Annotated in this window: 83 protein-coding genes and 2 pseudogenes; 41 read left to right on the top strand and 44 right to left on the bottom strand. The window is 62.1% G+C overall.

Annotation, left to right across the window (positions count from 1 at the left end):
* Positions 1–6380, bottom strand: a 6380-nt coding sequence (locus CQ015_RS19525; protein ID WP_146114082.1) for an SdrD B-like domain-containing protein, incomplete at its 3' end; no start/stop codon positions are given.
* 625 nt (positions 6381–7005) lie between these two features.
* Here CQ015_RS19525 and CQ015_RS19455 point away from each other — a divergent pair.
* Positions 7006–7342: pseudogene (locus CQ015_RS19455) on the top strand (transposase); the annotation flags it as partial.
* Between the two features lie 49 nt (positions 7343–7391).
* On the opposite strand, the gene hrpB reads toward CQ015_RS19455, so the two are convergent.
* Together hrpB and CQ015_RS15960 are read right to left on the bottom strand one after the other, a co-directional pair.
* Positions 7392–9947 carry an ATP-dependent helicase HrpB gene (gene hrpB, locus CQ015_RS15965; RefSeq protein WP_105650620.1) on the bottom strand — a complete coding sequence of 852 codons (2556 nt, stop codon included), beginning with the start codon at positions 9945–9947 and terminating at the stop codon, positions 7392–7394.
* Positions 9944–10735: an alpha/beta fold hydrolase gene (locus tag CQ015_RS15960; RefSeq protein WP_258138701.1), complete on the bottom strand. Its 792-nt coding sequence runs from the start codon at positions 10733–10735 to the stop codon at positions 9944–9946. The genes hrpB and CQ015_RS15960 overlap by 4 nt, the downstream gene beginning before the upstream one ends.
* A gap of 166 nt (positions 10736–10901) precedes the next feature.
* Here CQ015_RS15960 and CQ015_RS19055 point away from each other — a divergent pair, with 166 nt between their 5' ends.
* A complete protein-coding gene (locus tag CQ015_RS19055) occupies positions 10902–11045 on the top strand; it encodes a hypothetical protein (RefSeq protein ID WP_176484320.1) in 144 nt (47 codons plus the stop codon).
* A 154-nt stretch (positions 11046–11199) separates the two neighbouring features.
* Here CQ015_RS19055 and CQ015_RS15955 read toward each other — a convergent pair whose 3' ends face one another.
* Positions 11200–12789, bottom strand: coding sequence for a hypothetical protein (locus CQ015_RS15955; protein WP_146112514.1), 1590 nt, complete (start codon positions 12787–12789; stop codon positions 11200–11202).
* Positions 12790–13046: 257 nt separating this feature from the next.
* Here CQ015_RS15955 and CQ015_RS15950 point away from each other — a divergent pair, with 257 nt between their 5' ends.
* Complete coding sequence (locus CQ015_RS15950; protein WP_105554526.1) at positions 13047–14108, top strand: aldo/keto reductase; 1062 nt, start codon at positions 13047–13049, stop codon at positions 14106–14108.
* A gap of 269 nt (positions 14109–14377) precedes the next feature.
* Positions 14378–15760 carry an NAD-dependent succinate-semialdehyde dehydrogenase gene (locus CQ015_RS15945; protein WP_105650617.1) on the top strand — a complete coding sequence of 461 codons (1383 nt, stop codon included), beginning with the start codon at positions 14378–14380 and terminating at the stop codon, positions 15758–15760.
* A gap of 82 nt (positions 15761–15842) precedes the next feature.
* Here the strand turns inward: CQ015_RS15945 and CQ015_RS15940 are convergent, their stop codons facing one another.
* The 3 genes from CQ015_RS15940 to CQ015_RS15930 form a co-directional block, all read right to left on the bottom strand.
* Positions 15843–16988, bottom strand: a complete 1146-nt coding sequence (locus tag CQ015_RS15940) for an HTTM domain-containing protein (protein ID WP_105650616.1) — start codon at positions 16986–16988, stop codon at positions 15843–15845.
* A 2-nt stretch (positions 16989–16990) separates the two neighbouring features.
* The gene (locus tag CQ015_RS15935) at positions 16991–17707 is read right to left on the bottom strand and encodes a DUF5819 family protein (RefSeq protein ID WP_105650615.1); all 717 of its coding nucleotides are present in this window, start codon (positions 17705–17707) and stop codon (positions 16991–16993) included.
* 277 nt (positions 17708–17984) lie between these two features.
* A complete protein-coding gene (locus CQ015_RS15930) occupies positions 17985–20309 on the bottom strand; it encodes a choice-of-anchor G family protein (protein ID WP_146114081.1) in 2325 nt (774 codons plus the stop codon).
* A 535-nt stretch (positions 20310–20844) separates the two neighbouring features.
* Between CQ015_RS15930 and CQ015_RS15925 the strand changes: the two genes are divergently transcribed.
* The gene (locus tag CQ015_RS15925; RefSeq protein ID WP_181150446.1) at positions 20845–21489 is read left to right on the top strand and encodes a response regulator transcription factor; all 645 of its coding nucleotides are present in this window, start codon (positions 20845–20847) and stop codon (positions 21487–21489) included.
* On the opposite strand, the gene CQ015_RS15920 is transcribed toward CQ015_RS15925, so the two are convergent.
* From CQ015_RS15920 to CQ015_RS15910, 3 genes are all read right to left on the bottom strand, one after another.
* Positions 21486–22097 (bottom strand): SH3 domain-containing protein, encoded by a 612-nt coding sequence (locus CQ015_RS15920; protein WP_105650612.1) that lies wholly within the window; start codon positions 22095–22097, stop codon positions 21486–21488. The genes CQ015_RS15925 and CQ015_RS15920 overlap by 4 nt on opposite strands.
* Before the next feature lie 204 nt (positions 22098–22301).
* Complete coding sequence (locus CQ015_RS15915; RefSeq protein WP_096286777.1) at positions 22302–22805, bottom strand: ferritin; 504 nt, start codon at positions 22803–22805, stop codon at positions 22302–22304.
* A gap of 147 nt (positions 22806–22952) precedes the next feature.
* On the bottom strand, positions 22953–25325 hold the full coding sequence (locus CQ015_RS15910) for a Tex family protein (protein ID WP_105650624.1): 2373 nt from the start codon (positions 25323–25325) through the stop codon (positions 22953–22955).
* 93 nt (positions 25326–25418) lie between these two features.
* Here CQ015_RS15910 and CQ015_RS15905 point away from each other — a divergent pair, with 93 nt between their 5' ends.
* Positions 25419–25775 carry a hypothetical protein gene (locus CQ015_RS15905; RefSeq protein ID WP_105650611.1) on the top strand — a complete coding sequence of 119 codons (357 nt, stop codon included), beginning with the start codon at positions 25419–25421 and terminating at the stop codon, positions 25773–25775.
* Between the two features lie 27 nt (positions 25776–25802).
* Entirely contained in the window at positions 25803–26198 is a 396-nt protein-coding gene (locus CQ015_RS15900; RefSeq protein WP_105650610.1) for an RNA-binding S4 domain-containing protein, read from the top strand.
* On the opposite strand, the gene CQ015_RS15895 is transcribed toward CQ015_RS15900, so the two are convergent.
* A complete protein-coding gene (locus CQ015_RS15895) occupies positions 26195–28147 on the bottom strand; it encodes a prolyl oligopeptidase family serine peptidase (RefSeq protein ID WP_105650609.1) in 1953 nt (650 codons plus the stop codon). The two genes, CQ015_RS15900 and CQ015_RS15895, sit on opposite strands and share 4 nt — an antisense overlap.
* A gap of 75 nt (positions 28148–28222) precedes the next feature.
* Between CQ015_RS15895 and CQ015_RS15890 the strand changes: the two genes are divergently transcribed.
* Both CQ015_RS15890 and CQ015_RS15885 read left to right on the top strand, forming a co-directional pair.
* Entirely contained in the window at positions 28223–28780 is a 558-nt protein-coding gene (locus CQ015_RS15890; protein ID WP_105650608.1) for a DUF1697 domain-containing protein, read from the top strand.
* 45 nt (positions 28781–28825) lie between these two features.
* Positions 28826–29482 (top strand): trimeric intracellular cation channel family protein, encoded by a 657-nt coding sequence (locus CQ015_RS15885; RefSeq protein ID WP_096286765.1) that lies wholly within the window; start codon positions 28826–28828, stop codon positions 29480–29482.
* Between the two features lie 6 nt (positions 29483–29488).
* Here CQ015_RS15885 and CQ015_RS15880 read toward each other — a convergent pair whose 3' ends face one another.
* Together CQ015_RS15880 and CQ015_RS15875 are read right to left on the bottom strand one after the other, a co-directional pair.
* Positions 29489–30742, bottom strand: a complete 1254-nt coding sequence (locus CQ015_RS15880) for a CynX/NimT family MFS transporter (protein WP_105650607.1) — start codon at positions 30740–30742, stop codon at positions 29489–29491.
* Between the two features lie 19 nt (positions 30743–30761).
* Positions 30762–31316, bottom strand: a complete 555-nt coding sequence (locus CQ015_RS15875; RefSeq protein WP_096286760.1) for a TetR/AcrR family transcriptional regulator — start codon at positions 31314–31316, stop codon at positions 30762–30764.
* Between the two features lie 137 nt (positions 31317–31453).
* On the opposite strand from CQ015_RS15875, the gene CQ015_RS15870 reads away from it, so the two are divergent.
* From CQ015_RS15870 to CQ015_RS15860, 3 genes are all read left to right on the top strand, one after another.
* The gene (locus tag CQ015_RS15870; RefSeq protein WP_105570257.1) at positions 31454–32971 is read left to right on the top strand and encodes an MFS transporter; all 1518 of its coding nucleotides are present in this window, start codon (positions 31454–31456) and stop codon (positions 32969–32971) included.
* A 288-nt stretch (positions 32972–33259) separates the two neighbouring features.
* Positions 33260–33463: a cold-shock protein gene (locus tag CQ015_RS15865; RefSeq protein ID WP_096286756.1), complete on the top strand. Its 204-nt coding sequence runs from the start codon at positions 33260–33262 to the stop codon at positions 33461–33463.
* Between the two features lie 130 nt (positions 33464–33593).
* On the top strand, positions 33594–34586 hold the full coding sequence (locus CQ015_RS15860; protein WP_105650606.1) for an LLM class flavin-dependent oxidoreductase: 993 nt from the start codon (positions 33594–33596) through the stop codon (positions 34584–34586).
* Between the two features lie 188 nt (positions 34587–34774).
* Here the strand turns inward: CQ015_RS15860 and CQ015_RS15855 are convergent, their stop codons facing one another.
* The gene (locus tag CQ015_RS15855) at positions 34775–36025 is read right to left on the bottom strand and encodes an MFS transporter (RefSeq protein ID WP_105650605.1); all 1251 of its coding nucleotides are present in this window, start codon (positions 36023–36025) and stop codon (positions 34775–34777) included.
* 241 nt (positions 36026–36266) lie between these two features.
* Between CQ015_RS15855 and CQ015_RS15850 the strand changes: the two genes are divergently transcribed.
* The 4 genes from CQ015_RS15850 (at position 36267) to CQ015_RS15835 (ending at position 39125) form a co-directional block, all read left to right on the top strand.
* Positions 36267–36743, top strand: a complete 477-nt coding sequence (locus CQ015_RS15850; protein ID WP_096286750.1) for an Lrp/AsnC family transcriptional regulator — start codon at positions 36267–36269, stop codon at positions 36741–36743.
* A gap of 121 nt (positions 36744–36864) precedes the next feature.
* Entirely contained in the window at positions 36865–37101 is a 237-nt protein-coding gene (locus tag CQ015_RS15845) for a hypothetical protein (RefSeq protein WP_096286748.1), read from the top strand.
* A 46-nt stretch (positions 37102–37147) separates the two neighbouring features.
* On the top strand, positions 37148–38053 hold the full coding sequence (locus CQ015_RS15840; RefSeq protein WP_096286746.1) for a LysR family transcriptional regulator: 906 nt from the start codon (positions 37148–37150) through the stop codon (positions 38051–38053).
* Between the two features lie 43 nt (positions 38054–38096).
* Positions 38097–39125 carry an enoyl-CoA hydratase/isomerase family protein gene (locus CQ015_RS15835; protein WP_258138692.1) on the top strand — a complete coding sequence of 343 codons (1029 nt, stop codon included), beginning with the start codon at positions 38097–38099 and terminating at the stop codon, positions 39123–39125.
* A gap of 7 nt (positions 39126–39132) precedes the next feature.
* Here the strand turns inward: CQ015_RS15835 and CQ015_RS15830 are convergent, their stop codons facing one another.
* From CQ015_RS15830 to CQ015_RS15820, 3 genes are read right to left on the bottom strand one after another with little or no spacing between them, the layout of a single operon-like run.
* Entirely contained in the window at positions 39133–40896 is a 1764-nt protein-coding gene (locus tag CQ015_RS15830; protein WP_105650603.1) for an FMN-binding glutamate synthase family protein, read from the bottom strand.
* A gap of 39 nt (positions 40897–40935) precedes the next feature.
* Entirely contained in the window at positions 40936–42705 is a 1770-nt protein-coding gene (locus CQ015_RS15825) for an amino acid ABC transporter ATP-binding/permease protein (protein WP_105650602.1), read from the bottom strand.
* The gene (locus CQ015_RS15820) at positions 42702–44432 is read right to left on the bottom strand and encodes an ABC transporter ATP-binding protein/permease (RefSeq protein WP_105650601.1); all 1731 of its coding nucleotides are present in this window, start codon (positions 44430–44432) and stop codon (positions 42702–42704) included. The genes CQ015_RS15825 and CQ015_RS15820 overlap by 4 nt, the downstream gene beginning before the upstream one ends.
* A 71-nt stretch (positions 44433–44503) precedes the next feature.
* On the opposite strand from CQ015_RS15820, the gene CQ015_RS15815 reads away from it, so the two are divergent.
* Positions 44504–45505, top strand: a complete 1002-nt coding sequence (locus tag CQ015_RS15815) for an acyl-CoA thioesterase (RefSeq protein WP_105650600.1) — start codon at positions 44504–44506, stop codon at positions 45503–45505.
* Complete coding sequence (locus tag CQ015_RS15810) at positions 45502–46113, top strand: phosphoribosylanthranilate isomerase (RefSeq protein WP_105554511.1); 612 nt, start codon at positions 45502–45504, stop codon at positions 46111–46113. Before CQ015_RS15815 ends, CQ015_RS15810 begins: the two co-directional genes overlap by 4 nt.
* On the opposite strand, the gene CQ015_RS15805 is transcribed toward CQ015_RS15810, so the two are convergent.
* The gene (locus tag CQ015_RS15805) at positions 46110–46661 is read right to left on the bottom strand and encodes an acyl-CoA thioesterase (protein WP_105554510.1); all 552 of its coding nucleotides are present in this window, start codon (positions 46659–46661) and stop codon (positions 46110–46112) included. The two genes, CQ015_RS15810 and CQ015_RS15805, sit on opposite strands and share 4 nt — an antisense overlap.
* 164 nt (positions 46662–46825) lie before the next feature.
* On the opposite strand from CQ015_RS15805, the gene CQ015_RS15800 reads away from it, so the two are divergent.
* The 5 genes from CQ015_RS15800 (at position 46826) to CQ015_RS15780 (ending at position 51647) form a co-directional block, all read left to right on the top strand.
* Entirely contained in the window at positions 46826–48184 is a 1359-nt protein-coding gene (locus tag CQ015_RS15800) for a histidine kinase (RefSeq protein ID WP_181150445.1), read from the top strand.
* 9 nt (positions 48185–48193) lie between these two features.
* Positions 48194–48853 carry a response regulator transcription factor gene (locus CQ015_RS15795; protein WP_096286730.1) on the top strand — a complete coding sequence of 220 codons (660 nt, stop codon included), beginning with the start codon at positions 48194–48196 and terminating at the stop codon, positions 48851–48853.
* Between the two features lie 87 nt (positions 48854–48940).
* Positions 48941–49822: an ABC transporter ATP-binding protein gene (locus CQ015_RS15790; RefSeq protein ID WP_096286728.1), complete on the top strand. Its 882-nt coding sequence runs from the start codon at positions 48941–48943 to the stop codon at positions 49820–49822.
* Positions 49819–50991 (top strand): ABC transporter permease, encoded by a 1173-nt coding sequence (locus tag CQ015_RS15785; RefSeq protein ID WP_096286726.1) that lies wholly within the window; start codon positions 49819–49821, stop codon positions 50989–50991. Before CQ015_RS15790 ends, CQ015_RS15785 begins: the two co-directional genes overlap by 4 nt.
* Before the next feature lie 47 nt (positions 50992–51038).
* Complete coding sequence (locus tag CQ015_RS15780) at positions 51039–51647, top strand: hypothetical protein (protein ID WP_105570261.1); 609 nt, start codon at positions 51039–51041, stop codon at positions 51645–51647.
* A gap of 294 nt (positions 51648–51941) precedes the next feature.
* Here the strand turns inward: CQ015_RS15780 and CQ015_RS15775 are convergent, their stop codons facing one another.
* The 4 genes from CQ015_RS15775 to CQ015_RS15760 all read right to left on the bottom strand — a co-directional run bounded on the left by CQ015_RS15775 (position 51942) and on the right by CQ015_RS15760 (position 57156).
* The gene (locus CQ015_RS15775) at positions 51942–53414 is read right to left on the bottom strand and encodes an amidase (RefSeq protein ID WP_105554506.1); all 1473 of its coding nucleotides are present in this window, start codon (positions 53412–53414) and stop codon (positions 51942–51944) included.
* Positions 53411–54691 carry a M20 family metallo-hydrolase gene (locus CQ015_RS15770; protein WP_105554505.1) on the bottom strand — a complete coding sequence of 427 codons (1281 nt, stop codon included), beginning with the start codon at positions 54689–54691 and terminating at the stop codon, positions 53411–53413. The genes CQ015_RS15775 and CQ015_RS15770 overlap by 4 nt, the downstream gene beginning before the upstream one ends.
* 38 nt (positions 54692–54729) lie before the next feature.
* Positions 54730–56073, bottom strand: coding sequence for an MFS transporter (locus tag CQ015_RS15765; RefSeq protein WP_258133755.1), 1344 nt, complete (start codon positions 56071–56073; stop codon positions 54730–54732).
* A 177-nt stretch (positions 56074–56250) separates the two neighbouring features.
* Entirely contained in the window at positions 56251–57156 is a 906-nt protein-coding gene (locus tag CQ015_RS15760) for a LysR family transcriptional regulator (protein WP_105554504.1), read from the bottom strand.
* A gap of 767 nt (positions 57157–57923) precedes the next feature.
* Here CQ015_RS15760 and CQ015_RS15755 point away from each other — a divergent pair.
* Genes CQ015_RS15755 through CQ015_RS15745 form a run of 3 tightly spaced genes read left to right on the top strand, consistent with a single transcriptional unit; the run spans position 57924 to position 60930 of the window.
* Positions 57924–59036, top strand: coding sequence for a hypothetical protein (locus tag CQ015_RS15755; RefSeq protein WP_146114080.1), 1113 nt, complete (start codon positions 57924–57926; stop codon positions 59034–59036).
* Positions 59037–59050: 14 nt separating this feature from the next.
* A complete protein-coding gene (locus tag CQ015_RS15750; protein WP_105650597.1) occupies positions 59051–60268 on the top strand; it encodes a sensor histidine kinase in 1218 nt (405 codons plus the stop codon).
* Positions 60265–60930: a response regulator transcription factor gene (locus tag CQ015_RS15745; RefSeq protein WP_105650596.1), complete on the top strand. Its 666-nt coding sequence runs from the start codon at positions 60265–60267 to the stop codon at positions 60928–60930. The genes CQ015_RS15750 and CQ015_RS15745 overlap by 4 nt, the downstream gene beginning before the upstream one ends.
* A gap of 100 nt (positions 60931–61030) precedes the next feature.
* Here CQ015_RS15745 and CQ015_RS15740 read toward each other — a convergent pair whose 3' ends face one another.
* A complete protein-coding gene (locus CQ015_RS15740) occupies positions 61031–64552 on the bottom strand; it encodes a bifunctional proline dehydrogenase/L-glutamate gamma-semialdehyde dehydrogenase (RefSeq protein ID WP_105570264.1) in 3522 nt (1173 codons plus the stop codon).
* A gap of 259 nt (positions 64553–64811) precedes the next feature.
* Here CQ015_RS15740 and CQ015_RS15735 point away from each other — a divergent pair, with 259 nt between their 5' ends.
* The 3 genes from CQ015_RS15735 to CQ015_RS15725 all read left to right on the top strand — a co-directional run bounded on the left by CQ015_RS15735 (position 64812) and on the right by CQ015_RS15725 (position 69048).
* Positions 64812–65756, top strand: coding sequence for a LysR substrate-binding domain-containing protein (locus CQ015_RS15735; RefSeq protein WP_105650595.1), 945 nt, complete (start codon positions 64812–64814; stop codon positions 65754–65756).
* 157 nt (positions 65757–65913) lie between these two features.
* Positions 65914–67419, top strand: a complete 1506-nt coding sequence (gene putP / locus CQ015_RS15730) for a sodium/proline symporter PutP (protein ID WP_105554498.1) — start codon at positions 65914–65916, stop codon at positions 67417–67419.
* Between the two features lie 213 nt (positions 67420–67632).
* Positions 67633–69048, top strand: a complete 1416-nt coding sequence (locus tag CQ015_RS15725; protein ID WP_105650594.1) for an NAD-dependent epimerase/dehydratase family protein — start codon at positions 67633–67635, stop codon at positions 69046–69048.
* Here CQ015_RS15725 and CQ015_RS15720 read toward each other — a convergent pair.
* A complete protein-coding gene (locus CQ015_RS15720; protein ID WP_105554496.1) occupies positions 69034–69987 on the bottom strand; it encodes an Lrp/AsnC family transcriptional regulator in 954 nt (317 codons plus the stop codon). The two genes, CQ015_RS15725 and CQ015_RS15720, sit on opposite strands and share 15 nt — an antisense overlap.
* Before the next feature lie 187 nt (positions 69988–70174).
* Between CQ015_RS15720 and CQ015_RS15715 the strand changes: the two genes are divergently transcribed.
* From CQ015_RS15715 to CQ015_RS15695, 5 genes are all read left to right on the top strand, one after another.
* Positions 70175–70924: a DUF5058 family protein gene (locus tag CQ015_RS15715; protein ID WP_105554495.1), complete on the top strand. Its 750-nt coding sequence runs from the start codon at positions 70175–70177 to the stop codon at positions 70922–70924.
* 15 nt (positions 70925–70939) lie between these two features.
* Positions 70940–71665, top strand: coding sequence for a hypothetical protein (locus tag CQ015_RS15710; protein ID WP_105570266.1), 726 nt, complete (start codon positions 70940–70942; stop codon positions 71663–71665).
* 23 nt (positions 71666–71688) lie between these two features.
* On the top strand, positions 71689–72900 hold the full coding sequence (locus tag CQ015_RS15705) for an amidohydrolase (protein WP_105650593.1): 1212 nt from the start codon (positions 71689–71691) through the stop codon (positions 72898–72900).
* Between the two features lie 242 nt (positions 72901–73142).
* Positions 73143–74783, top strand: a complete 1641-nt coding sequence (locus CQ015_RS15700) for a biotin carboxylase (RefSeq protein WP_219844322.1) — start codon at positions 73143–73145, stop codon at positions 74781–74783.
* Between the two features lie 87 nt (positions 74784–74870).
* The gene (locus CQ015_RS15695; RefSeq protein ID WP_105554492.1) at positions 74871–76067 is read left to right on the top strand and encodes a serine hydrolase; all 1197 of its coding nucleotides are present in this window, start codon (positions 74871–74873) and stop codon (positions 76065–76067) included.
* 419 nt (positions 76068–76486) lie between these two features.
* Here CQ015_RS15695 and CQ015_RS15690 read toward each other — a convergent pair whose 3' ends face one another.
* The 5 genes and pseudogenes from CQ015_RS15690 to CQ015_RS15675 all read right to left on the bottom strand — a co-directional run bounded on the left by CQ015_RS15690 (position 76487) and on the right by CQ015_RS15675 (position 81682).
* Positions 76487–77125 carry an Lrp/AsnC family transcriptional regulator gene (locus CQ015_RS15690; protein WP_258133764.1) on the bottom strand — a complete coding sequence of 213 codons (639 nt, stop codon included), beginning with the start codon at positions 77123–77125 and terminating at the stop codon, positions 76487–76489.
* Between the two features lie 162 nt (positions 77126–77287).
* Positions 77288–77428 (bottom strand): annotated as a pseudogene (locus CQ015_RS19615) (AsnC family protein); the annotation flags it as partial.
* A 41-nt stretch (positions 77429–77469) separates the two neighbouring features.
* Positions 77470–79008: a carboxyl transferase domain-containing protein gene (locus CQ015_RS15685; RefSeq protein ID WP_105650623.1), complete on the bottom strand. Its 1539-nt coding sequence runs from the start codon at positions 79006–79008 to the stop codon at positions 77470–77472.
* Positions 79005–80207, bottom strand: a complete 1203-nt coding sequence (locus CQ015_RS15680; RefSeq protein ID WP_105650592.1) for a CaiB/BaiF CoA-transferase family protein — start codon at positions 80205–80207, stop codon at positions 79005–79007. The genes CQ015_RS15685 and CQ015_RS15680 overlap by 4 nt, the downstream gene beginning before the upstream one ends.
* Positions 80208–80227: 20 nt before the next feature.
* On the bottom strand, positions 80228–81682 hold the full coding sequence (locus CQ015_RS15675) for an amidase (RefSeq protein WP_105650591.1): 1455 nt from the start codon (positions 81680–81682) through the stop codon (positions 80228–80230).
* Between the two features lie 219 nt (positions 81683–81901).
* Here CQ015_RS15675 and CQ015_RS15670 point away from each other — a divergent pair, with 219 nt between their 5' ends.
* From CQ015_RS15670 to CQ015_RS15660, 3 genes are read left to right on the top strand one after another with little or no spacing between them, the layout of a single operon-like run.
* Positions 81902–82642 carry a DUF5058 family protein gene (locus CQ015_RS15670; protein ID WP_105650590.1) on the top strand — a complete coding sequence of 247 codons (741 nt, stop codon included), beginning with the start codon at positions 81902–81904 and terminating at the stop codon, positions 82640–82642.
* A gap of 22 nt (positions 82643–82664) precedes the next feature.
* Positions 82665–83384, top strand: coding sequence for a hypothetical protein (locus tag CQ015_RS15665; RefSeq protein WP_105570270.1), 720 nt, complete (start codon positions 82665–82667; stop codon positions 83382–83384).
* 11 nt (positions 83385–83395) lie between these two features.
* Positions 83396–84622, top strand: coding sequence for an amidohydrolase (locus tag CQ015_RS15660; protein WP_181150444.1), 1227 nt, complete (start codon positions 83396–83398; stop codon positions 84620–84622).
* 79 nt (positions 84623–84701) lie between these two features.
* Here CQ015_RS15660 and CQ015_RS15655 read toward each other — a convergent pair whose 3' ends face one another.
* From CQ015_RS15655 to mmsB, 6 genes are all read right to left on the bottom strand, one after another.
* Complete coding sequence (locus tag CQ015_RS15655; RefSeq protein WP_105554483.1) at positions 84702–85517, bottom strand: Cof-type HAD-IIB family hydrolase; 816 nt, start codon at positions 85515–85517, stop codon at positions 84702–84704.
* 6 nt (positions 85518–85523) lie between these two features.
* Positions 85524–86333, bottom strand: coding sequence for a polyphosphate--glucose phosphotransferase (gene ppgK, locus CQ015_RS15650; RefSeq protein ID WP_105650589.1), 810 nt, complete (start codon positions 86331–86333; stop codon positions 85524–85526).
* A gap of 111 nt (positions 86334–86444) precedes the next feature.
* Positions 86445–87596, bottom strand: coding sequence for an ROK family transcriptional regulator (locus CQ015_RS15645; protein ID WP_105650588.1), 1152 nt, complete (start codon positions 87594–87596; stop codon positions 86445–86447).
* Positions 87593–87784, bottom strand: a complete 192-nt coding sequence (locus CQ015_RS15640) for a hypothetical protein (protein ID WP_105650587.1) — start codon at positions 87782–87784, stop codon at positions 87593–87595. Before CQ015_RS15640 ends, CQ015_RS15645 begins: the two co-directional genes overlap by 4 nt.
* 41 nt (positions 87785–87825) lie before the next feature.
* Positions 87826–88950 carry an alcohol dehydrogenase catalytic domain-containing protein gene (locus CQ015_RS15635; protein WP_105650586.1) on the bottom strand — a complete coding sequence of 375 codons (1125 nt, stop codon included), beginning with the start codon at positions 88948–88950 and terminating at the stop codon, positions 87826–87828.
* 4 nt (positions 88951–88954) lie between these two features.
* Positions 88955–89884, bottom strand: coding sequence for a 3-hydroxyisobutyrate dehydrogenase (mmsB, locus tag CQ015_RS15630; protein WP_105650585.1), 930 nt, complete (start codon positions 89882–89884; stop codon positions 88955–88957).
* Positions 89885–90009: 125 nt separating this feature from the next.
* On the opposite strand from mmsB, the gene CQ015_RS15625 reads away from it, so the two are divergent.
* Positions 90010–90921 (top strand): LysR family transcriptional regulator, encoded by a 912-nt coding sequence (locus CQ015_RS15625; protein WP_258138680.1) that lies wholly within the window; start codon positions 90010–90012, stop codon positions 90919–90921.
* A 66-nt stretch (positions 90922–90987) separates the two neighbouring features.
* Here the strand turns inward: CQ015_RS15625 and CQ015_RS15620 are convergent, their stop codons facing one another.
* Positions 90988–91536 carry a CGNR zinc finger domain-containing protein gene (locus tag CQ015_RS15620; protein WP_105650584.1) on the bottom strand — a complete coding sequence of 183 codons (549 nt, stop codon included), beginning with the start codon at positions 91534–91536 and terminating at the stop codon, positions 90988–90990.
* 25 nt (positions 91537–91561) lie between these two features.
* Here CQ015_RS15620 and CQ015_RS15615 point away from each other — a divergent pair, with 25 nt between their 5' ends.
* Positions 91562–91810, top strand: a complete 249-nt coding sequence (locus CQ015_RS15615; protein WP_105650583.1) for a hypothetical protein — start codon at positions 91562–91564, stop codon at positions 91808–91810.
* A 417-nt stretch (positions 91811–92227) separates the two neighbouring features.
* Here CQ015_RS15615 and CQ015_RS15610 read toward each other — a convergent pair whose 3' ends face one another.
* Both CQ015_RS15610 and CQ015_RS15605 read right to left on the bottom strand, forming a co-directional pair.
* A complete protein-coding gene (locus tag CQ015_RS15610; protein WP_105650582.1) occupies positions 92228–93757 on the bottom strand; it encodes an HNH endonuclease signature motif containing protein in 1530 nt (509 codons plus the stop codon).
* A gap of 180 nt (positions 93758–93937) precedes the next feature.
* Positions 93938–95308, bottom strand: a complete 1371-nt coding sequence (locus CQ015_RS15605; protein WP_308727288.1) for an MFS transporter — start codon at positions 95306–95308, stop codon at positions 93938–93940.
* Between the two features lie 268 nt (positions 95309–95576).
* Between CQ015_RS15605 and CQ015_RS15600 the strand changes: the two genes are divergently transcribed.
* Entirely contained in the window at positions 95577–96056 is a 480-nt protein-coding gene (locus CQ015_RS15600; RefSeq protein WP_146114079.1) for a hypothetical protein, read from the top strand.
* A gap of 25 nt (positions 96057–96081) precedes the next feature.
* Entirely contained in the window at positions 96082–96405 is a 324-nt protein-coding gene (locus tag CQ015_RS15595) for a CHY zinc finger protein (protein ID WP_181148613.1), read from the top strand.
* On the opposite strand, the gene CQ015_RS15590 is transcribed toward CQ015_RS15595, so the two are convergent.
* The 6 genes from CQ015_RS15590 to CQ015_RS15565 all read right to left on the bottom strand — a co-directional run bounded on the left by CQ015_RS15590 (position 96402) and on the right by CQ015_RS15565 (position 103588).
* Complete coding sequence (locus tag CQ015_RS15590) at positions 96402–97802, bottom strand: mycothione reductase (protein WP_105650580.1); 1401 nt, start codon at positions 97800–97802, stop codon at positions 96402–96404. The genes CQ015_RS15595 and CQ015_RS15590 overlap by 4 nt on opposite strands.
* 58 nt (positions 97803–97860) lie before the next feature.
* Complete coding sequence (locus CQ015_RS15585) at positions 97861–98352, bottom strand: universal stress protein (protein ID WP_181148614.1); 492 nt, start codon at positions 98350–98352, stop codon at positions 97861–97863.
* A gap of 183 nt (positions 98353–98535) precedes the next feature.
* On the bottom strand, positions 98536–99156 hold the full coding sequence (gene soxG, locus CQ015_RS15580) for a sarcosine oxidase subunit gamma family protein (protein WP_105650579.1): 621 nt from the start codon (positions 99154–99156) through the stop codon (positions 98536–98538).
* Positions 99149–102058, bottom strand: a complete 2910-nt coding sequence (locus CQ015_RS15575; RefSeq protein ID WP_105570279.1) for a sarcosine oxidase subunit alpha family protein — start codon at positions 102056–102058, stop codon at positions 99149–99151. Before CQ015_RS15575 ends, soxG begins: the two co-directional genes overlap by 8 nt.
* Positions 102055–102354, bottom strand: coding sequence for a sarcosine oxidase subunit delta (locus tag CQ015_RS15570; protein WP_105554468.1), 300 nt, complete (start codon positions 102352–102354; stop codon positions 102055–102057). Before CQ015_RS15570 ends, CQ015_RS15575 begins: the two co-directional genes overlap by 4 nt.
* Before the next feature lie 16 nt (positions 102355–102370).
* Complete coding sequence (locus CQ015_RS15565; protein WP_096286670.1) at positions 102371–103588, bottom strand: sarcosine oxidase subunit beta family protein; 1218 nt, start codon at positions 103586–103588, stop codon at positions 102371–102373.
* Positions 103589–103692: the final 104 nt, after the last annotated feature.

The following is a 103692-nucleotide window of genomic DNA, read 5'->3' as shown; positions in this document are numbered from 1 at the left end:
TCCGTCGGCTCAGTCGGAGTCGTAGGTTCCGTCGGAGTCGTAGGTTCCGTCGGAGTCGTAGGTTCCGTCGGAGTCGTAGGTTCCGTCGGCTCAGTCGGCTCAGTCGGCTCAGTCGGCTCAGTCGGAGTCGTAGGTTCCGTCGGCTCAGGTTCTGGCTTCAAAACGACGCCTGCATCCCACGTCGGATCGATGCCTTCGGTAGCCTTGAACTCCTGGTCTGAGTATGCCTTGGTCAACGAGGCGTTCTCGTCATCCAAAGTGAACTTGATCGTCAAACCGGACTTTGGATCAGCATCCGAGTCGTTCGAATCATTCTTCCCAGCATTCTGCGAAGTAAATTCATACTTCTTGGTCTGCTCGCCAGTCAATTCGAACTTGACCTGATAGTCACCGGCTGGCAGCTCATCAAAGAGGTAGCGGCCATTCTCATCGGTAGTCGTCGAAGAAACTTTCTCGCCGTTACCGTCAAGCAGGATGACCTTCACACCTTCAAGAACTTCCGAATCACCTTGGAGACCGTCCTCGTTCGCATCAACCCAGACGTAGTCGCCCACGGCATAAGTCTTGACCGGCTCTGGCTTCATTACAAAACCAAAGTCCAGCGTTGGGTCATGCTGGCCGCCTTCGGTCAGACCCTGCGAGCTGGCTTCCCAAGTTGAAGAGTCGTTTTCACGGTTGTCCTCAGTCTCGATAGTCGGAATGTAAGGAGCCAAAGGTTCCTTAGACGCTTCCTGATCGATGCTCACCGTGTATGACTGCCCATCTTCGAGAACCGGCAGGTTGTCAAAGATGTAGTAGCCGTTTTCATCGGTGCTGGTTGGCTCAACAGGCTTGCCATTGACGTCAACTACTGGCTCACCATCTGGTCCAACGAGTTTCAGAACGACATCCTTAATGCCCTTCTCATCCTCGTCCTGCAGTCCGTCACGATTCTCATCAACCCAGACATAGTCGCCAACGGAAACCTTCGGAATAACAAATCCAAAGTCCAAAGTTGGATCATGCTCTCCGTCTTCGGTCAAACCCTGCGAGCTGGCTTCCCAAGTTGAAGAGTCGTTTTCACGGTTGTCCTCAGTCTCGATAGTCGGCATGTAAGGAGCCAATGGTTCCTTAGACGCTTCACGATCGATGCTCACCGTGTAGGACTGGCCCTCTTCAAGGACCGGAAGATCCTTGAATTCATAGAAACCACTCTCGTCGGTGGTGGTTGGCTCAACAGGCTTGCCGTTGACGTCAACAACTTCCTTGCCATCCGGGCCGACGAGTTTCAGAACGACATCTTTAATGCCCTTCTCATCCTCATCTTGCAGTCCGTCACGATTCTCATCAATCCAGACGTAGTCGCCAACGGAAACCTTCGGAGTAACAAATCCGAAGTCCAAAGTTGGATCATGCTCTCCGTCTTCGGTCAAACCCTGCGAGCTGGCTTCCCAAGTTGAAGAGTCATTCTCGCGGCTGTCGTCAGTCTCGATGGTCGGAATGTAAGGAGCCAAAAGTTCCTTAGACGCTTCACGATCGATGCTCACCGTGTAGGACTGGCCCTCTTCAAGGACCGGAAGATCCTTGAATTCGTAGAAACCGTTCTCGTCGGTCATGGTCGGCAGCACTGGGTTACCAAATACATCGATAACTTCCTTGCCATCCGGGCCAACGATGGTCAGAACGACATCCTTGATGCCCTTTTCATCCTCATCCTGCAGTCCGTCACGATTTTCATCGATCCAGACGTAGTCACCAACTGAGACCTTTTCCTTCTCTTCAGGCTTGAAGGTGATACCAGTCTTGATTGGCTCTTGGCTGCGGTAATCGGTCTTGCCATTTACCTGAGCCTGGGCTGCGTAACCAAAGGAGTTCCACGCGGGAGCGAAATCTGAAGTTCCCTCTGGCATTTCAGTTTCCGAAACTGTTGTGAAGGTCAGCGATACACCTTCGCCTGGCGCAAACCCGTCGGACGAATCCAAAACAAGTTTGATGCCCTTGATTTCCTTCGGGTTGGCCGGACGTTCGGTGGTCCAGTTTCCTTCACAACCTGCCCATGGATCCTGCATATTGGCGCCGCTTGGCTTGCATTGCGCGGGATCACCGGTCAGGTAAGACAGCACCATGTCGGTTCCTGCAGGAACTTCTGGCAGCTTGATGTCCAAGAGGGTCGGAACCCACTGGGAACCACGCGGGGCGTTGGCCTGGGAACCCGTTACTCCGGTGTCTCCGACGTACGGGAAGATATCCAGAATTTCCATGTGCTGCGCGTTAACGTTGCCGGTGTTGGTAACGCTGAGGTTCCACTCTGCGATACCACCCGGTTTGGTCTCCACGATGCATGGGTAACGATAGAATCCACCTTCAAACGCGTAGCAGGCTTCGTCGTTTTCAACCTTGGAATTGACGTTGTAAACGCCAGTCTTCTCGGTCTGCTCACCGCTCAAAACCTCGCGAACGAGCTTACGTGATGAGTAGGCTTGGCCTTCGATGACCGAAACGAGATGGTCATCGCTGCTCTCTTCGGAGTTGTCACCGCTGAAGGTAACCTTGTTCTCCAGTTTTTCTTTCGCGTTCAGCCCGCCACGCACGGTGGTTGGTAACTTCACGGTGATCGATTCACCTGGGTACAGTTTGGTTCCCTCGGGGAAACTGAACTTCAGCGAATTGTCTTCTTCAACCGCGGTAACCTTCGAGATGTCAACCGCGGTGCCTTCCGGCGCTTGGTTGAATTTCTTCTCAAAGGAATACGAAGTCAGCGACTGCCATTCAGGATCAAGAATCAGCTTCGGTCCCTGGGCATCGTTCGGCAATATATCGGTAATGACAGGGTTCAAGACCGCGTCGGTACCGTTATTGGTGACGGTGAACGTGTAGTTCAACTCGCGGCCCGGTGCGATTTGCCCGTTAGGGGCATCCGAATTCTTTGAAACCTCGGAGTTGGTCTCTCCGGGGTTGAATACCAAAGCATCAGTTGCATCGTCGGTGTCACGATCCTGGCCCAGACGGGAGACCTCTGCCGATGCAGTGTTCTCGGTTGTCAGCGCCTGGGTTTCACCAGGATTTCTCTGGCCCTCTTCGAGTGCAATCAGTTCACCACTGCGCAGGGTGTACCGTGGCAGAACATTGAACTTGATGGTTGTGTCATTGCTAAGTAGCTCTTCGAAGTTGCGGCCTTCCGCAGTGACTCGAACGCCTTGAACCTGATCATTGGCTGGTTTGGTGGTAGTCCACTCCCCGCCTTCAGCGACCAGCGTTCCATCTTTCAACACATACTCCGCACCGGTGAAGTACTCGATAGTGACATCGTAGACACGGCTGTTTGGGACGGGGTCCCATCCGGCGAAATCGAAGGTGTTCCAGAAGGTTGGATCCTGATCCACAATCTGAACATAGTCGGCCTTGTGGGTTCCGCTATTAACATTCAGGGTGACGTTTACCGGTGCGGGGTTGCCGTTGCTGGTAAAGAAATCGATCGGACCTTCGGGGTTGAACGTCTTGGTCAGGGTCGCATTGAGATCCACCGAGTTTTCGGTAATGATCTCCAGCGGTGCCTGTGGTTCTTTGACAGCCGATTCGTCGCCACGCTGAACGGTCGCTACAGCCGTGTTCGGCAGAACGTAGCCGCGCATGCCGTCAATACGGTCAAGCTCGGCCAATGCTGCGTCGATTGGCTGGGCCGGATCCGAGCCACGCAGCTCATCGCGCAGCTCGGTGCCAACGGAGACCCAGAACTCGGTGTCGCGTGGAACCAGCTTTTCGCCGTCCTTCGCGAGGTTGAATTCGAATGCGGTGACCTCTTCCCAGCTTCGTCCTTCGGGAAGCATTGGAGTCAGGGCGTCCTCACCGGTGAAGTTGATTTCGCCAGTAGCGGTCTTCAAAGTCAGGTGGGCTAGATCCTGGAGTGCTTCGTCGGATAGTTGTGCACTGATACCTGTAATGTCAACGTAGTCAAAAGGGTTAACTTCGTCAGCTTTCGAATCAACAATCGAAAGCTTGTCGACGCCATAGGTCGAAGTGTTCTTCGCCCACAGGTTCAAGGTGCTCGTCGGGTTCTTGTTCGTCGGCGCCTCGGAAACAGGTTTCTGAACGATGACGTTCCGGTCCCAGGACTTCGAGCTCTGCAGCTGAATTTCCTTATCGACCCAGACTGATCCTTCGGTGCCATCACCGTTGTTGATGCCCAGAACGTTGTCGGTTTTCAGCTCATCGGTGAGAACATCGGTGACCTCGAAGTTGACTTGTGCCCGCACATCCTTGTCATGCGGGAACGTGCCTGAATCGCGGGTGTAGGTAACCCGAACCCCGGTAGCTCCTTCGGGCATTGGGGTGTTCTCGATTTTATTGCCGTCTTCGGAGACAGCCAATTCAATCCAGTTGTTGTCGGAGTCCTTGTACTCCACAACAACTTTGGTAGCGCCCTGAGTAGATGGCACCGAGACGCTAGTGGCCTTGAATGCTGGAACCATTGACGCGAAGTCGTCGGTCTGCACGATCTCGCGGACGTCCATGTTGGTATTGGTCTGATCAGCCTTGGTATTTAGCCAAACACTAGTCTTGTCGCCCGGAATACCTTCGATGCGGTGGGGATTGAATCCTTTGCCTCCGATCAAAGCGAATCTTGGCTCCTGAACCAGCAAGGTAGCACCGGCTTCGTCTTCAACGACGTCTTGGTTTCCAGATGGAGTGCCTTGGCCCAGAACCACGTTCTTGTAGCCCTCGGCAGAAACTGCAGTGGCCAGAACTTCGAATTCGAACTCGAATCCTGCGCTAGGGGCGAAAGTTCCATCGAAGGATATTTCAAAGCCCTTGACATCGCTACCTGCAGGAAGGTTCTCCGGCAGGGAGATCTTCCCGTCAACATTTTCAAGTGGGTATTCTGTACCGGCGACCGTCAGCAAACCCGTGGCGGCTCCGGCTGGCCAGGTGCCGCCGTTGAACTTGCTGAAGTTAAGGCCTTCGCCGAACGGTGAAGTACCCGTTGCGGGTTCCTTCAAGGTTAAGTTAGTGAGATTTCGGTTTGAGGTGTTGGTCAGTCCAAGCTTCACCGTGGAAGCATTGCGCCCATCACCAATTTCTGCGGCATCACCAGCAACCACCAGCTCCGGGGCGAAGGACTTGGTGGCATCCACCGTGTAGTTTGCCGACTCAATCACGAAGCTATCTTCAGCAGTGAAAGGGTCATTCTGTTCGCCGTTAGGGAGTACTGCGATGATGTTGGTTTCATTCGCGACCACAGCGGCTTCGGCACCATCGCGTAGGACGGTGTTCAGCGGAATCGAGCCGGTTGTACCGTTGGCGATGATTCCGCCTTCGGTGTCGGTTGATTTCGTTGAGGTGAAGACGAATTCAAACCCGGTAATGGTTTTTAGATCAAAGCCTTCCGGGAATACGGGCGGTGCATTGGGGTTAGCGGTTTCCAGAACCTGTGGTTCTGGCGCGTCGCCCACGAAGTAGGAAACGACGAGTTCATCGGCACCCTCTGGGTAGACGATGTCGCCGAATCCGGTGAATTCAACTGAAGCGAATGGATCGGTATCGCCCGAAGGCTCCTCGATGACCATCGAGGATGCGCCCACCTTGGAGGTGTTCTTGATTCCGCCGAGCGTCGCGCTGATGTTCTTATCAGACCCCTGCTCCAGCACATCCTCGGACCACTGCTTAGTAATTTCGGCGTTGGGAGCCAGATCAATGTTCGGAATAACAGCTTCGGCTGGATCCTTGATGGATCCAAGATCAGAAGTCAGCTCGGCTTCGTTGATCAGCTGCTGGCCATTGAACTTTGGGTCCGCGTTATCGGGGAACTTCGCCACGATGGTTATCGTGTAGTCGGTGCCATCGTTGATACCGACTTTCCCGGGACGGTCCTCGGAGGTCTCATTAAAAGTCAGCTTTACCGAAGTGCCATCTTCTGCGGGTTCTTCGGTAACATCCTTCGCGAACCCGTTGTAATTAATGCTATCCAGAACTAGTGGTTCAGGAAGCAAATCAATCAGGTACGCATCGCTACATGGTTCAGTGTTGGAGGAGCAGCCCAGCTTGATCTCGTAGTTGACAAAATCGCCCGGACGAATTGCTTCACTACTTGTCAGGTTCTTTTCCAAGAACATGCCGGCACCGGCGGCGGCACGAGTACCAACTTGCGGCGTTACTGTGCCCTGAACATTATTGGCTGCTGCGGATTCTTCGTCCGCTCCTGAATCGCTTGCTTGTTGACCTTCCGGTCCGCCTTCTTGCGAGTCGGTGCCTATGGCAGCTGTATCAGCTACAGACGAATCGGGGGAAGGAGCCGCCACTGCTGGCGCCACACCTGCCATTCCGACTCCGACGGTTACCGCAAGGAACGAGGCAAGCATAGATTTCCAGCGTTTTGAAACGCCAGGCTCTTGCTCAATTCGCATTTTATATTCCCATTTACCGTTGTTAAGCAGGGCGGAAAACACCTGTCTATTTCCCTAAACGCAGACGTCCGCCACTGTGGACTTCGCAAGCCTAACAAGATGATAAATAGGAGTATCTGAGAAGAATGAGCCGAAGCCAGAGGTCGTATTGCTACGCAAAAAATGTGCGGGGCATAGAGTAACCAGATTTCAACAAGTTCACAAGCATGAATTTTCACCGACAAGTTTCTCCGATTACCCTCACAGATATATCTGTCCTGTTCAAAAAATATTTTTCATAGACAAAGATTGCATCATTCGCCATTTTTGAGTGAGAAAATCTCGATTACATGGGATTATTTATAACTTTTTTCATCATCGAACAAAGGCTGAAGTCATCAATGCCCGAAAATCACGCTTTTCGCGACTCGCAAGAGCTCTAAAGGCGGAGGCTTCTTCGCCATATCATGCAAATATGTGACTAACCTCGCGTTGCGTGGCGTGAATTATTAGCCTTCTTCGCAGCCCCCAGGCAGTGCGTCGGGATCGACCAGTTGGACTCCGATCACCTCGCCTAAGCAATTGAATTCACCCTGAAATTCACCCTCCCTAACCGCGATTACCGTCTCCGCATATCTACCAATAGGTTGAACGGCCGAAGCTGACTCCAGAAACGGATCCGGTGATCGGGGTAATCTACGCGATCAAGGAGCATGTCGGAGAGCTGCTGAAACCACGGCTATTCATGAATTCCAGTCCCGGTGGGCGATGCCCTAGATGTCCTTGAACGCCACTAAAATGAGTGAGGCGAAATCGTTTTGTTCCGTTCGTTGACCGCGTAGCGGCGGGAAATGCTGATCTTCGTGAGGACCGGACTAACCATTGCTAGGGATGAAGCATCGAATTCGACGGCTAAGAACCTCAAACACATCGGCCGAAGTTATCAGAATCATGCTCATTGTCGGATCAGGATCTTGTTATAAATGCCATGCTTTCGGCCGTGCTGAACAGGCTGCACCACGCTTGCTTCTTTTAAGCGCCACTTTCCCGGCGCAGACGATTCTTGGTGTAGGCCGTCGCCTGATGCTCCCACGGGTCTTCGGGCCAAGGGTGCCGCGGATACTTGCCGCGCATTTCGGCACGTACCTGCGCGTAGGGTCCGTTGAAGAAAGAGATGAGATCCTCGGTCACCGCAAGCGGACTGCCGGCCGGTGAAAGCAGATGGAACTGCACCGGAAGCATCCCGCGCACCAGCCGCGGGGATTCGCTAAGCCCAAAGCACTCCTGCAGCTTGACCGCCACCACCGCCGGACCGCCTTCATCCACCGGCGGATAGCCAATGCGAATCCGCGATCCGGACGGGACCTGCAAACGCTCGGGAACCAACGAGTCGAATTCGTGCGCATGCTGCCACGGCAACAGGGTGCGCAACGCGCCGACGAGGTCGACCTTCCCCGCGGGCTTCCCCGCGGCGATCTGCTCCAGGCCGGAGGCCAGCCACTGCTGCGCCGTCTGCACCAGCGTCGGCTCATCTACCGGCACAAAAGGCGCACCCAGCAATCGGTAGGCCACCGCCATCCGGCGCCGCAGCGCTTCAAAGGCCGGCTGCTCGCCAAAGAGCGCCAGCGACTGCTCGCGCAACGCCGTTGCCGCCGCCTGCCGGCCGAGTTCCTTGGTGGCCTTGATCGGGTGGGCGGAAAGCTCGATGGCGCCGAAGGATTCGACCTTGCGTGCCGAGATTTTCCCGTCCACCAGTTTCGCGCTCTCGGTGATCCGGTGCAGGTGGCCCAGCAGGCCGAGAACTTGTTCCCACTCGATACCCGCGGCGCGGCGGATCACCGCTCCGGTGCTGGTCCCGGCCCGGGTCACCTCGGTGATGGCCAAGAATTCATAATGGGCCAGATGGCTTCCGCGGGGCAGCGAAGCGCGTGTGCCCGAGGCCAGCAGGTAGTCGTTGTCCTGGACCTTGCGCGCCACCCATTGCGGGTAGGCCAGAGCGCAGACTCCGGCGAGCGCCCCGTCAGGATCCACGGCCGGAACCTGCCCGGCGAGGCGTTCAAGACGTTTGGCTTCTTGCACCCAGGCCCGGTGTCCCGGATGCGAAGGCCGGCGAACGGAGCTCAGCAGCTCGTTCAGATCGGCGTTGGCGATGCGTTCGGTGCTCGCCAACAGTGCGACCGCTTCCGCGGTGGGACGCGAGCCGAAATGCTCGGCACCGGCCAGCAAGGCGCGGGCGGTGCGTGGGTCGGCCGGAATCTTCACCATCCGTTCGCCCAGGGCGGTGATTTTTCCTTGCTCGTCCACCGCGTCCAAGCTGCGCAGCACCTCTTCGTCGGTGCGCATCGTGCCCGGCGGCGGCTCCTCCCACAGGGCGAGCCCTTCACCGCGCGGGGTACCCCAAGCGGCCAGAGAAAGCGCGGCCTGCACCAGGTCTCCGGTCTGCATCTCGGGGGCCGAATGAGCCGGTGCGGCCGCGAAGGACTTGGGGTCAAGGGTCCGCACCACGGTTCCTGCCCCGAGCCGCCCGGCACGGCCGGCACGCTGCGTGGCCGCGGCACGGCTGGCGACCACCGTCACCAGGCCGCCAAAGCCACGTGCCGCGTCCCTGCGTGGTTCGCGCGCATAGCCGGCATCGATCACCAGGTGGACGCGCGGTACGGTCAGCGAGGATTCGGCGATCGAGGTGGAAACGATAATTCGCGGTCCCTGCGCAGCCGAAGGCTCGCTGAGTACCTCGTCTTGGGCCTTGGTGGGGATCTGCGAATGCAGTGCAAAGGCTTGGATGCCCGAGGCGCCGATCTGGGCACAGACACGGTCGACCTCGCGTGCTCCGGGAACGAAGACCAAGGTATCTACCGTTGACTTGGTACCGCGGTTTTGCTGGCGCGAATGCTTCACCGCCACCTGAGCGACATGGCGCAGGTACTCGTCGCTCAACCCGCGCTCGGAGTTGCGCCTACCGGCAAAGCTGTCGAAGAGCTCGGCCACCTCGAATTGCGCGGTGTTGGCGGTAAGCACCGGGGCCGGGGTCTGCCGGGCCAGCAGCTGCGACAGCTCCCGGGCTTGCAGGGTGGCGCTCATGACGATCAGACTGAGATCCTCACGCAATTCGCTGACCTGGTTGACCATGGCCAGCAACAGGTCCGTGTCGATGGACCGTTCGTGGACCTCATCGATGATGACCGCGCTGACCCCCGCCAGGTCGGGGTCCCCCAGCAGCCGGCGGAGCATCAGGCCGGCGGTGACAAATTCAATCTGGGTGTTCGCGGAGCTTTGGCGTTCCCCGCGTACCGCAAAACCTACCCGGTCCCCCAGGGCCGAGCCATCGAGCTGGGCCAGGCGCCGGGCCGCGGCACGTGCCGCCACCCGGCGTGGCTGGGTGACGATAATTTTTCCGGTGAGTCCTTGCACCGCCAGCGCCTCGGCCACCGTTGGTGGAACGATGGTGGTTTTGCCCGAGCCCGGTGGCGCCTGAATCACCAGCGGCTGGTTTGGATGGGCACACAGCGCGGCGTGCAGTTCCGCGCGGCTGGGTCCGAAGGCCAACCCCGCGGCGATGCGTTCCAGGTTGAAGGCAGCCCGGCTCATGCTCGCGGTACCGTCCAGAAATTTTCGATCGCACTCACCACCGGTTCGATGGGGCAGAGCGTGCTGCCGTGGGTCCGCCCGGCCAGAGCCACCATGCGGGCGTTGGGCATGGCGCGAGCCATGATCTTATTCTGCTCGAAGCGCGGCTGGTCGCGCGTGCCGATGAGCAGCAAGGTGGGAACCGTGATCTTGGCCAGCTGGTTCAGCGCGATATTCTGCACCGTTTCCGCTGCCTCATAGTAGGCGGCCAGGGCCAGCGGATCATTGGAAAGGAACGCAAACCTGGTAGCGGGATCCAGCCGTCCCCTGGTTTCCTGACCGGTCACAAACCCTTCGATGTCCCCCTGGCGCAGCACGTCGAGGTAGCCGGGGAAGAAGAGCTTGCCGATTTCCCCGTCGGTGATCTCAAAGGTGCCGCCGAGCATGGTCAAGGACAACACGCGTTCGGGGCTCTGCATCGCCACCTGCAGCCCGCTGCGAGCGCCAAAGGAATAGCCGATGACATGTGCGGCAGCAATACCTAGGTGATCGAGCACCGCATGGATATCGCCGGCGATTTTCTCCATGGTGTAATCGGCGGCCCGGTGGGATTTCACCGATTTGCCGTGGCCGCGCAGGTCCATGCGAATGGTGCGGCGGTTGCCGCCCAGCGCCTTGGTGTATCCCAGCCCGCGCCAGATCGAGCGAGATAGCGCCGACCCGTGCAGGAAAAGAATCGGCTCGCCCGCGGCACCGTCGTCATCAAAGAAGATCTCGGAATTATCTGCGGGGTTATTGATCATTGGCATATAAGCGATTAAATCCTGTCGGGGGCCAGCGGGCAATTTACGTCCCCGCGGCGCGGGCGGCGCTGCCGGTTTTCTATCGACATTGACCGGCAAAAGTATGACACTGAAGGTATGTGGTCGGCGGTTTGACCGCCCAGACACCTAGACCTGCGAGGGAAGGAGCATCATGAGCAATCATCCAGACGAAGAAGTCGGCGCCGAGACTCAAGAACAAGCCAAAGCTCACGTGAAGCACGATCATGACGAGGAGATGGTGGAGGAATGGGAAGACGAATCATTCCCTGCCTCCGACCCACCATCAAACTACTAGGCACGCTAAATCCTAGGAAGCGTTAACTTGGCACCCAGCTGGCGGTAAGGATCTCCTCCTAGAGTGGTTATTACCTTCTCAAGGGTGCGAGTGAATTAGAAGAACCGGTCCGCGCGGACGTTACCTCCTTGACCCCGCGGATCGGTTCTTCATTTTAATCCTCCGCGCGCTGCTTGGTGAACTCGATGGTGGTGGCGCTGCTTGCCGCCACATCCAGTTGCAGCTTCCCTGAGGCATTCTTGGCCACGCCGCTGCCTTTGGCGGCGAATGGCGCTATGGCCGTCAGCTCGGTGGCTTTTATGGCACCGTTTTCTGGGGCATGGATCTGTGCCGCCCGTGTGGCCTTGTATCCCTGCGGAACATTCACCGTGACCGGGTTCTTCGATATTTTCGCCGCATCGTTCTTGTTCACTACGGTGACCAGCACTCGGCTGTTTTTCGCCTTGACGGCGTAGGCCTGGAGGTTTTTGTCTCCGGAGAGCGTCGTCTTCATGAACTGGCTACCGACGCTCAAGCGCGCCAAGCGCATGGCGAGATAGTTCGGCTGGGCCAGCACCTGCCCTGCGCCCAGTTCCCCGGTGCCTTCGGCGGAGCAAACGACAGACATCGGCGCGCCTCCGCGGCAGGCTCCGAGCATCGAGTGCATGTTCATGCGCTCCACGCCCAAACGTGCGGAGTCAAAGATATGGTCCACCGTCCACAGCGCGCTCGCGTGCGTGCGGGAGGTGTTGTTTGTGCCCGGGCAGCTGGTTGAACCGGTCTCTTCCACCCACAGCGGCAGCTTCTTCGCCTCGGCCTTGTCCAAACCGATGCCAATCATCTTCTTGGCGCTATTGCTCACCACCGGGTCCAAGAGGTTCTGCCACTCGGGGCCGCGGCCGGGAATTTTCTCCGAGGAACAATCGTAGGTCGCGTAGTAATGCTGGGTCAGCGCGGTGGTGTTGGGGAGTTTTGCGTCGAGAAATGCGCTCATCCACGAACCGTCAAAGACTCCGGGACCAACGAGCGGAACCTCGCTCCCGGTCTCCTGGTCAATTGCCTTGGCATAGGCTCGCACCTGGGTGACAAACTTCTTCTCATTCCACTGGGAAGGTTCGCGTATCCGGAGTCCCGGGCGGGCATCATTGGTATAGCCGTTGGGTTCGTTGCCAATGGAGATTCCCACCAGGTGATCACCGAAAATCTCTGCCGCGTGCTTAGCCATATCGGCCCCGCGCTTCGGGTCGTAGGTGCCAAGGGGGATGCCGATGGTCACCTTCGCGTCGATCTTCTTGACGGTTTTCATCACGCGCTCAAGGTCTTGTGGAGTGACCAGGGTCTTGCCCTTGGGAGCTTTTTCACCGGTGGAGGTCCAGAACATTTCCCGATCCAGGACATTGCCGCCGAAGCGCAATCCGGGTTGCCCCAACCCGATGAGCATTTCATCGAGATTGCCCGCTGCAGGGTCCCAGCGTGGGTCGCTGAGTTCGGTTGCTTCGAAGGACACACCGATATTGTCATCGCTCAGGCTGGTTCCGAGATTCGAGGCTCCCACCGTGAGGGTGGCCGCCTTGCCATCGGAACGCTTGTTGAACTCCTGCGCGAACTCGGGCAGCGGCTCGGGTGTGGGCTTGGGCGGAGAAGCTACAGCCGAATTTGAGGCGTTGGGTTCTTGCTGATTCTGCCCCGACCCGCCCGAGGAGCAGCCGGCTAGCAGGCCGCAGATCAACATGGCGGCAAGGGATTTTGTCGCTTTGGAAATCACGAAGGTCCTCACAGTTATTTGCAGCATATCCAAACTTCACCCTATCGCGGGAGCGCTTATTCTCTGCTGACGTGACTTCTTCTGCGCCGCACAAGAAACCGCGATGCATACCAATAAATGCCCTGCAGTTTTCGGCTGCCCCTCCCCTGGATCTCGGGTTCACTTTTATTCGCGGCCTTTAAATCGGTGATGAACCGGTAGTTCTGCCATAGAGTTGTGCACAGATAGCAACAGGTCTTTCTACAGAAAGGTTCTACGTGGAGTACGAACTCGTTAATCCGCATCCAGACAGCCACCGCCCCTATGTCGCTGCAGCTAGCCGCTATGAGAACTTCGGCTACCGTCGCGTCGGTGATTCCGGCCTCGTGCTGCCTCCGCTGTCTTTGGGCCTGTGGTGGAACTTCGGCGACAACCGCCCCTTCGCAACCCAGCGCGAAGTCCTACGCCACGCGTTTGACCATGGCATCAACCACTTCGACCTGGCGAATAACTACGGACCTCCGGCCGGCTCGGCGGAAGAGAACTTTGGGCGCATGATGCGCAAGGATTTCATGCCGTACCGCGATGAGCTGATCATCTCCTCGAAGGCCGGCTACGAGATGTGGGCCGGGCCTTTCGGCACCTACGGTTCACGCAAGTACTTGCTGGCGTCGGCAGAAGCGTCGCTGAAGGCGATGAACCTGGACTACGTGGATATCTTCTATTCGCACCGCTACGATCCGAAGACTCCCCTGGAGGAGACCATCGGCGCGCTCGATACCCTGGTGCGCCAGGGCAAGGCCACCTATGTGGGCATCTCCTCCTATTCGGCCGAACGCACCGCGCAGGCCAAGGCGATCGCAGTCGAGCTGGGCACCCCGCTGGTAATCCACCAGCCGTCCTACAACATCTTGAACCCTTGGGTTGAGCATGGCTTGCTGGCTACCTTGGAAAAGGAAGATATGGGAGCCATCGCGTTCACCCCGCTAGCGCAGGGTCTGCTGACGGATAAGTACCTCAAGGGCACCGAAGTGCAACGCCAGGGCGGGCGCCGCTCCCTCGAAGCCCAACTGACCGAGGGGAACCTGGCCAAGATCCACAAGCTCAACGACATCGCGCAACGCCGCGGCCAGTCGCTGGCGCAGATGTCCTTGGCCTGGCTGCTGCGCGAGGGCGCGGCAACTTCGGTGCTGATCGGAGCTTCCTCTACCAAGCAGCTCGATGAGAACCTGGGCGCGTTGAACAACCTTCAGTTCACCGAGTCCGAGCTCAAGGAGATCTCTGAGATCGCCCAGGGCGACGCCGGAATCGACTGGTGGAAGAACTCCGCGATCAGCTAAATCCTGCGTCCGGCCAATACACCCACAAGACGTTGCTCGGAACATCTTGTGGGTGTTTTGCTTTCCACAGCGAACGGGAGACATTCGCGAGGAATCAGTCATAAATTCCAGACGTTTCAACGGATCTGCGTGTGGCTGAATTTTTGAACTGAGGATATGCTCGAATAAGACGCTTCGTGAAGTGATTCACATTCATTTTACGGACGTGGTGCGTATCGTGGAATCCACATACCCACACCAGACCTCAACTCAGACTAGACAGGAGCATCATGAGCGCCCCGACCTATAAGGTACTTAACCCAGCGACCGGTCAGATCGTTGAAGAATTCCCGGCAGCTACAGATGAGCAGGTCGAGCAGGCGCTCACGTCGGCGCAATCGGCCTTTGAATCGTGGCAGAACGTCGACATCAACGAACGCGCGAAGATCGTCAACCGGGTCGCGCAGCTCTTCGCTGATCGTGCAGATGAACTTGGCAAGATCATGACCATTGAAATGGGCAAGCCGCTGTCCGAAGCCGTGGGCGAGGCAGAATACTGCAAGGAGATCTTCGAATACTTTGCGACCGAAGGTCCAACCTTGGCCGCAGATCAGGAGATCAAGTCCTTCTCCGGAGGCCGGGCAGTCGTCCAGCGCCGCCCGGTCGGCCCGCTGCTTGGCATCATGCCGTGGAACTTCCCGCTCTACCAGGTGGCCCGCTTCGCCGCCCCCAACCTGATGCTGGGCAACACCATCGTGCTCAAGCACGCCGAGTCCTGCCCGCGTTCGGCATTGGCCCTCCAAGAAATCATGGACGAGGCAGGCGTGCCCACAGGCGTCTACAACAACGTCTTCGCCACCCATGATCAGATCTCCACGATCATCGCCGACCCGCGCATTCAGGGCGTATCGCTGACCGGCTCCGAACGCGCCGGCGCAATCATTGGCGAGCAGGCCGGACGCAACCTGAAGAAAGCCGTGCTGGAACTGGGCGGCTCGGATCCGTTTGTCGTCCTCGACTCCGATGACGTTGCCGGCATCGCCGAAACCGCGTGGAGTTTCCGCATCGACAACACCGGTCAGGCCTGCAACTCGAATAAGCGCATGATCGTCATGGACGATATCTTTGACGGCTTCGTCGCCGAACTGACCAAGCGCGCCGACGGGCTCACCCCCGGTGACCCGCTGGCCGAACTTGAAGGCACCTTCGCCCCGCTCTCCTCACGCAAGGCAGCCGAAGACCTTGACGCCCAGGTGCAGGACGCGGTGTCCAAGGGTGCCACCTTGCACGCCGGTGGCGTGCTGCACGAGGGGCCAACCGCCTACTACTCCCCCGCGGTACTCAGCGGCGTCACCAAGGACATGCGCGCCTACTATGAGGAGCTCTTCGGCCCGGTAGCCGTGGTGTATAAGGTCACCAGCGACGACGAAGCGCTGGAGCTCGCCAACGACACCATCTACGGCCTGGGCGGTTCGGTGCACTCCACCGACGAGGCCCGCGCCGCGAAGGTCGCTATGGGGTTGCAGTCCGGGATGGCGAACGTGAACATTGCAGCTGCCGAGGGTGCAGAAATGCCGTTTGGTGGCGTGAAGCGCTCGGGCTTCGGCCGCGAACTCGGGCCGCTGGGCATGGAAGAATTTGTGAACAAGCGCCTGTTCTACATCGGCGACTAAAGACATAACTACAGCGTCCCTCGGATCTCTTAACCAAGAGTTCCGAGGGACGCTGTAGTTTAACCGGTGTTTACGGATCCGGCTAAACGGTGATCTTTTCACGCACCGAGGTGTCTCCCTCGGTCGGCGTGGTGGTTTCTGCAAACTCAGTAACCGAGTCGGTGCCGTCGCCTCGCGCCGAACTCTTGAACCAGTTCGCCAAGCGAACCCAGGTCACGTCGCGGATGAAGATCGCATCGATGGCGACCATTGCAAGTGAGAACCACGGAAGCCCCATCAGGACCGCAATCCCGATATGGAACGAAACCATTCCGAAGAGAACCGGAATGCGGGTCCAGCGGAAGAGCAATGCCCCCGGGAAGGTCAACTGCAAAATAATCGAGCCAATGGCACCCAGAGCCACCGTCCAACCCATGGTGGTGATCAGCTCACTCAGCTCAGGCCACGGCCCAAATCGCATCGTATGCAAGGGACCATAAACCGCGCTACCGTCACGCCATGGTTCACCGCCGGCCTTGAAAAGGGCACCGGAGACATAAATCATGAACACCTGGCAGGCAAGTGCCACAATGGCCAGATTGTGCCAAAGGTTTGTCAGGTTGGTCGGTAGTATCCGAGTCCCCTTGACGAGCTTGGCCAGGATTGGCCCCTGGAAGTTCTGATTTTTCGCTCTGCGTTTCGCATCAAATGACCAACGAGCCGAATGGTCGGTGAACATCAGCAGGAACAGCCCGATACGCAAGGCATTATCGCCTTGATCGCCTCCGAAATATGCAGACTCGATCAGCCCGATCCAAAGAACCAAGAAGACCGGGAGCACAACCCTGGCACGGAATCCAACCAGGAGCGCTCCGGCGAGAACCATGAGTATAAGGAAATACCCGGTCACGGCAACATCATTGGCTGCGATGGAGTCGAATATGCCAAATATGGAGTATTTGGCGAATGGGCCTGTCGATTCGGCGAGTTTTCCAGTCCAGGCCGATGCGCTGCCGTAGGTGTAGTAACGCGTATTGAAGTTGGTCAGCAATAACCCCAGCGCCGCGCAGGCGAAGAGCATACGGGCGACTGCAATACCATAGCTTGCTCGCTTGGCGTCATATAGCCAAGCTTCGATATCGTGAACAACTCCGGCACAAGCAGCTATAAAGTGTCCCGGCGCGTCACGCCAAAGCGACTTCCACAAGTTCGAGATGACATTACCGGTTCGTGAGAATGCGTTCGACATGATTACTTCACACCTTCCAAGGACAAGAAGATCTTTGCGAAGTTTTCATCGCTTTGTCCGTCAGCAACGGTTGTTCCTCGCCATCCTGAATCGATGACGCTAGCAGCCGGGCGTTTAGCGTCCTCTTTGTTCCGCTGAGCAAACGGTACGATGCCCTGCCGCGCAACTTTGAACTGCACGTTCTTGACGTTCTCACCCCACAGCGCCCGGGCTACCTGGGTGGCATAAGCGCTTGCAATCTTTTCATTCTCAATAAAATTGGCCGTGCTGTTTCTTGCTTTCGCAGAATCGTTCATGGAACGGGCTTTCAGTTCGGCGGCGAGACGCGAGTCCCAATCATCACCCTTGAAATAGCTCAGTTTCACGATCTTCTGTTGTTCGTCATCGAGTTTCCGCCAAGCACCCCGATAATCCGACGCGAGTTGATTACCCGCTACCGCTGCCCGAGGCGGGAACAAGTTGTGGTGGATCATATCCATTTCGCGGTTCACTGAGTCCACCCACTCGGTAGTTATCAGGCCATCACCGTTGTCGACCTGGGCGCGAACTGATATATGATAATCCCCATCGATTGGTTTTGGCGCGAATACCGACCAGCTTTGACCGAACATCGGGAGCATGTAAGTTCTCAACGCTGATGCGGGGACAGCTTTACGTAATTCATTGACAGGAGCGACCCAGAGGAATGTGGCAAAGATATGCCACATGGTGAGCAGCACACAGACTGCACCAACGATTCTCAGCCAGATAGGCCGTCGCTTACTCGCTGCCTTAGACGGAGCTGACGTCATGTCCCAGTCCTGTTCGTTCAAGATTCAACCCAACGCAACAACACGAGCCGGGGTTAGCGCCCCATGCAGAGTTGGTATGAAGTCGTTCAAGTATGTATGGACGCTCAAATTCGAGCGTCAGTAGCAAGAGCCACTAATAAACGATAAACCGGGCTGCCCCGCGAAGGGCAGCCCGGCTCGTCGTTATCACTGCAAAGTTACGCTATTACGCATTCTTGCGGCGAGCAATCATAATTCCAGCACCAGCTAGTGCGAGCAGTACAGCAATGCCGCCTGCAATCAGCACACCATTGGCACCGGTGTCAGCTAGGTTGTCCTTAGGCTTTTCCTTGCCGTCGGAGTCCGAATCACTATTCGATGAACCGTTGCTGTCATCCTTGGCATCAGCGTCAGCAGTTGCATCGGCAGTTGCCTCAGACTCGGAACCCTCAGCGTCAGCGGCTGCATCAGCATCGACAGCGTCAGCGGCTGCATCAGCATCGACAGCGTCAGCGGCTGCATCAGCATCGACAGCGTCAGCGGCTGCATCAGCATCGACAGCGTCAGCGGCTGCATCAGCATCGACAGCGTCAGCGGCTGCATCAGCATCGACAGCGTCAGCGGCTGCATCAGCATCGACAGCGTCAGCGGCTGCATCAGCATCGACATCTTCAACAACAACGAAGTTCACTTCGTCAGTTGATTCGTTCTCATCCGTTGCAGTAGCTGTGTGGTTCCCAGCAGGCACGTCAGGGAACGTAACAGTCCAGGTTCCGTCTTCGCCAACAGTGGTCACCTGATCATCCTGTCCCGGGATCGAGACAGTTACTTCGGTACCAGGCTCGCCGGTACCCGTTACATCAACGGGGCCAACAGGAATTTCTTCGCCCTCGGTCGGAGTCAGGATATCGACTGGTGCGACAACTGCTTCTTCAGCAGCAGACTGTACGGTTGAAGACGCCAGCGACAGGTTGGCAAGGCCACCTGCAGCAACGTCTGGCAGCACAGTTACGGACAGTGCACGGACGGTAAAGCTGTCAGCACCCAAGTCGCCATCGGTGAGCAGCGGATCTTCGGTCGGCTGCTCGTTGATCGTGATGGTTACTACGCGGTCAAGCACCCCACGCAGAACTGGCTCCAGCTGACCGGCAATTAGGCCTACAGCTGGGTCTACAACCTCGCCAAGACCATTGCCGACGTTATCTAGCACGCCCTGTACCAATGGGCCAGTGGTAGTGGTAATACCATCTGCAACAGCAGCAGTAATTGGGTTCAGCAGGTCGCCGATATCAATAATTCCAAGCAGATCAAGCTCAGTTTCTGCCGTCGGTGCAGGCGCTTCGGTTCCAGCGAACTGGGCCAGCGTTCCTTCGATCAGTACACCGCCAGTAGCCGTAAGAGGGAATACACCTGCGGTTATGTTCAGTTCGACCTTCACGTTCAAGTCATTCAAGACCGACTCGATGATGGAAGTTGCCTTGGTGGTAATTCCCGACAGTGATTCGGTGATTCCATTGGCGATAGCATTCGCTACATCTTCACCAATCAGCGGCGTGTTCGGATCGAAATTATTCAGATCCTGGCCGCTTTCTTCAATCAGCTTAGCCAGGTCGACGTGAACATCGCCGGTTCCGAGATCGATAGAAATCGAACCGCTATCGTTCGCGATAGGTGTTGCGATTAGCTCGTCAACAACAGTCTGGCCAACGGTGTCCAGCCCGTCGATCGTTACCTGAGCACTGTTAACGTTGACCAGCGGAATCGCATTCGCGGTAGTTTCGATCTGATTCAGCAGCGAATCCAGCGCACCGCCTGTGGAAACAAGCCCGCTCACCGGGTCTACGGCAGTCTGGAATACGTCACCCAACGTGGTGCCAAGCGTACCCACCAGAGGGCTGCTCAGTTCCAGCTCGGCTCCCGCGATGACGTAATCACTAGTAACCACGTCGTTGGTGCTTTCGGCTTCCGAAGCCAGCGCACCAAGTTCGATACGAGCAGCGTCAAGGATCTGATCGGTCAGTCCATCAACTCCAGCCTGGTCGAACAGTGCAGCCAGGTCGATGTACGCTGGGTCGTTTCCAACACCGGCGTTCGGGGATACTGCGATCGCGCCGCCGTCGGTAATTGCACCAGAGGACGCGCGAGCATGAACCTCAGTATCAGCAAGGCTGTAACTGCTCAATCCACCCAGTTCGCCCAGATCGATGAGGCCCACGCCTTCCGCATTCTTCAAGAGCGGAAGCTGGACGCCTGAACCTAAATCAATCGTCTCATCGGAAAGCAGGCCGATATCCAGCTGCCCCTGATCGGCACCTGGATTGCCGTCATCCGGGAAACTCTGCTGAGTGAAGCCCGAACCCACAAGGTCTAAGGTCGACAAGTCAAGGTCAATAATATGAGCTTGAGCTTGCGAAGGATCGTCAGCGCTGAAGGCACTAGCCGGCGCTGCGCAAAGTACTGCCGAAGCAGCGAATACAGCCGTCGTTGTTCCAAACGCTAGGCCAGTAGTGGCCGTGCGCCGGAAACGCGGCTTCTTGTTGGTATCTTTCAAAACTCGTGTCCTCCCACAAAGTCTTTCACTGATGCCCGATGTGCAGCGAGCCCCAATTGGTCCTCAAGTTGCGATGCTTCATTTCTCCTGTCGGATCAGAAGCCAAATCGTTCAATCGGAATGTTTCGAGTGCACTTCTGCAAAAGTGACCCAACTTTGACCCTATGCCGAGCAACCCTCCACTCTCAGGTTTCTTTCAGCTAATTCTTTGCTAATTCAGGTTATTAATCTTGGCCACTTGGCTAAAAAATCTAGCTGATATGGGTTACCCGTCGGTAGCTGACATATACACTTCAATTGAAATTCATCAAAATTAGGTATTGACACCGCTTAGGTGGAGGTCCATTGTGAAAACCGTGTCTGATTTGAGACTTAACAGCCGACTGTCGGAGTGTTTTTTTAGCCACATGGCTATAGGATTACACTACAAGCAATGGATGAACTCATGTGGGGACATGAAGGGGCGATCTGTTGCACCTCAACCTGAGTATTTTCTGAATAAGGATGATGCCCCTTGCCCCCTATTCGAGTCCATTTGGCCGATAGCGATCATTTTTCGCGCGCAGGGATTTCCGCTGTTTTAGCATCGGCCAATGACATTACGATCGAGAAAATCTCGGACTCGATGCATGAAGCAGTGCAAAATGCCGTGAGCTTTACCCCACACATCGTGATTCTTGAGTACTCACTTAGCGGCACCGATATCCATCTCGCCATCCAGGATATTACGTCCCAAGCACCATCGACGAAGGTCGTGCTGCTCGCCAATTCATACGGGCGCGCGGAACTCGCGAAGGCCTACGAGTCGGGTAGTTCCGGACTGATTTCGAAGAATTCGATTAGCGCCGAGCTGCCCAGCGCGCTTCGCATGGTCGCCGCCGGCTATCAACTATTTGCCCAGCCCTCCGAAGGTTGGGAGAAGCCGCTGCGATTCGCCAGGCGATCCCAGAATCAAGCAATCATTGACAAAATGAGTGATCGCGACAGGCAACTCGTGCGTGGTGTCGCGTCAGGTATGACGAACATCCAGATTTCGCGATCAACGCACATCAGCGAAGGGTCGGTGAAATTGCATTTGGCCCGGATCATGGACGAGTTCGGCGTTTCGAACCGAGTTCAGCTGGCAGTCATCGCAGCAGAGACAGGGCTCATTACCTCAGCGGATCTGCTGACCGCTTAGTAGACGGTCCGCAGTTGGCTGGCTGGAATCCACATTTCTTCACCGTCGCGGTCGATCTGCCGCCAGGCACCCTGGCGGGCCACGATCACCACGGCGGTGTCGGCCTGCAAAATGCGCGCCAAAGAGTGGTGGTCTCCAGGTCCGCGTCGGGCATTGAGTTGAATGGTCGTCAGAGCCCGTTGGTTGGGAACCGCGATGAGCCCGCCCTTGGCCGGACGCGACGGCAAGGTCTGCAGATACATGCTCGGGACCCAGCCCAGCAGTTGGCCAAACTGGATTTGCGACCACAGTCCCTGTTGCAGCACCATCCGCACCTTGCTCGCCTGTTCGACGACTTTGAGTACCGGATATCCCGTGCCGCTGCCCTGGCGCAGATTGAGAGTCGCGGTGGTGAGGTGCGTTGCCTCGATCAGCGAATAGCGCGAAAGCACCCGCGAACCGCTATCTACTTCAGGATTGCCTTCAACGTTTTCCTCAATGGCCGCCGGAATCGGTTCAAGATAGATATTCGGCAGCCACCCATAGATTCGGTGAACGTAAACATGCGCCCAGGAGCCGCGCACTTCAACGAGCGCAAGTTCCGTTCCCGAGCTCAGATTGCTCTGCACAAGGTAGTGTCGCCCGGCACCCTTACGTAGTTTCAGCTCTGCCGTCGTGCGGTGCGTATGCGTCGGTGACGACGTCCGAGCCGAAGGATGCGGATAACCCAATTGGTTCACAACCACCTCGATATAGAAAAACTTAGAGAACCAGCAATTAGCTGATTCCCTAAGTTTATTTCATGTTTGAAGAGTTTTTATCTTCCTGAAGTTTTATTCGCCGGCCGACGTACGTGCCCCGAGCTCACGGTCCAGTCGCAGAATGCCGCTGCCGTCGTCTCCGACGAGCTTGAGCCGGTCCAGAATCTCGGAAACGGTGGCCTCTTCTTCGACCTGTTCCTCGATGAACCAGTTCAGCATCGGGATCGAATCGATGTCGCCCTCGGTCTGTGCCAGTCGGTAGAGTTCCCGGATTGCTTCGGAAACCTTGCGCTCGTGGGACAGCGAAACGGTGAAAGCGTCGACAACGGTCTTGACGTTCATCACCGGTGCCGGCTGTTCGCCGATCTTTGGGCGGGCATCACGGTCGGTCATGTGAGTCATGAACTTCTCCGCATGCACTACTTCTTCGGCCGCCTGCGCACGGAACCAACCGGCAATGCCGGAAAGGCTCATAACGTCCATTTCCACTGCCAGCTGACGGTAAACGGTCGCAGCTGTCAATTCGAGAGTTAACTGAGTGTTGAAGGCCTCTGCCAGTTTTCCTGTAAGTTCCATGTCTACAGACTACGACTCATTTTCCTGCTTGTCACCGAAGTTCGGACACACTTATCACGAGGGTAATTAGCGCATACTTTAGCGTTGACCAGTAGTTAATTGAGCCGATGCTAACAAAGGCAAGGGCAACAACCACCTGGGTCCTACCTATTTCCCCAGCCCTGCGCGGCGCAGCGCTTCGGCCATGGCCGTATTGGCGCTGGCTGCCGGCGCCGCCTTCCGATTCCCCTCCTGGTCACGCTCGCCCCGCTTGCTTGGCCCGCCGTTGGACCGGGGCCCACCCTGACCGCGCGGCCTTGTCTGTTCTGGCGTCGTTTTCTCGCCCGGCAGCTCGTCGTCCAAACGCAAGGTGAGCGAAATGCGCTTGCGCGTCGCATCGACTTCGAGGACCTTCACCTTGACGATCTGTCCCGAGCTGACTACTTCGCGCGGATCGGAGATGAACTTGTTGCTCATCGCCGAGACATGGATCAGTCCGTCCTGGTGCACGCCCAAATCTACGAACGCGCCGAAGGCTGCCACGTTGGACACGGTGCCCTCCATGATCATCCCCGGCTTGACGTCGGAAAGTGTTTCCACGCCTTCACGCAATGCGGCCGTAACGAATTCGCCGCGGGGGTCACGCGCCGGACGGCGAAGTTCTGCAATGACATCCCGTATCGTCGGCTCGCCGAACTGCTCGGTGGTGAAGTCGGCGGGGTTCAGCTCTTCTAAACGCCGTCCCTGGCTTTCGGCAGCCTGCTGCAGCTTATTGGCCAGCGCGTACGCTTCGGGATGTACCGAGGAGGCATCCAGGCGTTCCTTGCCACCGGTGATACGCAAGAAGCCGGCGCATTGCTCGAAGGCCTTGGCGCCCAGACGCGGCACCTTCAGCAGCTCCTTGCGCGTGGCAAAAGCCCCATTGGCGTTGCGGTGATCGACGATATTCCGGCTGAGCAAGGGACCCACACCCGCCACGCGGGAAAGCAGCGCCGGGGACGCGGTATTTACGTCCACGCCGACCGCATTCACGCAGTCCTCCACGACAGCGTCCAAGGCACGGTCCAGTTTCGTGGCCCCCACATCGTGCTGATACTGGCCCACGCCGATGGACTTCGGATCGATCTTGACCAGCTCGGCCAAGGGATCCTGCAGGCGCCGGGCAATGGACACCGCGCCGCGGATCGACACGTCCAGGTCCGGTAGTTCCTGGCTGGCAAGTTCTGAGGCAGAGTAGACGGACGCTCCGGCCTCGGACACGATGACCTTGGACAGGTCCTTGCCGCCCAGTGCCTTGATGACCTCTGCGGCCAGGCGATCGGTTTCGCGTCCCGCGGTGCCGTTGCCCACGGCAATCAGCGAGGTACCGTGCTTCTGCGCCAACTTGGTCAGCGTCTTCACCGACTCGTCCCACCGATTAGCCGGGGCATGCGGGTAGATGGTGGCTATATCTACGACCTTTCCGGTGAGATCGACTACCGCGACCTTCACCCCGGTGCGCAGACCCGGGTCGAGGCCGAGCACCGCCTTGCTTCCCGCCGGCGCGGCCAGCAGCACATCGCGCAGGTTGGCCGCGAAAATCTTCACCGATTCATCCTCGGCCGCTTCGAAGAGGCGAGCGCGCAGATCGGATTCAAATCGCGTGAGCAGCCGGGCCTTCCATGCCAGACGAACGGTCTGCGCCAGCCAACTAGCGGCCGGTGCATCGGGGCTGGTGGAAATTCCGAGGGAGGAAGCGATGGCGTTTTCGTAGCCGGTGCGGGCCGCGGCGAGCGCTTGCTCATCGCGCGGATCCGCCTCGGCGAACTGCAGTTTCAGCGCTCCGTCGCGTTCGCCGCGCAGCAAGGCCAGCACTCGGTGCGAAGGCAGCGAATCCAGGTTCGCCACATAGTCGAGGTAGTCCTTGTATTTACCTTGCGCCTCAGCAGTAGCGGCGGCCGCGGCGCTGGCCCCGATCTTGCCCGACTTCCACAGCCGCTCGCGAAGCTCGGAAGCCAAGGCGACATCCTGGGAAACCCGCTCGGTCACGATCGAACGGGCACCGGAAAGCACATCCAGCTCGGTGCCGAAGCCGGCTTCGACGTTGAGGTAAGCGGCCGCGGCCACCTGCGGATCGGTGCTCCGATCGCCAAGCAGCAAATCCGCCAACGGTTCCAGCCCAGCTTCACGAGCTATCTGCGCCTTGGTCCGCCGCTTGGACTTGAACGGAAGGTAGATGTCTTCCAGCTCGGCCTTGGTGGCAGCCGCCGAAATCGCGGCGTCAAGCTGATCGGTTAGTTTTCCGGCTTCGCTGATGGCTTCGCGGACCGTGACGCGGCGTTCTTCGAGTTCTCGCAAGTACCGCAGGCGTTCTTCGAGCAAACGCAGCTGCGTGTCCGAGAGCATCCCGGTGACTTCTTTTCGGTACCTTGCAATAAATGGAACCGTTGACCCCGAGTCCAAAAGTTCCACGGCCGCATTAACCTGCCAGACCGCGACTTTGGAGTCTCCAGATAGTTCGGCTGCCAGCTGTTCAATGATCTTCTGCTCTGTGCTACTCACCGAACCATTGTGCCCCAAAGAGCTTAATCTTCAGATGATCAACTCGGTTCACACCCAGCAGATCCTAAAACTTGGACGCTAGACTTGCTAGCTATGGGGAATGTAGCAATTCGAAAGTCAGCCGCGATACTCGCAGTATCGTCGCTCATCATGGTGACCGCTGGTTGTTCCGTGCTGGAAGACACCGCCACGTCGGCTGCCACGCAGCTCACCGACGCTGCCGCCACGGAGATGGTCCGCCAGGCCTGTGCGCCGATCCAGGATGGCAGCATAGATGCCGGAGAACTGCGCGTGCTCAGTTCCATCATCGGTTCGGTTGAAGGCGGCGGTTTGCCGCAGCCAATAGTCGATGTGCTCAAGGAACTGGCAAGTTCGGGAGACCAGGCGCCGCAAGCACTGCAAGATCGCCTGGTGCAGGCCTGCGATGATGCCAACGCAAACAACAACTAACCCCACGGTGATCTAGACTTTTGACCTATGGTCGAAATTCCCACCGGCGGCAAGGTCCGTCTTGACGCCTGGCTCTGGGCGGTGCGCATGTACAAGACTCGCTCGGCGGCAACCAGCGCCTGCCGCGCCGGTCATGTTCGGCTCAATGGGGATCCGGTCAAGGCATCGCAGATCGTCGTTCCCGGGGACCGCATCCGGGTCCGCAAGGACGGCTGGGACCGGGACCTTGAGGTCACCGGGCTCATTTCTAAGCGCGTCGGCGCGCCAGTAGCCGTCAAATGCTATCTGGACCACACCCCGCCCCGCGAGAAGGTCGTCATCCCGCAGGTTCCGATCCGCGACCGGGGTACCGGGCGCCCCACCAAGAAGGACCGCCGCGAAATTGATCGCTTGCGCACCTCCTGGCAGGGACCCGAAGACTAAGTCAGCTCGATCGCTGGCACGTCCACCGCGAAGTCGAAGATCTGTGCATAGAACGACAGCGAGCTTTCTAGCGCCTTGATGATATTTGCCGACTTGCGAAAGCCATGCTGTTCTCCGGCAAACAGGATGTAAGCATGCGGAATCCCCCGCTTGGCCAACGCGTCGGCCACCACCTGTGATTGAGCCGGCGGGACCACCTTGTCCTCATCGCCCTGGAGGAGCAGCACCGGGCAGGAAATCTTCTCCACATGGTTGATAGGCGCCCGCTTTTCGTACAGCTCTGCCGCTTCCGGGTAGGGACCGACCAAGGAGAACATGTACTGGGATTCGAAGTCGTGGGTATCCTGCACCAATCCCACCAGGTCCGAGACGCCGTACCGGCTGATGCCGGCGGTGAAGACCTCGGAGAAGGTCAGCGCGCACAGCACCGTCCAGCCGCCGGCGCTGCCTCCTTCGATGCCGATCCTTGCCGGATCGGCAAGTCCCCGGGCGATGAGCGCCTTGATCACCGCCACGGTGTCCGCCACGTCGACCACACCCCACGCGCCACGGAGCCGGTTTCGATAATCCCGGCCATAACCGGTGGAGCCACCATAGTTCACGTCCACCACACCGATGCCCCGCGAGGTGTAGTAGGCAACGGTGGCGCTCAGCGTTGCGACCGCTTGGCTGGTTGGCCCGCCGTGCACGAAGGTGACATACGGGGGCAGTTCCCCTTCTGCTCCCGCAAAGCCTTCTTGGCGGGGCTTGTAGAGCAGCGCGTGGACCGCCTGGCCGGCCGCGTTGGCGCATGCAAATTCTTCGACTTCCGGAAGCATGGCGGGCTCTGGCAGCTCGGCGATCGACCGGGTCACCGACCGGTGCTCCAGGGTCTCCACGTTGATCAAGGAGATCTCTTCGCCTTGGGTCAGCGAAGAGGTGCCGGCCAACAGCCACCCATCTTGCAACGCCAGCGGACGCACCCGGGTGAAGGGCAAGGCGAGGTCTTCCAGTCCCCCGGTAATCGTATGCACCCGTGCCAGCTTGGTCGTGCCCGTTCCGTAGGAACACAACAGCGTCTGCTGATTTTCGTTCAGATACCATCCGGTGCCTACCTGCCACAGCGGACCTGCGAACTCTGCGGCACGGTCAACCAGACGCACGGTGCGCCCGGAACTGAGCTGGTAGGTGTAGGGATTCCACCATCCCGAGGCATCCGAGATGAAGGTCAGCCGGTCATCGTCGGTCCATTCGGGCTGCATGACCGAGATCTCCGGGCCTCCGGCGATCACCGAGCCCTGTAAGGTTCCCTGCTCGGTGTATTCGGCGAGGTGGAGTTCGGTCGCATCCCAGGGCATATCCGGGTGTTCCCAGCTGATCCACGTCAGATGCGTGGCATCCGGGCTCAGCCGCGGCCCGGCGACAAACCGCTCCGGGGCGCTGAGCAGTCGAATGGCCGCCAGATCTTCGCTGGCGCTGCCGTCCAGCGGGATTTCCACGATATGGCGCACCGGTTCGGCCCGCAGGTCTTCCATAATTGCCAGCACCTGGCCCGCCGGCCCCGGAACGAATTCTGCGAAGCGCAGTGCCGGATCGCCGTCGATCATGCTTGGCGGGGTCAGCGCCACCGGCTCTTCATTGGCCAGCACCTTCAGGTAGACGCGCTGGTCTTCGAAGTTTGCAAAGACCACCGCGGGGACCGCCCCTTCGAGCAGCAGCCAGCTGGCACCCCCGTACTCATGCACCCGCGAGCGCACGTTGTACGGCGCCGCGATCAGCTGACGCCCCGCCGCGGCAGCGCTGCGCCCATACTCGACAAGGGTCACCCGTCCGCCCTCCGCGGGCAGGCCTTCCTGCACGATCAGCTTGTCTCCGAAGAAGCAGGCTCCGCCGAGCGGTTTAGTGCCAGCCGCTACTTGCGCAGCTGAGATGGTCGAGGGCCAGGAACCAAAGGGCATGTGCTGAAGCATGTGTTCGATCCTAGTCATATTTCGGGCCAAGAACGACCCTCGACAAGCGCTAACTCGGTGAGCTTGGATGGTGCCATGGCAAAGTTCGTATTGTTCTTGCGCGGGGTTAACGTCGGCGGGGTCAAAGTTTTGATGAAAGATCTCGCCACACTGCTCGGCGAGGCCGGCTACGGCCCGGTTAAAACCGTGCTCGCCAGCGGCAATGCTATCCTCGACGCGCCGCACGGCGCGGCGCCCGAGCTGCGTGCGCACTGCGAGCAATTGCTGGCCGACTACTACGGCCGCCCCATTCCGGCGCTGGCTTTCAGCGCCGCCGAAGTCCACGAACTCGCCGCCGACTTCCCGGTGCCGGTGCCCGAGGCAGCTGCCGAGTTCCACCGCTACCTGACCCTGTGCGCCAGTGAGCGCGATGCCCAGGAACTATATGCCGCGGCGGCCCCGCTCGCCGATGCTACGGTGGTGGCGGTGCGCGCCAGGAGCTTGTGCTGGATCAGCCCAAAGGGCCAAAGCCTTGAAACCCCGGTTTCGAAGCTTGTCACCGCGCAGGCGCGCCAGCGGATTATCACCACGCGCAACCTGAATACCTTAGTAAAACTTTCCACGATTATTCGCGCGCAGGAACTCGGAGAATAATGAGCTCTGCATCTGCTTCCACTCCAACTCGCTGAGGGCCACTTCATGCTCATTGTCATCGAACTCGTTGGCATTTTCTTTTTCGCCGTCGCCGGCTCGCTGATGGCCGCCCGCCGCGGTTTTGACATGCTCGGTTCGGTATTCCTCGGCGGCGTCACCGGTCTGGGCGGCGGTGTGGTGCGCGACCTGATCCTGAACGAATCCCCGGCCACCTTCGGGCATCCCATTTATTTCCTGCCGCCGGTGCTGGCCGCGTTGCTCGTTTATGGCTTTACTCCCGCCATCCAAAAACTTCACCGCCTGGTGCTGGTCTTCGATGCCGCGGGACTGGGCTTGTTCTGCATGACCGGCACGCTCAAGGCCCTGCAGCACGATTTTAATCCGGTCACCGCGGTGCTGCTAGGGATGATTACCGGGGTGGGCGGCGGGCTGATGCGTGATGTCATTTCCAATGTCACCCCGGATTTGTTCAACCCGCGGGACATCTATGCGATCCCGGCGATGATCGGCGGCATCCTCACCGCGGTGTGCTGGAGCTTTGAGCTCTTCAACCCCATGGTCGGCGTGGGCATCGCGGCGCTCACCTTTGCCACGCGGCTGGCCTCGCTGAAGTTCGGCTGGCGCATCCCGCTGGCGGCCGGACACTGGCACCGGCCTACCCCGGGATCCCCACCGGAGAACGGACCGCAACGGCATTTCTAGTTCCGCCTAGTCCACGCGTTCGAGCTTGCCCTCGTTTTCGGCACCCGGCGCGCTGTCCTCGATGGTGCGCGATGGATTGATGATCACCGCGCCGAGCAGCATCACCACGATGCACACCCCGAGCATCGAGAAGGCCACGCCCCAGGATCCGCTGGCCTGCTGCACGACGCCGAAGAGCATCGGAACGATGGCGGCACCGGCATAGCCCAGGCCCTGGGCGAAGCCCGAAAGCACGCCCGAACCGTAGGTGGTGCGCGAGCGCAGATTCATCATCAACAGCGCAATGGCGAAGGTGCCCTGGCCCAGGCCCGCCATCGACACCCAGAACCAGGTTCCCTGGGTCGGGGAAAGATAGATTCCGAGGTGGCCGGTAATCCAGCAGGCGGTGAACACGCCCACCGCGATGATCGGGTTCTTCAAGCGCGGAACCCACAGCGGGACCAGCAGTGCCACCGGCAATCCGAGGATCGCGAAGAGCGCGAGCATATTTCCGCTGGCCGCCTCGTCCAGGCCCTGGGCGTACAGGTACGGCGGCAGCCAGGTGAAGTACACATAGGTCTGCGCTGAGTTGCCGGCAAGGAAGATGGCCAGCCCCCAGGCGACCTTGGACTTCCACGGGTTGATCCGCGCGATCTCGTGTCCCCCGGCCGCCGGCAATGCCGCCTCCGGGCGCTCCACGCGGCGGTCCGCAAACAGCTGCATCATCCAGGGGATCAGCACGATCCCGGACAACAGGGCCCACGAGCCGATCGAGGTCTGCCAGCTGCCGACATTGGCGAAGGGAACCGAGAATTGCGGCGCCAGCCAGGTGCCGATGGCGATCATCGTGACGTATCCGCTGGTGACAACGCCGATGCGGTCCGGGAAGTATTTTTTCACCAACGGCGGCAGCACCACGTTGCCCATGCCGTAACCGGCCAGGGTGACAATGGACAAGGCCAGGAAGGGATAGACATTGGGCATCAATGGCCGTGCCAGCTGTCCGGCCACGGCCAGCGCGACCGCGATGACCAGCGTACGCTCCAGGCCCCAGAGCCGAATCAGCCGCGGGGTCAACAGCCCTAAGACGGCGAATGAGATCGGTGCCAGCATGGCCAGCAGCCCGGTGGTGAATTCGGTGAACTCGATATCTTCTTGGATGCGGGCCAGCAGCGGCGGCACGGACACTACCGCCGCGCGCAGCGACAGGGCCATCAGCAAGATGCCAAGCAGCGCCCCGATACGGCCTTTGAGCCGGTTCCTTGTGCCGTCTTCGGCCATGTGACACATCCCTGCAGAATTATTCGTTGAGTTCTTTCAACTTTTTGAGTTGCGGGACCAATTCTAGTAATTCTTTGAGCCGACCCTCAAAATTGCTTTGATACCAGGAGCCGGGCATGGCCAGATGCGCATAGAGCCCCTCGCCAATCAGGATGACCAGATGCGCGATCGCCGGGTCCCCCACTTCGTCGAGGATTAGCTGCAGCCACCGGGCGTGCACGTCCTCGAGCATCGCCGCGGCGCTGCCGACTCCAGCCTGCGCCAGGCGCTGCACCGCGACCAGATGGCGGTCCAATTCGGTGTCGACTTCCGCCGAGGTCTGCACGTAATAAACCGAGGCGCCCTCTGCGGCCTCGTGCATCCGATCGAGATCCAATTGGACGTGCTCCTCGGTGGACTCGATCACCCCGGCGGCGAGCGCTTCCTTCGAGGCAAAGTGGTAAAGCAGTCCGCCTTTTGAAACTCCTGCTCGTGTCGCGGCGGCTTCGAGGGTTGCCGCGCGTTCCCCTTCTTCGCAGAGCAGCGAGATATAAGCATCCAGTACCTTCGTGCGTGCCGCAGGTGGACGGGCCATGAATCTCCTTAGGAATTTAGACGGTGACGGATTTAACCTTACATTCGATGGTAACTATACCAACCGGACGGTATAGTTACTCTTGAGGGTGAAACCACACCCCAATTTCCTACGCACTAATTTCAAAGGCCAATCCCATGAGCTCACAGATCACCGAACGCGCCTCCACGCTGAGTCGTTCGCGCCGCTGGGCCGCTCTGACCGTACTGCTTTTCCCGGTACTACTCGTCTCCGTGGACAATACGGTGCTGTCATTCGCGGTTCCCGCCATCTCGGGTGCGCTATCGCCTAGCGGTACGCAACTGTTATGGATCATCGACATCTACCCACTGATCCTCGCGGGACTGCTGGTCCCCATGGGCTTCCTGGGTGACCGGATTGGCCGACGCAAGGTGCTGCTGATCGGTGCCACGGGATTCGCGCTGATCTCCGCGTTGGCGGCCTTCGCCACCGACGCTTTCCAGCTGGTGCTCGCCCGCGCCCTGCTCGGTATTTTCGGTGCCATGCTGATGCCGGCCACGCTCTCCTTGATCCGCAATATCTTCCCGGACGCCAAAGAACGCCGGACCGCGGTTGCCATCTGGGCCAGTGCGTTCTCCGGCGGAGCGGTCCTCGGCCCCATCATCGGCGGACTCCTTCTGGAGCACTTCTGGTGGGGTTCGGTCTTCCTGCTGGCAGTTCCGATGCTGCTGCCGCTGCTCATCGGCGGCCTGCTGCTCCTGCCCGAATCCAAGGACCCGAATCCCGGGCGAGTCGATCCGCTGTCCATCGTTTTGGTCATCTTCACCTTGCTGCCCTTCGTCTACGCGATCAAGTCCTTCACCACCGAGCCGCTGTACGTGGTCATTGGCGCCGTAGCGCTCTCCGTTGCCAGCGGGGTGGGCTTCGTGCGCCGGCAGCTGGCCGCCGCCAACCCGATGATCGACGTGCGCCTGTTTTCCAATGCCGCGTTCTCCGGAGCGCTGACGGTGAACCTGATCGGCGTCTTCTCGCTGGTGGGCTTCATCTACTTCGTTTCCCAGCATCTGCAGCTCATCGCCGGGTACAGCCCGCTCGATGCCGGCCTGCTGATGACCCCGGGCCTGGTCTTGACGATGGTCTTCGGCCTCGTCTCGGTCCCGCTGGCCGCGCGCTTCGGCGCACCGGCCATCATGGTCGGCGGCCTGATGCTTTCGGCCGTGGCCTACGCGGTGGTCGTTTTCGCCGGCTCTTCCGGAGATGTCTTCTGGCTCATGGCGGCCTTCTGCGTCCTGGGAATCGGGGTGGGCATGTCCGAGACCCTGTCCAATGACATGGTGCTCACCGCGGTGCCCGCCTCGAAGTCGGGGGCGGCCTCGGCAATCTCGGAAACCGCCTATGAGGTCGGAGCGGTGCTCGGGGTGGCCGTGCTCGGCACCATTTTGAATACCGTCTATGCCGCGCAGCTCAAGGTTCCGGAGGCGCTCGACGCCGCGGCGACCCAAGCGGCCGTGGAAACCCTGAGCGGCGCGCACCAGATTGCGCAGGGGCTGCCCGCCGATCAGGCGCAGGCGCTTTTGGCCTCCGCGGCCCACGCTTTTGACCACGGGGTGCTCATCACCTCGAGCATCGCGGCGGTGCTGGCCCTGGTCGCCGCAATCGTGGTGGCTCGAATCATCAAACCCGCTACTCGGTAAACGATTTGGGACACTTTCCGAAAATCTAGATTAATTAGGTCAAAGTTATTCAAAAGTTGCGAATCTCGACGTAGGCTAGGCAGTGTAGTTCCAAAGTAATTCGCGAAGAACCCTTTAGAAGTTTGTGAATGTCGATCCGCATGGTTGGCGCGAACCCCTTCTAGACGTGAAGTGAATGACTTGGCTGCTTCGTAGGACGAGGGAACTTCGGTTTCAACGTCTCTCGTGGATTACAACCAAGCTCACCAAAAAATCGGTGAGGAACGTCTGAAAGGACCAAATAGTATAATGGCAACCGGTATCGTCAAGTGGTTTAATGCTGAAAAAGGCTTCGGCTTCATCGCTCCAGACAGCGGAGATCCTGACGTCTTTGCTCACTTCTCCGCCATCCAGACCCAGGGCTTCCGTACCCTGGAAGAAGGCCAGAAGGTTGAGTTCGAAGTAGTTGAGGGCCCTAAGGGTCTTCAGGCAGCGGACATCCGCGGACTCTAAAGCGTCTTAGGCGAATAGCCCCTAGACATTAGCGTCAACGGCGTCTTCCCGGAATTATCCGGGAAGACGCCGTTTTCACGTTTATCGGGCTTCACGGAATAGTCCCGCACCTCGGTGGGTTGTACTAACCGTGAAGCTTTCGATTCTGGACCTTGCCCCGGTTGCACCTAATAGCACCATTTCCGACTCTTTCAAGTCATCTGTACGCCTCGCTCAGCTTGCTGAGCGCACCGGCTATGAACGTGTTTGGTACGCCGAGCACCACAACATGCCGACCATCGCCTCCAGCGCGACCTCCCTGTTGATCAGCCACGTGGCCCACCACACCGAACGCATCCGTTTGGGTTCTGGCGGCATCATGCTCCCCAACCATTCGCCGCTGGTGATTGCCGAGCAATTCGGCACCCTGGCCGAGATCTTCGGCGATCGTATCGACCTGGGAATGGGACGCGCCCCGGGCACCGATATGACCACCTTGCGCGCATTGCGGCGCGACGCCTCGTCCGCCGACTCCTTCCCGCACGATGTGCTGGAGCTCCAGGCCTATCTCGCCGGCGAGTCACGCATCCCGGGTGTGCAAGCCATCCCGGGGGCGGGCACCAACGTTCCGCTGTACATTCTGGGCTCCTCGCTCTTCGGCGCGCAGCTTGCCGCGCAGCTCGGCCTTCCCTATTCCTTCGCCTCGCATTTCGCTCCGGCGGCCTTGCAGCAGGCGGTCAAGACCTATCGCGAGCAGTTCAAGCCGTCGGCCCAGCTGGCCGAACCATATGTCATTGTCGGCGTCGGAGTGATTGCCGCCGAAAGCGTGCAGCACGCCCACGAGCTCAAGGTGGCCTCCGAACGCCACCGCGTCGCGTCCTTCTTGGGCCGCAACGCAAAGAAGGAATTCACCGAAGCCGAACTCGACATGGTGATGGATACCCCGCAGGCCGAACAGATCCTGGACATGATGCGCTTCACCGCCATCGGAACCGGGGATAACGTGGCCGAATACCTTGCCGATTTCGCCGAAACCGCCCAGGCGGACGAGCTGATCACCGTGCACCACCCATTGCTCGAAGAGGACCGGTTGAATTCGGTCAACCTCACCGCACAGGCCTGCCGGTTGGTTACCGCGGGCTGATGCGCACCGGGCCGGCAATCTCGTCGTCGGCCTAGCGCCACAGCGATCCGCCCCGAAAGGAACCGGCCACGCACCAAAGCGGTGCCTGGCCGGACGCCGGGGTGGATTGCTTCTGTTTTAACGCCCCCGTGGTAGCCGCGCGGTCCGCGCGGCCGGGCGGAGAGACGGAAGCACTCAGCGATTCTGGGCTATGCCCGAGCGGTGCGGTCCTTCGCCAATGAGGCCACGGACCACCCGGTGAGGAGCAGCGCCAGCAGCGCGCAGAGCACACTGAAGACCAGAATGCTCAGTTCCTGGCCATAGACCCCCACCGCCCAACCCAAGACGATCACCGGCAGCGCGCTGCCGAGGTAGGTCACCAGGTAGATGGTCGACACGGTCTGGGCGTGCAAGGAAGCCGACACGGCATTAACCGCGCCGCTGAACGCGGTTCGGAACGCGATTCCCTGCCCCAGGCCGATCAGCGCCAGCGCCAGCATGGCCAGCCAGAGCGAACCGAGCTCGGCGGCCACCACGAGGCCAATGGTGCTGGCGGCCAGCAGCAGCAAGCCAAGCGGCAGCAGGCGCTGGCCGCCGCGGATCACTACCTGGGAGAGCGCCGAGATCCCCAAGGGAAGACCCGCGACCAGTCCGATCATCGGCAGCGAGGTCAGCTCGAAAACCTGCGCGAAATAGCCCGGAGCCAAGGACAAGGCGAAGCCGAACACGGCAAAGCTCAAGAATCCGACCAGCGCACCCATCCAGAATTTGGTTCGCGCCTCGCGCGGGATCCCCAGCCGGCGCGGGGCCAGCGCGCGGTGCCGTTGCCCGCGCTCGGCCATGGCAATGGCCGGGCGCGCCTGCAGCGCGACCAATGGAATGAGTGTTGCGAGCAGCAGCACCGCTTGCACGGTGAACACCGTTGTCCGTCCGCCGGGCAGCAAGGCCAGCACGCCGCCGAGCAAGGGGCCGAAGGCCACGCCTCCGGAGGAGGCCAGCAGGGTGAAGCGCGAGGCCCATTCGGGCTTATGCGGCAGCAGCTCGCGCAGCGCCGCGGCGCTGGCCCCGGTGGCCAGGGCCACCCCGGCCCCCTGCAGGCCGCGCCCGAGGCACAGTTCCCACAGGGCTGAAGCCGCACCGAAGCTCAGCGTGCCCACCAGCGAGATGATGATGGCGAGCACCAGCGCGGCCCGGCGGCCGATGTGATCGGACCAGTGGCCCACGATGGACAGGAAGAACATCAGCGAACAGACGTAGCTGGCGAAGGCGATGGTGGTCCCCATGGCGCCCAGGGAGAGTTCGGCCTGCAGCTGCGGATAGAGCGGCGTTGCCAAATTCGCGCCCACCAGCAAGGTGAAGCTCACCAGCACGGTGATGCTCAGCCGCGTGGTGGTGCCCGGGTTCCAGGTCAGTGGCCTGGTTCGAACCGGCTGCATGCGCAGTTCGCTGATTACCGACATGGGGTCTCCCAAAAGGCGGGTGGTCCAAAGGATGTCGCCAGGTTGTTGCACTAGAAAGTTTTTAGCGGTGGGGTTGCTCGCTACCCCACCGGCTAGTTGAGCGATCTGTAAGAAAATGTCTACTGATCTAGATCGTTCACTCATAAATATCCGCCAAACAAGGACACTTCGGTTCTTAACTTGTTAGAGTTTGAGCAAAATAGTCAAAAACTTGGCCCCCGCGGGTCCTAGGAGTGAGCAAATGGTGCGTTTGGATGACGTCGATCTGAAAATTCTCTTGGCGTTGATCCGGGATCCGCGGATCCAAATCTCCGATCTCGCCGACGAAGTTGGCGTGGCCCGCAACACCGCCCAGTCACGTCTTCGCCGCCTGCAGCGCGCGGATGTGCTGCGCGAAGGCGGCCGCGACCTCGACCTGGCAAAACTCGGCTACGACGTGCTGGCCTTCGTCACCTTGGAAGTGCTGCACCGCGACCTCGATACCGTGGTGACCTCGCTGCGGCAGATTCCCAACGTGCTGGAAATCCACGAAACCTCCGGCCGTGGAGATGTCTGGGTGCGGCTGATCGCCACCGATACCCACCAGTTGCAGTCGGGGCTGCGGCAGATCCTGCGGATCAAGGGTGTCACCCGATCCGAAACCACCTTCGCGCTCCACACCCACCTGGCCTACCGGGCCGCTCCGCTGCTGGAGCACTACGCCGAACACAATCACTGAGAAGCGCGAAAATACAAGTCTTTCCTTGTGCGCCTTCCCGGCCTAGGCTGTGATTACGAGAAGTCATGAGGGATAACCCCGGCTCTCGTCGGGTCCCTCGCATTCTGTGGAGGAGTACGTGATGACCAAGGATTTTGAACCAACCGACTTCGCACCCGAATACGGGAACGACATCTACGAGCCCGACGACGGCCGCGATTCGCAAGCCTATGAGGGCTCCAGCGATTCGCCCGAAACGATGCGGAACATCGACCCGTTGGCTACACGCGCCTACCTGCTCGATGACGATCTGGAAACCGAGGCGCAACTGGATAACGAATTCACCGAAGAGTCCAATGCCGACGAAGATGAGGACTAGCTCACTGACTAAGCATCCCTTAGGCTTCAGCGTTTAGACTTTAGAAGTGATCAATCCAGTTCATCTGCGCACCCTGCTCGAAGTGGTGGCGCATCGTTCCTTTGCCACAGCCGCAACCCGGCTGGGCTACACTGCCAGCGCCGTCTCCCAACAGATGACCGCCTTAGAACGCAGCACCGGAACCACGTTGTTCCTGCGTGGTGCCCGCTCCATCACCCCCACGCCCGGGGCGCTGCGCATGGTGCGCCACGCCAAGCGCGTGCTCACCGACCTCGACGCCCTGATGGCCGACGTAGCAACCATCTCCACGGATTCCACAGACCGTGAAGAGATCAAGCTCGGCATCTTCCCGTCCCTGGCCACCTACGCACTTCCCAAGCTATTGACCAGCGAAGACTGGAACTCCCTGGGCATCAATCTGCGCCTGTGGATCGGCGAACCCCAGCAAACCGTCGCCGGCCTGGGCAACGGCGGGGACCTGGACCTCGCGCTCATCTTCCAGGTGGGACCCGGCGGACTGAGCTGGCCCGCCTCGCTGGAGCGCGCCTGGCTGGGCGATGACCAGTTCCGCGTTGTCATCCCCGCCTCGTGGCCGATCGCAGACGACGCCCAGCTGACCGTGGACCAGCTCGCCGAATGGCCATGGATCTTCCACCACCCGGGCACCTCGGATGCCACCTTGATCTCCCGGCTCTTCGCCTCGTACAACATCCACCCGCAGGTTGCGGCCTACTGCGACGATTTTAACGCTTCGCTGAATCTGGTCTCCTCGGGCCTCGGCGCCGCCTTGGTGCCGGATCTGGCCATGACCCAGGCCCCCGCCGGCCTGCGTATTGTCGACGCACCGGAAATCCGGCTCGCCCGCTCGATTTTCGCCTTGAAGCCAGAGAATTCGAAGAAGCCCAAGGTTGCCCTCGTTTTGGACCGGCTCACACAGATCCTTTCCGACTAGGCTGGAAAGCGGTCATCGGTAGGCAGCCTCGGAAAGGGCGATCGTGGAAGAACTTGTCGTAGCCTCAGTGCACGGACCGGTAGGTCATCTTGAACTGAACCGTCCGGGCAAACTCAACGCCTTGACCTTGTCCATGCTCCAGGAGCTGCATCGGGTCCTGCACCTGTGGGCCGAGGACCCGAAGATCGGGCTCGTTTTGCTCACCGGACGCGGCGAGCGGGGGTTCTGCGCCGGAGGAGATATCGCCGACTTCCATGCCGCGATCACCGGTGGCCGGCACGCGGACTTCCTGGAACTGCTCGCCCTGGAGTTCCGCACCGACCACTTGATTTCGGTCTACCCCAAGCCGCTGATTACGCTGGCCCACGGGATCACCATGGGCGGCGGCATCGGCCTGGCCAGCCACGCACCGGTGCGTCTGGTCACCGCCGACGCGAAGCTGGCCATGCCCGAAGCGCGCATCGGCTACACCCCGGATGTTGGCGGAAGCCACCTGCTGGCCAACGCGCCGGGGCACTTCGGCGAATACTTCGCCATGACGGCCACTTCCTTCAGCGGCGCGGACGCGGTCTTCCTGGGTTTCGCCGACGCGGTCATTAGCGAATCCCTCGCCGCGTCCATAGTTGATGAGCTCGATGACCTGATCGGCCTGGGCGCCGCAGAGATCGCCGCGGCCTTCGAGGTGCTCCACGCGGTTCCCGAATCCCGCCGGCTGGAAATCGAACAGGGCTGGATCGATTACGCCTTCGGCGCCGAGAGCCCGGACGCGGTCCTGGAGCGTTTGCAGTCCATGGTCCACCCCGGCGCGCGGCGCGCGGCCGAGATGATATCTGCGAACTCCCCGACGAGCGTGGCCGCGGCGTTCCATGCGGTGCGTGCGGCCCGCGCCGAGCAGAACCTGCGCGGCGCCCTGGACCGGGAGCTGCGCCTGGCGGCGCACCTGATGCACCAGCCCGACCTGGCCGAAGGCATCCGCGCCCAGGTCATCGACAAGGACCGGAATCCCAGCTGGCAACCCGCAGCGCCGGGCGAGGTCAACGCCGCGGCGCTGCTGGCGCTCATGGGCGAGTAGCTTCGGTTCAGGACCCTGGCTGGCCTTCGGGCCGGGTGACATCGCTGGGCACCGGATGGACCTTCTGCGAATCGCGCGGCTCCACGCGCGTGGCCTTCACCGCTTCGCCGGGTTCACTGAGCCGGCGGGCCGGGGCCAGCGCCACACTGCTCGGGAGGCCGAAATGCACCGGGGCGTGTTCGCCGAAGTGATCCGCGTCCGCCTCCTGCCAGTCATCCCGCCACGAGGCCGGAGGATTCTCCAGCAGCTCGCCGGGCTGCAGCCAGTGGAACAGCGAGGCGTAGGAGCGGGTCGACTGGAGATTCACCCGGCGCCGCAGCATCCGGGTGTTCAGCTGGTCCGGACCGTGCAGGCCCATGGACGCCATGATCTGTCCCGCCTCGGTGACCGTCAGCCGGTGGTAGTTGTACACCCGGTGGCCCTTGTCCTCGACGTCCAAGGCGCGCATGAGCCGCTTGTTCTGCGTCGCTACGCCAACCGGGCAGTGGTTCGTATGGCACTTCTGCGCCTGGATGCAGCCGGTGGCCATCATCATCGGCCGGGCGGAAAAGGCGAAGTCCGCGCCCTGGATCAGGCGCTTGACGATATCCGAGCCGTTGGCGATCTTCCCTGCCGCCGCCAAGCGGATTTCGTGGCGCAGCCCGGCGCCCATCAACACGTTGTGGACCAGCATCAGCCCCTCGGTCAGGGGTGTCCCCACATGGTCTTCGTACTCCAGCGGTGCGGCGCCGGTGCCGCCTTCGGCACCGTCCACGGTGATGAAGTCAACCAGCACCCCGGTTTCGATCATGGCCTTGCAGATCGCCATCACATCGGTGCGTGAACCGACGCAGAATTTGATTCCCACCGGTTTGCCGCCGGAGAGCTTGCGCAGCTTTGAAACGAAGGCCAGCAGTTCGCGCGGGGTAGAGAATTCGGCGTGGCTCGCCGGGGAAATGCAGTCCTGGCCCATCGGCACCTCGCGGGCCTCGGAGATTTCCGCGGTCACCTTCGCCGCCGGAAGCACCCCGCCGAGTCCGGGCTTTGCACCCTGCGACATCTTGATGGTGATGCCCTTGACCTGCGGGAGGTTGGCCTTCTGCGCAAAGGTCTCGGGGTTGAACCGGCCTTCGGGGGTGCGGCAGCCGAAGTAGCCCGAACCGATCTCCCAGAAGAGGTCCGCACCGTGTTCCAGATGGTATTTGGTCAGCCCGCCCTCGCCGGTCTCGTGGACAAAATCCCCCATGGCCGCGCCCTTGTTCATCGCCAGCACCGCGTTGGCCGAGAGCGACCCGAAGCTCATCGAGGAGATGTTCAGCAGCGACATCTCATAGGGCTGGGCGCACTGGCTCGAACCGATTTCCACCCGGTGCTGCTCCTTGTTCGGAGCCACCGGCGCGCTAGAATGCAGCAGGTATTCGTGGCCGACCTCGTTCACCTTCAGCTCGGTGCCGAAAGCCTTGTGGCTGTCGGCGCCCTTGGCCCGGGCGTAGATCATCGAGCGGGTGTCGCGGTCAAAGGGCGTGCCGTCGGTGTTCCGCTCGATGAAGTACTGCTGGATCTCCGGGCGGATGAATTCGAACAGGTAGCGGGCATGTCCCAGAATGGGGAAGTTGCGCAGGATCGCATGCCGTTTCTGTGTCATATCCCGGATCCCCACGGCCACCAGCACCGCGGTGAGCGCCACCAGGATCCACCACACCCAGTTGCCGGAAGTTCCCGCCAGCAGCGCCGTGAGCACAAACCCGGCGGCGAGCACGAACAGGAACAGAATCACTACTATTCGCATCATGTTTTCGACCCTACTGCCTGCGCCGGGACTTGTCAGGGATTAGGCCCCGGTATTGATCCGATCGTTTTCGCGCAGCACCATCTGGTGGAACTCGCTGGTGCCATCGGCCAGCAGCTGTTGGGGGGAACCGGTTTCGACCACCCGCCCCTCGCGCAGCACCAGCACCTCGCTGGCCTCTTGCACGATGGAAAGGCGGTGGCTGATCATCAGCACCCCCATCCCGTATCCGCGGCGCTCATTTATCGCCTTCAGCACCAGGGCTTCGCTCGCGGCATCCAGTGCGCTGGTCGATTCGTCCATAACCAGCAGCGCCGGGTGCCGCAGCAGGGCGCGCGCCAGGGCCAAGCGCTGGCGCTGGCCGCCGGAAAGCCTGGTGGAACGGTCCGCCAGCCGGGTGTCCAGGCCCTGCGGCTGCTGCTCCAGCCATTCGCCCAGACCCAGCTCCTCAAGCACCGCGCGGAGTTCCTCGTCGGTAGTTCCGGTGGTGCCCAAGAGCAGATTTTCGCGGACCGTGCCGCGGACCATCACCGCCTCCTGGGAGACCACTACGATGCGCGAACGCAGCGCCTGGAGCGGTACCGCATCCAGGGCCGCCCCGCCAAAGCTGAGCCTTCCGCCGGCCGGCAGCGCCCGGACCAGCGCGGCGGCGATGGAGGATTTCCCGGAGCCCGAGGCGCCCACCAGCGCCACCAGTTCCCCGGGCTCCACCGTGAAGTCCACCTGCTGCACCACTTCGCGCTGCCCGTGCCGCACGGTGAGGTCTTGGACGTTCAGCGTCCCGGTATCCGGCAGGTCCCCCGCCTCGCTCGGCTCGGCCACGGCCGGTGGCGCGCTGGCGGTGGCGAACAATCGGCGAGCGCTCGCCAGGGAGCCCTGCAGCCCCAGCACGAACCCGTCCACGGCGCGCACCGGCTCGAAGGAAGGGACCGCGATCACCACCAGGATGATCGTGGCCGCCGTGCCTTGGACGGAATCGGTGAGCAGCAGGGCCAGCGCGCTGCCCCAGATGACGATCTGGCTCAGCGCCGCGCGCAGCCCGGTCACCCAGCTGGCCCGGTGGGCTTCCCGGGTATCCGCCGCTCCGGCCTCATCCATGCGCTTGAGCATCCGCCCACCGGCGCCGAAGGCGTGGAGCACTTCGATGCCCGCCAGGGATTCGATGATGATCCGGTTCTGGCTGCCGCGCACCTGTGCGGCGCTGCCAGCCGCCTGGCGCAGCGCGCCGACCCCGAGCAGCGGCAGCAGCAGTCCGACCAGCAGATAGCCGCCGGCGAGGATCAGCGTCGCGGTGCCGCCAAAGACCTGGTAGACGCAGCCCAGCACCGCGCCGCTGACCAGCAGCGCTGCCGCGGCCGGCGGCAGGGTATGCGCGAAGAATACCTCCACCTTGTCGATATCGCGGGTGGCCTTGGCCAGCATGGATCCGGAATTCTTGCTGGCCGCCGCGAAGGGCGCCTGCCGCTGGTAGGCCTCGTACATGGTTGAACGCAGCCTGGCCAGGGCCAGGAAGGCGACCTTGTGGCCCACATACTGTTCGGCATAGCGCAGCCCTCCCTTGCACAGGCCGGCGAGGATAATCGCCGCCACCAGCAGGCCGAAGGGAAGCCGCGGCAGCCCGGCGGGCAGCTGAAGGCCGATGGCCGCCACCAGCCCCAGCCCGGCAAAGAGATAGATGGCCAAGGCGACCAGTCGGGTGAGGCAGGCGAGCAGGCAGGCAAGCAGCACCGGCGGCAGCAGGTCCCGGGTTTGGGCGATCAGCCACCGGGCGCTGGCGAGGCTGCTTGGCTGCTGGCCGTGCGGTTTCATCATTTCGCCCCGTTCCCGCGTTGGCTGCCCAGCGCTGCGACGCGCTGGCCGAAATTCTCCATCGCCGTTTTCAGGTACCCCTCGGTGCCCAGCAGTTCCTCCCGGGACCCGGCTTGCACGATCCGCCCCCGATCCAGGACCAGCACCTGGTCGTAGTCGGCGAGCAGCCCCAAGCGGTGGGTCACGGTGATGACCGTGAGCCCCGCCGCCACCTCGCGCAGGGTGTCCAGCACCTCGGCTTCGGTCTGCACATCCAGCGAGCTGGTCGGCTCGTCGAGCAGCAGGATGGGCCGCTCGGCCAGCAGCGCGCGGGCGATGGCCAGGCGTTGGGCCTGGCCCCCGGACAGCGTTGCGCCGCCCTCGCCAAGCACCGTGTCCAGCCCCGCTTCCTGCTGCGCGAACCACGGCGCCAACCCGGCGCGGCGCAGCATCGCGCGCAGCTTTTCGTCGCTGGCCTGCGGCGCGGCAAGCAGCAGGTTCTCGCGCAGGCTGATCCCGAAGAGCGTTGTGCCCTGTTCCACCACCGCCGTATTCGAGCGCAGCGTGGCCGGGCCCAAAGCCTGGTGCCCGTCGTGGATGATTCCGGCGGTGGTCTCCAGCTGCCCCTGCAGCACGCGCAGCAAGGTGGTTTTGCCGCTGCCCGAGGCCCCGATCACCGCGGTCTTCGAGCCGGCGGGGAAACTGAAGTTCAGCTGCTCCAGCGCCGCGGGGTGCCCCTCGTATCCGGCCCCGAGATCCAGCAGCTGCAAGGCGTCGGCGCGCAGGTCGACGCGCAGCGGATTCGCCGCCGCACGGTGCCGCTCGGTGTCCATGAAGCTCTCAATTTTCTGCTCGGCCGCCTTGCCGGTCATCCCGATGTAGAAGAAGCTGCCCACGTAGTTCACCGGGGCGAGCATCAGGAAGCTGAGCAGCACCAGGGCGGCCCCCTCCCCGGGGGTGATCGCCAGGCTGCCCACCCGCCACCAGGCAAGCAGCGCGGCGGTGGCCAGCAGCAGCACCGCGAAGCTCGCGTCGATCACCAGCAGCACCAGCTGGTTCCGCGCCAGCAGTTTCATCACCTGCTGGCGCACCCTTTCGCTGGCCACCGCGATGCGCTGCCCCATCCAGGATGCCCCGCCGTTGAGCTTGAGCATGGTCAGCGCCCGCAACCCGTCGAGGAAGGTGGCCGAGAGCAGCCCTTGGGCCCGGCGGTATTCCCCCGATGAGCCGCGGAAAAGCCTTTGGAAGCCGATGACCAGCACCGGGACCAGCATGGTGGGCAGCAGCAGCATCAGGGCGCTGAGCGGATCGATGAAAAACACGATGCCGAGCAGCACCAGCACCGGGGTGGCCACCGCGCAGATGGCCGGACCCATGAAGCTGGTGCGGAAGCGCACCGAGCGATCGACCGCGTCCATGGCGGCATCGACCAGTTCGCCCTCGCCGAGCCGGCGCACCGCCAACGGGCCGATGGCCAAATAGTGGCGTACCAGCTGGTGGCGCTGCAGCGCTCCGAGCTTGCGCCCGGAGCGGGCGATGAGCACCGGGGTAAGCAGCGCCGCGGCGGCCACCAGCAGCAGTTCGTACCCCACCGCCACATACCAGCCGACGTCCAAGGGCTGATCCGCGCGCAGCGAATCGATGGCGCGCCCGATGAGCACCGCCAGCCCGATGGCACCGATGGCCGAGAGCAACCCGAGGCAGACCACCGCCGCGGTGGATGCCGAAAAAATTCCAAAGACCCTACGCACCCCTCCATCCTAAGTCGAAAGCCCGGCGTCATAGGTTGGCAACCGGCGCCCGCGCGGGGGAAACTAGACAAATGACTGCTCTGCAAACGGCCAGCCGGCCGCATTCGGTGACCCTTCGCTTCCTCGCAGCGCCCACGGATGTGGGGATCACCGGAACGGTGGCCGCCGGCACCGTGCTCGAATGGGTGGACAAGGCCGCCTACGCCGCGGCGGTGGGCTGGTCCGCCAGCTACTGCGTGACCGCCTACGTGGGAAATATCCACTTCGCGGACCCGATCCATTCCGGGGACCTGGTGGAGGTCACCGCCTCGGTGGTCTACACCGGCACCAGCTCCATGCATATCCGCACCGAGGTGTCCTTCTCCGATCCGCGCGAGCTGCGCCCGGTCACCTCCTCCACCTGCCTGGTGATCTTCGTGGCGGTGGATGAGCGGGGCAAACCGACCAAAGTGCCCTCATTCTCCCCGGGCACCCCACGCGAGCTGCAGCTGCGGCAGAATGCGTTGGCCCGCATCGAGATCCGCGAACGCATCGTCGAGTCGATGAACGACCAGTCCTATACCGACGCCGGCACCGCGCCGCGGGTGACCCTGCGCTTCCTCGCCGCGCCCACCGACGTGAACTGGGGCGGCAAGGTGCACGGCGGCATCGTGATGAAGTGGATCGACGAGGCGGCCGCCCTGTGCGCCAGCCGCTACGCCGGGCGGGACACCGTCGCGGTGTTCTCCGGCGGCGTGCGCTTCTACCGCCCGCTGCTCATCGGCCATCTGGTCGAGGTCGAGGCCCGGCTGGTCTATACCGGCTCCAAGGGCATGCACATCGCGGTGCACGTGCGCTCCGGGGATCCGAAAACCAACCAGATGGAGCTGACCACCTACTGCCTGACCGTGCTGGTCGCCCGCGACGACACCGGCACGGCGGTGCCGGTGCCAACCTGGGTGCCGGTCAGCGCGGAGGACTCCCGGCTCTGGGAGCACGCCCGCGAACTGCTTGAGATCCGCGCCAACGCGCCCGGCGGCTACACCCCCACGCATCTGAGCGACCCGCAGGCCAGCGCGGAGGCCACTCGATGAGCGCCCGCCCGTTTGTGAAGATCTGCGGCCTGGCCACGGAGCATGACGTGGCGATCGCGCTGGAGCACGGGGCGGACGCGCTGGGCTTCGTGCTGACCGCCTCGCCGCGTCAGGTCTCCCCGGAACTGGCGGCAGCACTCGCCGCGCAAGTCCCCAGCAAGGTGGCCACCGTGGCGGTGTTCCGCGATGAGGATACCGCAACGGCCATCGCGCGCACCTCTGCCGCCGGGCTCGGCTGGATCCAGCTGCACGGGGAACGGCGCCGCGCAGAGGTGCAAGCGGTGCGCGCGGCCGGATTCCGGGTGATCCGCGCGGTGCGCATGGACGCGCAGCCCGAGGCATTCGAGGACTGGGGAGAGGACTTCTTGCTGATCGACGCCGCGGTCCCCGGCAGCGGGGAAAGCTGGGACTACGCAAAGGTGCGCACCCTCGCGGCCGGGCGCAACTGGCTGGTGGCCGGCGGCTTGTCCGCGGAGAATGTGGCCGCGGCACTCGCCGAGTCCGCGGCCAGCGGCGCGGATGTCTCCTCCGGGGTCGAGTCCGCTCGCGGAGTCAAGGACCCGGAGCTGATCGCCCGGTTCCTGGACGCCGCGCGCCGCGGCGCCTAGCCGATCCAGGAGTGCGGAGCGGGCTTGCGCGCGCCGGGCAGGGCGCTTTCGGCACGCCAGCGGGCGACCCATTCGGGGAGCACGCGGTCTTCGGGCATGCTCAGCCCGAGCGCGGCAAGGATCCGCTCGTTGGGCACCGGCCCGGTTTTCGAGGTCATGCGCGTGGCGATATAGCCGCGGGCATAGATTTCGCCGGCCACCACGATGCGCTGCTCGAAGTAGATGCAGCGCTCATCCATGCCCAGCACCCGGGTCTCCTGGGTGAACTTCACCCCGAGCTTCACCGACTTCCTGAAGGTCATGGTTTCGGCCTGTACCACCGGGCTCCACTTGTTCTTGCGCAGCACCGCCCAGGCCCCGGAGCGGAACATCAGATCGAAGCGGCCCAGATCGAAGATCGAGAAGTACATGCCGTTGTTGATATGCCCGGCGAAGTCGATATCGGTCAGCGTCGCGCGCATGGACAGGGTTCCGGAGTCGAGCATGGACAGCCTCGGGGCTTTTTTGCCTTGGAGCAGCATCAGCAGGATGCGAAAAATCATGTGCATGAGATCACATTACCGCTTAGTAACTTATGTGGCCAAGCCCGCCGCCGCCCACCGCGACAAATGGCGTAATCCCCAAGGCGCATTCACCCGGGCCCGGTCGGCGGGTAAAGTCCAGTGCGGAAGAGCCCTCGCATCCGCAACGAATGCACCGAACAGGAAGAACTATGCACCGCCTTTCGCAGCTGCTGCACCGCCAGGTCCCCTCGCTGCCGCCGGCCGACTGGGAACGCGCGGCACCGTCGGCAACCGCGTTGCGCCGCGACATCGCGGTGGCGCTGGGCTTCTACCTGCTGGCGCTGCTCATGCTGGAACTGGTGCTCTCGCTGACCGAGACGGGCAAAAGCGCCGAGCGCCCGCTGGCCTTCGCCTTGCTTGCGGCCCTGATCCTGCCGCTGATGTTCCGCCGCCGCTGGCCGATCACGATGATGCTCATCTCTTCGGCCGCCTTCCTGATCGGCAGCTCCCCCGCCACGGCCACCGTCGTCATGCAGTTCTGCGCCCAGCTGGCCTACTTCCTGGGCCTGTACACGGCCGTGGCTTGGGCCCGCAACCGCCGCGGGCTGTGGACCGCGATGGCCCTGGTGCTGCTGAGCATGGCGGTGTGGCTGGTCCTCTCCTTCTTCACCAGCGACCTGTATTCGGCCGCGAACCAGCTGCTGGTCGAAAACCCGATGGGCTCGATCCCCGAAGAGCTGGCCTTGCCGCTGTACAGCTTCCTGATCAACGTGCTCTTCTTCGGCGGGGCGATCTTCCTGGGGCTGACCAGCTGGTCGAATTCCTACGCCAAATCCCTGGTGCTCGTCCAGGCCGCGCGCATCGCCGCGCAGGCCGAAGAGCTCGCGGCGCGCGCGGTCAACGCCGAACGCCTGCGCATTGCCCGCGAGCTGCACGACGTCATCGCCCACCACATCGCCTCCGTCGGAGTCCAGGCCTCCGCCGCCCGGCTGGTCCAGGACCGCGATCCGGCCCAGGCCATCGAACTGATGCGCGGCATCGAGTCCTCGGCACGCAGCGCGGTGGCCGAAACTCGTTCGCTGCTCGGCGTGCTGCGCGAGCAGTCCCCGCAGGATCCCGGGACCGGCAATTCCGCCGCCCGCGCCCCGGAGCCCTCGCTGGCGGCGCTGCCCGGGCTGCTAGAGCAGAACGCCGCGCACGGGCTGCACGTGCAGCTCTCCGAGGACGAGCACGCCCCGGGCTTCTTCGCCTCCTTGGCCCCCGGCCTCTCGCTGGCCCTCTACCGCATCTGCGGGGAGGCGCTGGCCAATGTGCGGCGCCACTCCACCGCCCGCGCCGCCACGCTCGCGCTGCGCTCCGGAACCGACGCGCAGGGATCCTGGGTGGAGGTGGAAGTCACCGACGAGGGAGCCCCCCGCCCGGACAGCGCCGGCAGCGGCTTCGGGCTGCGCGGCATCCGCGAACGCGCCGCGCTGCATCACGGGCTGGTGGAGATCGGCCCGCGCACCCCGCGCGGCTGGCGCACCCGCGCCCGGCTGCGCCTGCCCGGATCCCCCGAAGGGAACTAGGCTAAGCCCATGAGCCAAATTACCGTCGTGATCTGCGATGACCAGCCACTGATCCGCTCCTCGCTGAAGCTCATCCTGGAAACCGATCCGCAGCTGCTGGTCATCGGCACCGCCGCCAACGGCGCCGAAGCCGTGGAGCTGATCAGCACCCGCACCCCGGATGTCGCGCTGATGGACATCCAGATGCCCGCATTGGACGGCATCGCGGCCACCGCGCGGCTCGCGGGCACCGTGGACACCAAGATCATCGTGCTGACCACCTTCGACCGCGAGGACTACCTCTTCGACGCGCTCGACGCCGGGGCCAGCGGCTTCCTGCTGAAAAACGCCGAACCGGAATTGCTGCTCAACGCGGTCCACCAGATCCACGCCGGATACGCGCTGCTCTCCCCGGAGGCCACGCTCAAGCTCATCGCCCGCAAGACCAGCGCGCGCCCCGGCACCTCGGCACCGGGCGCAGAGAGCGCGGCGCTGCACGCGCTGACCGCCCGCGAACGCCAGGTGCTCACCGCGCTGGCCAGCGGCAAGAACAACCAGGAGATCGCCGCCCTGCTGGCCCTGTCCGAGGCGACGGTGAAAACCCACCTGTCGAATCTCTTGGCCAAGCTCCACCTGCGCGACCGCGTCCAGGCGGCCCTCTACGCCCACCGCGCCGGGCTCATCCAATAGTTTCATCCCCAAGCATCAGGCGGATCCGCCCCGGCCTTCCTAAGCTGGAAGGCAAGCGAAGAGATTCCCAAGCCAGAAAGACCGAGCATGCTCGAACTTCAGCAGATCACCCGGTCCTTTGCCGGAACCAAGGTCCTGGACGAGGTGAGCTTCACCGTGCCGCGCGGGGCGCTGACCGGCTTCGTCGGCGCCAACGGCGCCGGGAAGACCACCACCATGCGCATCATCATGGGACTGCTCAACGCCCACGGCGGCCGGCTCACCCTGGACGGGGCCGCCCTGGACGCGCCCACCCGCCCCAACTTCGGCTACATGCCGGAGGAACGCGGGCTGTATCCCAAGCAGCCGGTGATCGACCAGCTGATCTACCTCGGTCAGCTCCACGGGTTGGCCCGCGGCACCGCACGCACCCGCGCGATGGACCTGCTGGCCCGCTTCGGCCTGGCGGACCGGGCCAAATCCAGGCTGGAGGCCCTTTCGCTGGGCAACCAGCAGCGCGTGCAGGTGGCCGCCGCGCTGCTGCACGAACCCGACGTGCTGGTGCTCGACGAACCCTTCAGCGGGCTGGACCCGTTGGCGGTGGACGCGATGAGCTCCATCCTGCGCGACTACGCGGCCCGCGGCGTCCCGGTGCTCTTCTCCTCGCACCAGCTGGATCTGCTCGATACCCTGGTGGACCACCTGGTCATCATCCAGGAGGGCAAGATCCTGGCCAACGCCCCGGCCAGCGAGCTGCGCACCGCCCAAGCCAGCAGGCACCGCCTGGCCCTGGGCGCCGATGCCGGCTGGCTGCGCACCGAGCCGGGGGTCGAGGTGATCGACCTCTCCGGGCAGCACGCCCTGGTCAGCTTCGGCACGCCAGGCGACGCGCAACGCGTGCTGGCCCACGCGCTCTCCCGCGGCACGGTCACCGAATTCGCCCTGCACCGCCCCGCGCTGGCGGATATCTACCGGGAGATCATCGCATGAACACCCTTGCCACCCCCGCCTGGCTGATCGTCACCCTGCGCGAAGTCGAAACGAAGCTGCGCGACAAGGCCTTCATCATCTCCACCCTGGTCACGCTGTTGCTGATCATCGGTTCGATCGCCGTTACCGGATTTCTCGCCACACGCACCACGCAGTTTTCGGTGGCGGCCACCGATCAGGCCAGTCTCACCGTCCTCAACCAAGCGGCCTCGGACGCCGAAGACCAGCTGAAAATCAACGTCGAACAGCTACCGGCCGATGATGCCACCGCGCAACTTGATGTTGGGGAGCTTGATGCCACGCTGAGCCAGGGCCCAGCAAATAAATTTACGCTCACCGGATCCGATGAAGTCCCGGACAAACTCCATGGGGCGCTGCGCGAAGCCACCGAGAAGGTGTTGACCGCGCGACTGCTCACTTCGGCCGGGCTGAACGCAGATCAGCTACCGGGCGACGGTGCACTAACGGTCACCCAAATGCATGGGGACGCCGAACGTGCCTCCATGATCAAGGCTATGGCGTTCCTCTTCTCCTTCTTGTTCTATATGTCAGCACTCATCTTCGGCATGCCGATAGCCAACTCGGTGATCGAAGAAAAACAAAACCGGGTAGTGGAGATCCTCGCCGGCGCGATCAATCTGCGTCAGCTGCTTGCGGGCAAAATCTTGGGTAACGTGATTCTCGCGCTGGCCCAGCTGCTGCTCTTCCTCTCCGTGGGCCTGTTCGCCGCCTATCTATCACCAGTTCAGATCCCGTTCCTTGGAGTCGTCTCGCAAGTAGCCGGCTGGTTTGTGGCCTTCTTCCTCGTCGGGTTCCTGGTCCTCGCCGGAATCTGGGCGACGCTGGGAGCACTAGCCAGCCGTACCGAAGACCTCCAACAATCCTCTGGGCCGGTAGTCGGTGTGTTGATGGCGGTGCTGTTCATCGGAATCTACGCCAAGGACGGATTTTTGGTCATCGCCTCCTATGTGCCAATTGTTTCCTCCGTCGCGATGCCAATCCGCCTGCTCGGCGGTGAAGTCTCACTGGTTGAACCGCTCATCTCACTGGCCCTTACGCTGGCTACCTGCTGGTTCACTATCTTGTTCGCCGAACGGATCTACCGCCGTGCGGTGATGCACACCGGCGGGGCGCTGACCCTGCGCAAGGCGCTCAAACTGGAACTCTAAACCGCCAATATAGCCAGTACACAGCCGCGCTGACTACACTTGATTCGGTGACCGAGAACAAACCCCGCATGCAGCTTTCAGCCCTGTCCATCTTCATCTGGTTCGCGGTGATCCTCGGACTGGCCGGCAACACCGCGCTAGCCATGACCCATCTGGTCTTAGGTTCGAACGCCTTGGTAGTAGTCAGCCTCTGGGTGCTGCGCTGCCTGGTACTAGCCACTTTTTGGTTGTTGCCAATCACCCGTGCGGCAAAAATCTTCGGCATCGGAATCATCATGCTTAGCTTCCTGCTCGATCTGCTGCTCAAGCTCCCGGTGCTGGGCAGCGTGGAATACGGCGACTGGTTCTTCGTCTCCGCGCTCGATCTGACCGGCGCCTACACCGGCTACTTCCACACCTTGGGCCTGATCCTTCCGCTGGTGGCCCTCACCGGCTGGTTCATCCTGCGCCCGCGCGGTGCCGCCGGCTGGATCGTGGGCCTGGCCAGCGGGCTCGGCTTTGGCTTCCTGGCGCTGGCCGCCGCGCAGGCCCCCGAGGGATCGCTGCCCCTCTTCGTGCTGGCCACGCTCGCCCGCTATATCCTTCCCGCGCTGCTCTCCGTGGCCGCCGATGCGCTGGCCGCGCGCTACCGGGGCCAGTTATCCGCAAAATCCTGAGCACCCGCCCCGGCCGACAAGCTCAACGCGCTGCACCCGCTGTTTGAACTCTCGGCCAATTCCGGCGGCAGCGGAGAACTGCCGGTTTGCGCCCGCGTCTGGCTGGACGGCGGCGAAACGAGACTGGCAATTCTGGCATTATCCTGCCTCAACCGTCACCCGACGATCGAGCTTGGCCGGATCGAAGCGACCGTCCAGGACGGGCTGCTCTGGACGGTCCTGCCCCACTGTCTGGATCCGGGTCAAGTACCGCGGAGTAACTGCAGCTGGAGCCCTTTGGCCTCCACCTGAAATTTAACCTTCTACAAATACGGGCGAATCATTCAACTCGGCTCGATTGCTGAATTCAAGGACCCGTTCGAGTTCGGCGGCAATTCCAAAGGTCGATGATTCGTCCCAGGTTTGCCCCACTACCTGCAAGCCCACGGGAACGTTGTTGGCGCCGATTCCGCACGGAATGCTAAGAACTGGGCGCTGATTAGCGACATTGAAAGGGCTAGTCATATGCCCTTCCCAATAGTGAGCCAGAGACCGATCGCCAATTTGTAACCCATCGAGATAGTTGCCATCAGCAAGCAGCCAGTCCATCGCGTTAGTTGGACATATCAATACATCTACCTCCGCAGTCGCAGCTGCCAATTGGGCGTTCACTAGCACATCCATCTGTAATGATTCGATCAGTGAAACCGTTCTTGCCTGCTCCAGAGAATCCCTGATGAACTGGTCGGTGTATGCCGCCCTTGGTTCGGTGGAGTTTCCAATTATTTCAGCCATTGCCGGGGCGAGAATCTGTCCAAAATGAGCAAAGATTGTCTTTCTGATTTGCTCCGTCGACCAAGGAATCTTAATTTCTGAAATTTTGGCACCGGACGCACGAAATAGGTTGACTGCATCTGTGAAGCATCGTGCTACGTCCGCTGATACAGGGTAATCCCCCAGATCAAGACTTACCCCGATATGCACTTGATCGAGTGGCTTTCTCTCGCCAAGCAATTCCTTTCCTGGAGCACCCCACGAATTCGCATCCGACGAATGTTTGCCACTTATAACAGATGACATGAGCGCGACATCCTCGACGGTGCGTCCCATCGGACCATCGCCACGGTACCAATCGACGGCTAAGAACCCAGCCCCCGGTACTCGACCGTATGGCGCCTTGTAACCCACAGTTCCGGTAAAGGCAGCGGGTATGCGCGTAGATCCTGCGATATCAGAAGCCGTCGCCAACGTCGTGAACCCCGCTGCCAAGGCTGCGCCTGCACCGCCGGAGGATCCACCGGGCGACATCCGCAAGTTCCAAGGATTTCGCGTCGTTCCCCACATCGGCGAATGTGTGACAGTTGCACAACTGAATTCTGGGCTCGTCGTACGCGCATGAATGATCGCTCCCGCGGCACGCAGTCGTGCGACAACGGGATGATCCACCCCAGCCGAAGTGCCGCGCTGGGCCATCAGCCCCTGAGTATGTGCTTTCCCTGCCAAGGCGTGTTTTTCTTTGGTCGCTACCGTGATGCCAAGGAGAGTAGGAAGACTACGCTTACTGCTGTGTCGATTCCTTGCATACCTATCGCTGGCCGCTCGTGCGGATTCTCGTGCTTCATTCTGCATGACTTCGGTGAAGGCATTGACTCCTATCTCTTCACCGTAGTTGAAGGAATCAACCCTACTAAGTTGCGCTTCTAGGACTTCGCTTGGCGAGGTATGCCCCTCGACAAATGCCTGCTTCTGTTCGACCGCTGACAGAAATGCCAAATCTGCGTAATTCACGAAATCCGCCCCACCGAGTCAGAAACGAGATCCGAGTGCTGGCAATCTGGATCCAACGCTCCGAATATCATCTGCCAGGCAGTCTCGGCGAGGACGTTCAAGCCGGTGGACATGTCTTCGTCTGTAGAAAATTCTCGTTCGCAATGGCTGACGCCATCGATGGAAGGAATGAACATCATCACCGTCGGCACGATCTTGTTCATCGCAACTGAATCATGCCCTGCCATGGTACGGATCCGGCGAACGCTCTGGCCAAGATTTGCCGAAACCTTTTCCACCAATTGCAAACCGGATTCTGGATAATACTGGATTCCGCGCACGTCGAAATCGTTGACGTTAATCTTGATGTCATGCTCCCTAGCGATCTCCGCGATTTCTCCGACAAGGAGACGCCGTGCTTCGAGAACTAAGTCTTTATCCACCGCGCGCAAATCGGCGACCAAATGCACACGTCGAGCGACCACGATGGGCGAATTGGGCTCGAGCGTCATACGACCCACTGAGGAGACGATATTCCCCTCGCTAAAGCGCTCGACGACGTCATGCACCTTCAAGATCACTTTGCTTGCGGCAACCAATGCGTCATGGCGATCAGCCATGGCGGTAGCCCCGGTGTGGGACTGTTCGCCTAGCACTTCGACATCCAGTTTTTGCGTATGCCACGAATAGTCCACGGCACCGATGGATACTGATTCCCGTTCCAGAACCCGACCCTGCTCGATATGGATTTCCGCGTATCCCGCGACGTTGGGGCGAGGGTCCTTGCCCAGATATCCAATTGCTTCGAGAGCCCGGGCAACGCTGATGCCTTGCAAATCGGTAACCTTCAGCATTTCTTCCTCGTCCATGGACCCCACAAATACCGAAGAACCCATGATAGATGGTGCAAAACGACCACCTTCTTCATTGAACCAGTTCACAACGCCTAAATTGAACTGCGGCAATTCGCCCTCTATTCGTTGCCGCTCCACAATCTGTTGGGCGGCGTGCAACCCGGCAATGACGCCATAGGCGCCGTCAAAGCGTCCACCCAAAGGTTGGGAATCCAGATGTGAGCCCAGCAGAATGTAGGGCGCACCTGGGTTGAATTCGATCAGCGCGAACATGTTCCCGATCCCATCTACGCGCAATTCCCACCCCTTTTCGGCGGTGAACGCGGCAAACCAGTCTCGGCTCAATTTGTCCTCCGGCGTTGCAGCTTGACGGTCAACGCCTAAGTTAGCAGTAGCGCCGAATGTAGCGACATGGTGAAAATCGGTCAGGAACTCGTGATGCATTATTCGTACCTTTCAAAATTGAATCGGCATTCGTCTAGCTAGTTGGTTAGGGGCGTTTCCGGTTTGCTGAACAGTGGGTGTGTTTCCGGTACCGGGGTAAACAGCAACAGGCAAAGCACTATCAGTGCCCCTGCGGCCATATAGACACCTGGCATCATTGAGACTCCAGTCATCGAAACAAGCCACGTTCCGATGAAGGGGGCCGTCCCGCCGAATAGCGCATACGCGACGTTGTAGCTGATTGCAGAGGAGGTAAATCTAGTTTTGGTGGTGAAAATTTCAACGAAGAACGTGTAGCAGCCGCCTCCGTAGATGCACATTGGGATCACAAAGAGCAGTTGGCCAGCTATCGCCAAGGACAAAGATCCACTCGTGACGAGCCAGAAGCAGGGAACGCTAAGAAGCAGCAAAGAAGCAGAGCCGACAATGAGCATCGGTTTTCGGCCAAATTTGTCGCCCAACATGCCACCGAGAGGTAGCAACAGGGCATAACAAGCCATCGCGACGGCGTTGGCAAGCAACGACATTTCCAGACTGAGGTTTCCAGAAACTTGCACATAGGATACGAAATACCCGGAGAGGAAGTAGAAGCCCATCGCGGTCAGCGCCATCACGAAGACTACCTGCAGCATGCGTAGTTTGTTCTCGGCGAACGTTTGGCGCAGCGGACTATATTCCTTGTGCTCATTCTTCGCCAGAACGGCTTTAAATTCTTCCGATTCCTCCGTCTTTGCGCGAATCCAAAGCCCAAAGAGCGCCAACGGCAGTGCGAGCAAGAAAGGAATTCGCCAACCATAAGATTGGAAGTTCGCTGGATCCATCGTCGTTGATAACACGAGTATCAACGTGCCGCCTATAACGGAGGGAAGCGCTGTGGCGGCGAGGGTGATGTTTAGCCAAAACCCGCGCCGGTTGATCGGAGCGTGTTCGAAGACGAAGGCAGGAGCGCCTACGGACTCGCCGCCAGCGGAAAATCCTTGAACCAACCGACACAACACCAGCAGCGCTGGAGCTAGCGCGCCGATCTGCGCGTAAGTAGGCAACAAGCCAATCCCGAAGGTGGCCAATCCGATAGTCATCAGAGTCACGAACAAGACTTTGCGCCGACCGATCTTGTCACCTAATGCTCCGAAGAACAATCCACCCAGCGGTCGAACGAAGAAGGCGACTCCGAATGTTGCGAAGGTGGCCAACAGCCCTGCGAGTGGGCTCTGGGATGGGAAGAACAAAGCAGACAAGGTGACCGCGGACAGCCCATACAGCGTGAAATCGTAGAATTCGATGAATTGGCCAATGCTTCCTCCGGCGAGCACACGCCTCTTCATCTTTTGTTGTTGCCGTTGATCTATGGCATCCGTAGTTGTCGGGGTGCTGCTACTCACTGTCACGATGCTGCCTTCTTTCGTTACAGGGACCAGCGGTGAATATTGCTGGTGGTGTTTGGGAAGGAGCGAGCGTCGATGCTCGGTCTCTTAGTTATCAAGAATGTGTGACGTGAGCGACATTATCCAACGCAAAAGATTAGTTACCCTGATCGGAAAAATTGATCAGAAGTGAGGCTACGCGCTCATATTTCGTGCACTAAAGTCGGCGAAGGCCCGAGCTTTGCGGCTGACCGGCAAATCCTTGGGGTAAACAACCACCATTGCGATGGGCAATACTGGGTCGGCGATTTCGATCGGAACTACCGACCGACCGGTGTATGTCTTATCGTGGGACAATTTCCGATTCAATATCGAGTATCCAAGACCCATGGCCACATACGAACGCACAGTTTCATAGCCCGAAACCCAATGGCCAATATTGGGTTCAAGACCCAGGCTCGAAAATAGTCGAAGGAAATACTCGCGAGAGTGTTCTTGATCGAGTAGTACCATCGGCTCTTCGACGACTTGCGCCAGATGCACCGGTTGTCGTTCAACCGCCAGATGGTGCTCTTCACTGACGATCAAGTGCGCGCCGAGCTGATCAACCGGTTCCATTGAGAACTCTGTCCCGACACCTAAGTCATACATTAATGCAATCTCGCACTCACCATGGCGTAGGGCATCAAGAATTCTTTGCTGGTCACCTTCGACGAAATATATGGTGATTCCAGGGTGCATCAAACTGAATTCCTTCAGCAGTTTTGGTGCAATGAATGGTGCCAACGGCGCAAAGAGCCCAACGCGCAAGATTCCGGATAAACGCTGGCTTTCTCCACTAATGGAGGCATAAAGGCCATCGGCATCTTCGAGTAGCATGCGCGACCCGGCGACCATCCGCTTGCCGTCCTGGGTTAAACGCAGAGCACGGTTCGGTAGCCGTTGAAAGAGTTGGACTCCAAGGTCGCGTTCAAGTTGGCTCAAGGAAGCCGACAAAGTTGATTGGGTAACATTAAGCTCCGCGGCTGCCGCACGCATATTTTCCAATCGCGCGATTTCCATGAAGTACCGCAATTGGATGAGTGTAAAAGTACGCGCCATGGGTGAAATCTTATCCCTGCCCAGAGCCCCGGACGCTTGTCGTCTTCATTAAGACTTCACCGCCGAGAAGATCAGTACGCATGAGAGTCGAGTATCGCAACGTACATGACGCACGCGGTCCGGCTTCAACTGGTTCGCAAGGCTCCTGAGTCCGAATGATTCGACGGATGAGATGTAGAAGGGCTCGATGAATGCCGCATTTTAATTAGTTGCTTGTTACTTGCACGTATAAGGTCCTCGACCTCGTAGTGCCAGTGGCTTATTGGCAGAGTCTACAAAAAGGCCCATGACCCACCCGGCACCTAGCGCAGCCAGCAACGGACCTTGAGTTCCCGACATCCGCGGCTCAGCATTTTGGCTTGAGACTGCCTGCTGGCCAGTGGCGGCATCAATTTCAGTCCGAATAGCGCCAGATTACCTAGCTAGCGAGGAGCAATTACCAAGCTCATCGACCAGTTGTTCGCGTCATAGCAATCGGGTCGCAGCCCTTTGCGTCGGGAGGAAGTTCCGGAAGAAGTAGCCCGATATTCCAAGCTCTGCACAATTCGATAGATTGAAATACCGCGGAGTTCGGGGTCGCTGCCTTTCTCACCGCCATCGGCACGGCAAGTTCGAATGGGACCGGCAGCCCCCTCGTGCTGCGCACCGGGGGCCGCGTACAAGCCTGCGGCGGTTGCCCGCGGCAAGCATCAAAATCGCTCGCGCGGGGGATGCAGTTCCCCCGCGCGGGTGAAGCGCTCGGCAGCGGCTCGGAGAAGAATCGGACTATGAGCACATACACACTCCCCCGATTGCTGCTGGCGGCCACCGCCGCATCGTTGTTCGCCTCGGTCCTCGGCGCGGTCTGGCTGCTGCACCCGGCCGACTCATTTTTTCATGCGAAGCAGACCGCCACCCTCATCGCGGCGCTGACCTCCGGCGACACCGCTACGCGGGTCTTCCTGATCACCGCCCTGGGCGCGCTGGCCACCGGTGCCGCGTCACTCTCCGGCGCACTGGGCCGTCGTGGCACGATGGCCGGCGCGGCGCTGCTGACCCTGGTGCTGGGTGCGGGTTTCGGCAGCAGCGCGACGCTGACCAGTGCCGGCTACCTGCTCGCGCTGTGCATGCCGTTGCTGCTCGTCGGGCTGCTTGTCCAGGTGATTCGCCGCTACCCCGCGGCCCGCTGGACGTTTGGCGTGCCGGCGCTTGTGCTCCTGGCCGGTGCGGCGGTGCTGGGCCGCGAGGCGCTGGGCAACCTGGCCACCACCTTCGTGGCGCAACTGGCCGGCCAGGGCGCGAACTTGTTCGGACCGTTGCTGCTGCTGCTTCTCGCGCTCCTATGGGCCGCAGTGACCATCCGCTGTGCCCGGGGCACCGAATTCGTCGCCCGGGCCACCAGCTGGGTCACCCGGCACCGGCGCGTGTTCACCCTCATCGCCGCCTGCGGGCCGCTGCCCTACGCATTGGCCCGGCTGACCTGGTTCACCCCCTGGCCGATATTCGGCGGGGACGCGGCGGCCGACCCCGCGACCCGCATCTGGGGCATCACGCTATCCTCCGGCGCGTGGCTCGGCGCGGTGCTGACCATGGGCTTGCTCCGCCCCTGGGGCGAGAACTTCCCGCGCTGGGTGCCCTGGCTGGCCGGACGTCCCGTCCCCGTCATGGCCGCGGCACTGCCGGCCGGGGCGGTTGCCGCGATGCTCTGCTTCACCGCGGTTCCGCTGCTGGTGCAGGCGGCAGCGTCCGAGAGAAGCTTTCTCATGGCTCTGGTGTTCCCCTGCTGGCTCTGGGGACCGGCGCTGGCGCTGGCCGCCTGGGGCTACGTCGGGCACCGCCGGATCACCGGCCCCTCGGGGATTATCCGGACTCCGGCCCCTAGCCCGCACAGCGGCTCATAGGCAAGGATAGAGCCATGACCACCGTATCCCGATTGCTCCGGCAGTTCGCCTGGTTGATGTCCGGCGCCGCAATCGCCACGGCAACGATCATGGTGGTCATGGTGGTCATGGTCCTGGTGTACACGGTCGCCGAAGCACCGGCCAGCCAGGGGGCAATGCAGCCGCGGCTGCTCGGTGCGATCGCCGCCGGGTCGATTCTGCTCGGCGCGGCCCTGGGCTTGGTGCCCGGTGTTCGCGAGGTGGAGGTCAGCGCAGCGCGAACCATGCTCTCCAGCCGCCAGGAGCTGGTCGCGCCGCTGACAGTGCGCCCCGCACACCGGATCCAGACGGTCCTCTGGGTCTTGTTCCACCTGGCGGGCGGCCTCTTCGTGGCCAGCTGCCTGTTGATCGTTCTGCCGCTGGCCGGCTCGGCGGCCTTCGACCTGTTGACCGCTCGCCCCCTGCCGCTGGGGCTCGCTGCTCCGTCGGCCGGACCCGGCCGATGGCTCGGAGCCATGCTGGCGGCGCTGATCGCGTTGGCCGCGCTGCTGTCCTGGTGGCCGCTCGGGCTGCTCGCCGCCCGGCTGGTCGGCAGATTCCTCGGACCCACCACCCATGACCGCCTCCAACTGGCCCTGGCCCGGGCCGATCGGGAGGCCGAGCACAACCGCATCGCCCGAGAGCTGCACGATGGCATCGGGCATGCGCTGAGCATCGTCGGCATTCAAGCGGCCGCCGGCCGCCGGCTGGCACGGCGCGCCCCGGAGATGGCGGCGGAGCGATTCGACACCATCGAATCCACGGCCCGTTCGGCCATGGCCGAGCTCGATGCGATGCTGGCCGTGCTTCGGGGCGGTGCCGCGGCGCCCTCCCACACCGACCTCGGGAGCCTGGTCGAGACTCACCGGCGCAACGGCATGGAGCTCCGGGCGGCCATCGAGCTGCCCGAGGATCTCCCCGAGATGCTCGGCCAGCAGCTGGCCGGCATCGTGGCCGAGCTGCTGAGCAACGCGCGGCGCCACGGCGCCGGCGGGGAGGTTCGGCTGCTGGTTCGGCACACCGGCAAATCCCTGGAGCTGCGTGTCGAGAACGCACCGGGAGCCGGAGGCAGCCGCCCCGGCGGTGGGCGGGGTCTGCTCGGGGTGCGCGAACGGGTGGCGCTCTGCGGCGGCACCGCGGACATCGGGTTGCACGAGAATCGCTGGACGGCACGCATCGAGTTGCCGCTGCTGAGGAAAGGACACGGTTCATGAACGCTGGCGCGACCCCGCCCGGCGCGCACGGCGTGCGCGTACTGCTCGTAGACGACGAACCTCTGGTGCGCCAGGGGTTCCGGCTGATCATGGAGTCCGAGGAGGACCTGGAGGTCGTCGGGGAGGCCTCGGACGGCGCGCAGGCCGTGGATCTGGTGCGGCGCTCGAATCCCGATGTGGTGTGCCTGGACGTGCGGATGCCCGATGTTGATGGCATTCGCGCCACCGAGCTGATCCTGGCGTTGCCCGATCCGCCGAAGGTGCTGGTGGTGACCACCTTCGAGCACGACGACTACGTGCGCGGGGCACTGGCGGCCGGGGCTTCGGGATTCCTGCTCAAGCGCGCCACCGCCGAAGAGCTGGTGCAGGCGGTGCGCACCGTCGCCCACGGATCCAGCCTGCTTTTTCCCGAGGCCGTCCGCGAATTGCTCCGGCCCCGGGCCCGGAGCACGGACTACACCGGGCCCCCGCTCACCACGCGCGAGAGCCAGATGCTTGCCCGCATCGCCCGGGGCATGACCAACGCGGAGATCGCAGCGGATTTGGTGCTCGGAATTGAAACGGTGCGGTCCCATGTTTCCTCGCTGCTGGCCAAGACCGGCTCACGCGATCGGACCCAGGTCACCGTGCTGGCGTACCGGACCGGTTTGGTCGAGCCCTGATATTCTGCCGCGCCGCACGTCGTGCGCCAACGGCACAGGCCGGCCCGCTCCCCGGAAGGAAGCGGACCGGCCTGAGTGCTGCGCGCCGAGCTCTAGCGGACTAGATCAGCCCGTCGCTGAGGTGGTTCGGCGTACCGAACCGGTGCGCGGTGATCGATACCGCCTGCTCGTGCAGGAACGGCAGCAACTCCACGCGTCCGGCACCGGTGACCGGCGAGGCGTAGATCGCCACATCGGGCTTGCCGTCGGTGGCCTCGGCAACGGCCTTGGCCGAACCACCGATCAAGCGGATGCGCGAGGCCGCGGTCGGCCCCTCTTTCGCGGCCAGGCGCGCGGCCCGGGCGGCGAACGCCTCTGCATCTTCGCGGACCACCGTCACCGAGTGCTCGGCGAACAGGTTGCGCACCCCGCGTGGCAGGTCCGCATCCGCGGAGAAGATCACCCGGGAACCGGCGGTGACCCCGGCGGCCACCACGCGCAATGCCTCGGTGATGCCGTGCCCGCTGGAGGCGGCTTCGAAGCGCACGGTGACATCCACCGGCTTGTAGCGGAAGATATTGCGCTCGGCGGCCAGTCCCGAACGGTCCTTGGCCGCGTTGAACTCCTGGTGCCACCACAGCTTGTCGCTGCCCAGCGCACCGCGCAACCAGTCGGCGTCTTCGCCCGATAGCTCCGCGGCGTTCAGCAGCCGCTCGTCGAAGGCCGACAAGGTGGCCGTTTCGGTCACCGGTGCATCGCGCCAGCTGCCCATGCCGACCAGGTAGTTCGGGCCGCCGGCCTTGGTGCCCGCGCCGATCGCCGAGCGCTTCCAGCCGCCGAAGGGCTGGCGCTGCACGATGGCACCGGTGATGCCGCGGTTCACGTAGATGTTGCCGGCCTGGATGTTCTCCAGCCAGTAGGCCATCTCCTCCGAATCCAGCGAGTGCAGCCCGGAGGTGAGCCCGAAGTCGATGTCGTTGACTATTTCGACCGCTTCTTCAAGGCTCTGCGCGGTCATCACGCCCAGGATCGGACCGAAGTACTCGGTCTGGTGGTATTCGCTGCCGCGCTGCACCCCGTAGCGCACGCCCGGGGAGTAGAGCTTGCCCGACTCGTCGAGCTGCTTCGGCTCGATGGCCCAGCGCTCCCCTTCGCCCAGGGTGGTCAAGCCGCGCGCGAGCTTCTCCCCCGGCACGTCGATCAGCGGTCCCATCTGGGATTCCGGGTTCCACGGGTAGCCGACGGTCAGCGATTTCACCGCGTCGATCAGCTGGCTGTTGAAGCGGCGCGATTCGGCCACCGAGCCGACCAGCACCACCAGCGAGGCGGCCGAGCACTTCTGCCCGGCGTGCCCGAAGGCCGAGGCCACCACATCGCGGGCGGCCAAGTCCAGGTCCGCATGCGGGGTGACGATGACCGCGTTCTTCCCCGAGGTTTCGGCCAGCAAGGGCAGATCCTTGCGGAAGGAGCGGAACAGCTGCGCGGTCTCGTAGCCGCCGGTGAGGATCAGGCGGTCAACGCGCTCGTCGGAAACCAGCTGCGTGCCGAGCTTCCGCTCGCCGGCGAAGACCAGCTGCAAGACGTCCTGGGGCACTCCCGCATCCCACAGGGTCTGCACCATCACCGAGCCGATGCGTGCGGCCAGCGTGGCCGGCTTGATGATCACCGCGGACCCGGCGGCCAGCGCCGACATGGTAGACCCGGCGGGGATCGCCATCGGGAAGTTCCACGGCGGGGTGACCACGGTCAGCTTCGAGGGCACAAAGCTTGCCCCGTCGACGTTTTCCAGATCCAGGCCGCGCTGCGCGTAGTAGTGGGCGAAGTCGATCGCCTCGGAGATCTCCACGTCGCCCTGGTCGATGTTCTTCCCGCATTCGGAGCCGAGCACCTCCAGCAGCATCGCGCGGCGCTCTTCGAAGAGCAGCCCGGCACGGTGCAAGATCTCCGCGCGGCCGGCCGCGCCGAGCGCCTGCCAGCTGGCCGAGGCGCCCACGCCCATGGCGATGGCCTCATCCATTTGCGCGGTCGAGGACAGGGTATGGGCGGCGACCAGGTCCTTGCCGAGGTTCGAATCGCGCATTTTGGACAGGATCTCCCGGCCCCAGGCACGGTTGGCGCCCAGGTTCGGGTCGGTGTCCGGGGTGTTGAAGAACTCGGTGGTTCCATCGGCGAATCCGGCCACCACCTCGGTCAGCGAGGCGTCGGGCAGCTGGCGGTTCTGCACGCGGTACGTTGCGGGCACCACGTCGGTCAGGTTTTCCAGCGAGGCGAGGAAGCGGTTGGTCTCACGCTCGAACAATTCCTCGTTCTGCTCCAGTTCGAAGACCGCGGACATGAAGTTTTCCTGGCTGGCGCCTTCTTCGAGGCGGCGGATCAGGTAGGCGATGGCCACGTCGAATTCGGCCGGGTGCACCACCGGGGTGTAGAGCAATAGCTCGCCCACGTCGCGGCGCACCGCTTCGGCCTGGCCGGTAGCCATGCCCAGCAGCATCTCGAACTCGATGCCGTGCTGCACGCCGCGGGCCTTGGCCAGCAGCCAGCCCAGCGCCACGTCGAAGAGGTTGTGCCCGGCGATGCCGATGCGCACGTTCTGCACATGTTCCGGGCGCAGCGCGTATTCGAGCACCGACTTGTAGCTGGTGTCGGTGTCCTGCTTGGAGTGGCAGGTGGCCAGCGGCCAACCGTGGATATCGGCTTCCATGATTTCCATCGGCAGGTTCGCGCCCTTGACCACGCGCACCTTGATCGGCGCGCCGCCGGCGGCCACGCGCGCGGCGGAGAATTCCTGCAGCTCGATCATCGCGCCCAGGGCGTCGGGCAGGTAGGCCTGCAGCACGATTCCGGCCGAGAGGTCCTTGAACTCCGGCAGCGACAGGAGCTTGGTGAAGACCGCGATGGTCAGTTCCAGGTCCTTGAACTCTTCCATGTCCAGGTTGATGAACTTCTTCGCGCTCGCGTTGTTGGCCAGCTCGTAGAGCGGGCGCAGCTTGGCCACGATGTGCTCCACGGCCTCGTCGAAGGCCCAGTGGTTATGCGGGGCCACGGTGGAGGACACCTTGATCGAGACGTAGTTCACGTCGTCGCGGGCCAACAGCTTGGAGGTGCCCTCCAGCCGGCGGTTCGCTTCGCCCTCGCCGAGGATCGCCTCGCCGAGCAGGTTCACGTTCAGGTTCACGCCTTCGCGCTTGATCTTGGAGATCGCGCCGCCCAGCTTGCTATCCGAGGCGTCGATGATCAGGTGGCCGACCATTTCACGCAGCACCTTGCGGGCCACGGGCACGACGATTCCCGGCAGCAGCGGAGCCATGGTGCCGCCCAGGGCGACGGCCTTGCGCAGATACCACGGCAGGAAGGCCGGCACCATCGGGGCCAGCCGCTTCAGGTTGCTGGCCGCGACCTTTGGATCCTCGGGGCGGATCACGCCGTCGACGAATCCCACGGTGAAGTCCAGGCCCTTGGGATCTTTCAGTACTCCCGCGAGGCGCGCCGCAGAGGCGTCGACCGGGAATGTGGCGGCTTCGGTCAGCCAGTGGCGGACCAAGGCGATGGTCTCATCGGCAAGTTCTGTGGGGTGGGTCAGTGGCTTGCCTGTTGCGTCAACCGCCGGAGCGACGGTTCGCTGTGAGGTGATAGAGGATGACATATTTGCCGTTCCCTTCGATGCAGTTCGTCCTTATATTGATACACCGATCGCGAATTTCGTTGTGGCTGACGAGCTTACGGAATCACCGGATAGTTGGCCGCGAAAATGCTGTGTGCAAGATCGAGTATGACCCCAACTTTGATTAAGCAAAAGTGAACAAACCCGAAGAGCTTCGTTCGGGTTTGCTAATGTATAAATGGGTGCACGAAACGCCCGGGCATAACTTCACTTAACATCCGCGTGAATAGGATATGAATCAGTGCTTGAACTGCGACGATTACGTCTTTTAAGAGAACTAAGCATCCGGGGAACGATCGCCGAGGTTGCGGATGTGCTCCGCTACTCCCCGTCCTCGGTTTCGCAGCAGCTCAGCCAGCTCGAAGACGAAGCCGGCGTCGAGCTTTTGCGACGCAATGGACGCAAGCTCCAGCTGACTCCGCAGGCCCAGGTTCTCGTCGCCCATACCGAGGAATTGCTCGGCTCCATGGAACGCGCCGAAGCGGACCTGGCGGCGACCATGTCCAACGTCTCGGGCACCGTGCGCCTGGCGGTTTTCCAGACCGCGATGCTCGCCATCATGCCGCCGGTCTTGCGCAAGCTGCACTCCATGCATCCGCATCTGCGCGTGGAGATGACCCAGCACGAACCCGAGGAAGCGCTGCACGAAACCAGCGCCCGCAACTTCGATCTGGTGATCGCCGAACAGTATCAGGGGCACGCGGCACCGATCTTCGAAACCCTCGATCGCCGCCACCTCGCGCACGACCCGATCCGCCTGGCGCTTCCGCTGCCCGGCGGCGAGGGCAACGCCGAATTCGACCGGACCACTTCGCTGGCCGATGCCGCCTCCCTGCCGTGGGTGATGGAACCGCCGGGCGCGGCAAGCCGGCACTGGGCGGAGCAGTCATGTCGCATGGCCGGATTCGAGCCGGACGTACGTTACGAAACGGCCGATCTTCAGGCACATGTCACCCTGGTCGAGACCGGCACCGCGGTGGCGCTGCTGCCGGATCTGGTGTGGACCCAGTTCGAGCGGCAACTGCGTTTTGTGGACCTGCACAACGCCCCGGTGCGCACCATTTTCACCGCGATGCGGCACTCTTCGGCGCGGTCCCCGGCGATCCAGGCGGTGCGCACGCTGGTGCACGAACAGCTGGCAATTCAACACGAAACCGCGGAACTCGATTCTGATTCTGCGCACTAGTTCGATACGGTCTTTTAAGTTACAAATCCATAACGAGCAGGGAAGGTAGCCAAGACAAATAGAAAAATAAGTGCAATAGTGGTGACTCGCACCACTAGATCCGCGGTTCGCCGGGCGATAACACGCGCCGGTGAACAAAAAACGGCAATGAGGAAAAATGTCTGACCAGACTTATCAGATCATCGCAATCGCTTTTTACATGGCCGTGATGCTTGGCATCGGCTATGTAGCTTTCAGGCGAACATCGAATATCGACGATTACATGCTCGCAGGCCGTGGCCTGAAGCCGTGGGTGGCAGCGCTATCCGCAGGTGCAAGTGACATGTCGGGCTGGCTGTTGATGGGCCTGCCCGGCGCCATCTACCTTGGCGGCCTGCACGAAGCCTGGATCGCCATTGGCCTGCTGATCGGTGCCTGGGCGAACTGGAAGTTCGTCGCCCCTCGCCTGCGTTCCTACACCGCCATCTCACAGAACGCGATCACCATTCCGAGCTTCTTCGAGAAGCGCCTGAAGGATCGCAAGCACCTGCTGCGCATCGCCTCGGCGGTCATCATTCTCGTGTTCTTCACCTTCTACGTGTCCTCGGGCATGGTCGCCGCCGGCAAGTTCTTCGAAGCTTCCTTCGGCTGGCCTTATTTGAACGGCATGATCTTCGTTGCCGTCATCACCTTGCTCTACACGCTGTTCGGCGGCTTCCTCGGAGCCTCGCTCACCGACGTGGCCCAGGGCCTGCTGATGTTCACCGCGCTGATCGCGGTGCCGATCGTCGCCGTCATCCAGATGGGCGACTTCGGCTCGCTGGCCTCGAAGATCACCGAGGTGAACCCGGAAGCCTTCAACCTGTTCTCCTCCTTCTCCGGCAGCAACTGGTTCCTCGCGGTCGTGGCGATTTTCTCCACCGCCGCCTGGGGACTGGGCTACTTCGGCCAGCCGCACATCATCGTGCGCTTCATGGCGCTGCGCAGCCCGGGCGAGGCCAAGACGGCACGCCGCATCGGCATCGGCTGGATGTTCCTGGCTTCGGCAGGCGCCATCGCCACCGCACTGGTGGGCGTCGCCTACTTCGCCGACGAACCGTTGACCGATGCCAGCAGCGAGACCGTGTTCCTGCTGCTCAGCCAGATCTTCTTCCACCCGCTGATCGCCGGCTTGGTGCTGGCGGCCGTGCTGGCAGCCATCATGTCGACGATGTCCTCGCAGCTGATCGTCTGCTCCTCGGCGTTGGTCGAAGATCTCTACAACATCACCGGACGCAAGGCCTCGCCTAAGGCACTGGTGATGCTCGGACGCACCGGCGTGCTGATCGTGGCGGTGATCGCCACGCTGCTGGCGCTGAGCCCGAGTTCCTCGATCCTGGACCTGGTCTCCTTCGCCTGGGCCGGTTTCGGCGGCTCCTTCGGCCCGATCGTGCTGCTGGCCCTGTACTGGCGCAAGCTGACCGCTCTGGGCGGCTTCGCGGGCATGGTTTCCGGTGCCGCGGTCGTCTACATCTGGGGCAACATCGACGTGCTTGCCAGCAACATGTACGAGATCGTGCCGGGCTTCATCGTCTCGCTGGTTGTCGCGTGGCTCGTTTCGCGGGCGACCTTCAAGCCGAACGCGGAGATCGACGCGGAATTCACCGCCATGGAAGAAGAACTCGGCGCGAAGGTTACCGCCTAGCGCGCACCTCGCTCTTCTTCACGAAACCGGCGCCCGCCGACTGCCCAACGGCACTCGGCGGGCGCCGGTTTTCTCCTTTAATCACCGCGCCGCCTCCAAGGCCGGCGCGACACTGCAGGGCAGCTCCGGGCGCGCATCACGCCCCGGCACAGCAAACCGAAGTAGCCTTGGAGAAGTCCGAAGTTTCTGATCAACTCGAAGGATGATCCGAGAATGGCGCAGATGCTCAATAAGTTCACCCGCTGGCAGCGCAGCGAATCGCAGTACCTCGCCGCGGACCCCGAGGCCGTGTATTCCATCGTCGGCAATCTGGCGCAGACCGGCAGCTGGATGAAAAGCTTCGACGGCTTCGTGGTGCACGATGACCAGCGCGGGGTAGGCACCAAGGTTGACCTGCGCCCGCCGGGCAAGCTGTTCGGCCCGCTGCACCGCGCCACCGCCCCATCCGGTTCGATCACCCGCCGCAATCCGGCCCAGCGCATGGTGGAGTTCACCCAGCCGCAGCCCGGCGGGGAGATGGTCTTGCGCTGGCAGGTCGACTCCGCGGGCAGCGGCGCGCTGCTGCGCTTCACCGTTGCGCTGCGCGGGATCGGCACCGCCGCCTTCAAATTCAGCGTCGCCAATGCGCTGTGCGCCGACTTCGCGCTGGCGGCCGCCCGCCTGTTCAAGGTCATTCCACCGGCCGCGCACCGCACCGTACCGGCCCATGTGGTCATCTCCGGGGGCCGCGGCTTCCTGGGCCGCAATCTGGTCGCCGAGCTGGTCTGCCGCGGCGCCTCGGTCGCGGTGCTCACCCGGAACGCGGAACCGGACTTTCCGGCCGAGCAGTACCCCTGGGACGGGCGCCATCAGGGGGCCTGGGCCAGCGCGCTGACCCACGAAAAGTATCCGGTGCACCTGATCAACTTGGCCGGCGAGCGCGTGGACAAGCGCAATACGGCCGAGAACATCGCCAAGCTGACCGCCTCGCGCGTGCAGAGCACCGCGACCCTGGCCGAGGCCGCCGCGGCGCTGGAGACCCCGCTGGCCAGCTGGATCCAGTCCAGCACCACGGCGATCTTCGGCGATGGCGGGGAAACCGAATTCACCGAGGACAGCCCGCTGCCCGAAGGCGCACGGGCGCTGCCGGAAATGACCGGCGTGGCCTCGGCCTGGGAGCAGGCCTACAACGACGCGCAGGTCAACGCGGCGCGCAGCTACGTGCTGCGCACCTCGCTGGTGGTGCATCCCGATGCCCCGCTGCTCAAGCCGCTGAGCCTGCTGGTGCACACCGGCATGGGCGGTCCGCTGGGCAGCGGCAAGCAGTGGTTCAGCTGGATCGGGATGGAGGACTGGCTGCGCCTGGTGCGCAATCTGCTGGGCCTGGAAACTCCGCCGATCCCCGCGGGCGTTGTGCACGCGGCGAACCCGCACCCGCTGCGCAACCACGAGGTGATGGCCGCGCTGCGCTCGATCGCCGGGCTGCCCGGGCTGCCCACCGGTTCGCTGCTGCCCAAGCTTGGCGCCGCGGCGCTGGGTTCCAACGCCCGGGTGGCGCTGACCGGGCGCAAGGTCACCAGCCGGGTGCTGGCCGACGCTGGATTCGACTTCGCGCAGAACGACTTCGCCGCCACGCTACACGGCGAATAGCCGCCCTCCGCGCTTGCGTGCCGAAAGCACCATCGCGGTCTTGATCTGCACCATCTCGCCCCATTCGGTGTCCGAGATGAACCGGTACAGGTCCTTCTGCGTGCGCACGGTGACGTCGACGATCAGCTGGGCGTCCCCGGCGACGGCCGCCGCGTAGCGCACCTCGGGCAGCAGCCGCAGGCGCTGGCCGAGGGCCTCGACGCTGTGCGGGGAGGTCTGCACCCACAGCAGCGCCTCCACGGGGAAGCCGAGCAGCGCCGGTTCCACCAGCGTGCGGATGCTGATCTGCTCGCCGCGCAGCAGCCAGTCCACCCGGCGGGAGACCGAGGATTCGCTCATTTTCACCTGCCGGGAGATCGCATCGATGCTCGCCCGCCCGTCCTTGCGCAATACCTCGATGATCATCGAATCGTTTTCGGTGAGCCCGGGGGCCGGATTCCATTCGGTCAGCTCCCCGCCGGTGGCCGGGGTCAGCGCACGTTCCTGGGCCTCGCTGACCGGTTCGGCGCGCCAGGCGCGAATGGTCTTGAAGTACTTCAGGATCGGATAGACGGCCAGCGCATTCACCCCGGGGGTGGCCGGCAGCTGCATGGTGAGGATTTCGGCCAGGTCCCCGTCGTAATGCAGCTCGGTGACCACGTCGCTCTGCCCGGTGACCATATAGCTGAAGCTGGTATCCGGACGTTGGGCCAGCGCCTCGCAGGCCACCCGCACGGTCCCCGGCGCACAGGTGAAGGAGGCGACCAGCGACCCGGAACGGTGCGCGATCGCCGCCACCGAAACCCGCCCGCTCTCCAGCAGCGCCTGGCCATAGCGCGCGACGGTCCGTTCCGGCTCGTGCAGCACCCTGGCGATCTTCCGCCAGGTGGCCCGCCCATCGATCTGCATCGCGATGACGATGCGGCGTTCCAGTTCGTTGAAAACTTCGTGCTGCGCCATGCGGCTTCCCCTCCGTGACTAAATCCTGCATCTACCGGGCAAGTCCATCACAGATTTGGCGGAAAACGACAAAAACTTGGCAATACGTGCCAATTATTGCCGTTATTGACGGAAGCTAGCAAGGTTATAACTAGATGCGATCCACATCACATCACGCTTAGTTACCTACCCTCATCAGGAGCCCACCATGCAGCCACAGCTCGTTCTGGCCGCTGGCGACCCGAGTTCAACGAACATCTGGGCCATCGCCAACACCCCCTTCCTGTGGTTCTGCGCCCTGGGCGTATTCGCAGTCATCTTCATCCAGACGGTCCTCTACTCGCGGGCGGCCAAGGTCGCCGCGCCGCATGTGGACATGCCGGCGCGCGAGCTGAAGGAGTCCTTCCGCGCCGGTGCGGTCGCCTCCGTCGGCCCCTCGCTGGCGGTCGTCTTCGTCGCCATCGCGCTGCTGGCCCTGTTCGGCACCCCCGCGGTGCTGGTGCGCATCGGACTGATCGGTTCGGTCTCGGCGGAAACCGGTTCGGCGACCATCTCCGCGGTCACCATGGGCGCCTCGCTGGGCGGGGCGGACTACACCCAGCAGGTCTTCGCGGTCGCGTTCATGGCGATGAGCCTGTCCGGGGCCATGTGGATGCTCGCCACGCTGATCCTCACCCCGATCATGAAAAAGGGCGGCAAATCGCTGGCCAAGCGCAATCCCGCGGTGATGGCGCTGATCCCCACCGCGGCCCTGCTCGGCGCGTTCTCCGCGCTGACCATCGCCGAACTGCCGAAGTCGAACGTCCACCTGATCCTGGTCGCGGTATCCGCGACCACCATGGCGCTGTGCCTCTTCCTGGCCAAGGCGCTGAACGCGAAATGGTTGAAGGAATGGGCGTTGGGCATCTCCATCGTCGTTGCCATCACCGCCGGCTACTTCCTGCACACCGCAGCCTAAGACCAGGAGCACCACATGAGCACCTCAGCAGCACAACTGACCGGCGCCGACGCCTCGATGGCGCGCTTCGAAAAGCAAACCACCCGCTACGGCTCGCTGACCATGTCCGCCGGCCTGATCTTCTCCCTGCTCGGCCCGATCTACCTGGTCTTCTTCAGCGACCTGGACATCGCCCCGTCGATGATCTGGGTGGCTTTCCTCGCGGTCGCGGCGACCTTCGGGGTGCTGTGGATCGTCGAACCGGCCACCTACTTCCCGATCCTCGGCTCGGCCGCCATGTACCAGGCGTTCATGATCGGCAACATCTCCAATAAGCTGCTTCCGGCCGCGATCGTCGCCCAGGCCTCCATCGGCGCGAAGCCGGGCAGCAAACGCGGAGACCTGGCCGCGGTGATGGCCATCTGCGGCGCGGCCACGGTCCACCTGACCAGCCTGCTGCTCTTCGTCGGGCTGCTGGGCACCTGGCTGGTGTCCATGGTTCCCGCCGAGGTGATCGAGGTTGCCCGCCTCTACATCCTGCCCTCGCTGATGGGTGCGGTGCTTGTGCAGTCCATCGTCGCGATGAAGTCGCTGCGCCCCACGCTGGTGGCCATCACGCTCGCGCTGCTGATGAACTTCGTGATCCTGCCGGCGGCTCCCGCGCTGGCGATGTTCGCCACCGCGCTGGTGGTCATCGCCTCCATCCTCGTTTCCTGGCTGGTCCGGGACCGCACCCAGTTCTCGGCGACCACCGAAGACTAAGCACCACCAAGCAAAGGAAGACCATGAACGAGATCGCGTTGAACCTCCAGGAGACCCGTGCGCTGCACGAAAGCTACCTGCACCTGCACGCACACCCCGAACTATCGATGCAAGAGCACGCCACCGCGGACTACATCCAGGGCCGGCTCAGCGATCTGGGCATCAAGAACTTCCGCTGCGGAGGCACCGGAGTGGTCGGGATCCACGCCAATGGCCCCGGCCCGGTGATCGCCTTCCGCGCGGATTCCGACGGGCTGCCGATCAAGGAAGACACCGGCGCGGACTACGCCTCGGTGGCCACCGGGGTACTGGCCGACGGCACCGAGGTGCCGGTAATGCACGGTTGCGGCCACGACACCCACGTGGCCTCCGCGCTGGCCGCGGCGCAGGTGCTGGCCCGAAGCACCGACAGCTGGTCCGGCACGGTGCTGTGGATCTTCCAGCCGGGCGAGGAAACCGCGGCCGGCGCGCAGGCGATGCTTGCGGACGGCCTGTGGGACAAGGTCCCGCACCCGCAGGTGGTGCTCGGCCAGCATGTCTTCCCCTTCCAGACCGGGTCCATCGCGGTCACCGAGGGCAGCGCGATGGCGCTGGCCGACTCGCTGAAGGTGACGCTCTTCGGCAAGCAGTCCCACGGCTCGCAACCCCAGGATTCCATCGACCCGATCGTGCTCGGCGCGCATATCATCACCCGCTTGCAGAGCATCGTTTCGCGCGAGCTGCATCCGCTGAGCCCGGCGGTGATCACCTGCGGCACCTTCCATGCGGGGCTGAAGGAGAACATCATTCCGGATCGCGCGGAGTTCACGCTGAATATCCGCACGCTCACCGAAGAGGTTCGCGCGCAGGTGCTCAGCGCGGTCACCCGCATCATCGAAGCCGAAGCAGTGGCCGGCAATGCGCCTGCGCCGCTGATCGAGCCGCTCTACAACTTCCCGCGGCTCTACAACGACCCGCAGCAGACCCAGTCCGTGGCTTCGGCCTTCGGCACCGAATTCGGTGCCGAGCAGGTGCGCTTCGTGCCCCCGGCGATGGGCTCGGAGGACTTCGGGGCGTTGGCCGATGCGCTGGGCGTACCGAATGTGTTCTGGATGTTCGGCGGCTTCGACACCACTGCTGGTCCCGCCCCGGTAAACCACTCCCCGCATTTCCTGCCCGACTATGTGCCAGCCCTGGATACCGGAGTACGGGCAGCCCTGGCAGCCATCGGGTATTACGTCGGCTCGGCTAGCTGACCTCGTCACATGACAGAGAAAGTCCTAACGTGTCATTAAATTCACGTTAGGACTTTCGCGCGTCTAGGCTATTGCTCAACGCAAAAGCGCCCCAAAACTCACTATTCACCGCAGCTTTACCTCACCGTTGCGCTCGCCTTACTCGCACCCCCAAACATGGATAGAGCAACCGGTCCACAGCGTGTCCAGCGTCGGGCACGTGAAGAATTACTAGGTCTACCACTTCGAAGGAACGACATCCCATGGCAAATTTTCTTGAGGCGAGCGAAGGCCCTGCACGACCGCAGATGCCCAAACCAAGCGATCTGGCCAATTTACGCAAGCAGGTCGGCAAAGCGCAGTCGCAGGAAAGCGTTTTGGACGAGATGACTGCCAATGTTGCCGTGGATGCCGCCTACAACGACGACGAGAGCATCGTGGAGGCTCCACGTGTCGTGAATTTTGGCCGCACGCTGAAGAATATGAGCGAGGTGCGCCATTTCTTCCGCACCAACCAGACTCCGATCTATTTCATCGGCGCCACCCCGGTGAACCTGCTGGGCCTAGACCGCTGGGTGCGCAAATTCAGCTACATCACCTACTACGACGGCTGGGACGGGCACCACCCGCGGGTCTTCACCCCGAGCGAGAAGCCGCATGTGGACTTCCAGAGCTCCGAAGAGATCAACAACTGGCTGCTGGAAAACCCCGAGGTGCGCGAATACATCGATACCCACCGCGCAGCCGGTGGCCAGCGCCCGAAGATCGCGATGGTGTTCTTCGACGAGGAGACCGAGGCGATCTGCGAGGAGCTGGGCTACGACCTGATCCTGCCTTCGCACGAGCTGCGCACCCATCTGGATTCGAAGATCGTCACCACCGAACTGGGCAACGCCGCCGGCGCCCACTCGGTGCCGAATGTGCTGGGCACCGCCGACTCCTATGCGCAGCTGCAGAAGCTTTCCCGCGGGGCGAAGCTCGGCGATGACCTGGTCGTGCAGACCCCGTACGGCGATTCGGGCAAGACCACGTTCTTCATCACCAGCGAGGATGATTGGAACCAGTACTCCAAGCACATCATCGGCGAGCAGCTCAAGGTCATGAAGCGGATCAACAACCAGCCGGTAGCCGTGGAAGCGGTGCTCACCCGCTGCGGCACCGTCGTCGGCCCGATCCTCACCGAGCTGGCCGGATACAAGGAGCTGACCCCGTACAAGGGCGGCTGGTGCGGCAACGAGATGCACCCCGATGTGGTCACCGACGGGCAGCGCGCCCGCGCCATCGAACTGGTCCGCAAGGTCGGGGCGGGGCTTGAATCCACCGGGTACCGCGGCTTCTTCGAGGTCGATGTGCTGGTCGACACCGACACCGACGAGGTATATCTGGGCGAATTGAACCCACGCATCTCCGGGGCGAGCGCGATCACCAACGTGACCGCCGGCGCCTACGCGGATGTCCCGCTGTTCCTCTTCCACTTGCTCGAATACCTCGACGTGGACTTCGAACTGGACGTCGATGAGATCAACGCGCGCTGGGAGGAGCTCTCCGGGGCGGACGTGTGGAGCCACATGATCATCAAGGAAACCGATGACATCGTGCAGTACATCACCCATGCCCCGCGCACCGGCAAGTACTTCCTGGACTCCAAGGGCAAGCTGCAGTTCTCGCGCAGCGCGCTGGACTGGCACCAGCTGCAGAACCACAAGGAAGCGTTCTTCCTGCGCATCTACGGTGCCGAAGATTACCGCTGGAAAGGCGCTGACTTGGGCGTATTGGTGACCAAGGCGAAGCTGCAGTATGAGGGGAAGAAGAAGACGAAGTTGACCATCGACGCGAAGCACTTCATCTCCTCGATCCGAGCACAGTACAAGGGCATCGACGTTCCGCCGTCCGAAAACCGCTAACCCAGCATCACTCTCCCGTTCAACCGCTGGTGGTAGGCTCCGAAACACAGAGCACAACAGCGTTCCCAAGAGAAGACGGACCAGCAGATGACCAGCGGCCTAGCGATATCCGAGTTAACGATCGCCAACTGGCAGTATCCGGAAAACATCCAGGTATCCTTCCAGAACCTCGCCGAGTTCTTGCCTACCACCAAGGTCTCCCGCGGCGATGACGCGATCGCGAAACTGCCGTTCACCGAAATGGAGATCGGCGAGCTTGAGGTAGCCAAGGTCTCCGCGTCCGACCCGTCGATGACCGTGCGCGGGGTCATTAACTCGACGAACACCGATGGCCTGCTGGTGATGCGCAATGGCCGGGTGCTGGTGGAGAAGTACTACAACACCATGACCTCGCTGACCGACCACCTGTTGATGTCGATGAGCAAGACCGTCGTGGGCACCGTGGCAGGCGCACTGGCAGGCGCGGGAAAGTTGGACGTGGACGCGCTGGTCACCGACTACGTGCCGGCTCTGGAACGCTCGGGCTATGCCGGGGCGACGGTCCGCCACCTCCTGGACATGCGTTCGGGCATCCAGTTCTCCGAGGAGTACCTGGATCCGAAGGCCGAGGTGCGCCTGCTGGAGGAGGCCATCGGCTGGACCGAGCCCAGCGGCGCGATCGGCCCGATCGGAATGTACGACTACCTGCTGACGCTGAAGTCCAAGGGCGAGCACGGCGGTCCGTTCGAGTACCGTTCCTGCGAGACCGACGTGCTCGGCTGGGTGCTGGAGGCCGCCGGCGGCGCGCGCATGGCGCAGCTGCTCTCCGAATATGTCTGGGCGAAGATCGGCGCGCAGCAAGATCTGGTGATGGGCACCGACCAGTTCGGCACCGGCATGTACGACGGCGGTTTTAATGCGACGCTGCGCGACCTGGCGCGCCTCGGCCACCTGTACGTCAACGACGGGGTGGCGCTGACCGGGCAGAAGGTTTTCGATCCGGACTGGATTCGGGACACCTTCACCGCCACCGAGGACCAGCTCAAGGCCTTCGCCGACTCACCGGGCGACAATATGATGCCCGGCGGGCACTACCGCAACCAGATCTGGTTCCCCTACCCCAAGTCGAATGTCGCCCTGGCGCTGGGCATCCACGGGCAGATGATCTACATGAATCCCGCCACGAAGATGGTCTGCGTGAAGCTCTCCAGCTGGCCGCTGCCGCAGGATGCCTCCAAGCTCTTCCCGACAATCCGCGCCTTCGATGCGATCGCCAATCATTTGGCCGAACAGGACAGCCTCTAGGCTTTCGGCCTCGCGACCATCCACTGACCGCGCCCCGGATTCGGGACCGCGTGCCGGGGCCGGGACCGTTGAATAAGACCGGCAGGTCACGTGTTGGCATCCGCTACCAGCGCCTCGTCCCGGTGCGGCAGCGACGATCCGCTGGTGCCGGACGACCGGCCGATCAGCCGAACCGAAGTACAGCGGGAGCGGTTGACCTGACTGGACTGCCTCGGGCTTCAAATACTGGCGCCGAGATCAATACCCCGGGCACAGCACGGCTGATAACAGGCGGCAGCCGCAAGAAACCGAAAATGAGCGGCTCGCGCTTCGACGTTTCGCCAGAGGCAGACAAGCTGCTTTGCGCAGTATTGCCGTTGCCGCTCCGCAAAGCTGCCTAGCCGGTATCGCTATGCCGGGAAAACCTTCATGAGTCCGCGCTAGATACTGATCAGCCTTCCGCCGCGTTTGCGCGCCTTGACGACAAACGAGGTTTTGACTTGAAGCATTGAATCTCCCCAAGCGCTATTCGAGATGAAATCATAGAGTTCCGTTTGGCTAGCCACTGTCACGTTAACGACGAGCTGGCAGTCTCCCGCCACGGCCGCTGCGTAGCGCACCTCGGGGCGCCTCGCCAGCCGTTGGCCTAATTGCTCAACTTGAATGGGAGAAGTAGACACCCACAGCAATGCTTCGGTAGGAAGTCCCACAGCAGACGGTTCGACCAGTGCCCGAATGGCTATCTGCCCGCTGGCCAGCAGCCAGTCGATTCGGCGTGCAACAGAAGTCTCGCTCATCGCCACACGTCGTGCGATTGACTCGATACTGGCCCGGCCATCTTCGCGCAAGGAGCTGATGATCAGTTGATCTTTAGGGACCAAATCGGGTTTGGCCTTCCAACTGGTGACATCGGGGTGCTTGCGCAGAGAATTTTCTTCGGCCGCATTTAGCGAGCCAAGCCGCCAGCCGCGAACCGTCTTGAAATACTTGAGCACAGGATAGGCCACGACAGATGAGACTCCGGGCGTGGCTGGAAGCTCCAATGAGAGAACATCGGTGAGGTCCCCGTCGTAGTGCATTTCCACGACGAGATCCTCACGCCCTGTGACCTGATACGAAAAGCTGGTATCTGAACGGGAAGACAGCGCTTCGCTTGCGAGCCGGCCGGTTCCCGGAGCACAGGTGCAAGCTATCAGCAGCGAGTGCTCTCGGTGCCTGACTGCAGCCACTGTGACAACTCCGCTCTCCAATAGCCACGCGCCGTGGCGCGCAACCGAGCGTTCCGGTATGTCTAGTACCGTGGCAATCTTGCGCCAAGTAGCCCGGCCATCAACTTGAAGCGCCGCAATTATTCGCCGTTGCGTGGTACTGAGCTCTGTCATATCTTCCTGTTTCTCGGTCGTGCAAGGTCGAACCTCACCGCTTAGCCCAGTAGTGCTTGCTTACCAATCGATGCATATTTCAATGCGCGTTGTCTTCTCAATCCGGCAATGTCCTCTTTCGCCAGCTTGGTCAGTGCAATAGATATTATCTGTCCGATTTCTTGTGCAAAGCGCCTAGGCGCTTTGCACACATCGTACTCCTCGGGCACAATCGCTTGCACAATCCCCGCACGTTTCAGAGAGAAAGCATCAGTTTGCTGGGCATGCGCCAGCGTAGACGCATGCTCGGTGTCTCGATAGATAATGGCGCTCGCCCCTTCGGGAGGCAGCGGGGAGAGCCAGGAATTTGCGGCTGCAATGGAAATGTCAGCAGGCAGCAGCGCCAAAGCTCCTCCCCCAGTCCCTTGGCCGAGTAGCAGCGATACGCTTGGCACGTTAAGTCCAACCAAAGCACTCAACGACCGGGAAATTTGTCCGGCCATGCCGCCTTCTTCCGCGCTTTGGCTCAACGCTGCGCCTTCTGTATCAATCACCGTAACCAACGAGATTCCCAGGTTCTCCGCTAGCTGCGCGCCCCGGCGCGCCTCGCGAAGGAACGCTGGCCCCATTGGCTCAGTGGACCCCGAACCATTCAGGCCAGAGCGGTCTTGGCCAACGAGCACGACTGGATGTCCACCAATTCGGGCGATAGCCAGATACATTCTGGGATCCCTATCGCCCTCGTTGCTCCCCGAAAGTTGCATTGCATCGCTCGACGCATATTTAACTACATGGCGCACCGATGGACGGCGCGCTTTTCGAGTTGCCAGGATTGCCTGCCAGACCTGGTGCTCGCCCAACCGACGATCTGCCACTGTTGGGAACTCAGCCGCAACTGAAAGGCCATCACTGGGACGAAGAATTCTCAAGGCCCGGTTGACGATGCTTGCGAGTTCTTCCAGAGGGACCACCGCGTCGATAAGTCCATGTCGCTTGAGGTTCTCAGCAACTTGGACTCCTTCCGGGAAAGGATGCTGGTAGATAGTTTCATATACCCGGGGTCCGAGAAATCCCAGAAGAGCTCCCGGCTGCGAAATGGTTATATGGCCCGCTGACCCCCATGAAGCCATCACTCCGCCTGTCGTTGGGTGACGCAAATACACCAGATATGGAAGCGAGGCCTCCGTGTGGGCGCGCACCGCTGCAGTGATATGCACCATCGACACAAATGCCGGAGTACCTTCCTGCATTCTGGTTCCGCCGGAAGCTGGAGAGGCGAGCACCGGCAAGCCCCGTGCAGTTGCTCGTTCGAAGGCCGCGACGATTCGTTGCGCAGCATTGCGCCCAATCGACCCGGCCAAAAAATCGAATTCGGAAAGCACCACAGCAACTTGTTGCCCCTTAACCGTGCCGAACCCCGTAATTACTGCTTCATCCGATCCGGAACGGAGTGCTGCTTGCTCGAGTTGTTCTCGGTAGGCGGCCGCAGCGAAGGAATAGTCTACCGGCTCATCCCAGCTGGTGAAGCTGCCGGGATCCAGTACCTGCTCGATGATTGCTCTGGTAGTGATTCGTTCGACGCGCGCCGGATCACTGCTCATGTTGCTACCTGCGCTGCGTCTTGCCCAAGCCATTCGCGGATTTCCTGCTCGTGCTGGTTAAGCAACGGGGGTGCAGTATGTTCTTTTCGACTTACTTCGTGCTTGCCGTCAAAGAACCTCAAAGGTGCGCCAGGGAGCTCCACCTGGCCCAGCACAGGGTGCTGGACCTGTAACACGAGGCCTTGCGAACGAACCTGGTCCCACTCATATACCTCATCGAGGGTACGAACGATACCCGCTGGAATTCCGGCTTCCCCTAGCTGCTTGAGCAATGGCTGGGTGGGAATCTGCATGAATACCTTTTCAATGATCGCAATTAGCTCCTCACGGCGTTCAACTCTTTGCGCATTCGATTCGAAGCCGGCTGTGGGCAACTGGAATTTCTCAACCAGCGCTTGCCACAGCTTTGGGCTGCCGACGCTGATCTGCACGAAACCGTCGGCGGAACGGAATAAACCGTATGGTGCAATGGAAGGGTGATGGTTTCCCTGGGCTTTGGGAACCTGCCCCGCAACGGTATTGCGAGTTCCCTGAAACGCATGAACGCCGACAATTGCGGCCAGCAACGAGGTACGGACCTGCTGACCGAGTCCGGTACGCTCACGTTCCAGCAGAGCGGCCAAGACACCATAGGCTCCGTACATGCCCGCCAGCAGGTCACCTATGGGCACCCCAACTTTTTGCGGGTCATCGGCAGAGGGGCCAGTCAAGGACATGAGTCCAGCTTCACCCTGAAGTATTTGGTCATAGCCGCTACGCGCCGCTTCCGGACCGTCATGCCCGAAACCTGAAATCGAGAGCATCACCAGTTTCGGGTTGATCTCATGCAGCAATTGCGTGGTGAGTCCCAACCGGTCCATGACACCGGGACGGAAGTTCTCCACGAGGACATCGGCCTTTTTGATCATTGAACGCAGCGTCTCGAAGCCATCGGCGCTCTTCAGATTCAAAACAATAGAACGCTTATTGCGATTGCAGGACAGGAAGTAGGTGGATTGCCGGTCCTCCTCCGGTCCAACAAAAGGTGGCCCCCACCCCCGAGTGTCATCCCCGCCGTTGGTGCTCTCGACTTTGATGATTTGGGCACCCAGATCCCCTAACATCATTGTCGCGTGCGGCCCCGCCAGAGCACGAGACAGGTCTATTACCGTGTACCCGGCCAAGGGGCCGTTTTCTTGGGCATTAGCATCGAAGCTCATTGTTTTCGCTACCTTTCCAACTATGCGCTGATCGTTCGGACCGGATTGGCCAACACAGATTGCGGGTTGGTCGCAAGCAGGGGCGCCGTTGCTGCGAAGGGCGCTTGTTCTTCATATCCGGCGGCCCAATTAAGCAAGTTGACGTCTTGATAGTGATTGGCAGCCAGTTGCCAGCCGACTGGAAGCCCGGATTTAGTGAATCCTCCAGGCATCGAAATCACCGGAAGCCCGGTGGCCGAGAGCAAGCAGGCGGAGCGCATCCAATCAAGATAAGTTTCAGCCTGAGTTCCCGCAATTTGTTCAGGCCAGCGGATAGCGGCATCAAACGGCAGGACCTGCGCGGCAGGTGAAAGGAACAGGTCATATCTGGAGAAATAAGCCTGGACGGCTTGTTCCAGCCGCGTACGCGCAGCAACCGTGGAAATCATTGATTCGCCGTCCAGCGCCCACCCTTTTTGCACATTCCAGATCACTTCTGGCTTGATAAGTGATTCCTTGCTGCGTACGAGTTCACCTAGGTTCGTCGCGAAATCAAACGCTCGGGTATTTTCGAAGACCTCATCGGCATCCGTGAAATCTATGCACCCTTGTTCCACGATGGCACCAGCGGCTTCGAATACGGATAACTGGGATTTAAGGACTTCGATGATTTCTGGCTCAACTGGCACTCCGATACCAAAATCGAAGCTGTATCCAATGCGCACCCCACGCAAATTTGGCGTTGGGGCAACAAAATCCTCTGCCTTGAGCGTATTTGGCGTAGGAAGTGCGGTGTCCCCCGCGCTAGCGCGCATAAATAGCGCGATATCTTCCACAGTGCGGGCGATCGGTCCTGAGCGAGCTAGCCACGAGTATGCGTTGGACGGCGATTCCATTGGAATCACACCGTACGAGGGCCGGAACCCAACAACATTGCAGAAGCTAGCTGGAATGCGCAGTGAACCACCCATGTCGGATCCGTCGCCAAGTGGCTGGATGCGAGCCGCAACCGCTGCTGCCACGCCGCCGGATGAACCGCCAGCGGATCGATCCGGGGCAAACGGATTAGTGGTCGTACCGAAAACTTCATTAAAAGTGTGCGAACCGGCTCCAAATTCTGGAACATTGGTTTTGCCAGTTCGGATGGCTCCGGCCCCAGCCAGCCTGGCGATCTGCAAGTCATCATGTTCTGGAACGTAGTGCTGCAGTGCCAATGAACCCTGAGTGGAGACCAATCCTGCCGTATTGAACGTATCCTTATGCGTCATCGGCAAGCCATGCAGCACACCAACTTCCCCATTGCGAGCGGTAATCTCGTCGGCGGTAGCAGCCAAGGTCGACGCGCGCTCGAAGTCAGTGGTGACAACGGCATTGACCTGTGCGTTGACAGCTTCGATTGCCTGGATATGGCTTTGAAGGGCCTCGCGGGCAGATAATTCTCGGCTTCGAATTTTATTGGTCAGCTCTACAGCGCTGAGCCGCTGGATCTCATTCATGACAAACCTTTCAGACATCAACAGTCGTGCGACGTATGCCACAATCCTCACTCGCTAGTGGCGACATGGGGAATAGGGGTGCTAAAAATAGTGAGTTTTGCAGGATCCGGCCACTTATTTGGCGATTTCTCCAGTTCCTTGCCGCAACCAGACGCGCAGGGCACTATTTATTTCATGAGATCCACATCACAAAGTTGATGCGAAATTTAGGAGAGTCCCATGGGCCTACCACTTTCAGCAGGAAATCCAGCTTCGACCGACATCTGGGCCATAGCCAATATCCCTTTTCTATGGATATGCGCTCTGGGTGTCTTCGCCGTAATCTTTATTCAGACGATTCTCTACGTCAAAGCCACCAAGGCGGCTGCTCCACATGTCGACATGCCGCTGCGCGAAGTTAAAGAGGCCTTCCGCGCTGGCGCTGTCGCATCCATAGGCCCATCGCTTTCGGTTGTGCTGGTCGCCATCGCTCTACTAGCCCTGTTCGGAACGCCTGCCGTACTGGTACGCATTGGGCTAATCGGTTCGGCATCAACTGAAACGGCGAGCGCCAACCTCGCTGCGCAGTCCATGGGGTCGATGCTGGGCGGCGATACGTATACCCAACAGGTTTTTGCCGTCGCCTTTATAGCCATGAGCTTGTCTGGTGGCATGTGGATGCTATGCACTCTGCTGCTCACCCCGATACTGAAGCGTGGTGGAAAGTCCCTGGCAAAACGCAATCCCGCTGCCATGGCGTTGATTCCCAGCGCCGCACTACTCGGCGCCTTCAGCATGCTTACCATCGCCGAAATCCCCAAATCCAATATCCATATGATGCTGGTCCTAATCTCCGCGACATCAATGGCCCTATTCCTCTTCCTCGCCAAAACACTGAATGCCAAGTGGCTCAAGGAATGGTCTTTGGGTTTTGCGATCCTCATCTCGATCACCGCCGGCTACCTGATGCACACCGCATAGGAAATGTGAAAGGAATTAAGTGATGAGCACACCGACTTTAACTAACGCTGATGCCTCGATGGCCCGTTTCGAGAAGCAAACCACACGTTATGGCTCTATCACCATGACGGCTGGATTGCTCTTCTCGCTGCTGGGCCCGGCCTATCTCGTGCTGTTCACCGATCTTGAGATCAGCCCAGCAATGATCTGGGTGGCATTCGCGGCTGTGGCCGCCACCTTCGGGGTCTTCTGGTTTGTGGAGCCGCTGACCTACTTCCCCATCCTCGGCTCAGCTGCTATGTATCAAGCTTTCATGATTGGCAACATCTCCAACAAGCTGCTGCCGGCGGCCATTGTGGCCCAATCCTCAATCGATGCCAAGCCAGGAACACGGCGTGGGGATTTGGCCGCCGTCATGGCGATTTGCGGGGCTGCCACTGTCCATCTGACCAGCTTGCTGGTCTTTGTCGGCTTCTTCGGTTCTTGGATGATTTCGGTCATTCCAACCGAAATGATCGAAGTTGCCCGCATCTACATCCTGCCGTCGCTGATGGGTGCAGTCCTAGTTCAAGCGATAGTTGCAATGAAGCAACCACGACCAACCCTGATCGCAATCCTGCTTTCACTAATCATGTATTTCGCTGTCATTCCTCTGGTGCCTTCGCTGGCGCTGTTCGCTACCGCTCTGGTTGTAGTATCTTCCATCATATTTTCCTGGATTTTCCGGAATCGCCGGACTGTCCATGCAAGCCCCGAAGACTAAAAGGATCCCCCATGAACCACGAAATTACCGCCTCGCTCAGCACAACTCTAGATAGCGAGCAAACCTCGGCCATGCACGAGATGTATCGTCATCTGCATGCCAACCCGGAACTCTCCATGCAGGAACATCGGACGGCAGCCTACATCTCGCAACAGCTCGATGCACTAGGTATCGAGAACTTCGCGTGCGGTGGAACCGGTGTAGTCGGGATCCAGCGCAATGGCGAGGGGCCTGTCATCGGGTTCCGGGCCGATACCGACGGCCTTCCTATCGCGGAGGATACCGACGCCGACTACGCTTCCAGTGTTCGCGGCACGTTGGCAGACGGCACCGAAGTCCCTGTTATGCATGGCTGCGGACATGACACGCATGTGACTGCCGCTCTGACGTCAGCTGCTCTGTTGTCCGAACAGACCGACGCTTGGAGCGGTACCATCGTCTGGATCTTCCAGCCCGGTGAGGAAACAAGCGCCGGAGCCCGAGCCATGCTGGACGACGGACTTTGGGACAAGGCACCGCGACCAGAAGTAATACTGGGCCAGCACGTCTTTCCGTTTGCCGCCGGTTCCATTGGAATCACTAGCGGACCGGCCATGGCCATGGCTGATTCGCTAAAAGTTACCTTGCGCGGTAAGCAGTCACACGGTTCTATGCCGCAGGACTCTATTGATCCGATCCTGCTTGGAGCGCATACGATCACGCGCTTGCAGGGTCTAGTATCCCGAGAGCTGCATCCACAAACGCCCGCCGTAGTTACCTGCGGCACCTTCCACGCGGGTCTGAAGGAAAATATCATTCCCGATCACGCCGAATTCACGCTGAATATCCGCACCCTCGACGACAGCGCACGCTCCAAGATCCTCAGCGGAGTAAAACGAATAGTCGAGTCCGAAGCCGCCGCTTCCAATGCACCAATTCCTGAAATCGTGAAGCTCAATTCATTCCCGAAACTTCACAACGATCCGGAACACACCGAACGAATCAAGCAGGCACTGACTGCAGAGTTGGGTGCCGACCAAGTAGCAGAGCTGCCCCCGGCTATGGGATCGGAAGATTTCGGCGCGCTAGGGGATGAAATAGCCGTTCCGTACGTATATTGGTTTTTCGGCGGATTTTTGCCGCGCACAGGCGATTTTCCAGTCAACCACTCGCCGTATTTCCTACCGGACTACGAACCAACGCTGGCAACCGGCGTACGTGCGGCAACGGCTGGGATTGGTCATTACCTGGCCAGATAGGGATCGTCCGGAATCCCCCGGGGACTGTTAGTTCAGGCTTCGCCCCCGGGGGATTCCCGCTACTCAGGCAGCTAGCGTTTCAGAGCTCGCTGCGCCCTTGGAGGTAGGCGCGCAGAACCTGCAGCACCCCGTGCTCGGTATTCGCCGGGGCGGTGAAGTTCGCCGCGGCGGCCACCACCGGGTGGGCGTTGGCCATGGCGAAGGAATAGGTGGCGGCCTTGATCATTTCCAGATCGTTCGGGTAGTCGCCGAAGACGGCCGTTTCATCGGCCCCGACGCCGAGTTTTTCCTGCAGCGCATTGAGCGCAAGGCCCTTGTGCACCCCATGGTTCATGGCATCGACCCAATGGCTTCCGGAGATCACCACCTGCAGCGGAACTTCCAGGGCCGCGGCCATCTCCTGCACCGCGCCGGTGCCCACGTTCACCGCCATCTTGATGATCTCGTCCTGCACCTGAGTCAGGTCCTCGACGACCTGCACCGCACGGTAGTACGGGGCGATCGCGGCGGTGAAGGCCGCGTCGCTGCGTTCCACATAGGCGGTGCGCCGGCCGCAGAGCACCAGTCCGGCATCCAGCTGTTCCTGGGCGCGGACCGCGGCGATCACCGCGGCGACCGATGTTCCGGCGATGATGTTCGAGTAGATCTCGTTCTCGCCGTGCATCACCACGGTGCCGTTCTCGGCGATGATGGCGATTTCGCCCAATTGCGCGAACTGTTCGCGCAGCGTGGCGAACTGCCGCCCGGAGGCCGGGACAAAGCTGATGCCCTGCCCCTGCAGTTCGTCGATCACGGCCCAGGCCGCCTCGGGGATTTGCCCCTCACCGTCCAAGAAGGTGCCGTCCATGTCAACGGCGACGAGCTTGATTTGGGCGTTCGGGTCAATGGTATGCATAGGTTCCTAAGTGCCCGAGTGCAAAGCGCGATGCGCGGCGCCCAGCACCCCGGCGGCGTTGTTGTATTCTGCCGGCACGAGTTTGGCCCGCAGCTTCAGTTGCGGCAAGAACTGCTCATGGTCTTCGGAGATCGCGCCGCCGATGACGATCAAATCCGGGCTGCAGAGGAATTCGACGTGGGACAGGTAGCGCTGCAGGCGCGCGATGTACTGCTCCCAATTGAGGTTCTCTTCGCGCATCACCCGGGCGGCGGCCTTGCTCTCCGCGTTGAATCCGTCGATTTCCAGGTGCCCGAACTCCACATTCGGGAAGAGCACCCCGTCGCGGAAGAACGCCGATCCGATGCCGGTGCCCAAGGTCAGCAACAGGGTGCTGCCCTTGATCGGCCGGCCGTCCTGGGAGCCGGCGCCGGCGTACACCTCGGCCATGCCCGCCGCGTCCGCGTCGTTGAGCACGGAAACTTCGCGGCCCAGCACCTGGCTCAGCATCGCCGTGGCGTCCAGCCCGATCCAGGCCTCGTCGATATTCGCGGCGGTATGCACTACCCCGTCGATCACCACGCCGGGCACGGTGACGCCGGCGGGGATACCGTCCAGCTCTTCGCCGGTGAGCCGCTGCAGCTCGCCGATAATCTCCGACATCACCTGGGCCACGGCGTCCGGGTGGGCGCCGTCCGGCGTGGTGGCCTGGCCGAAGGTGCTCTCCACGAGCTTTCCGGCGGCGTCGACCAAGGCGTATTTGATCGATGAGCCGCCCATGTCAAGGCCGATGGCAGCGTACTGCGACTCAGCTGCCGATGCGTCAGATGTTGCCATCAGGTACTCCCCTGCAAGAGGTTCAGGCCGTGGGGTATCGCACGGCAAGCAAACCAGAAACTATATTAAGGACTCTTTACAATAGCTAGTGGCGAGCTTCGCAGTCAACGCCTAGACGCCTTCTGCCCGGTAGCTTGACCAAAGCTGCGCCAGATACCTGGACCTCGCCCCATGCAAAGCCCCGTGCAGTGCCGCATCCTCGCCCAGCGTGCTGATCTCAAACACGGTTCTCCCCGGCCCCATCCTACGCGCCAATGCGCTTTGCAGCGCAAAGGTGAAGGACTCGAAGGGGGCCAGCGGACCGCAGAGCACAAAGCGGTGCGGATCGAAAAATGCCAGCAAATTGCCCAGCACCTCGGCCAGCAGCTCGGTGAGCCCGGCGACCAGATCATCGGCCGGCTCTTCCCCGCGCAGCGCCCGCAGCAGCCGGGCGCAATCCACCCGGGAGCTGTCCGCCTCGGTCAGCCCGGCATGGCTCAAGCGCTCCAGGAAGGTGTGTTCCGCGAAGCGCTGCCCGCTCAGCTCGCCGGCGGTGCCGCTGGCGCCGCGATGCACCTTGGAGTCGATCACCAAGGCCGTGCCGATACCGGGACCCACGTAGAGCAGCACGAAGGACTGGGCAGCACGGCCCGCATCGAGTGCGATCTGCGCCTGCGCCATCCAGTTCACGTCATTGTCCAAGCTGGTCGGGGCCCCGGTCAGCTCGTGCACCACCGGCGCCAAAGAGGCCGAGGAACCGGCGAAAACCGGGGTGGGCAGCGCCGTGCTCCGCTCTCCGGCGCGCTGCACCGGCGAACTTTGCGACAGTGCCGCGCGAAGGGTTTTCCCGGGGCTGGCGGCGCATAGTTCATGCACCATGCCCGCGGCCAGCCGTTGCACCGCCTCGGCGCTGGCCTCGATGGGTACCGCAAGGTGTGCGTCGGCCACGGTCCGGCCGGACAAATCGGTGGTGCGGCCCAGCAGCGTGCCGGCTTCCAAACTCAGCCCGAGCAGATGGCCAAAATCCTGGTTGATTCCGTAGCTCTCCGGGGCGCGTCCGCGCCGGACCGCGGCCTTCGGATCGTATTCGGCCGCTACGGAGCTGACCAGGCCGTTCTCCTGGAGGCGCAAGATCCCCTGGGAAGCGGTGGGTTTGGACAGGCCCAAGAAATCGGACATGTCGGTGCGCGTGGCGGGCTGGTGCAGGCACAGATAATCGAAGATCTGCCTATCGGTCAGCGTGGCCAGGGCGCGCGGTCCGGTGCTTGGCGCGGGGGTGCTCACCGGCTGCCCACCAGCCGAGCCCCGAGCCGTTCGAATTGCCGGACGTTCAAGCCGTGGGCGAGCAGGTGGTCGCCGAGGGAGGCGGCGCTGCGGAAAGGCAACCCGGGCCGGATGCTTCCCCCGGCGGCGGGAATCCCACCGGCCTCACGCAGGTTCGGCAAGTCGGGCGGGTCATTCTTCACGGACATAATCGCTAAACTATCACGGCTGGCGACCTCGCCCGACGCGGTCAGTCGAAGGTGATCAGCTGGCGGATGGTGCTCCCATCGGCGAGCTCGTCGAAGGCCAAATTGATTTCGCTCAGCGGGCGCTGGCCGGTGAGCAGCTCCTCGACCGGCAGCAGCCCGTCGCGCCAGAGCTGTTCATAGTAGGGAATATCCCGGGCGGGGATGGCCGAGCCGAGGTAGGAGCCGATGAGGGTGCGCGCGCCGCTGGTCAGCGCGAGCGGTTCGATTTCGGCAAGCGCTCCGGGAGCCGGCAGCCCCACGGTCACCAGCGTGCCCCCGATTGAGGTGGCGCGTACCGCGGATTCAAACGCCTTTGGGTGGCCAGCGGCCTCGATCACCACGTCTGCGGTGATCCCCCGGTCCGCGGCCTGATCCGGGGTGAGCGCCTCGGTGGCCCCGAGCTCCAGGGCGCGCTGGAGCTTATCGCGGTTCATGTCCACCGCGATCAGCCGGGCCGGGCGGGTCCAGCCGGCGGTATGGGCGATGGCTACCAGCAGCGCCGCCATGCCCACTCCGCCCAGGCCCAGCACCATCAGGGATTGGCCCTGCACCGGCCGGCCCGCGTTGAGTACCGCGCCTCCCCCGGTGAGCACCGCGCAGCCGAGCACCGCCGCCACCGCCGGCGGCACGTCTGCGCCGACCGGCACCACCGAGCGGCGGTCCAGCACCGCGTGGCTGGCGAAGGCCGAAACGCCCAGATGATGGTGCAGCGGTTGGCCCTCGGCCGCGAGCCTGCGCGCACCGCTGAGCAAGGTGCCGGCGGCATTGCTCGCACTGCCGGCCGTGCAGGGCAGCTTGCCGCCGGTGGCGCAGGCGGCGCAGTTTTCGCAGCGCGGCAGGAAGACCGAGACCACCCGCTGGCCCACGTGCAGGTCGCTGACTCCCGCGCCGAGCGCCTCGATCAGTCCGGCGCTCTCATGGCCGAGCACCATCGGCAGCGGGCGGGGCCGGTTGCCGTCGATCACCGACAGGTCCGAATGGCATAACCCGGCAGCCTCGATGCGCACCAGCACCTCGCCGGGCCCGGGTTCGGCCAGCTGCACCTCGGTAACCCGCAGCGGCTTGCTCTGCGCGTAGGGGCGTGCGGCCCCCGACTGCTGAAGGACGGCGGCCCGGATGCTGCGCATTGCGTTACCGCCCCACGCTGACCTGCGGGGTGTAGCCGCGCACCACTCCGTCGGGCACCAGATTCTTCACGATCAGCGAGCAGTCCTTGTCCGCCAGGCCTTCGGCGATGAGCCGGTCGAAGTGCTCCCGGGCTAGTGTGGCGGCCGGCAGGTCGATCCCGGTCAGCGCCCCGGCGTCCAGCGCCAGGCCCACGTCCTTGCGGGCCAGATCCACGCGGAAGGTCGCCTCGAAATTGTTGTTCGCCGCCGCCGTGTCGATCACTTCGGGCACCGGGTACCAGGTCTGCTGCGCCCAGGAACGCCCCGAGGAGACCGAGGCAATCTCCCAGAACACCTTCGGATCCAGCCCCAGGCGCTCGGCCAGCTGGGAGCCTTCGGCGCTGGCCATCAGGTCGATGAACAGCATCATGTTATTGCAGATTTTCGCCGCGATCCCGGAGGTCGGTCCGCCGGCGACGATGGTCTTGGCCGACATCGGGGAGATCAGCTGCACCGCCCGGTCCATCAGTTCGGCCCGGCCGCCGAGCATGAAGGCGAGCGTGCCGGCCGCCGCCCCGGAGATCCCGCCGGAGACCGGCGCATCGACGAAGTCCAGGCCGCGTTGCGCGCTGCCGTCGTGCAGCGCGCGGGAGGATTCGATATCCACGGTGGAGGAATCGAGCAGCAGCATATCGCTCGTGGCGTTGGCCCACACCCCCTCGGGCGCCTCGTACACCGCACGGACATGCTCGCCCTTGGGCAGCATGGTGAATACCGCGTCGGCGCCGGCCATCGCCTCGGCGATGCTGGCCGCGATCTGCACGCCGGCCGCCTCGGCCGCGGCACAGGCCTCGGCGTTCAGGTCATAACCGCGCACCGTATGCCCTGCACGCACCAGGTTCCCGCTCATCGGAGCACCCATATTGCCCAAGCCGATCCATGCGTAAACGCTCATTGCCGTACCCTCCGTAGCCTTGTTGACCTAACTAATTCCCAGCGTAGGTGCGGCGGATCACAACCTCAACGCACAAGGAAAGGCCATTATTGCAACACTGCTGTGCGCTGGTGCACACTGTATGGATGGACCGCCAGATCGATTACCGCCACCTCGAATCCCTGATCGCCTTCTTGACGGTGGCGCGCCTGGGCCGCTACACCGCTGCCGCGAGCGTGCTCGGGGTCAACCATTCGACGATCTCCCGGCGCATCGCCGCGCTGCAGAAAGCCATGGGCGGACAGCTGCTCACCCGCACGCCGAACGGCTGGGAGCTGACCGATCTGGGCCGGCGCGCAATGATTTCCGCCGAGGCCATCGAACAGGCGGTGGCGGCGATTGGCACCGAGGAGGACACCGGACAGCTCACCGGGCATGTGCGGGTCGCCGCGCCCGACGCGTTCAGCGCCCACCTGGCCGCCCCGGCGCTGGCCAGGCTCCACGAAGAGCACCCGCAGCTGGTATTCGAGATCGTTTCGGAAACCACCCGGGCGCGGCAGACACGCACCGGCATGGACCTGGAGATCGTCATCGGCGAACCGCATGTGCGCCGCGCGGTGTCCTCGAAGCTGATGGACTATGAACTGCGGCTCTACGCCACCGCCGAATATCTGGAGCGCCGCGGCACCCCCACCGCATTGGAAGATCTGCGCGAGCACTACCTGAACTACTACATCGACACCGCGCTGACCGTGGACAAGCTCGACGACGCGACCAGCCTATTTCCCCCGATGCGCCGTTCGGTGTCCTCCACCAGCATCGCCGTGCAATTCGCCGCGACGATGAACCACGCCGGACTCGGCCTGCTGCCGGTCTTCCTCTCCGAGCAGTACCCGAACCTGGTGCCGGTGCTGCACGATCGGTTCTCCTACACCTCGGAATACTGGCTGGTGGGCCGCGAGGAGGCGCTGCGCAACAAGGCGGTTCAGGCGACGGTGCGTGCGCTGAACGATGCCGCCGCACATGGCAACTGGTTCATCCCGTCCTTCCCCTGCTGAACTGGTGCACCGCCTAGGCGGAGGGCGGCCGCGAACCCGTTGCCCCTCGCTTGTTGCCAGTCCGCACTAGTCGCTGTCCGCCGTTGCTCGGGCACGGTGTCTGCGGACAGCCGCCCGGTTCGCGCAGCGCACCGAGCAATACTGCTGCCTGCCGTTGCGCGTTACATCGGCCACTACCGCCGTGCAGGGATCCCCCGGCGTCGATCCCGCAGCGCAGCGGTGCAGGCGATGCATCCCACGAGTCGTGAGATGCAAGGCGGTGCCCACGCTGAAAACAGCCGAGAGCACGTGGGGCAAGGCGCGCGCGTCGGCATCCCGATAGTGCAGATGCCACCCTTCATCATCGTGGTCGGTAAGCCGCGGATACGCAGAGGCGGTGGCCATGTGCTCATTGAGGATGCGCGCACGCTCTTGCGGGTCTGGTGCATCCACCACGGTCAGCCAGTCGTCGATGACACGGCGAACCGCATTGTAGTCCCCCGTTTCCTCGGGAAAGGGAACTGTCATTCCGAATTCCCGTGCGCGAGAGACGATTCCGGCACGGTCTTCCGGCCAGGACGAGGCGAGCGAGGCAGCTAGCAGAACCGCATATTCTCCGTAAGGGTTGAGATGCATAAGACCATTACATCATGGTAGTAGTATGCACATTGAACAGAACATCAAGACTCAGCAAAACACGTCGCTCGTCGGCACCCACGAGCACAGCTGGATCAGCGAGTCCAAGCACCCTACTTCGATCGGCTATGTCATCTACGTGCGTTGCAATGAATGTGGAGTGCGGCGAGTGGACATCCAGAACCAAACGAACCTCGTACCAACGCCGCTGAGCGCCGAGCTGCGCCCCCTGCCAGATCGGGCATCGAGCAATGTGAGGCAGAGGAGCAACTGACGGTTTCTCTCCTCTGCCGAACTGCGGTCCGAGCACCCGCAGACCGGGCTGCCGTTTCGCTGCAACAGGACCACCATCCACGAACTTGGCGCCCGAACACAGATGAATAAATTTTTCACTCACCCACGCACGGCCAGCCCACTCGATCAGCAAATCTGCCTCGCGCCGCACGATCCATGGCACCGACTGACTGAGAATATTCTTCACTCAGCCACCAAACCCGACCACCAACCAGCCACCAGCCACCAAGACACACACCACGCAGACCAGTAGCCGGCACCAAGAACACCGTGCCCCCGGCAACCGGCAACCGTTAACCGGTAACCGGTAACCGGTAAACAAGTGAGCTGTCATGTATCAGATAGGTAATGTGATCTAGCGGCGGTGAATGAAAAAATCACTCACCCAGCAACGCAACTAACTAGCAATCCGATCCGGCGGATCAACCCAACCCAACACCCGCCGCACCCGATCGGTCAGCCCCACCTCCCGCACCGGGGTCCGGTCATGGACGTGATCGAAGTTCTGCACCACCTGAACGCTGCCCGGCAACTCCAGACAGACCAACCCATGAGGAGTCCGCCAACCCACCGACCCATCCGGGCGGTAAATCGACTGCCACCCCAACGCGTGTTTCAACATCTGATGCCGTTTGCAGAGCAACTTCGTATTACTCCGGTCCGTGTGCCCGCCCTTGGCCCAATCCTCCACATGATCAATCTCCGAAGTCTCCGCGGTACGCCGGCACCCCGGGAAGCAGCAATGCACCTCCCGCACCCGCAACAAATCCTTCAACGCCTGCGAAGGACGATACTTCTGCCGCCCCACATCGATCGCGGCCCCGGTCCACGGATCGGTCAGCACCCGCAGCATCGACGGAGCGTCCTTCGCCAACGCCAAGGCCGTGCCTACCGGGATCGGCCCGTACCCTTCCAAATCCGCCAACGCCCGCTTGGGATCCGCCAAGGTTTCCACCGCCGGGATAGTCAACGCCACCCGCGTTTTCAACGGCGTCCCACCCGTTGCCGGCCACCCATCGAGCAGGGCATCACGGAAAATATCAGCCTCCCGCTGCCCCTGGGTACGGGAATCGTCAGGATCCACATCATGCCTCGCGAAATACTTCACCGTGTTGATCATGGAAATAATATCCGCCGCCGGAGCACGCAACTTCAACGCCGCCATCCCGTCCGCTTCACTCCAATGCGTCAACGCCCGGGACTCCTTCGCCGCCTCATGGCGCTCCTGCGCCGATTCGGGGTTCATCCGGTCATGCATCCGCCGAGCACGCTGGCTCACGGCCGCATCGGACGCGGTTTTCGCCATCGGCAACAGCACATGCTCCATCCGCCGGATATCGGCGGACCCCAGATCCTGAGCCTGCTTCACGATATCCCCCGCCGCCTTCGTGGTGATCTCCCCGGCAGCCAAAGCATCCAACGTGTCCGTGCACAAATGGCGCAGCCCGTCGGCAATGAACAGCTTCCCGCGGACCTTCTCCTCGGACTCACGCAACGCCACGGCGGCTTCGGCGATGAAGTTCGAACGGATGATCTGCTCGGCGGCCGGGTCCACGCCGTAGTAGTTCGCGCTGATCCGCTCACGGCGTTGCTGCTCGGTTTCCGTCTTCGGATCCGCACTGCTGTTTTCGGCCACGACCTGGGCGACCAGCTCCACCGAGTCCGAAAGAGTCACCGCCTCGGCCGCGTCGAGCATGCGCCGCAGCCTCGCGAGCTTCTGCAGCCGCACCAGCCCTGAGCCCGGATCCTGCAACGGCGGCAGGTTGTAGAGTTCGGCGGCCAGCGCCGCGATCTGGCTGAAATACTTCTCATGCTCAACCAAGGAGGTCAACAACCCGTCAGGATGGGAAGCAACCCGGTGTCCTGGCGGGTTCAGCGGGAGACGATGGGTGTCATCGTCGCTCTGAAATATCTCTTGTAGTCCCATGTTCAATGATCTCGCGGACTACGGACTGTTTGAGCGGGGTTTTAGCCCAATGTGGAAAAGTTTTGAGTGGCGAATCAGGTTCACTTCCGATGCTGCTCTGCGGTGCGGCAACGATTGCTAGAACCTCATCGTGGCATGGCAACGGCCGGCCCCTGCGCGGAGCCGGCCGCGTTCTTCTGCCTATTTTTTGACCTTTACCGCCTCGTTGAGCAGCCCGGTGTCGATGCGGTCCTGCTCGTCGATAGCGGCCAGGCTAATCCCCTTCGTCTCCTTCATGAAGTAGACGGCCACCATGGTGACAAGCGCGGCGAAGACGATGTACCCGGCCACCGGCACCCAGGAACCATAGACCTTCAGCAGGAAGGTGGCGATAATCGGCGCCATCGACCCGGCGACGATCGAGGTGACCTGGTAGCCCAGCGAGACACCGGAGTAGCGCATGCGGGTGGGGAACATTTCTGCCATGATCGCCGGCTGACCGGCATACATCAATGCGTGCACGGCCAAGCCACCGGTGATGGTCAACAGGATCACGAAGTCGTTTGCGGTATTGAACAGCGGGAAGGCGATCACGCCCCAGAAGGCCATCAGGATCACCCCGGTGGCATAGACCGGTCGGCGCCCACGGGTGTCGGTCATCCTGCCGACCAGCGGCACCAGGACCGCATGGAAGATGTGCGCGAGCAGCATCAACCCGAGAATCGTGGAGGTATCCATCTTCAGCTGGGTGGCCATGTAGGTGATGGAGAAGGTCACGACCATGTAGTACATGATGTTCTCCCCGAAGCGCAGGCCCATGGCCGTGAACACCCCACGCGGGTAGCGGCGGAAGACCTCTTTGACGCCGTATCCGGCTGCCGCGTTCTGCTCCAGCTCGGCCTTGGCCTCCTGGAAGATCGGGGCGTCCGAGACACGGGTGCGGATGTAGTAGCCGACGACCACGATCACTACCGAAAGCCAGAAGCCCACACGCCAACCCCAGGCGAGGAAGGCTTCCTCACTGAGTGTGGAGGAGAGCACCAGCAGCACGATGGTGGCCAGCAGGTTGCCGATCGGCACCGCCGCCTGCGGCCATGAGGACCAGAAGCCGCGCTCCTTGTTCGGCGCATGTTCGGCCACCAGCAAGACCGCGCCGCCCCACTCGCCCCCGACGGCGAAGCCCTGCAGGAAGCGCAGCACGATCAGCAGGATCGGTGCCGCGTAGCCGATTGCGTCGAAGGTCGGCAGGCAACCCATGAGGAAGGTAGTCGCGCCGACCAGCACGATCGCGATCTGCAAGAGGTGCTTTCGTCCGTACTTGTCGCCGAAGTGGCCGAAGACGATGCCGCCGATCGGGCGGGCGACAAAACCGACCGCGTAGGTCAGAAACGCCTTGATGATGTTATCCAGCTCGTTGGCCGATTCGGGGAAAAAGACCTTGTTGAAGACCAGCGTCGCGGCGGTGGCATAAAGGAAGAATTCGTACCATTCCACGACGGTGCCGGCCATGGAAGCGGAGACGACGCGGCGCAGTCCCTTGTGTTCGGCCTTGGTTGAGGTTTCGGATACCAATGGTTTTCCTTCCAGCCAAGAGATTCGATTTCGAACCCCACCTGTGATGATCAATCACGAGTATGTCCTAGATCACACTTGGAAGGTAGGTGTCAGCACGCCAATACGGGCTCCTCTTTCGCACATTGAGCGTGCATCAATGCACAACGGCTTCGGGTCGAGCGGGGATGCGGTGCCGCGATCTGCCGGCGAGCGCCGGCGGTTTGCCGTGCTGAGCGGTTCCAGAGCCGCCGTAGCGTAGACAGTCGAAGAGACCTATGATTTTCCCATGAGGATGATAAAAACTTTGCCTGTCGTCACCCTGCTAGCGGCACTGGCTTTCCCATTGGCTAGTTGTACCGGGGATGCATCCGAGATCGATCCGACACCAGAAGCTTCCGCTGACCAGCCCGTAGGCAGCGATGAGAGCGATGGCGCAATGTTCGGCCAACAGCAAGCTGCGTTATCCTCAACCAATCCGAAGGCAGCGATCATTGCCCAAGCCACCGGCAGCGGAAGCATCACTGTCGACGTTGCTTCTCTTCCCAGTGAGCACACGCAACTAGGCGCTGCGGTGCTCTGCACCGGAAGCGGTGATTGGGAGTTGCAGCTCACGAACCACGGCAGTAGCTCGGCCACCGGAGGGTGCACCACCCAGGGCGCAAGCAGCATGAGCGCACCGGTAGGCGCCCGCCCCACGGAGCAACGAATAGAAATTACCGCCGAGAAGGACTCCAAAATTTGGGTCACGGTGTTCGTCGATGAGTAGGCTACGTAATGGATAAGGAGCACAAATGAGCGATACACCCGCAGTCCTCGGGGTCGAGGTCGACCCGCAAACGCGCTGCGCCCACTACCATCAGGACTTCGATGTCATCGCCATCAAGCACTTCTGCTGCGGACAGTACTATCCGTGCCACCTGTGCCACGCGGAAGTTGCCGGGCACCAGGTACGGCTCTGGCCGGCCGAGCGCTTCGGCGAACCGGCGGTGCTCTGCGGGGTCTGCAAGGCCCAGCTGAGCATCACGCAATATTTGGGCGCGAGTACCTGCCCCGCCTGCGCCGCGCTCTTCAACCCCGGGTGCAAGCTGCACCTGGAACTGTATTTCGAGGTCTAGAGCAGCCCCGAGTCCGGGACGTCCAATCCGAGCAGGGCATTTTCCACGACCTCCATCAGCGCCGGATGGATCCAGTACTGGCCGGTGGCCGCGGTGTGCGCATCGATGCCCAGGTTCATCGCCATAATCACCGGCTGGATGAGGTTCGAGGCCTCCGGCCCCATGGCGTGGGCACCGACCAGCTGGCCGGTGCGCTTGTCGGCGAGCACCTTGAATAGTCCGGTGCGGTCCTCCATCGCCCAGCCATAGGCGGTGTCCCCGAATTTCTGCGTCTTCACGGTGAGGTGCTCCGCGCCGAGCTGCGCGCGCGCTTCTTGCTCGGTGAGCCCGATGGTGGCAAGTTCCGGATGGGTGAACACCGCTGCCGGGACCGCACGATCGGAGTTCTTGCGCAGCTCTCCGGGATGCTCCAGGTTGTGGGCGACGAGCCTAGCCTCGTAGTTCGCCACATGCTTCAGCTGCGTTTCGGAGCTGATGTCCCCCAGCGCGTAGGTGCCCACCACGGGCTGGCCGCCGCGCAGCACCCGCTGGTATTCATCCACCTGCAGCCGGCCGTCCTCGTGCAGATCCAGGCCGGCTTCCCGCGCGCCGATCAGATCCGTATTCGGGGTGCGGCCGATGGCCACGAGCACCGTGTCGGCACGCAGCGTTTCTCCCCCGAGCTCCACGTCCAGCCCGGAGTCGGCCGGGCGCAGCGCGCGGGCTTCGGTGTGATAGCGCACCTGCCAATGGGCGGTCGCCTCCGCGTTATAGGCCTCGCTGATCTCGGCATCCAGGTGGCGCATCAGCGCCCCGGAGCGCACCAGCTGGATGACCTCGGAGCCCAGGGCGGAGAAGATGGCGGCGAACTCGCAGGCGATGTAGCCGCCGCCGATGATGACCAGCCGTTCGGGAAGCTGCGCCAGGCGCATGATGGTGTCCGAGGTGTGCACCCCGTCCAGGTTGATGCCTTCCAGCGCGGGCAGGGTGGGGCGGGATCCGGCGGCGATGACTAGCTGCTCGGCGGTGATCTCGGTGCCGTCTTCGGCCCGCAGGGTCTTGCCCTCGCGCAGCGTGACGAACTGGGAGATGAGCTCGACGTGCTCCAGCCGCTTGCGGTAGTCCTCCCCGCCGGCGGAGATCGGGTCGATGCGCCCGAAGATCCGATCGCGGATGGCGAGCCAGTCGACCTTCTCCACGGCCAGCTGCATCCCGAGCCGGGCGGCCTCTTCGATGCCGCGGGCCAGATGGGCGGGGCGGACGAACATCTTCGTCGGGATGCAGCCCACGTTCAGGCAGGTGCCGCCGAAGGTCGACCCCTCGGCGATGGCTACCTGCTTGTCGTCCCAGTAGTCGGTAATCAGCGAGTTGCCGGAACCTGAGCCAATGATTGCGAGATCTACGTTGCGCCGAGTCATGGCTTCATCGTAGGCCAGCGGCGGTTCCGCAGAGCTATTTTCGCCTCCGGGCGAAGCTTCATGACCTCGCGGACTGCGCCTCGAAGAATCCGGGAACCTGCGGGACGACGAGCACCGGACGGGACTGGCGATGGGCCAGCGCGACGGCGATCGATCCGTCCATGAGTTCTTCCATCCGGCTGCGCAGCCCCGGACGCCGGGTGCCGATGGCGATCAGCTGCGCGTTGAGCTCATCGGCCACCCGCATCAACGCCTTGGCCGGATCGCCGGCGACGGTGCGCGCCGCCCAGCTGACCTTCGTCCCGGCGAAGGCCTGCGAAAGCTGTTCGGCGAGCGCCGCGGAGAAATCCTGCTGGAACTGCTCATCCCCATCGAAGGTGGTGTCTTCGACAATTTCCCCGGTGGGCAGGCGTTCGGTGACAAAACGACCGGAGTCCGCATAGAGGCACATGATCTTCGCGCCCGTGGCCTCGGCCAGCTCGATGACGGCTTCGAGGACCGTCGGCGACTGTCCCGGTTCAACCCCAACTAACAAAATACGCTCGGTCATCATGACTCCCACGGATCGTGCCGAGTGCGGATTCCCATCCGCCGCAACGAGATTGCGTCGCTAATCCCAGTATGCCAGCGCGCCGGAGTCTTGTCCGCAAATTTTTTGCCGCCGGACACCGGCGGGCCGGCCCGAAAATGGACCGGCCCGCCAGGTGCCCTGCTGCTGTCGAACGTGCTGTGCCTAGCTGACCGGGTCCGCGGCGAACTCGGCCATCGCGTCGATCATCCAGTGCACCACATGTTCGGTGAACGAGGCGCGCGGCATGACATACCAGCTGTTCTCCGCGGTGCGCCAGAGCAGGATCGGCACGTTCGCTACCGTGGTGGTGATCGCCTGGTTGACCGCGAAGGCCCGCGGATGCAGATCGGCCGGGCAGCTCTTGCGCAGCACCAAGGTGGCCCCGGCACCGCGCAGCTCCAGCACCGCACGGTTCGCCGAAAGGTCGATCACCTGGCCCGGCGCCTGGCCCAGGGCGGAGTCCAGCGGCTCGGTGAGCTCCTGTCCGGCTTCGTTGAAGGCCATGAATTCGTCCGGCCCGAGCCAGAGCACCGCGGTGCCGGCTACGCTCCCGGCGACCTCGCCGACGCCGGTCGGCAAGCCCACGCCGGTGGCCTCGGCGAGCGCCTGGTGCCCGGCGCTGCCGGGAACCGCGCGCAGCGACACCGCGCTGGCCAGCGCAATCTCGCGCAATGCGACGGCGCGCGTCCCGGCGACGGAGGCCTGGGCCATCGCCTCGGCCAGGTGCGCGGCCGGGGAGCGGCGCAGGTCGGTGGTTGGTTCGATCACGCTGTGCTTAGCCATCTCGGCGGCTGCCTTCCGGGTCGTAGAGTACGGTTTCGCAGACCTCGACGTCGACCAGCTGGTCGCCGACGGGGGCCTTGAGGACTTCACCGATGCGGTTGAAGCCGTTCTTGATCAGGGCCAGGCCGAAGGTTCGGCCCAGCGCGGGCGAGTTGTAGGAGCTGGTGACCCAGCCTTCCATCGGGACCGGGCCGTCGGCCGGGGTGACCGGGGTTCCGGCTCCGACCAGCGCGGTGCCTTCGGGCAGGCGCAGGGTCTTGTCCACCGGCAGCACGGAGACCAGCTGCTTGCGGTCCGCGCGCTGGTTGTCATCGCGGTTGAAGGAGCGGTTTCCCACGAAATCCTTCAGCTTCGAGACCACCCAGCCCATGGCCGCGTCCTGCGGGGTCACCGTGCCGTCGGTGTCCTGCCCGACGATGATGAAGCCCTTTTCGGCGCGCAGCACGTGCATGGTTTCGGTGCCGTACGGGGTGATGTTGTATTCCTCGCCGGCCGCGTAGACGGCCTCCCAGGTGCCCAGCCCGTACCAGCTCGGCACCGCGATCTCGAAGGCGAGTTCCCCGGAGAAGGAGATCCGGCTGATCCGTGCCGGGGTGCCGTTTTCCAGCGTGGTGTCCACGAAGGCCATGAACTTGAACGCCTCGTTGGACACGTCCAGTTCCGGGGCGAGCTTGGAGATCACCGCGCGGGACTTCGGCCCGACCACCGCGACGGTGGCCAGCTGCTCGGTGACCGAGGTGCACACGACATCCAGCTCCGGCCATTCGGTCTGCAGCCACTCCTCCAGCCAGTCCAGCACCTCCGCGGCGCCGCCGGTGGTGGTGTGCATCAGGAAGCGGTCCTCGGCCAGGCGCAGGGTCACCCCGTCGTCGAAGATCATCCCGTCCGCGTGGCACATGACCCCGTAGCGGCCCATGCCGACCTTCAGCTTGGTGTAGCCGTTGGTGTAGATGCGGTTCAGGAATTCGGCCGCGTCCGCCCCGCGGATCTCGATCTTGCCCAGCGTGCTGGCGTCCAGCATGCCCACCGAGTCGCGCACCGCGGCGCATTCGCGGTAGACCGCCGCGTCCATGTCCTCGCCCGCCTGCGGGTAGTACCAGGGGCGCTTCCACTGCCCGACGTCCTCGAACGCGGCGCCTTGGGCCAGATGCCAGGGGTGCATGGCGGTGATGCGGGCCGGGTCCAGCAGCTGGCCGCGGTTCCGCCCGGCGAGGGCGACGAACGAGACCGGGGTGTAGGGGGCGCGGAAGGTGGTGGTGCCGATCTCGGCCGGGTTTTCGATGCCCAGCACCGCGGCGATCACGCCGATGGCTGCCACCCCGGAGGTCTTGCCCTGGTCGTTGGCGGTGGAGATCGAGGTGTAGCGCTTCACATGTTCCACCGAGCGCATGCCCGCTCCGGTGGAGCGCAGCACCTCGGCCACGGTCTGGTCGCGCTGCAGGTCCACGAAGTGGTGCTTGTAGTGCACCGCGTCCTCGCCCTGGCGCGAGGGGATCAGCCAGACCGGGCGGGTTTCACCCAGGGCCACCTCGATGGCTTCGGGCACGCGGGCGATCGTCGCGAAGCCGGCGGCGGTGGCCGCCGCGGCACCTGCGGCGGCGCCCCCGGCCAGCGCGCCGGCGGTGTCGAAGCGGCCGGTGAGCGAACCGGCGAGGTGCTGGTTGGCGACGGGTGCCGCGGGCAGGAACGCGTGCACGGTGGAATCCCAGGCGAGCTTGCCCTGGCGCTGGGAGTGCAGGTGCACCACCGGGTTGAAGCCGCCGGAGATGGCCAGCGTGTCCGCGGCCAGGCGCTGCGCGGCGCCGATGTTGTTCTGCGCATCCAGGCTGGCGACCCAGACGGCCGACAGCTCGCCGTTGGCGCCCGCCTCGGTATCCACGACCACCGAGCCGGTGATCACGTGCACCCCGGCGCCGACCGCCTCGGCGGCAGCCACCGAGACGTTTTCGCGGGCGTCGACGACCGCGACGACCCCGCCGCTGGCGGCCAGCTCGGTGACCAGCGGGTAGACCGAGTCGTTGGTGGTGGCCACGAGGATCTGCGCGCCGGCGCGCACCCCGTAGCGGTTCAGGTAGGAGCGCACGGCGCCGGCGAGCATAATGCCCGGGCGGTCGTTGTTCTCGAAGACCAGCGGACGCTCGTGGGCGCCGGTGGCGAGCACCACCTGCCCGGCACGGATATGCCAGACGCGTTCGCGCGAAACCCCCGGAGCCGGCGCATCGTCCAGATGCGCGGTGCGGCGCTGCACGGCGATCACGTAGTTCGAGTCGTAGCTGCCCAGCGCCGTGGTGTGCTGCAGGTGGGTGGTCTCCTCTGCGGCCTCAAGCTCGGCGGTGACCTGGGCGATCCACTGGCAGGAGTCGATCCCGTCGATCTGTTCGTCCGGCGCGTCGAGCAGCCGGCCGCCGGCTTCGGCGCGTTCATCGAGCAGCATCACCCGCGCCCCGCTGCGGGCGGCCTCGCGGGCGGCGGCCAGGCCTGCCGGACCGGAGCCGACCACCAGCACGTCGGTGTGCACATGCGCGTGGTCGTAGTAGGCCTCGTCCTTGCGCGGGTCCATGGTGCCCAGGCCCGACAGGGTGCGGGCGGACAGCCCCTGGGCGGCGGGAACCACCGGGGCGGCGAGCATCGACTCGTCCACGTCGTCGCTGTGCCGCGCGTGGATGTGGACCAGCGCGTTGGGCTCTTCCACCCCGGCGGCGAAGATGCCGCGCGGGCGATTCAGGTACAGCGAGTCGCCCACCCGGCGGATGCCGGAGGCGAGCATCGCGCTGGCCAGGGTATCCCCGCGCAGCGCGGACAGCGGCTGGCCGTTCAGCTTCACATCGAGCGGCTGCGCGTAGTCCACCCGGGCGTCGACTGCCTGCGCAGCGTCCAGACGGTATGAATCGGTGGTGCTCATCGGGTGCCTCCCTCGGTGTTTTGCAGTTCCGGGCGGGCTTCGCCGGCGCCGTAGATTGCCTTGAATTCGTATGTGACGGTGTCGCGCAGGGCGTTGAACCATTTGCGGCACCCGGCGGCGTGCACCCAGCGTTCGGCGTTGATGCCCCGGGGATTCTTGCGGTAGAACAGGTACTGCGCCCATTCCTTATCGCTCAGCGCCTGCGGGTCGTCCGGGTAGGCGACGTGCGCCTGGCCGCCGAATTTGAATTCGGTTTCGTTGCGTGGCCCGCAGTTCGGGCAGTCAATCAGCATCATGAGTTGGTTCCCTTTCTTAGTGGGCCACGGCTGCGGCGCCGTGTTCGTCGATGAGGTAGCCGGTTTCGAAGCGTTCCAGCGCGAACGGCTTGTTCAGCTTGTGCGGCTCGTCGTTGGCGATGGTGTGCGCGAAGGTCCAGCCGGCACCCGGGGTGCCCTTGAAGCCGCCGGTTCCCCAGCCGCAGTTGACGTAGAGGTTCTCGACCTGGGTCTTGGAGATGATCGGCGAGGCATCCATGGTGGTGTCCACGATGCCGCCCCAGGTGCGCAGCACGTGGGCTCGGGCGAAGATCGGGAAGAGCTCTACGGAGGCCGCCATCTGCTCCTGGATCACGTGGAAGGCACCGCGCTGGCCGTAGCCGTTGTAGGAGTCGATGCCCGCGCCCATCACCAGTTCGCCCTTATGCGCCTGCGAGACGTAGACGTGGATGTGGTTGGACATGACCACCGTCGGGTGCACCGGTTCGAAGAGTTCGGAGACCAGTGCCTGCAGCGGGTGGGACTGGATCGGCAGGTCGACGCCGGCCATTTCGGCCAGCACCGAGGAGTGGCCGGCGCCCGCGAGGGCGACCTTGCCGGCGAGAATGGTGCCGCGGTTGGTCTTCACCCCGGTGACCTTGTTGCCGTCCTTGAGGATTCCGGTGACTTCGCAGTTCTGGATCAGGTCCACGCCCAGCTCGTTGCACTTGCGGGCGAAGGCCCAGGCAACGTGGTCGTGCTTGGCGATGCCGGCACGGGGCTGGTAGGTGGCGCCCATGATCGGGTAGCGGATGTCGTCGGAAATGTTGATGATCGGGCAGGCTTCCTTGACCTGTTCCGGGCTCAGCCATTCGGCGTCCACGCCGTTGAGCTTATTCGCCTCCACGCGGCGTACCGATTCGCGCACGTCGCCCAGCGTGTGGGCCAGGTTCATCACTCCGCGCTGGGAGAAGAGGAAGTCGTATTCCAGTTCCTCGGGCAGCTGCTCCCAGAGCTTCAGGGAGTGCTCGTAGATGCCTGCGGATTCGTCCCACAGGTAGTTCGAACGGATGATGGTGGTGTTGCGGGCCATATTTCCGCCGGCCAGCCAGCCCTTTTCAAGGACGGCGATATTTGTCATGCCGTGGTTCTTGGCCAGGTAGTAGGCGGTCGCCAGTCCGTGCCCGCCGCCGCCGACGATCACCGCGTCGTAGGACTTTTTCGGGTCCGGGTTATTCCAGAGAAATTCTGGGTGCTCGGGAAGCAGGTCAGCCATGATTATGCTCCAATCTTCTGCAGGTTTGGGTAGAGCGGGTGAGCCTGCGCCAGATCCAGCACACGCTGCTTCAACTCCGGCAACACACCAGCATTACCATCAGC

The sequence above is a fragment of the Arthrobacter sp. MYb221 genome (assembly GCF_002979835.1).
In the GTDB taxonomy this organism is placed as follows: domain Bacteria; phylum Actinomycetota; class Actinomycetes; order Actinomycetales; family Micrococcaceae; genus Glutamicibacter.
Note: the sequence above shows the minus strand (reverse complement) of the source record. Positions and strands in the feature narration are given on the sequence as shown.

Coding starts and splice junctions, on each gene's coding strand:
- hrpB (WP_105650620.1), bottom strand. CDS start 9,947: ATGAGCCGGGCTGCCTTCAACCTGGAACGCATCGCCGCGGGGTTGGCC.
- CQ015_RS15960 (WP_258138701.1), bottom strand. CDS start 10,735: ATGCCAATGATCAATAACCCCGCAGATAATTCCGAGATCTTCTTTGAT.
- CQ015_RS19055 (WP_176484320.1), top strand. CDS start 10,902: ATGAGCAATCATCCAGACGAAGAAGTCGGCGCCGAGACTCAAGAACAA.
- CQ015_RS15945 (WP_105650617.1), top strand. CDS start 14,378: ATGAGCGCCCCGACCTATAAGGTACTTAACCCAGCGACCGGTCAGATC.
- CQ015_RS15940 (WP_105650616.1), bottom strand. CDS start 16,988: ATGTCGAACGCATTCTCACGAACCGGTAATGTCATCTCGAACTTGTGG.
- CQ015_RS15915 (WP_096286777.1), bottom strand. CDS start 22,805: ATGGAACTTACAGGAAAACTGGCAGAGGCCTTCAACACTCAGTTAACT.
- CQ015_RS15905 (WP_105650611.1), top strand. CDS start 25,419: ATGGGGAATGTAGCAATTCGAAAGTCAGCCGCGATACTCGCAGTATCG.
- CQ015_RS15900 (WP_105650610.1), top strand. CDS start 25,803: ATGGTCGAAATTCCCACCGGCGGCAAGGTCCGTCTTGACGCCTGGCTC.
- CQ015_RS15895 (WP_105650609.1), bottom strand. CDS start 28,147: ATGCTTCAGCACATGCCCTTTGGTTCCTGGCCCTCGACCATCTCAGCT.
- CQ015_RS15890 (WP_105650608.1), top strand. CDS start 28,223: ATGGCAAAGTTCGTATTGTTCTTGCGCGGGGTTAACGTCGGCGGGGTC.
- CQ015_RS15885 (WP_096286765.1), top strand. CDS start 28,826: ATGCTCATTGTCATCGAACTCGTTGGCATTTTCTTTTTCGCCGTCGCC.
- CQ015_RS15880 (WP_105650607.1), bottom strand. CDS start 30,742: ATGGCCGAAGACGGCACAAGGAACCGGCTCAAAGGCCGTATCGGGGCG.
- CQ015_RS15875 (WP_096286760.1), bottom strand. CDS start 31,316: ATGGCCCGTCCACCTGCGGCACGCACGAAGGTACTGGATGCTTATATC.
- CQ015_RS15870 (WP_105570257.1), top strand. CDS start 31,454: ATGAGCTCACAGATCACCGAACGCGCCTCCACGCTGAGTCGTTCGCGC.
- CQ015_RS15865 (WP_096286756.1), top strand. CDS start 33,260: ATGGCAACCGGTATCGTCAAGTGGTTTAATGCTGAAAAAGGCTTCGGC.
- CQ015_RS15855 (WP_105650605.1), bottom strand. CDS start 36,025: ATGTCGGTAATCAGCGAACTGCGCATGCAGCCGGTTCGAACCAGGCCA.
- CQ015_RS15850 (WP_096286750.1), top strand. CDS start 36,267: ATGGTGCGTTTGGATGACGTCGATCTGAAAATTCTCTTGGCGTTGATC.
- CQ015_RS15845 (WP_096286748.1), top strand. CDS start 36,865: ATGACCAAGGATTTTGAACCAACCGACTTCGCACCCGAATACGGGAAC.
- CQ015_RS15830 (WP_105650603.1), bottom strand. CDS start 40,896: ATGATGCGAATAGTAGTGATTCTGTTCCTGTTCGTGCTCGCCGCCGGG.
- CQ015_RS15825 (WP_105650602.1), bottom strand. CDS start 42,705: ATGATGAAACCGCACGGCCAGCAGCCAAGCAGCCTCGCCAGCGCCCGG.
- CQ015_RS15815 (WP_105650600.1), top strand. CDS start 44,504: ATGACTGCTCTGCAAACGGCCAGCCGGCCGCATTCGGTGACCCTTCGC.
- CQ015_RS15810 (WP_105554511.1), top strand. CDS start 45,502: ATGAGCGCCCGCCCGTTTGTGAAGATCTGCGGCCTGGCCACGGAGCAT.
- CQ015_RS15805 (WP_105554510.1), bottom strand. CDS start 46,661: ATGCACATGATTTTTCGCATCCTGCTGATGCTGCTCCAAGGCAAAAAA.
- CQ015_RS15800 (WP_181150445.1), top strand. CDS start 46,826: ATGCACCGCCTTTCGCAGCTGCTGCACCGCCAGGTCCCCTCGCTGCCG.
- CQ015_RS15795 (WP_096286730.1), top strand. CDS start 48,194: ATGAGCCAAATTACCGTCGTGATCTGCGATGACCAGCCACTGATCCGC.
- CQ015_RS15790 (WP_096286728.1), top strand. CDS start 48,941: ATGCTCGAACTTCAGCAGATCACCCGGTCCTTTGCCGGAACCAAGGTC.
- CQ015_RS15785 (WP_096286726.1), top strand. CDS start 49,819: ATGAACACCCTTGCCACCCCCGCCTGGCTGATCGTCACCCTGCGCGAA.
- CQ015_RS15770 (WP_105554505.1), bottom strand. CDS start 54,691: ATGCATCACGAGTTCCTGACCGATTTTCACCATGTCGCTACATTCGGC.
- CQ015_RS15760 (WP_105554504.1), bottom strand. CDS start 57,156: ATGGCGCGTACTTTTACACTCATCCAATTGCGGTACTTCATGGAAATC.
- CQ015_RS15755 (WP_146114080.1), top strand. CDS start 57,924: ATGAGCACATACACACTCCCCCGATTGCTGCTGGCGGCCACCGCCGCA.
- CQ015_RS15750 (WP_105650597.1), top strand. CDS start 59,051: ATGACCACCGTATCCCGATTGCTCCGGCAGTTCGCCTGGTTGATGTCC.
- CQ015_RS15745 (WP_105650596.1), top strand. CDS start 60,265: ATGAACGCTGGCGCGACCCCGCCCGGCGCGCACGGCGTGCGCGTACTG.
- CQ015_RS15740 (WP_105570264.1), bottom strand. CDS start 64,552: ATGTCATCCTCTATCACCTCACAGCGAACCGTCGCTCCGGCGGTTGAC.
- putP (WP_105554498.1), top strand. CDS start 65,914: ATGTCTGACCAGACTTATCAGATCATCGCAATCGCTTTTTACATGGCC.
- CQ015_RS15725 (WP_105650594.1), top strand. CDS start 67,633: ATGGCGCAGATGCTCAATAAGTTCACCCGCTGGCAGCGCAGCGAATCG.
- CQ015_RS15720 (WP_105554496.1), bottom strand. CDS start 69,987: ATGGCGCAGCACGAAGTTTTCAACGAACTGGAACGCCGCATCGTCATC.
- CQ015_RS15715 (WP_105554495.1), top strand. CDS start 70,175: ATGCAGCCACAGCTCGTTCTGGCCGCTGGCGACCCGAGTTCAACGAAC.
- CQ015_RS15710 (WP_105570266.1), top strand. CDS start 70,940: ATGAGCACCTCAGCAGCACAACTGACCGGCGCCGACGCCTCGATGGCG.
- CQ015_RS15705 (WP_105650593.1), top strand. CDS start 71,689: ATGAACGAGATCGCGTTGAACCTCCAGGAGACCCGTGCGCTGCACGAA.
- CQ015_RS15700 (WP_219844322.1), top strand. CDS start 73,143: ATGGCAAATTTTCTTGAGGCGAGCGAAGGCCCTGCACGACCGCAGATG.
- CQ015_RS15695 (WP_105554492.1), top strand. CDS start 74,871: ATGACCAGCGGCCTAGCGATATCCGAGTTAACGATCGCCAACTGGCAG.
- CQ015_RS15690 (WP_258133764.1), bottom strand. CDS start 77,125: ATGCACTACGACGGGGACCTCACCGATGTTCTCTCATTGGAGCTTCCA.
- CQ015_RS15685 (WP_105650623.1), bottom strand. CDS start 79,008: ATGAGCAGTGATCCGGCGCGCGTCGAACGAATCACTACCAGAGCAATC.
- CQ015_RS15680 (WP_105650592.1), bottom strand. CDS start 80,207: ATGAGCTTCGATGCTAATGCCCAAGAAAACGGCCCCTTGGCCGGGTAC.
- CQ015_RS15675 (WP_105650591.1), bottom strand. CDS start 81,682: ATGAATGAGATCCAGCGGCTCAGCGCTGTAGAGCTGACCAATAAAATT.
- CQ015_RS15670 (WP_105650590.1), top strand. CDS start 81,902: ATGGGCCTACCACTTTCAGCAGGAAATCCAGCTTCGACCGACATCTGG.
- CQ015_RS15665 (WP_105570270.1), top strand. CDS start 82,665: ATGAGCACACCGACTTTAACTAACGCTGATGCCTCGATGGCCCGTTTC.
- CQ015_RS15660 (WP_181150444.1), top strand. CDS start 83,396: ATGAACCACGAAATTACCGCCTCGCTCAGCACAACTCTAGATAGCGAG.
- CQ015_RS15655 (WP_105554483.1), bottom strand. CDS start 85,517: ATGCATACCATTGACCCGAACGCCCAAATCAAGCTCGTCGCCGTTGAC.
- ppgK (WP_105650589.1), bottom strand. CDS start 86,333: ATGGCAACATCTGACGCATCGGCAGCTGAGTCGCAGTACGCTGCCATC.
- CQ015_RS15640 (WP_105650587.1), bottom strand. CDS start 87,784: ATGTCCGTGAAGAATGACCCGCCCGACTTGCCGAACCTGCGTGAGGCC.
- CQ015_RS15635 (WP_105650586.1), bottom strand. CDS start 88,950: ATGCGCAGCATCCGGGCCGCCGTCCTTCAGCAGTCGGGGGCCGCACGC.
- mmsB (WP_105650585.1), bottom strand. CDS start 89,884: ATGAGCGTTTACGCATGGATCGGCTTGGGCAATATGGGTGCTCCGATG.
- CQ015_RS15625 (WP_258138680.1), top strand. CDS start 90,010: ATGGACCGCCAGATCGATTACCGCCACCTCGAATCCCTGATCGCCTTC.
- CQ015_RS15620 (WP_105650584.1), bottom strand. CDS start 91,536: ATGCATCTCAACCCTTACGGAGAATATGCGGTTCTGCTAGCTGCCTCG.
- CQ015_RS15615 (WP_105650583.1), top strand. CDS start 91,562: ATGCACATTGAACAGAACATCAAGACTCAGCAAAACACGTCGCTCGTC.
- CQ015_RS15610 (WP_105650582.1), bottom strand. CDS start 93,757: ATGGGACTACAAGAGATATTTCAGAGCGACGATGACACCCATCGTCTC.
- CQ015_RS15600 (WP_146114079.1), top strand. CDS start 95,577: ATGAGGATGATAAAAACTTTGCCTGTCGTCACCCTGCTAGCGGCACTG.
- CQ015_RS15595 (WP_181148613.1), top strand. CDS start 96,082: ATGAGCGATACACCCGCAGTCCTCGGGGTCGAGGTCGACCCGCAAACG.
- CQ015_RS15590 (WP_105650580.1), bottom strand. CDS start 97,802: ATGACTCGGCGCAACGTAGATCTCGCAATCATTGGCTCAGGTTCCGGC.
- CQ015_RS15585 (WP_181148614.1), bottom strand. CDS start 98,352: ATGACCGAGCGTATTTTGTTAGTTGGGGTTGAACCGGGACAGTCGCCG.
- soxG (WP_105650579.1), bottom strand. CDS start 99,156: ATGGCTAAGCACAGCGTGATCGAACCAACCACCGACCTGCGCCGCTCC.
- CQ015_RS15575 (WP_105570279.1), bottom strand. CDS start 102,058: ATGAGCACCACCGATTCATACCGTCTGGACGCTGCGCAGGCAGTCGAC.
- CQ015_RS15570 (WP_105554468.1), bottom strand. CDS start 102,354: ATGATGCTGATTGACTGCCCGAACTGCGGGCCACGCAACGAAACCGAA.
- CQ015_RS15565 (WP_096286670.1), bottom strand. CDS start 103,588: ATGGCTGACCTGCTTCCCGAGCACCCAGAATTTCTCTGGAATAACCCG.